Genomic DNA, 113095 nt, shown 5'->3' on the forward strand with positions numbered 1-113095 from the left:
CGCCATCTTCGCCGCTGCGGACATCCAGTCCGCCACGCGTCGTTTCGCCGACCTCTTCACCGGAACCACCCGATGACCACGAACCACGAACTCTTCGCCCGCGCCCGCCAGCTGCTGCCTGGCGGCGTGAATTCGCCCGTGCGCGCCTTCAAGTCGGTCGGCGGCGAGCCGTTCTTTACCGAGCGCGCCGATGGTGCTTATCTGTGGGACGTGGAGGGCAAGCGGTACATCGACTACGTGGGCTCGTGGGGTCCGATGATCGTCGGACACAACCATCCTGCCGTGCGCGAAGCCGTGGAGCGTGCCGTGCGCAACGGCCTGTCGTTCGGCACGCCCTGCCCCGCCGAAGTGACGATGGCCGAGACCATCGTAAAGCTGGTGCCCTCGGTGGAGATGGTGCGCATGGTCAATTCGGGCACGGAGGCCACGATGTCGGCCATCCGCCTCGCCCGCGGCGCCACGGGCCGCACGAAGATCGTGAAATTCGAAGGCTGCTACCACGGCCATGGCGACAGCTTCCTGGTAAAGGCCGGGTCCGGCGCGCTCACTTTCGGCGTGCCGACGTCGCCTGGCGTGCCCAAGGCTTCCGCCGACCTCACGCTCACCCTGCCTTATAACGATATCGACGCCGCCCGCCTGCTCTTTGCGCAGGAAGGCAAGGACATCGCCGGCCTCATCATCGAGCCGGTCGCCGGCAACATGAACTGCATCCCGCCGAAGCCGGGCTATCTCCAGGCGTTACGCGAGCTGTGCAGCGAGCATGGCGTGCTGCTGATCTTCGACGAGGTGATGACCGGCTTCCGCGTGGCCCTGGGTGGCGCGCAGGCCCACTACGGCATTACCCCCGACCTCACCTGCTTCGGCAAGATCATCGGTGGCGGCATGCCGGCGGGTGCCTATGGCGGTCGTCGCGACCTCATGGAGCAGGTGGCGCCGGCGGGCCCGATCTACCAGGCGGGTACGCTGTCGGGTAATCCGGTGGCCATGGCTGCGGGTCTTGCCATGCTGGAGCTGATTCAGGCGCCGGGGTTCCACGCCAATCTGGCTGAACGGACCGTACGGCTTACCGACGGTATGGCCGCTGCTGCGAAGAAGCATGGCGTTGCCTTCAGCGTGAATCGTGTGGGTGCGATGTTCGGGTTGTTCTTTACCAGTGAAACGGTGGAGAGCTATGCGCAGGCCACGGCAGCCGACGTCGAGGCGTTCAACCGGTTCTTCCATGGGATGCTGGAGCGCGGGGTGTATCTCGCGCCGTCGGCGTTCGAGGCGGGGTTTGTGTCCAGTGCGCATTCGGATGCGGTGCTGGAGGAGACCATCGCCGCGGCGGACACGGTGTTCGCCGCCCTGTAGGAGCGTGCTTGCGCGCGACCGGGGGTGTCGCAACCATCGGTCGTGCGCGAAGCACGCTCTGACAGGATCGATATCGCGAAAAACCGGTCGCGCGCGAGGCGCGCTCCTACAGGTGTGGGGTGTCGCTGAAACCGGTCGCGCGCGGGGCGCGCTCCTACAGAAAAGCCCGGCCATGGCCGGGCTTTTTATTACGCTACTTTTGCCTGTTTCGCCGCGAATTCGGCGAGCGTGGCGTGCAGGCGGTGCAGCCCTTCGGCCACTTCTTCGTCGGTGATGGTCAGTGGCGGCACGATGCGCAGCACGTCGGGGCCGGCCTGGAGGATGAGCAGGCCGTGGGCGGCGGCGATGTCGAGGATTTCGCCAGCACGGCCTTGATGAGCCGCATCGAGCACCGCGCCCAGCATGAGGCCGCGACCACGCACTTCCGAGAACAGGTGGAATTCGTGGTTGAGCTTGTCCAGGCCCTTGCGGATGTCGTTGGCCTGGCGCTCCACGTTGAGCAGCACTTCCGGCGAGGCGATCTTCCGCAGCGCCACGCGGGCCACGGCCGCCGCCATCGGGTTGCCGCCGAAGGTGGTGCCATGCGCGCCGAACTGCATCACGTCGGCCACCTTCGGGCCCACCAGCATGGCGCCGATGGGGAAGCCGGCACCCAGCGCCTTGGCCAGGGTGACGATGTCGGGGGTGACGTGGTCGTGCGTGTGGGCGAACAGCGTGCCCGTACGGCCCATGCCGCACTGGATCTCGTCCAGCACCATGAGGGCATCGTGGGCGTCGCACAGTTCGCGCACCTTCTTCAGGAAGCCCGGATCGGCCGGCATCACGCCGCCCTCGCCCTGCACCGGCTCCAGCATCACGGCGGCGACGCCACCCTGGGCGAAGGCTTCTTCCAGTGCCGCCACGTCGTTGAACGGTGCGTAGCGGAATCCCCCTGGAAGCGGCTCATAGCCTTCCTGGTACTTCGGCTGGGCCGTCGCGGTCACCGATGCCAGCGTGCGGCCGTGGAACGAGCCCTTGAAGGTGACGATCACGCGGTTCTCGGGCGCACGGCCCTGGCCGGCAGCCCACTTGCGGACGAGCTTGATGGCGGCTTCGTTGGCCTCCGTGCCGGAGTTGCACAGGAAGACGCGCTCGGCGAAGGGCGCGTGCTCCACCAGCTCTTCGGCCAGGCGCAGCGGCGGTTCGGAATAGAAGACGTTGCTGGCGTGCCAGAGCTTGTGTGCCTGGGTGACCAGTGCCTCGACGAGGTCAGGGTCCTGATGGCCCAGCGCGTTGACCGCGATACCGGCACCAAAATCGACATAGTCGCGGCCCTCGCTATCCCACACACGGGCGCCCTTGCCGTGATCGAGGATGACGTCGCGGGGACGGTAGACGGAAAGCCAGTAACGCTTGCCCAGGCCGATGAGCTCGGAGGGTTCGAAAGGATGCGACGACATTGCAACAACTCCGGGACCCGGCCGCAGCGCCGGGACCCAAGCAGGGACGGATGGAATCGCACGGTACGCTCTGCGGTCCGACATCGATCCTTCCCTCGCGAGTGGCAGTCGGACCGGGTCCGTGGGGGCGCTCGCGTGGAATCCACATCGTATAAGGGGTGGCCGGCCGGAACAACGGCCTGTGTAGCGCTCGTGCAACGCGCTGATTCTCACCCGCTACAGCCCTGGCATGCCTGCGCTGGGAAATGGCCTGAAAAGTCCTTGCGAATCAGCCTCTGCTCCGGATGGCACGGCGTTTGCTCCTTCCGTCACCGTGGCCCTGTGAAGCCCGCGGAGTTCGACGTCCGACGACCCTGCCAAGTCCGGCGGCGAATGGGACTCCCGGTTCCCCTGTGAACCGGGAGTTTTTTCACCGGCCCCGTTCCCTCAGCGCAGTTCGTCGAGCACGAGCTGGTGTTTCTTGCAAAGCCGGTAGACGGTGACCCGGGAAACCCGGAGCCGGCGGGCGCATTCGCTGATGTTGAAGGCACTGGCCCGCAGGCAGTCCACGATGGCCTCGCGTTCGGCCAGTGTGCGTGCACCGCCCAGGCTGTCGCGATCGGTGCCGGGCGCATCGGCGTTGAGTTCGAGGTCGTCGGGCGTGATCAGCGCATCGTCGGCGATCACGGCGGCACGCTGCACCCGGTTCATGAGTTCGCGCACGTTGCCCGGCCAGCCGAAGGTGCTCATCGCGCGGCGGGCGGCCGCGCTGAAGGTACGTGCCCGCGTACCGTAGCTTTCGCGGAAGGTGTCCAGGAAATGCTGTGCCAGCAGGTCTACGTCGCTGCCGCGCTCCCGCAGCGGCGGCATGCGCAGCCGCAAAACGTTGAGGCGGTAGAAAAGATCCTCGCGGAAGCGCCCCTGCGCCACCGCTTTTTCGAGGTCTACGTGGGTGGCGGCCAGCACGCGCACGTCCACGCGTATCGACCGGCAACTGCCGATGCGCTCGATGGTGCCTTCCTGCAGCACGCGCAGCAGGTTGGTCTGGGCATCCAGCGGCAGGTCACCGATCTCGTCGAGAAAGACCGTGCCCCCGTCGGCGGATTCGAAATGACCGATGCGTCGCGAGGTCGCCCCGGTGAACGAGCCGCGCTCATGGCCGAACAGTTCGGACTGCACCAGGTTGGCGGGCAATGCCCCGCAGTTGATCGCCGCGAAGGGCCGGTCCTGGCGTGGCGACAGTTGATGGAGGGTGCGCGCCGCCACCTCCTTGCCCGTGCCCGTCTCCCCCGTGATCAGCAACGGAAGCTCCACGGGAGCGAACTTGCGCAGGTTGTGCAGAAGCGTCCCGATAGCCTGGCTCTCGCCCCATATGGCGCGATGGCCCGACGATTCCTCGTGCGACATGACTGTTCCTCACCCCGTGCCCGTGGCCTGCTGCCGGCCCTTGCGGGTGCTCCCTGTCCCGCCGCCGACACCCCTGCAAGGCCGGCAAGCCCCACGCGCCATGCGCCTCGAAAGGCCACGGCGACGGGGATCGACGTTATAACGGCCTGCCGAAAGCGGCCATACGCCAAACGAGCTAGCCCACGTGGCTCAGCCGCGCTGGAAGCGGGGGAGGATGTCGCGCAGTTCCGCCAGGCGCTGGATGGGGTCGTCCAGTTCGAGCATGTGCTGGCACTCGTCGGCGTCCAGCGGCAGCAGTTCGCACAGGCGGAAGCCGACCCAGCTGGCATCGTCCGCACGGCCGGCCACGTCGTGTCGCCACGGCGGCATCATCTGCTCGGCCAGGCGTTCGAGGATGGTGGCCAGCAGGCCGAATTCGGCCGGCACCGGCAGGGTGTCCTCCGGCTGCCAGAGGGTGACATCCCCGCGCACCTGGCCATCACCGCGCACTCGCGTGCGCGACACACGAAAGCGCTGACCACCCTGCGCAACGATGCCCAGCAGGCCGTCCTCGCGCGTGTGGAAATCGGTGATGCTCGCAAGCGTGCCCACGGCGGCCGGAACCGCGGGCTGCCCTGCTTCGCGGCCTTCGAGAATCATGCACACGCCGAACTCGCGGCCGGTGCGGGCGCATTCGCGCACAAGGTCGAGATAGCGCGGTTCGAAGATGCGCAACTGGAGATGACCGTCCGGAAAGAGGACGTTCGCCAGCGGGAACAGCGGCAGGTCGTGTGTGGGCGTGGTTGCGGCCATGCCCGGAAGTCTAACCTGCGTTGAGCGCGGCAAAGAAGCGCCGGGGCGCCCCTTCGAAGCCGCCATTGGACATGAACACCACGTGGTCGCCCTCGCCTGCCGTTGCGGCCAGTGCGGCGATCAGCGCATCGACATCGGGCACCGTACTGCCGCTGCCGTCCAGCGCGCCAGTCACCTTGCCCGCATCCCACGACAGTTCGGGACGATGCAGGAACACCACGCGATCCGCATCCGCAAGCGATGGCGCCAGCGCATCGGCATGCGCACCCAGGCGCATGGAATTCGAGCGTGGTTCCAGCGCCACCACGATGCGTGCCTTGCCGACTTTCGCGCGAAGCCCGGCGAGCGTGGTGGCGATGGCTGTGGGATGGTGCGCGAAGTCGTCATACACCGTGACGCCATTTGCCGTACCGATCACTTCCATGCGACGACGCACGCTGCTGAAGCTGGCGAATGCCGGCAGCAGGGCGACCGGGTCCACGCCCGTCGCGGCCGCCGCGGCCAGCGCCGCCAGCGCGTTCATGACGTTATGCCGGCCCAGCGAGGCCCAGCGGATCTCACCCAGTACGTCGCCCTGCTTCGACACGCGGAAATGCGAGCCATCGGCGGCGAGTAGCTCCGCCTGCCAGTCGCCACGACCGATGCCAAAGGTTTCCACCGGCGTCCACGCACCCATGGCGAGCACGTCGGCCAGATAGGTGTCTTCGGCGTTGACGATCAGCCGGCCATTGCCCGGCACGGTGCGTACCAGGTGATGGAACTGGCGCTGGATGGCGGCCACGTCGGGGAAGATGTCCGCGTGGTCGTATTCCAGGTTGTTGAGGATGGCGATGCGCGGCCGGTAATGGACGAACTTCGAGCGCTTGTCGAAGAAGGCCGAGTCATATTCATCGGCCTCGATCACAAAGGGCTTGCCCTCGCCGCGTCGCGCCGAGACGTCGAAATTGCCCGGCACGCCGCCGATGAGGAAACCCGGCGACTGGCCGGCCGACTCCAGCAGATGCGCCAGCAGGCTGGTGGTGGTGGTCTTGCCATGCGTGCCTGCCACGGCCAGCACCTCGCGACCGCCCAGCAGCGTCTCACCCAGCCACTGCGGGCCGGAGATGTACTTCATGCCTTCGTCGAGCATGTATTCCACCGCCGGATTGCCGCGGACCATCGCATTGCCCACCACCACGAGATCGGGTGCGGGCTGCAGGTGTTCCGGGCGATAACCCTGCATGAGCGAGATGCCCAGCTGTTCGAGCTGGGTGCTCATCGGCGGGTAGACGTTGGCGTCGGAGCCTTCCACCTGGAGGCCCAGCTCGCGTGCGAGCGCGGCGACGCCGCCCATGAAGGTGCCGCAGATGCCGAGGATATGGACGCGCATGCCGTGTTTCATCGCAAGGCGCGACGGCGAGGGCCGTCGCGAAAGGCCCGCCATGAAGGCGGGCCGGTAAGGATCAGGCGCTCACGGCCTTGACCTCGTGGAGGGCCGCCTGGATACGGGCGGTGACGTCCGCGAGGTCGCCCACGCCGTCGATGACCTTGAGCTTGCCGCGCTTGGCATAGAACTCGGCCACGGGGGCGGTCTGGTCGGCGTAGATGCCCAGGCGCTTCTTGACCGTTTCCGGGTTGTCGTCCGGGCGGCCTTCCTTCTCGAAGCGCACCACGCAGCGAGCGATGATGGCCTCGTTGGGCACGTCGAGCTTGATCACCACGTCGAGCGGCTGGCCGATTTCCTTCAGCACCACGTCGAGGGCATCGGCCTGCGCCAGGTTGCGCGGGTAGCCGTCGAGGATGAAGCCGGGCTTGGCATCCGGCTGGCTCAGGCGATGGCGGATGATGCCGAGCATGATGTCGTCCGGGAGCAGCTGGCCGGCGTCCATGAGGGACTTGGCTTTCTTGCCGAGCTCGGATTCCGCCTTGATCTCGGCGCGCAGGAGATCGCCGGTGGAAATGTGCGGAATGCCCAGGGCCTCCTTGAGGAAGACCGCCTGGGTACCCTTGCCCGAGCCGGGGGCGCCGAAGAGGACGAGTCGCATTGATGCTCCGATTTCGCCGCACGTCCGGGATAACCCCGCCGCCGGCCACGAGAAAATGGGTTCCAAGGTAACGGGTGGTGACGCGCCGCGTCAAACGGCTGTTACACAGACGTGGCAGGACGCCGCACGTGCCCCGCTCGCGGTACCCTCGGGGCTTACGACCCGAAAAGGATGCGACGCATGGCCTCCGGCAAACTCCTCTACGCCCAGTCGGGCGGTGTCTCCGCCGTCATCAACGCCACCGCGGCGGGCGTCATCGAAACGGCCCGGGACAAGGGCATCGTGGTGTACGCGGCCCGCAACGGCATCCTCGGCGCGCTGCGCGAGGAGCTGATCGACACCAGCAAGGAAGCCAAGGCCAACATCGCGGCCCTGCGGCATACGCCCGGCGGCGCGTTCGGCTCCTGTCGCTACAAGCTGAAGTCGCTGGAAGAGAATCGTGCCGAATACGAACGTCTCATCGAGGTGTTCCGCGCGCACGACATCCGCACCTTTCTATACAACGGCGGCAACGACTCGGCCGACACGGCCAACAAGGTCTCGAAGATCGGCCAGGCGCTGGGTTACGAGGTGAACTGCATCGGCGTGCCGAAGACCATCGACAACGACCTGGTGGTCACCGACACCTGCCCCGGCTTCGGCTCGGTCGCCAAGTACACGGCCATCGCCGTGCGCGAGGCCAGCCTCGACGTGGCCTCCATGGCCGATACCTCCACCAAGGTGTTCATCATCGAGGTCATGGGCCGCCACGCCGGCTGGATCGCGGCAGCCGCCGGACTTGCCGGCAACAAGCCCGGCGATGCGCCGCACGTGATCCTCTTCCCAGAGAACGTGTTCGACCCCGGGGCGTTCCTGGCGAAGGTGCAGGCCACCGTCGAGAAGGTGGGCTACTGCACCGTGGTGGTGTCCGAGGGGGTGAAGGACAACGAGGGCCGCTTCCTCGCCGAGTCGGGCGCCCGCGATGCCTTCGGCCATGCGCAGCTGGGTGGCGCCGCACCGGTGCTGGCGGCGCTGGTACGCGAGAAGCTGGGCTACAAGTATCACTGGGCGCTGCCGGACTACCTGCAACGCTCCGCGCGTCATATCGCGTCCAAGGTGGACGTGGAGCAGGCCTACGCGGTGGGCAAGAAGGCCGTGGAGTACGCCGCCGAAGGCCTCAACGCCGTGATGCCGGTGATCGTGCGTGTATCCGACGAGCCTTATAAGTGGAAGATCGAAGCCGCACCGCTGGACAAGATCGCCAACCATGAGAAGAAGATGCCGAAGAGCTTCATCTCGAAGGATGGCTTCGGCATCACCAGCGCGGCCCGGCGCTACCTCGCGCCACTGATCCAGGGCGAAGTGCCGCCACCGTATGGCGCCGATGGCCTGCCGGAATACGTGGTGCTGAAAAACGCATCCGTGCCCAAAAAACTCAAGAAATTCAAACCCGCACCGTAGGAGCGCGCCTCGCGCGCGACCGACCCAACCACAACACCAGACACCCCCTCAGCCCTGTAGGAGCGCGCCTCGCGCGCGACCGGGTCTGCGACACAGCCGATCATCGGCAGACCGGGCAGCATGTCGCATGAACGGTCGCGCGCGAGGCGCGCTCCTACACGAGTTCTGGGGTGATCAGGCTTAGATCGCGGACGAAGTCGGCGTAGGCGCGTTCGCGTGCGGCTGGGTCGGGCAGGCGCAGCAGGTAGGAGGGGTGCATCGTTGCCATGGCCTTGCGGCCGTCGGGCAGCTCGATCCACTGGCCGCGCTGCTCCATCAGCTTGAACGATGCTCCGAACACCGCGTGTGCAGCCATGGCGCCCAGGCACACCAGCGCCCCGGGCCGGATGCGGTCGATCTCCGCCGCCAGCCAGCGCCGGCAGGCGGCCTGTTCTTCCGCGTTGGCCCGCTTGTGCAGGCGCATCTTCCCGCGCGGTTCGAACTTGAAATGCTTCACCGTGTTGGTGACATAGAGCTTGTCGCGCGGTACACCCGCCTCCCCCAGCGCCCGGTCGAACAACTGCCCCGCCGGCCCCACGAAAGGCTTGCCGGCCAGATCCTCCTGGTCGCCTGGCTGCTCGCCGATCACCACCACGCGCGCATGCGCCGGGCCCTCGCCAAACACCGTCTGCGTGGCGGGTTTCCACAGCTCGCAGGCACGGCAATCCTGCGCCTGCCGGCGCAATGCCGCGAGGCTGCCTTCGGGCGCGTCGTCCGCCGCCTTCTGCAAGGGGGTGATCTTCTTCCGGGGCACCGTGGCCTGTTTCTCCACCATCGCCTGCATCCTGGGCAACGCATCGCGCACCAGTTCGGGAATAAGCCGCGCCTCCGGCAGGTTCTTCCAGTATTTCACCGGCATCTCGCGACGCATCGCATCCACCTTCAGCCGGGCCGGATTGAAAATGCTCGCGTAATAGGTGCGCCACAGATCTTCCAGCGCATCATCCGTCGGGGCATCCTCGCGACTCGCACCCGGCCCGAAAGAAAGCGTCGCGCCGTCCCAGTGGGCGGTGCGTGACGGCGTGAGCAAGGACCAGCGCATGCCCGTGAACCGGCGCACGAAGAACGGCGCCACGCGACGCACGATGTCATGCGCCGGCTCGAACCAGGCCACGTAGACGCTGCCACCTTCCGTCGTCACCTCACGGAAGCGCACGAACGCCTTCATCTTGTGCGCATCGCGGTTGACCTGCCGGGCGCAGGCGTGCGCCCAGATCACATCGTCATCGGTGGCGATGCTCAACAAGCCTTTCTCGCCATGGGTCAGCCGCCACAGCATGCGGTAGAGCACCGCGTGCCGGCGCTCGTCGCTGTGCGTGAGCACGACGGCCGCCAGGTCGAGGAAGGTACGCGGTACCGCAGGCAGGGCAATATCGCGTGGCGAAGGCAAGGCAACGCCTCCGAACAATCCCTCCCCTTGCCAGGCCACGTCACGAGGATCTACCCCGGCAAGCAGCAGGGCCCGTGCCTTGGTCCGCCACTCGTCGAAGTCGGACGCATCGTCAAGAACGACGCCGTACATCAGCCAAACAAGTCGGGCTGCGCGGGTTCGCGCAGGTCGCGGCGCAGAACCTGGCTTTCGTGGTCGCCACGCGGGCGGTGATCCAGCGTCTGCACGAAGGGCGCCACCTTTTTTACAGGCACGCGCAGTCGGATCAGGTCGTCGTAGCGAATGCGCTTGTGCATGCGCATGGCGATGAGCTTGTCCACCGTTTTCACACCCAGCCCGGGCACGCGCAGCAGCATGTCGCGAGCGGCCCGGTTGACGTCCACCGGGAACTGCTCGCGATGACGCAATGCCCAGGCCAGCTTCGGGTCGATATCCAGCGGCAGCATGCCGTCGTTCCCCGCCGGGGCGATCTCGTCGGCGCCGAAGCCGTAGAAACGCATCAGCCAGTCGGCCTGGTAGAGCCGGTGCTCGCGCACCAGCGGCGGCGGCTTCAAGGGGAGGATCTTCGACGCATCGGGGATGGGACTGAAGGCCGAGTAGTAAACACGGCGCAGCTGGTAGTTGTTGTAGAGGTTGCTGCTGGTCACCAGCACCTCGCGGTCATTGGTGCTGTCGGCGCCCACGATCATCTGCGTGCTCTGCCCGGCCGGCGCAAACCGTGGCGCCTTCGCTTCGGCCTTCGCCTCGTCGATGGCAAGCCGCAGGCGGCCCATGGAGCGACGGATGTCGCGCAGATCCTTTTCCGGCGCCAGCGATTTCAGGCCACCTTCGGTCGGCATCTCCACGTTGATGCTGAGACGGTCGGCCCAGCGGCCGGCCGCATCGATCAGCTCGGGCGAGGCGTCCGGAATGGTCTTCAGGTGGATGTAGCCGCCAAAGCGATGCTCGGTGCGCAACGAGCGCGCCACATGCACCAGCTGCTCCATCGTGTAGTCCGGCGAGCGGATGATGCCGGAAGAAAGGAACAGGCCTTCGATGTAGTTGCGCCGGTAGAACTCCAGTGTGAGGTTGACCACTTCTTCCGGCGTGAAACGGGCCCGCCGCACGTTACTGCTGCGCCGGTTCACGCAGTAGGCGCAGTCGTAGACGCAGAAATTGGTGAGCAGGATCTTCAGCAGGGAGATGCAGCGCCCGTCCGGTGCGTACGCATGGCAGATGCCCATGCCTTCGGTCGAACCGATCCCTCCCGTACCGAGCGAGTTACGGCCCTTGCCGCCGCTGGACGAGCACGAGGCATCGTATTTCGCGGCGTCGGCCAGGATGGCGAGCTTGTCGGAGAGGTTCATGGGTGAATATATGGTGCCGTATCCGCGCCGCCACGGCGTGAACATGCAGGAGCGCGCCTCGCGCGCCACCGGATTGGCGCGAATATCCGGGATTTTCGCGAAAACCTGTCGCGCGCAAGGCGCGCTCCTACAATGGGGGATCGTTAGCCGGAGCTTCCCATGGACCTGATCATCCGCCACGCCACCCTGCCCGACGGGCGCCGCGACATTGATATCGTAACGCGCGCCTTGATAAATCCCGGCCGAATGGCTTGATAACTCGGCTTCGTCGAACTTTCGCATGGAGAAAGAAAATGCCGCTAGGAGAAAATGTTCCCAGCGGCACCAAGGCAACCAGTGGTAAGGGGCAGAACAGGTCGGCGGGTTCAGCTTGTTCATCTACCCAGCGCCCTCTTGGTACGATGAGGCACTACAGGGCGTAGACCCTAACAGCCTTAACGTCGATCACCGTACCTTCGTTGCCATAGCTAAACCAGCCCGGCCGCCACGAGGTGAACGCGCTGTTACTGACAGTACCGATATACGTCCCGTTGACCCGCAAGGTGAAATTGCCCCTGCCGTCAGCTTCCCATCGCACTGTATACGTCTGGCCCACGACCACATCACCGGGACCGATATCACTACCGCTGCCTTCGGAGCCGTCGTTCCAGGTGGACATGCCCCACTTGGCCTGTAGGTGGTGCACACGATACCCATGTTGCCCTGAGTTGCCGCTGTCGATGTACAGACCCCAATGCTTAAGGCTACCTCCCGCAACGTAGACGATATCGGACTCGATCGCGATCGCGCCGGTGAAGGAGCCCCAAGCGTCCCAGGAGACAAAGTTGGATAGGTCGCCACCTGATATGCGCAGCGCCTGAGTGTCCGCTTGCCAGGCGATCTTCGGGTTGGATCGACGGATCGACCACTCCCCGCTGGCCGGAGCCGAATCAAAAGTGCGTTGCTGAACCAACTTTGGCTGCGCCTGACCGGCCTCGTAATAGGCCACCGCACGGTCTGCCCCGAGCACCTTGTCGTTCAGCGAGACATCGGCTATCGCCCCGATCCACTGGTAATCCGCGTGGCCATCGTAGGACTGGTAACAACCAATGCAGGCAGGGGCACCTGACGATCCAGCCGTGTCGGCGCTACCGATCGCAATTAGAACCCCGTCGACATATAGCTTGATGTTGTTGCTCGTAGCTGTGGCATCCACCGTGGCCATCACCATATGCTTTGCGTTGTCGGCGATCGACGCCGAACCACCGACGCCAATGACGGTCCCCCGTACGCTAATAAAGACCGGCACGCCCTGTTGCAGTCGGAGTTGGAACAGACGCTGCGAGCGCTCATCGTCGATGGCCACAATCTCCCGGGTGGCGCCCTTGTCTGTGGTCTTGATCCAGGCAACGACGGTGTAACTGCCCTGGATAGTGGGCATTGGCGCAATCATGCCAGCCGGGTTCGCCCCGCTCTTGGCATATGAGCGAGACGCGCCGTACACCAAGCTTGGGCCTGGCTGAAGCCCTGCATCTGCAGACAAGACCCGGTAGGTACCGTGGCGGGAATTTCCACTCGCGTCACTTGCAACGCTCCCGTCCGCTACGCTGTCCTGGAGGCGCCACCATGCGATCGGGGCATCGGCCGCCACCACGGCGGCGTAAGACGTGCCTGCCGCCGCTATGTTGATGGCATCAGCCAAGGTGACCGTCTGGCCGGTGGCATCCGTGACCACGATGACGAACTGACGGGAGCCTTCAGCGGTAGGCGTGCCAGCGAGCTTTCCGCTATCGACATCCAAGGTCAGGCCATCTGGCAGCTGACCGGACTGGATAACCCACTGATAGGGCGCCTGGCCACCCGTCACGGTATAGGTATAGGCGTAGTTACTTCCGACCAGGCCATCAGGAGCGTCCCCAGTAACGACGATCTTCACGGTGTAGCTGAAAGACGCCACCGCACTCTGCCAGCTCACCTGACCGCCGCGAGAAGCAATGACCTCAACCTTTGCATTGCCGTTGGCGCTCAGCGCGCCTGTCCAGCTTTTGCCGGCGAGTCCACTCTGATCGACGACCTTCGTGCCCTCAAGGTAGATACGGACGGTGTAGCTGGTACCCGGTTCGGGTCCCACGTCCGGTTGCGAGACATCGACCAACTGGTCGGCCTGCAGCAGTCGATCACGATGGGCCCAGGTAACGCTCAAGGCACCTGTCACCTGTGAGGGATAGGGATGACCATTGATCTGAAGATTGCCAGGCGGGTAAGGCCTGTGCGCTCGTTCAGCAAAGGGTGCCGTCAATTCTGGAGCATTCGCCAGGCCCAAGGTTCCCGTGCGCGTGCGGGTCAGTAGCTTGGCGCGCACAGTGTCGCCGCCGACATACTCTCGATTGTCCGTTCCCGTCCAGTCGCCGACGAAGTAGATACGCGAGCCATCGGCGTGTTGCCAGGGAACCGTATCGGCACAGGCCCTGCCCAGCAGGATCGTGCCTGCCACCGGATCCAAGGCATCCACGCGAACAATCTCGTCGTCCCACAGCGCCCAACTGCCAGTCTGCACCCGATCAAGGTCCTGGCCAGCGGTAATGGAGAACGTCTTGGCCAGGTAGTCGGCTTTTCCACTCACGGTCGCTGTGGGGCACCAGTCGGCAACGTCGTAGGTGGCGTAATTCTCACCTTGAGCCGCAGTTGCAACCAGGTAGTTCGGTCCCGAGGAAGCACGTGCGGCCATTGTGACCAGGTAGCCGGCCTCCGCTGGGAGGGCCGCGAGATCGCCGTTGGACAATGACGCGACCAGCTCGACATACGGCGCCTCGATCGCACGCTGGTACAGCGAGGGCAACGGGGTGTCGTCTGGAGGCGTCCAGGTGCCATTCTCCGGCTGGACGTAGGTTGTCTCCGGCATGCCATAGATGTTTTGTACGGCCACGATCTTCATCTGCCCGTCCGTGGCCGTGCCGTGGTCGACGCTGCCGATCACCACCACCATGTCGGCGATCCCCTCGCTTGGCAGCATCACACGTCGATTCATTCCTGGGCGCAGGCCCCGGTGGGTAGCCCGCACGGTCAACGTGAGCTTGTGCTGTGGGACCGTTACCGCCTTCAGGTCGCGAGAGGCACACCGCAATGCCAGGCCCTCGGTCGGAATCTCGTGGTACTGCGGCGTATCGGCCGCGATCACCCGACCGGCGCTTCGCACGTTGCCCATCGCGAAGATCGGGGCTGTGGTGCGTACTTCTTTACTCGTCGGGTCGAACCATTCCACGCTCAGGCGGTTGCCGGTCTCGGTAATGACACTAGGATCCTGGACGAATGATATGACATCGTCCTCGCCGATCACCGGCAGACTTTCCCGGTCGAAATCGCCCCGGATCAGGTCAAGGTAGTACAGGCCATCAACGCGGCTCTGGCTCAAGCTGGCACCGATTAGGGTGCAAATCCGCTGCTGGAATTGCAGTGGGGTTTCGCTGCTGCTGTCGTACTCGGTGCAGATCCCAAACCCTTCGCTCCACAGCGTGTCTGCGGCGGCCCGAAAACTACCGTCATGGATCATACCCACCGGCTCGCCTTGTAAGTCCTCATGGGTGACGCTGTCGTACAGGACATGGGCGGGGTTCATGGCGTTCAGACCACCACCCGGCGTCAGCTTGATCGCCGCATACGTATAGTCACCTGAGCCGGTTTCTGCGTCATCGTCTCCACGCAACACGAGCGTGTTGATCCCTACGCGCATTATCGATGCGGGGATCGTGAACGAGACCATTGACCTGGTGGTATCGGTCGGGGGCAGAACCATGCGCCCGTTTACCCACACGGTGGCTTGGTTATCGATGAAAACGGTGAGGTTGACCTCCTGTGCAGCTGTCGCTGTGAACTGCCGTCGAAGCCAGATCCGGGAGTTCAGTGGCCACCGCGTCGACATGACGGCAGGGAAGCCGGACGCTTCGGCATAGGGTTGGCCTGGGGCACTGGCGAACGGGGCCTTGCCGACGGACCAATGGGAATCGTCGTAGGCCTCAGCGGAGTAATCGGCACCGTCATTGAGGGAGACGATGCGATAACGCCATCCGTCCGACAGCGGGCCCAGTTCCGCATCGGACACAATATTGGACATGTCAATGACGGCACGCTCGGGATACCACACCACCCCATCCTGCCAGTCGGCCAGGATGCGCTCGACCTTGGCGCTCACCGGCTTGGGATTGGCTACATACGCTCCGAAGCGGCCGCCCCGCCAGCATGTGGTCAGCTTGCCGCGACGGGCACTCTGCCTTTGGCCGAAGGTGGCCAGCATGTAGTCGTTGGGTTGCTGGCTCTGTTGCCCGAACATCACATCCATGTCGCCCACCAAGCCACCTTGGCCGGAGGTATCTTCACCACCCCACAGGTTCGGCTGGTTGATGCGGATGCGGCCGCTTGCGGTGAGGCGGCCGCGCCAGGCAGTCAGGCCACCCGCACGAAACTCCAGGAAGGCGTCGATGGGTCCCTTACACCAGCCAAAAAGCATGGCCCAGTTGTACCAGTAGCCCATTGTCTGTTTCTTACGCGATCCCACGTGCGGCCTCCTGCGCGCGCGCATGGGCGACCACGGCCTGTGCAAACGGATCGCCGATGCGCTCCAGGACTTCTACATCGATGCCCTCATGGCGGAAGGCATGCCAGTCCAGGCCATGCCGATCAAACCACGCCCTGGCCCCACGCCGGCATAGTCCTGGCGCGGGGCTGAAGCCCTGAATGCCTGCAAGGTGTTCAAGCGTTACGTTCATGGTCATTTCTTGATGGGCGTTTCGCCCATCTCCTTCATCGCCAATTGCATGGGATCGTCAATCCACACCGTGCCGTACACGCGGCGCAGGCGCTTACCGTCCTTGACGTCGGGCACCGTACCCTTCTGCGCTCCAGGTCCTTTCGGGATCGACGGTTGCATCGCTACCGACACAATCAACGAAACCACGATAACGGCGATCAGTGCCCACATCGTCAGACCACCATGTTGCCGTCGTAATAGTTACGTCCAGGGATATCCAGCTCACCGCCGTAGTTGTCGGTGTTGCCGTAGTACAGGCAGTCGGTCCACGTCTGGCTGCAGCCGGGATAGGCCGTTACGTTCAGGCCCGGCTTGAGATCGTCGCTGCCGTAATCCAGCACCAGGGTGGATCCGCGATGGCTGTCGATGCTGCGGTGTTCAATGAGTCCATCGGCGCGTACCCATTCCATGTCGCCGCCAGCAAATCGACCCGCCGGAAGCGAGGCGAACGACGGGGCCGTCACGGCAAGGCCGGCCACGTCGGCCAGAACCGCACGCACCGCATGCGCGGCCCGGTCAACGTTGCATTTGCCGTTGCCCTGGGAATACAGCATCAGGTCACAGCTGCGCTGAAATGTCCGGCCACCGTTGCCACGCTTTGCGGTGGTCGAGGTCGGTTCGCTAGTCAGAGAAAGGGTGGTGTCGTCGTACTTCGGTTGAATGACGCGCCCAACCCAGTCGACCAGCAGGTCGTCTTCGCCCCAGTGCTGCGTCATGATGGTGATCGCAACCGCATCGGCCGGAGGATACGGGCGCCAATTCTTGGCCACCTCCAGCGTCTTGGGCATTTTCAGTGTGATGCTGATTTTGTTCTGCTCGCCACCGTCCTGGATGCGTGTGTGCGTGATGGGGGCCGGAGCGTACGCGTTCCCTCCCACGAACAGCAGTCGATCCGCGTCGGTATAGCGCCAGGTCTTCGTCCCACGAGTGAATACGTAGAGCTTGTACGGCTGGCCTTGGTCTTGGCTGGCGTCACGTGCTTCAGAGGTCATGACGAATTCCTGCCCACTGGGTCGTGGCGTGAGCCACACCCTCGATACCGGTGATGTGCTCCAGGGCCACTGTATCGGCCGCCTGTTCGGCCAGCGTCATGAAATTGATCGCACGCACCATTCGACGCTGCACCGAGAGGCCCAGCGGGCTATCCAAGGTCAGGATCTCCGTGGTGCCGGCCTCGATGCTGGCGGTGATCCGCCGATAGAGGACGGTGCCGTCAAGGAGTTCTATGCGGATGTCTCGCCGGTTGCTTTGTTGCCGGCCGAAGACCGCATACCCGCTCCATTCCACATTCAGCTGGTTATCGCCGGCAGCTGCGCCACTGGCCAGCAGCAGGTCGGCGGCAAAGCTCGGTACCCATAGGGTGCCCATCCGGCCGCGCAGCCAGTACATAAGCGAACGGAAATCGCTGTGTTCGGTCCGGCCGTGTAGCTTCCAGTTGTGGCTCTGCAGGCGAAACGCACGCCCTGGCAGGTCGATGTAAGCGACGGTGCCAGTCTGCGCATCCACCTGTTGAATTGACCGATCGAAGCGGCCGGTGGGATCTTCGGTCTCGTCGTGGCGAGATTCCAGGACCGGCATACCTCGATACATCGCCGACGGTGCCACGGCAGGCCAATCGCAGGGTTCGTCGACCTGCATAGTCACCGTCATCCGAGTGGCCGCGTCAGTGCGGTATGTGGCGTCGATGGCAGCCGGGATACGCGCTGTACGCAAGGGATAGAGTCGGCAACCCGGCCCCCAGGTATCGAGTGTGGGCGAGGTAAACGTGAGCTTGTCGGAACCAACGCCCGCGATCGTCACCACCTCCCAGCTATCGATCGAGCGCCAGAACAACGCCCGCCCGCCAGCAACAAAGTCACGGCCCGACGTCGCACACGTCGTGCTCAGGCTACCGGGGGCGGTCGTTGTGACCAGGAACTGGCCGTCGGGCCAGATCGGCAATGCCCACGGCCTGCTGCCCTGGTCAAAGCGCAGTGCATCGAGCAACCGATGCTCGGCGTCGCTGGCCAGTACCTGGAACTGGAAGGTACGGCGAGGTGCCCGGCGCAGCTGCCGCTTCTGGCGGGCCCCATTACGGGCACTCATGTAGTCGGTCAGCCAGCTCAACGTCTCGCGTACCGGCTGGCTCCAGTCCGGCGGGACTGTCCAGGGCACCACATCGCCATAAACGAAACCGCCCATCAGGCACCGATCCCCGATTTGACCTGGGAGCCGTTGGCCACCACGTGGCTCACCACCAACCGTTCCCCTACTGGCGTACTGAGGATCTTCTCGGCCAGATCGTTGGCATCGAAGGACGTCAGGAAACTGAAGTTGTTATGCACAGCCGGCGCTGCACTGGCTTCGGTACCGTCAGGAAGACGTGCCACTGACGAACTAGGCGCGGCGACCCGGGGCGCATCCCCGATGGGATTGACGTAGCCTCCATCGGCATACCCCGGCATCTGCAACGTGCCGGCGGCGATGGCGTGTCGCAGGGCGAAGAAGCCTCCGGGGCCGCCCAAAGCGCCGACCTCTTGCTGGTTCAGGACGCCTTCGCCCGCATGCACGATGCCGGCCGGCTGGAACTTGCCACCTGGCCCGGTATAGCCGCCTTCGGCGTATCCCTTACCACTGGAACTGGAACCGGAGCTGGAACCGCCGCCGGAGAAGGTGGCGCCGGCGATGATGCTGGCAATCTGTACGCCTTGCGCGATGGCACCAGCGATAAAGCCGATGTTCGCCGGAAATCCACTCTCGCTGGCCTTAGCCACGTTGACACCCAGGGAGATCGCCGCCTGAGCAATGGCAAAGGCCTTGCTTAGTGCGAAAAGTGCGCGGTACTGAGCGCTCTGCTCGCCGTACGCTGACTTGGCGATGTCCGCGAGGTTGGCGAACCCATCGCTGGCGGCGGCCAGGGCAAGCTGCTGCTGAGCTTGCGTGATGGCCGCGGTTTGCTCGGCATACTGTTGGGCGATCTCGGCTTTGCGCGCCTGGTAGACCTCTTCGTTGGCCGTATCCTGCTGGCGGAACGCTTCGTTGGCCGCGAGCTGCTGCGTGTGCCAGGTCTCCAGATCCTGAGCCGCCTTGAAGCTCTTTCCCAGTTCGCCCGCTGGACCGCCGACGACCGCATCCACGCCTTGGTATTTCGGCGCGGCCACCACGCTGTTCTGACCGACACGCTGTAACGCGTCGTGGTACTGCTGAGCATTGATGGTGCCATTGGCCAGAAAGGCATTGAGTTGCTTGATCTGATCGATGGCCGTCTCGACCTTGACCTCGCTGGGCGTGCGCAATGCCTCGCGCAAGGTCTCCCACGCCTGGCGGTCCTTGTCGATGATCTTGTCGATCGCGGCATCGCGAATCGTGCCGGCGAGGGCGACCACTGCGTCCCGCTGGGCGTTGATCGAGGCGATGTTGGCGCCCGGTGCCTTCTTTGCCTGCTCGGCCTGGGCATTGGCCTTGTTCACGGTGTCGTTATAGCGGACCCACGCGGCAGCGGTCGGATCGAGCTCGCCCTGCAGTTGGGTCAGCGACTGCAGAAGCTGCTCCTGGGCAGCGGCAGCGGCCTTAGCTTCGGCAGCCGCTTCACGTTCGGCGGAGCGATCCGGTCGGCCAGCCGACTTCTGCAGGGACGCGGCATACGCACTGACGGCAGCGCGTAACTGCGTGGCGCGTTGAGCGTTCAACTCGTCTGCCTTACCCGGCATGGCTTTGATCGCCGCGTCGAAGTTGGCATTGATATCGTCGAGCTCCTTTTTGTATTGATCCGCCGCCGTGGCGTACTTCGCGTGCGTTGCCGCAATGCGATCCAGCGCCGCGTTGCCCTCAGACTGTTGTCGTTGGTGAGCAGCTTCGGCCTTGGCAGTGGCTTCCTCTGCCGCTTGTTGCTCTTTAAGGGCGGCGATCCTCTGATCGACGCCGGCGATGTACTTCTCGCCCAGCCCGAATCCAATCGACTCGTAGTAACCGCGCAGGGCATACAGTTGGTTGAGCTGCTGCTGCGTGACCTGGGAGCCCAGGTTGGCGATGAGCGCGCCGCCCTGCTTGATTTCATCCCATACGCCCGAGACCTCCGCCTTCAGCGCTCGCCATGCGTTCTGGATAATTCCCAGGTTGGCCACGTCACGCGCGCGCCGTGCCTCGAAGGCGTCGGCAAGTGTGCGCTGTGCGAGCGCTTCCGCTGCCGTTTCCTGGCCCTGTTCCTGCAAGGCGCGGATCTGTGCATACACGCTGGTTTCAAGAAAATGGTACTGGTCGTCGAGCGCCTTGATGGCGCTGACAGGATCCTTGGACAGGCTTACAAACTTGGCCACCGCATCGTCAATGCTTTTGCCGGTGACTTCCGAAAACGCCACGGCGCCACGTGCCGCTACGTCCAGAGTATCGCCACTGATGCGGCCGGATTCGGCCAGCAATGCCACGGCTTGAGCCGAATCACCGAACGCCCCGGTGGCCTGGCCAATGCTTGATGCAAGCACGGAGAGCTGCGCACCGGTCTTGCCCGCATAACCGCCGGTTTGATTCAGGGCCTCGTTGAAGCGTTGTTGCTGCTGAAAACCTTCGACCGTTCCAACCACCAGGATGCCGACGACAGCCGCCAATGCACCAACGCCGACCACCGTTGGGCTGATCAGACTGGCGAGACCCTTGAGCACACCACCGAAACTGCCGAAGCTGTCGCGCAGCTGGCCACCCTGCTGCAAGGCCACCTGCATCACCGGTTGGCCAGTGGCCAGGCCCGTGACGATATCGGTGATCTGTGCCGGCAGCTGGCGCATGGCTTGGCGCGTCTGGCCGGCGGTGACACCGAGGTTGCCCAGGGCCGCGCGACTCTGGTTCACCTGATTCTGGTAATGAGCCAAGCCCTCATCGTCCAGCAACCCGGCGGAACGGTATTTCTGCAGCTTGGCTTCCTGCTCGTCCAAGCGATCCAGGGCGGCCACCGTGGGATCGATCTCACCCAGCAGCTTCGCCAGTTCGGCAGTCTGCTCGCGAAGCGTCGCGTTCGTTGCTCGCCCGGTATTGCCCAGGCCAGAGACCGTCCGACCAAGTCCCTCGACGGCCGCGCCCGTACCCCTACCACTGGTCCCCAGGCCATCTACCGCGCGTCCGAGGTCATCAACGGCGGCACCGGTGGTGCGACCGCGCTCGCCTAAGTCCTCCACCGAGGATTCCAGATCATCCAGGGAGGGACCCGCCTTTTCGGCAGTGGCGCCCAGGTCGTCGATCGCCTCTTTGATGCCGTCGACGTCCCCACGTGCCTTGTTCAGGTCCGTCTTGATCTGCAGGGCGATGGCGATGGTGCGGTCATTTCCCATCGGGTTACACTCCGGCCGTCCACCAGGAGGGGAGCTTGCCAATGGCGCTGATCGCATGCCGCGACTGCGGTAAAGATGTTTCTGACGCGGCACCCGCGTGCCCACACTGTGGCCGTCCTGTAGCGGCCACAGTCATCGAGCAAACCAGCAAAGACATTAAGCGGCTGAAGATCATGGGCGGTGTCGTCTTTGTGTTGGGTCTTGTGATGTTTCTTGTAGGCGGCATGCTGTTCCCTCAGTTTCTGGAAGCAGGCATGTTCGTCATGGCGGGTGGCCTGGCCATTTACGTCCTGGCGTCTTTCCAGCGCTGGTGGCGACACGGCTGAGCTTTAGCTCTTGCGCAGAGCGCTGATGAACTGGCGGGCGTGACGGTTTGCTTTCTCTGACCTAGCGCCGCTATAGCCCATCATCGTGGCTTCCGTCAGGTCCGCCCGTCGCTGGTCCTCATGGCGTTTCGCCGCCTCATACAGCAGTGCCAGCTGGCGAAGCGTGTAGCGCTCGCCTAGCTGATCGGCCGGGCCGTGCCCTGCGCGGGCGAGCCTGTCGAAGACGTCAGCCCAACGAGGGCCTCCTTGAGCTTCAGGGCCTGGCCGATTCGGCTGGCGATCTGTCGGATAAAAAAAGGGCCGCAGACACTCCACCAGGCGATCAGCAGCTGGGTGCCATTCGCATCATCCAGAGCGTCGTACCAGTCGGCGTCGGCGCCGAACGTTGCCTCGATAACCAACTCGCGGACGAGGTCGGCGTGGACCGCCAGCACGTTGAGAACGTCTTCGGTGAGCGCTTCTCCTGCTGCAATCTGCTGGTGCAGGTCCTGAACCAGGTGCTTGGCCTTCGCGCGCACACGCATGCCATCGACGAAGCGATACTCCCGCACAGTGACCTGGCGCCCCCCTACCGTGAACGTCAGATCCGGATGGAGAATGGCCACATCGTCATTGCTGGTGTCCGGGCCCGGCTTGGGCGCTGCCGCTTTGGCGTTGTGTGTTTCTTCCGGCGAAATGATTTTGCGTGCCATGATGGGGTCCTAATACTCAATGGAGATGGTGTGATGGCGCAGATCAAATTCGACCCTGGCGAAGAGAAACTGGCACTTGCGTTCGATCACATCAGTGCCTTGCAGGCCGGACTCATGCAGGTTCACGCCCGAGGTGACGTCGACATGATCCTCATCGGCGCCCTTGCCAGGAGTCACCCCAACCTGGTCGAGGTCTTCGAATCCTGGAAAGACATGACGTCCACTTATGCCCCGAAAGCATTACTCGCCCAAGTGAGTGGATCAGAAGTGGCCAAAGGCGAAGCTGAGAAATCGCGCCGGGTAGCGTTCTGGACGGAAGCGCTTCAGAACATGATCGAAGAGAAAAACTGACGCTCCTTACTATCGCCGGATCCACAGCCCAGGAAGCTGGATGCTTTCCTCGCTCCCTGGGCATCCGAACCTACCGCGTTATCAGACCTCCGGATCCACGAGGATGAGACGGGCGTACCCGCCATAACGCGGATTGCTGATGCGCAGCGGGTCCACCCGGGCCGAGCCATTGAGTTCCATTTCGCCGAATGTGGAGTTGATCAGGGCGAGCGTGGAGGCCGGATCGAACGTGATGCGATTCACCTCGCCACGGCATTTGCCAGTCGCACCATCGACGGTGTTTTCACCATCAAACAGAACGTACATGTCCGGATTGCTTCCGCTGAACACGGTTACCAGCGAATGCGCTGAATAGGAATACGCCGCCGATACCGGGCTAGCGGCTTTGGTGAGGAACGTCAGCACGCCAGTGGCGGGATTGAGCGTGTAATCGGTGTCCTTCGTGAGGGTGGCAGCACCGGCTTTAAGTACGACCTCCGCGACCTTGGCATATTCCAGACCCACCATGTCACCGACATCCGGCGTGCCGATCGCCTCGGCAGTCACCGTGCCAGCGGCGATCGCCACCGCAGTGCCGGCGACCGACTGCGCGGCGTTCGTGTCGTTGAGCTGGCCCAGCGTCAACTTCACGGTCATGGTCTTCTTGGTCTGCAGCGTCGCAGCCAGGCCGCGCGCACCGCTCCAGTTCTCGTTCTTCTCATCCTTATCGACGCTGAAGCCCCATTCCAGGGTGCTGGCGTCGTAGACCCACTTCGCCGGCTGGCGGGAGCCATCAGGATTACGGATACCCAGGGCCACTTTGCCCTGCATGCTGAAATATTCGGTCGTCGCAGACATTGGAATCAGGCCTCGTTGCGACCGGCATTGCCGGCCTTGCTGGGCGGGGCGATAAGCCCACGCTTGGGGTCAGCCAGCCATTCCGCTTCTGCCGGCGTCACATCGATCTTGTCGCCCTTGGCGCATGCCTGGCCGGCGTGGGTATGGCCGCCCTTGAGCAGCGTGACCGTCAGGGTGGGGGTTTTCGTGGCTTCTTCGGTGGTCATGAATACTCCGGTCAAGCGGTGACGAGGTGGTGGGTGCGCAGCGCCAGGCGCGCACCGTGACAGAGGACCCCGGCAAACATCACAGTGCCGGCGTCGATCAATTGCAGGCCGGCCGGTTCACCCGCCGGAATGGGCGCCTTACACAGGCCGCCGAGCGTCGTATCGATACGGAAGGCGTCGCGCAGCGCCTCGATGAGGTCATCGAACAGCAGTTCGCTCCGATCACTGTCGTTCAGCGCCATGACGCCCTGGACACGCCACGTTGTATCCACGATACGGGCGCGGCCGTTGGCGCTGCTCTCAGCAATCGCCTGGCGGCGCACGAACCAGCCCAGTAGCCGATCGCCGCCCGGAGCCACATACAAGCTCTTGAGCTTGTCCATCGCCGTGGCATAGCGTTCGTAGGCATGGACCACGCCGACATCCGGTATCGACTGGATCTTCGCCACGATGGCGCTTCGGATAGCGGTCATGCGGCGCCTCCGGCCAGGCGCGCCCGGATGCGTGCCACACCCTCATCCAGCTTGGACTGGATCGTTGGCAAGAGTCGCTGATACGTCTGCTGCCACACCGGCTGCGCCCGGGTGCCTCGCTTGGCGATCGAGCGGCTGATCGCAAAGGCCACGCCGGTGGCTTCCTCGCCACGAATGCCCAGCTTCACCTCGACCCAGTCTTTGAGCGGTTGGATGGGCGGGGCATGCGGCTTGGTGCCCACCTCGACGTATTCGGCGTACTGCTGAGAGGTCGCCACCATGCCGGTGACGCCTTGGTCGAGCAGGTGTTCTTCGCGGAAGACCGCACCTGTCAGGCCCGCGCCATGCAGGCCACCCACACCGCGCGGCATGATCTGCATCAGCTCGCCCTGCACCAGCAGATCGATCTCCGTGGCTGCGCGCAGCATCTCCTGGCCAGCAATCTCGGGCGCCTGCTGCCATAGCGTCGTCAGCTGCGTGATCTGACTGGTATCTACCGTGATATCCATCAGCGCGCCCAGTCCCGGGTGGGGTGGAACAGTCGACGACCGCCCAGGGCGTTACGACGTTCAAGCCCAACCGTGGCGCTGGCCGCCTTGGCGCGATCGCTGGGCGCGTCGCCGACGACGTCGACGAAGGTGGCTTCCAGGTCTTTTGCCCGCTGACGGAACCGCTGCGCTTTGTCCTTGTAGTTCACCGCGTCCGCAGAAATCGTGCTCTCCATCTCCGACGAGTAGTAGCTGACCAGCTGGCCGCACAGCATGCTGGCTGCGAGGCTGGCCACGGCCTGACGATGTGCAGGCAAGACGGTGTCGTCGATACCATCAACCAGGTGCGCGGCCGTGTACGTCATCCGCAATACGTCACCGTTGCGAGTGACCAGCGGCAAGTCAAGCAGGCGCTGCGTCGGAGCGGTATAGACCCGCACCTCGGATAACGGCAATTCGATGGGAGGAATCTGCCCTACGGGATATTCCAACGCCACGACGGTCGATTCCGACGTGAAGCCGCCAGGCAGCTCAATGCGCTGGCCGCCAGTGGACACCAGATCTACCACCACGGGGCGCGGGAAGACAGCCGAGTACCGTGCAAACGCCGCGCGAACGGCATCGTCACGCTGCACGTCGGTGATCACGGCATCGCGATCGCGGACCAGGTCAGCAACCCGTGTCTGGTAGTCGGCAAGCGTCATGGGGAAAGGGTCACGAAGGGAAAAAAGGGGGCCATCCTTGGCCGTCTTGCACGCTCGATAAGCGGCCGTCAGGCGACGATGGCGCCGTAGAAGCCGCGATAGTCGCGGACCGCACCGCCGTAGATATGGCGGATCTTGTAGGTGATCTTGTCGTTGGTGAAGACGCTGCCCGCCGTGGGCTGGTCCTGGACAAACAGCTCGGGATCTTCCTGGCCGTTGTAGAAACCCAGCTCAATGAGAGGCACGTCGGCGTTGTCGGCGGTCGCAAACCAGTTATTGGCATCCGTCCAGTGCGTCACCACATGGACCGTTGGATCCTGGCTTTGCACGAACGTCTTATCGAGGTTCGTGGAGCGCTGGAACAGGTCATAAGCGGCCTGCTGCAAATCGCCCGGAATGGCCAGGTGACGAAGCGGAATACCCAGGCGCTCGCCGCTGCTCATCTCCGCCTGCTGGAACATCGACAGACGTGCGGCCGAGAACGACGCCGCCGCAAGCGCAGCTGTTCCCAGGTTGGCGTGATCGGCATGAAACAATGCCTTGCCATCGTAGATCGCACGATTGGCATCCAGGAAGCCGTAAACGAACTTGTACAGCGTTCGCGCGGCCGAGGTGGCCAGCATGGTCGGCATACGGCGGAACAGGCCCACATCGTCGTTGGCGATCGCCTCCAGCGTGATCGTCTGGAGACCGCCGCGCTTGGACGCGGCGTAGCTCGCCGCCTCATCGTCGGGCGGGTTGAGTTCGTTGTAGGGCGCGCCCTGGGCAACGTCGGGCAGATCACCGAAACCGCCGATCCGCGTGCGTTCCTGGGTACGGAAGTCGGACACCGGCACGATATCGCACAGCCAGCGCCAGTCACTCCAGCCGGGTAGATTCGCGTACTGACGAATCATCGCGCGGGTGATGGAGTCACCCAGGATGTCGGCGAACGTGCCGGAGTTGATGGCTTCGCGGAATACGCGGTCACCCGCCGCCTCGCGCAGACGACTCTCGTCCATGTTGCGGACCAGGCCGGTGACCTTCGCATCGCCCGTGAGCTCGATGTAGCACTCCTTGAACGACATAGACGGCTTCGAACGATCGAAGAAGTCGTCGAGCATGGCGGCCATCTTCTCCGCACGGCCTTCGCCCATCTCGATCTGCATCCCCAGCCCACGTACCTGAGCACCTTCGGCGAAGCGACCCAGATAGGTCCGTTCGTCTTCAATGGCCTTGCGCACGTCGTCTTCGCTGAAGCTGGCGGCCTCGGCGAAACGGGTGGTGAGCCGCTCCTGGGCCACCGCCGGCAGGCGACTGCCGGCGATCAGCGTACGGGCCGAAGCGCGGGCCTCGACCATGCGCAGGCGCGCTTCGAGCTGATCTTCGGTCAGGCCGGTACCGGGCGAACCGACGGCTTCACGGTAGGCCGTGAGTACGTCGTCATCGCTGGCATTGGCCAGGGCGTCAGCCCGCTTTGCATCGCGGGCACGGATCTGAGAAATCATCTGCTCGCGCAGCATGGTGTCGCTCTCCTGGTGGGCTTCGGCGAACCGAATAAATTGCCCGCCGGCACCGGGCTCGATGATGAGATCCACGCTGTCCACCTTGGTCAGGCTGATGGCTTCGCGGAACCTGCCGGATTTCTTGCTCTTGCCGCTGGCGTCGATCGACAGGCCGAACAGATCGGTCATGTCACGGGCGACGGCCTCGCGTAGCTTGGCGGCGACATCGCTGGATTCCAGGACATCGAGCGTGGCCTGGATCTCACCCGAGCCGGCCTCGATGAACTTTGGATCGCTGAGCTTGCCCACCAGCTGGCGAAAGTCCTTGCCACCGCCCTTGATGTGTTCCGCGTCGCTCTTGACGAAGACGCGCACGCCATCGAACAAAGGTGCCGCCTCGCGCAGCACCTCGCGCGGATAGGTCACATTGTTGAGGGACGTCCCCGCGCGAATCACCCGCACCAGGTAGCGCGAGGGCTTGTCGTCATCCCCTACGGCTTCGATGAATACATCCCCGTGCAGGGCGGTGGCGTTATTGGTCTTCGTGCCACCGCCCGCTGCACCCGCTGCCGTCGGTTTGTTCGTTGCGGCGCTTTCGCGCAGCGGCGTCGCACTGGACGCCGGTACATGGGTCGACACGACCTCATAGGGTGTGCCCACGGTGACCTGATTGCTGTCGTCGATGGTGTACGGGTAGGCGTACTGCCGACCATTATTGCCGCTGGTGATCACCACGTTGTCGGGGTAGACGGCAACGAAATTCCACACGTCGGGATTGACCTTGCGAATGGCGGAAAACACCAGTCGCTGTCTTGCCTCGGCATCGGTCGCTGCGGCTTCGCGCACCGTGGTGTCGGTCACCGGCGTGGTGGTGATCACCACTTCAACCGCGGCGCCCAGCGTGACGTTGTTGGCGTCATCAATGGCATAGGTGAACTCGTAGTTCTTGCCATCGCGCTCCACCACCACGCGATCCGGATAGATGGCCTCGATACACACCCAGTCGGTGTCGGAAAGGCCGTAGTTCGCCCGCAACGCGGCCTGCAAGAGGTCGCGCACCTGACCGAACTCGGTCGCTGCGGCCTCGCGCAGTGCGTTCTGGCCGACGATGCCGGCGGTCGGCACCAGGCCGGTGGCCAGCAGCGCGGCGATGCTGGAAGAGAGGCGCGTGCGTTTCACAGCGTCTCCTTCCACACGCGGGTCGCGTCCGACAGGACGCGAATGGTCTTGCCATCGCGATGAGCTTCGGCAAGCACGCGCACGCCATCGGCGAGCGCCCGTTCGGAGGCTTTCTTCTCGGCGGCAGCCTTGGCGGCGGCTTCCTGCTCGGTGTCGGCCTTGTCAGCGGCTTCCTGCTCGGCAGCAGCCTTGTCGGCGGCCTCCTGCTCAGCAGCAGCCTTGGCGGCAGCTTCCTGCTCGGCAGCAGCCTTGTCAGCGGCCTCCTGCTCGGCAGCGGCCTTGGCGGCAGCTTCCTGTTCGGCAGCAGCCTTGTCAGCGGCCTCCTGCTCAGCAGCAGCCTTGTCGGCGGCGCTCTTTTCAGCTGCCTTGTCGTTCTGATTCGGCTTGGGCGGCACGATCATCTCCTATCGCAACAGTGCGACGTGGAGACAATGTCGTGGATATGTGGGCGCGGGTCTTTTAGCGCCCCCTAGTAAGGTTCAGCGCGGTAACACGATCTTGCGCACGATGCCCTGCGGGCTGATTTGGATGGTGCTCGACCCGAAGCTGGATCCGTCGACAACAGGGATCGAATGACATCCGCAGTTGATCGAGTTTTCGGCGCTGGCGTCGGGATCACGCGGGAACATGAGGCTTTCGCCCCCCACGACGTAAGGTTCATCGTAGCGCCGAATCTGATTGTGTGCATGCACGTGCGACGCACGGGGATGGAGCTTCCCGCTCTTCAACCAGCGTTTGTGCAGGTTGGGCACGATGTCCCCCGCCTGCTGGAGAGACTCGTTCTGCGACACCGAATGGGCGCGGCCGATTTCCGTGTACGCCACCGTCATAGCGCGTGACCGTGGCGCACCGCCGAGAATGCGCTGCACCAAGGTAACCGTGTCGGACAGGGGCGTCGCACCGACGATGTTCTGGATCAGCGCACCGTTGAGCTGGTTTACCGCGCGCAGGCTGATGTCACTGATGCGGTTGGTCAGAAATCGTTGCGTGGCCATCAACGCACCGCGGTCGATGCTCGGCCCGAGGATGCTCACCCCAGCGGCGTCGAAAGGTGCGGCAATCGTGCGGATACCGGCTTCCCACGCCTGCTGAGCGCCGGCAGTCGTCGAGCTGGTCACCGCCTGCCGGAAGTCTTCCAGGGCGCGCTCTACTTCGTCTCGCATCCGGCGCAGACGCAGCTGCGCCGAGACGCTGGTACTGCTCCGGAGTGCATCGAGGATGGCCTGCTCCGCGATCTCTAACTGCTTGACCAGTTCGGCAAGCGTATCCTTCTGGATGCGAGGCAGGAATGCGATCTCGGCCTCGGCCGCTTCCAGGAAGCGTCGTACACGCTCTTCGGGATCCATGTCTTACGCCGCGTCGTCTGCCGGTACCGGCGGGACGGGAGCTGGGGGCTGGTTACGCAGGCGCAAGCCGCCCAGCTCCGGACCACCGTTGTCGCCCAACTCTTTCTGAGCCGCCGCCAATTCCTGCGCAGCATCGATTTCAACGCCCAGGCGATTGGCGAGGGCTTGCACCAGGCGCAACGCCGTTTCGCGCGTGATCAGGCCCTCGGCAATCAGGGTGGCGGCGGCCGTCGTGACCTGCACGATCGCGGCGGCGTACTTGGTGATGTCTTTCGAGGTGATCTCTGGCCAGGCGGCTTTGACCGAGCCCAGGATCTTTAGCTGTTCGGCGCTCGGATCTTCTTCCAGTACCTGCCAGACACTGCGGACAACGTAGCGACCGATATCGGCCAGGATGTATCCGATCAGGCTCTGGCGCATGGCCAGCATCTTTTCGGTGGGCTCGGCCATGCTCTCGCCCGTGCTGCGGTTGACGTCGCCGCCACCGCCATACCAATGCTCGGGTTGGGTGGCGCCGCCCAGGATGTGATTCCGGAATAGCCTTGCGCCTTCGGCCGCGTCATTGGCTTGCAGTTCGGGGGACTTCGCGTCCCAGGCCTCAGAATCGTTATGCACACGCACGCTACCAGGAGCCGGCGCGGTGATCTTGCGCGCACGTTCCTCCACTTCGGCCGGCGAGGCTCCCTTTAGGGTCACGTCCCAGACGAATGCACGAAGAAACGAAGCGCGGTCGAGCTCGCCGAAAAGGTACTGGTCGTATGCATCCAGCCAATCGATCTGAGCCAGCAAGTCACTACGGCCCCGCGTGGCGCTACTGAGGTCATTCACGCGGTAGTAGAAACAATCGCCATCCACGAAAGTGCTTCGGATCTCCTGGGTCCGTGCGGTGAAGGCGGTTTCCGGGACGTTGACGATCACGCGGTAGCGCTTCGCCACGCCTCGCTTATCTTTCTTGGTCACGATGCCGATCGGTTGCTCAAGGTTGTCCGGATCCGTGACCACGGTTCCGATCAGCTTAGGGTCCAGATATCCCAGGCGCACGAACCCGTTCAACTCATTGCGGAACACCGGATAGCACTGCTCCCCGAATAGGGCGAGCTCGCGCACACGCTTGGTGAGCTTCAGATCCCAGGCATTGATGCCGTCATCCCAGAATGCATCCAGCGCGTCCTGCGCATCATCGTCCTGCACGGTGAGCCGTACGCCGCCGGCGAGTAGATACGCCACCGGTAGTTCGATCAGCCGGTTGGCCAGCAGGTTGGTCTCCCACTGATAGTGCGCCAGGCGTTGCATGCGATCCTGGGTCAACGGCGACAGGTCGCGTTGTCCGTTGCCGGTGAGCGGCCGCCAATGATCCTCATCCTGGTCGACGGTTGCGCCAGCAGCTTCCACCAGTCGCCCGGTTTCGGGTGGCGATATCGGTGCCGATGACGGATTTCCGGTCACCCAGGCCCAGACACGGCCGATCAAACCCGGCTGAGAGTTTTCGTGAATTTTCGTAGCGTCCATGAGGGGTCTCCGTCGTAACCTTCTAGCGCCCCGGTCGTCCCGAGCGGCTCTCAGGGCCAAACAGCGTGGCCCGCTTTCCGAACATTGATGCGCTACCGGCACGACCGAAGCCGGTTGGCCGATACGTATCGCCGGAGGCATCCACCGACTCACCGGCGGAGGGTTGCGCCTCATCGCGCGCGGCGGCCCACATGAGCACGCCACTGACGGCGGTATCACCGTGACGGAAGCCGCCGTCCATGCCCTTGGTGCGGGCATCGCTCATGCGCGGCGAGCCCTTAACGAGCACGACACTGCGATGGTCTGCGATCCAATCTTCGTCACCGAACGTTTCGAGATCTCCGTCTTCGAACGCCTGGTGGTAGCGCGGGAACCACGTGTCGTACCAGGCACCCGTCAGCTGAACGCACTCTACACGCTGTGGGCCAATGAGCTGTAACGCCGCTTCGGCATGGCTCTGGCCGTTGCCGCGCGCGTCGAACTTGGCCTTGTGCAACAGGGGAAGGTTCAGCAGCAGCCAGGTCACGATCAGTTTCTGGCAGTCGAACGGAATCTTGCGCAACTCGACGCGCAAGGGAGTACGCCAGCGCGCGGTGGACGCGATCGCCTGACCGATGACGATCGGTGACAGATCGCCGTCCCGGGCGAAGTCCTGGCCAAGCACCGTGCGTTGATCCTGGGGGAGCGAATCGACCGCCGGTTTCAGCACCTCGTCAATCCAATCCTGGGTGATGCGCAGACGATCGGGATCCAGCACGAACTCGGCGGGCTTTGCGTACCGAAGCACGGTGACTCCGTCCGTTGTGCATTTCTCCAGCAGCATGCGAGAGAAGTAGACGCCCGTACCGCGTGCAGGAATGCACTCCAGTTCCTCGTCAGCGGCTTCCACGGTGCGATACACCGAACGGACCTCGGCCACGAACCTCGATTCCGCCTCGGATGACCAGGTCTTCTTCGTGACCAGGGCAATGCGTCGATACAAGCCCTCGCGCACGGCCAGGCTGAAGGGCACCTCATGCAACGACCACGGTAACTTCTTCGCCCGGATGTCCTTCAACAGATCGTTGAAGGGGTTGTCTTCGCCGTTGTGCGTGCCACCAATCGACACGCGGCCGCCCCAGATCAGATACGCCATCGCACCGTCAATGACCGGCCCCAGGTGCTGGTGGTGACCTGCCTCATCGATGCGGGCATGCCCCTGGCGACCACGCCAGTTGTAAGGCATCGCCGACAGTGCCTCGATCTTGTGTCCGCTGGCCATCTGGATCTTGTAGCGGACAATGTCCCGCCTCTCGTTGTCGACCACGGCACGCTCGTAGGCGACATCGATGGCGCTGCACGCCACGCCGTACCAACGGGCGAACGTCGCGCAGTCGCCGATGAACTCCGCCGCCATGCCCTGGTTGTAGCCCATGTAGAACTGGTCCATGCCGCCCTGCGCCAGGGCGGCCTCCAGCGCCGCCTCCGCCGCCCACGCGCCGAAAGTGAAGCCCACGCGGCGCCCCTTGCTGCAAAAGCGCACGCGCGCATCGTCCTGGTGCCAGCGCACCTGGTACGGCAGCAGGATCTTTGGGATGTCCGCCGCGGGTAGGCCGGCGAGTTGCTTGCCCGCACGTTCGGCCTGGATCTCATCGACCAGGTTCAACGCCTCGTCGCGTTCTTCCGGCGTCATGCGTCGGTGCCGGCGGCGGTATCGTCCATCTTCACGCCCAGGAATTCAGCACGGATCTGCGCCCAGGCTTCCGGCGACATCCCCTGTTTCTGCGCGACCTTCTCGGCCTTCTCCGCCTGGCGCTGGAGCGCCTTACGCTCGATCTGCTCCCGGCGCTCGATGCTGGCCTTGGTCGACGCTTCCATGTCCCGGATCGCCTTGGCCAGCAGCATGATGTCCATCGGCTTGGGCGGCTGCGGTTTCCCGTCCTTGCCCACCGGGCCGTCCGCCGTGCCAATGTCGGCAATCGTGCGGAACGCCACGGTCTTCAGCATCTCGGCCAGCAACGCGCTGACGTCGCCGCCCGGATTTTCGTTGAGCTGGGTTACCCACTGGCCAGCGACCAGCTGGGCCTCGCGGTAATGCTCCATCTGTTCCCGCGCGCCCTTGACGTAACGGCCCACGGCCGACTTGCTCACGTCCGCGTCGAGCTGGTTAAGGGCATCGGTGATTTCATGGATCGTGCGCCCATCGCGAATCAGCCGATGGCACAGATCGGCAAGGTCCTGGGGCAGCTGGTCGATAGTGGATCGGCGGCCCATGTCAGTCGTCCAGCAGCTTCACACCCGGGACATCCAGGTCACGGCTGACGATGTCGCGCCCGGCTTGGGTGATCCGGGCCATTTCGATGTCGCCGACATCGCGCAGCGTGGCGAAGCCATGCCGACTCAACCAGGCCAGATCCAGGGCCATCGTGTCCGTGTCGGCCTTGTAGCCAAGCGATCGCACCATCGTGCGGATCATCGGCGCGCTCGCGCCCTGGTCGTTGCTCTCGGCCAGGATGCGCAGGATGCGCCCGCGCCGGAAGGCGGTTTGTTCGTCCTGCAATCCCATTAGCGCTCCCTCCGCAGCAGTAACTCGTGGATGACGCCCAGCTGCTCGCGCAGCGCATTGGACGTTGCCTGATTCGCGGCCACGTGTTTGGCCACGTCGTTGATCTTCTCGTGAATGGGACCGAGGTCCCGACCGATCAGGAAGTGCTTCCGAGACTCTTCGATCCTGGCCACGCCTTCCTCGACGTTCGCCAAACGCTCGTTGGTATCGACCAGTTGGGCTTTGACCTCGCCAATGGTCTTGTCCGTGTGTTTGCGCAGGGCGCGATCACCCTGCGTAATCTGCGCGCTCAGGTCCGTAGCTCTAGCTTTGCGATAGACCATCACGGCCACCGTGGCGGCAACGATCGAGCAGCTCGCCGAGACCATCGCGGCGATTGCTTGCAGATCACTCCATGCCCACATGTCACTGTTCCCCTGGTTGCTTCGTTACTTGGGCTGCTGTCGCCCGGTCGGCATTGGCCTTTCGCAGCACACCGCGCCATTCCTCAATCCAAGCCAAACCGTCGAGCACACAGACGGTGGGCACCCCTGCCAGCATGCAATGCGCTGCCGGTGCCAAGGGCTCAGGGATCGGGTCGGTCAGGCGGCGATCCAGTGGCTGGAACGCCGGTACCGGCACCTCAATGACCTGCGGCGCCTTGGTTTCCTTGCGGGTTTCCCCACAGCCGGCGAGCGACGGTAGGACACACAGGAAGGCGAGCAAGATCGGCACATTGCGGGTCGTCATGGGCAGCTTTCGTCAGGTCGGCTTTGTGCTTGGCAGTGAGCACATCGAGTTGCTGTTGCATGGTGTCGCGGGCATCGAGTGCGGCACGCGCCATGTCGCGCAGGGCGTTGAGCTGGTTGCGCTGTGTCTGTAGCGACTGCTTGACTTCGACGAGTGCCCGGTTGGCTACGTTGCGCTCACCGAGATAGCGATCACGTTCGGTGTGTGCATCGCCGATCTGCTTGTCAGCATCAGCCCGGGTGTCTGCCACTCCGGCGGCGTAACCACGATGGTGGCCATGCCATTCGGCGATACCCAGGACGGCAGCGACGCCGAGCAAGCCGTAGGCGATCAATGCCGATTTCATGGGCAAGTCACCTTGCCGGGCCAGCCGGCGGCAAGGTAGGCCGGTTCTAACGTGAGCAGAATCCGGCGCACGTAGGTTCGATTTTCCTGCCAGGCGCCCGAACCTCGTGATCGGTACCGATCAACCTGGCCAAACCAGCGCACCGGATCATCGCGTGCCTCATGGGCCATGCGACGTTCGCGGTCTCGCGCTGCTTCGCCGCCGTTGTATGCGCTGAGCGTCATGGCCCATCGATCGCATGCCGTGGCACCTGGCGCCCGCTTGAACAGCCACTGGTCGTAGCAGGCCACGGCCCGGATGGACCAGGATGCATCCCACGGATCCGGATGATCCAGCCCAGGACATATCTGTGGGATCCATGCGGCGGTCGGCGGAGTGAATTGAGCAAGACCCTGGGCGTATGGGCTCCGGGCCAAGGGGTTCCAGCCGGATTCCTGATGCAGCTGGCCGGCCAGTGTGGCAACCGGCGCATCGATGCCGAAGCGTTCGCCCGCTGCGCGCTCCAACTGAAGGCGATAGCGCACGGAGTCAGCGGGGATGCGTACGGTCGGTGTGTCAGCGGCAAAGACGGCGGATACACCAGGACCGAGGCAAAGCACGGGTAGGACCAGGAGCACCCATAGTCCTGTAGGCCGCCTAGCCAGCCAGGCGATGAGCATCGCGATGATGATGGACGCCATCATGGGAGCAACGCCCCAGCGACCAGTGCGGCCGCCACGATCAAGGCGCGCCGCTTCCAGGCGGTGCCTTGTGCGACGCCGATCAGCGTATGCGGGCGAGCGTAGGGGAAGATCACCCTATCGACCCAGTACCCCAGGTAGGCATACAAGCCGATGCGTGAGGCGCCCCAGATCAGCAATCCGACCTTGGCCGGATTGAGTACGAACACCACCGCGAAGGTGATGACGCCGAGGACCAGGAGGGGCGTCGCGCGAAGCTTGTCGCGGAGACCGGCGGGGATGCGAGGTTTTGGGAGGGTGTCCATGCGACACAAGGTGCCGCCGGACGCGATCAAGGTCTTTTAGCGTTGGCTAATAACGCACTTGGTGGCTTTGCCAAAGGAACAGCATATTACGCCTCGGGTCGGAATAAGCGCTCTCACTGTCGCGATGCTGTGACGGGAGGGTACGACGCCCTCCCTTTTCTTGTCGAAGAGCCATCCGAACGATCACCTGCGATCAAACAAGTTCCGTATTTGCTCCTCGATAACAGGACCCAACGCATATCCTGCGAATGCCCACGTCAGGGCGAAACCAAGTAGGCTGAGCCCTAATAAATTCAGGCCCAAGAGCCCGATGAGAATGCCTGATACGAAGCCTAGCATTGCATAGCAATGCAACTTTGCCTGCTCTCGATTGATACGCAAGAGAGAGCGACGATGCTCTTCCATTGAGATCTCGCGTTGTGGGTATCCGCAACGTGGACAGGCAACCGCCGCGCGGTTGATATGACGCCGCCGGCAACCAGGACACAGAATCAGCCCCGATGCGTATGGCGGGCTACTCCATTCCGGCTCATCCTCTCGCGCTTCGGTGTATTCGTTGTAGTCGCGACCGGCGACCCGGTTGTTGTCACCATTCGTTTGAATATTCATGCAGCCCCCTGCTTCCATAGCGTTGCTTATTTCTTCTTGCCGCTTCCCTCGTGAAAGTCACGACCGGCGACGCGATTTCCGTTGCCCTTCACTGATATGCCGGCCGAGGAACCAGACTCGACCTCGCTCGTGGTCAGAGACCGCCTAGCCATTTCAAGAAGCCCTAAGCGATCGGATGCCGTCATCGTCCGGAGGATTCGAACGAGCTCCCGTTCCTCCGCAGACAACACGAGTTCACCTTCGCCGTACCACTGGGGCCAGAGATCCCGTAGCGCAACCCCGATAGTGGTCGAAATCCACTCTTCCACCTTTTTGCTTCGACTCCGGCCGTTGATGACCGCTCCAACGGTCGTCGGAGCGACCCCGCACGCGTCTGCGACTTCCGTTTGCTTGTAGCCGGCAATGGTCAGCGCGGCCTTGATTTGCGCCGGATGCATTAAACGGCCCCCCCGGCTATTGACGGGCAAGCCTCATTTATGTACCGTAACGATGTAGTACATTTTAGCGGCACATAAATGACACGCAATCGCTCGCGCAGTGGCGAAGAGAGAGAAAGCCGGTGGAGATGACCGAAGAGCAGAAACGCGTTGCCAGGCTCAAGTACGAGCTGGCCATCCGTGACTACAGGCAGTCCGACGTGGCCCGTGAGTGCAGCGTTGAACCCACGACCGTGGGAGCCGTCATTCACGGACGCAGCCGGAGCCGGAAAATCGAAACACGGATCGCGGCGATCACACGGTTGCCGCTCGCCGAACTCTGGCCGCAGTGGTACGGGGAGTACGCTTCCCGTCGCCGTAGGGCCCGTGCCCCGGCGAAGTCTGCCGAATCGCGTCACGCGGTTGCGGGCTGACCTATGCGTGAAATCACCAAGGTGACTCCACACACGCCTGGAGCCTGCGAAGCTCGCAACGGCATTGCGCGCGTTCAATACCGAGCCCCCACGCACGACTCCAGCGCAGCCGTTTCAATGGCTTGCACATGCATTAGCTCGACGATCCGCTGTGTCATAGGGGGTCCAAAAGGGCAATTGCTTCAGTCCATAGCATTTCACAACGTGCAAGGCCCTTTCGCAAGGGCAAAAGCGCGCCGTGTTTGGAATAGCCCCGTTTCCACGTCGCGGCGGGGTATCCAATGAGCCGTCGGAATTGGAAGACCTGGGCACCATCGAGCTTGCAGGAGGCCGTCGAGGCGTGTGTCGCCTTCGCGCAGGAGAAGCATCGGCTGTCCGTGGAACGCATTGCCGATCTGGTCGGTGAGACCAAGTGGACGGTCTACAAGTGGATGGAACAGGGCTCCGTACCTGCGCGAAAAATCGCCGGACTGGAGCATGCGTGCGGGCGCGCTTTCATCACCCAGTACCTCGCGACGAGCGCTCGCAAGCTGCTGGTCGACCTTCCCACGGGACGCATGCCCACCCAAAGCGACATTCACGCCGTCCAGCAGGCCTGCAACACCGCCATCGGCGCGCTCCTGGCATTCGCCCAGGGCGACGCGACCGCTACCGATACCGCCGATCACCTCACCGCTGCCATGTCGCTGCTGGCCCACGAGCGCGCTCAGGTGCAGCGCCACGACCAACCGGAGCTTGATTTGTCATGACCCACGCCGCCACCAAGCCGACTTACACCGTCGAGACCTGCAAGCAACAGATCATTGCAGCCGCCAAGTCCTGCATCGCCTTCGAACGTGGCGCTCAGCTGGCCGAACAGCATGGCGACACGGCAATGGCCGCCGACTTCCGTCGATATGCGGCGGGTCGAAGTGCCGACGGATTCAAGTGGGCGGAATTCTTGCGCGTGGCGGGAGCGGCGGCATGACGACGCTGAGCACGCCCTTGATCTGCCCGAAATGCGGGGAAGACCTCCAGCTGGAGGTCGGGGAATATGCGCCGAACAACGAGCTTGACTTGGTTCTCACGTGCGAGTGCGGTGACCAGCCCACGCTCAACGCCTTCGTGGCCTTCGATGACTTCATCGAGGTGACCGAATGAGCGGCACTAACTACATCAACGCTGCGCAGCAGCGCGTGCTGAAGCTCCTGGGGTTGCTGTGCGGTAACGAGGTTCACGGCCTCGCCCCCGGCGAAATCGCCCAAGCGCTGCGCACCAGCCCGAGCAACGTGACCCGGGATCTCGCCAACCTGCGCGAGGCCGGCTTTGCCGAGCCGCTGGACAACGGCCGGTGGCGTGTCACGCCCCGTATGGGCCAATTCGCCCTTCGCATCCTCAGTGCCCTTGATGACGCCGGCCGGCGCGTCGAGGAAGTCCGCCGCCGCTTCCAGGCCGGCGAAGCCCATCGTTAATCGGAGACCCACCACATGGCACGTCCACGCACCGCTCGTTCCCCCGAAGCGATCCAACCCTCAGACGATGGCATCAACCACGACGCCCTGGAGCAGGCAGGCCAGGCCCTGGCGGAGCATGCCGGGCATATTGCTGCCATTGACCAGCAGTTCAGCGTCCCAATGCGCTACAACCTGGATGCCTATATCGACCGCATCAAGCAAAACGCGGCCGAGAGCGCCCAGCGCTTGATCGAAATCGGGATGATGCTCATCCAGATCCGTGAACGCGAGGCCCAGGGCACCTGGATCAAGGCGCTCGAAGACATTGGCATGGGTGTGCGATTCGCTCAGCGCGCCATGCAGACGGCAGCGAAGCTGCACGACCTCCCGCGCCTGCAATCCCTCGGCGTCACCAAGGCGTTGGAGCTGCTTTCCGAAGACGACGACACCCTGGTCGAACTGGAACAGGGCGGCACGCTGGCGGGCTACACCGTCGACGAGCTCGATCAGATGAGTGTGCGCGAACTGAAAGCGGCGTTGCGCGCCGAGCGCAAGGAGCGTGAGGAAGAGAAGTCTGCCGACGAAGAGATCATCCGGGCGAAGGATGAGCGCATCAACAAGCTCACCCGTGATCGTCGTAAGAGCAGCGGCCAGGACCAGCTTCGCCAGCAAGCGGAAGACCTGCTACGCGACGCCGACGAAGCCGTGGTCGAAGCTACCTCGCACCTCGCACGACTGCGCAAGGTCGGAGACGACATCAATCAACTGTATGCGGACGCGGGCCTGAGCCTTGACGATGACGTGGCGTCGCGCATCGAGTCGAATGGGCGCTGGGCTGTCGACCAACTGGCGCAGCTTGCCGAACTGGTAGGCGAGTAAGGCCATGCAGCCGGGGGAACTCGCCGAAATGGACTACGTCCGCAACCTGGCGGATCGCCTGGGTCGTGCGCGTCACGGCGAAGCGGGTGTTCTGATTCAGCAGGCCCAGCAGTGGCTCGGCGGTGTGTCGCGCCCCACGGTCTATGCCAAGTTGCGCGCCCTCGCTGGGTGGACCAGTGGCCGTAAATTGCGCACCGATAAAGGTGACAGCCGCCTATCCGAGACCGAAATCAAGACCGTGGCGGCGGAGTTACGCGCCGCCACCCGGCAGACCGGGAAAGCCCTGATGCCGGTGGAGGATGCCATCAACATGTCGTTGGCCAACGGGCTGCTGAGTCAGCGTGTCTCGGCAGGCACAATGCTGCGGCTGATGCGTCAACACGACTGCCATCCGCGTCAGTTGGCGCGGCCCGAGCCGCACATCAACATGCGAAGCCTGCACCCGAACCACGTTTGGCAGCTCGACGCATCGATCTGCGTTCTGTACTACCTTCGCAACGGCCGTATGGGCGTGATGGACGAGCGCAAGTTCAACGCGCGCAAACCTCGCGATCTGGCGCGTGTCAGCAACCAGCGTTTGCTCCGCTATGCGGTCACCGATCACTACAGTGGCGACGTGCTTTGCCGGTACTACAACGTCGCTGGCGAGGACCAGCAGACGCTGTTCGACTTCCTCATGTGGGTCATGCAGCGCAATGATGCGCACGTAATGCACGGCGTGCCCTGGATGTTGGTGTGGGATGCCGGCAGCGCCAACCAGAGCCATGCGATCGGTGCGCTTCTCACCGCCCTCATGATCAGGCACTGGGCTCATAAGCCAGGTAACCCTCGTGCCAAGGGCCAGGTGGAGAGCATTCACAACGTCATCGAACGCAAGTTCGAAGGCCGCCTGACGTTTACACAGATCGATAGCGTCGAACAGCTCAACGCGGAAATGGATACCTGGCTGCGTGCCTTCAATGGTACCGCTATTCATAGCCGCCACAAGCACACGCGCGATGCGTTGTGGCAGACGGTCCGTCAGGATCAGTTGCGCCTGTGCCCAGCGGAAGACCTCTGCCGGACCTTGCTGCATAGCCGCCCCGAGGCGCGCAAAGTCAAAGGCAACCTTACCATCCAATTCACGGCCAAAGGCTTCGAGCCTGCGGTGTACTCGGTCGAGCATGTGCCCGACGTGCGCGTGGGCGACACGGTGATGGTTGCGGTGAACCCATACCGAGCGCCATGCCTTTTCGTGCTGGCGCAGGCCGAAGACGGCTCGACTCGATACATCGAGTGCGACCCCATTGCGACGGATCACGCCGGGTTCCTTTCAACCGCGGTTGCATTCGGTGAGCGCTATGGCGCCAAAGCCGACACGCCCGTGGACCGTGCGCGCAAAGAGCTCAACCAGCTCGCCTACGGCGAACGCGAGGGGCTCGATGCTCTCGCGGCGCGCAACAAGGGTCGCATCGCGTTCAACGGCACCATCGATCCCTTTGCAGATGTACGCGAGACCGCGAAGAACACGCCGCGCCACATCCAGCGTCGCGGTACCGAGCTTGACGTACCCAACCCGGTGCAAATCGAGCTCAAGCCCTTAAGCCTGCTTGATGCCCTGAAGGAGCTCAAGTTCCGACTGGGTGATCGAAACCTCACGAAAGAGGAATCCACCGCCGTTCGCCAGTGGTATCCGGACGGTGTCCCCGAAACCGAACTCGATGACCTGGTTGCGCGCGTCGTTGCGCTCAGTCAGCCGCGTCCCCGTCTGTCCGTCGTGGGCTGAGCGCCCTGGAGACCTGCCGCCATGAAAGCCATTTTTCGCGTAACTGATCCTCGCTTGTTGCTTGAAGCCAGCCCTGGCGAGTTGTTCACGCCGCTGGGCCCGTACTTGGTCGAATGCGTGTGCGCCATCCGCAGCAGCATGACCGACGACGGAATCCAGCCCGACCTGGCTGCACCCAAACGGCTCAGCCCGGACGCATCGATACCGGTCGTCGTTCTGGCTTGCCGCATGGATCCGGGCGAGCCGGAGTATTACCCGGCGGGCTTCGAAATGCTGCTGCCCGCCGCATCACCCATCGTCTTCCTGGCGATGACCGCGCCCGTCGCACTTGAAGCCAAGGAACCGCGTGGTCTGCCGGACGCGCCGTCGATTTCTGTTGCATCCCCGGTCATCACCTCTCCCTTGGCCAACGCCATCACGGCCAGCGTTCACCTCGCTCGCCCGGAGCTCGCCACCCGCCTGTAGCCCGTCGTCCCTTCCTAACCTGATCTGGAGATCAGCATGCACGCCAATTCCGTCGTTGCTCCATCGCCGTCGACTCGCTCCGCCCTGGTTGCAGTCGGCCATGTCCGTCATGGGCAGCACTTCGTGCGCAGCACATCGACTGCGCCCAGCGAGGTGTTTGTTCCCATCAGCTATGCCGGCGCACCGGCCGAAGACACCGACCACACGTGGGCCGTGGTGGTTGCGGTCAATAAGCGCTCCCAGGGATACGTTCCCGGCCAGTTGATCAAGCTGGATCGCGCTGAGCGCGTACGCCTGGTGGCCGAGAGCCGGCACCCGGTGTTTGTCCTGGAGGGCTGACGGATGAACCATCCGGGCCGTCCCATCGAAAACCAATGCACCCCGCTGCAACTGCACGGTTTGCTCCGCCGGCATCGCATCAGCCAGAGCGAGCTATGCAAGGTCATCACCTATAGCGAGGGTCCGCGCGCTGGCCAGCCGATCGCCCATAGCACGGTGTCGTGGCTGATCCTCCGCCAGGAAATGCCGCGCTCCGTGAACATCGAAGCGCTCAAGGAACAGGTGTGCACATTCCTGCGTAGCCGCAACGTTCCCGAGGCCGAGATCGCCACCGCCTTCTGTCATGAGGGCTCGACGGAAGAGCTCTTTCCCAGCGCACGGCCTCGGGCTGAGCGCGTTTCCCAGCCGATCGAACGCGACATCGCGGACGACACCATCCAACTCCCGGAGGCAGAAATGCTCAGCCAGTCCGCACGTGAACACTTCCACCTGTCCCGTCACCCGTTCCAGGACGACGTGCAGGGCCCGCAGGACGTCTATCTCAGCACGGACCAGCGTTACGTGCGTGAAAGCATGTACTACGCGGCCAAGCACGGCGGATTCGTGGCGGTGGTCGGGGAGAGCGGTAGCGGCAAAAGCACGCTGCGCCGCGACTTGATCGACCGGATCCACCGCGAGAACGAGCCGATCATCATCATCCAACCGCAGACCATCGATAAGCGACAGCTGACGGCGGCGCATATCTGCGATGCGATCATCGGCGATCTCAGCACCGAAACTCCGAAGCTGTCGCTGGAGGCCAAGAGCCGGCAGATCCAGCGCATTCTCGCCGCCAGTGCCCGCAATGGCATGTCGCATGTCCTCATGATCGAGGAAGCACACGACCTGAGCATTCCCACGCTCAAGTACCTGAAGCGTTTTTGGGAAATGGAAGACGGTTTCCGCCGACTCCTGTCGATCGTGCTGGTCGGCCAGCCCGAGCTGGGTGATCGCCTGGACGAGCGCCGCAACCCGGACGCGCGCGAAGTCATTCGCCGCTGCGAAATCGCGCGACTGAAGCCGCTGAACGGCAACCTGGAAGACTACCTGACGCTGAAATTCAAGCGCGTGGGTGTGAAGCTCACCGATGTATTCGAAGCGGATGCGTTCGATGCCATGCGTACCCGCGTGACGCGTCGCCGTCCTGGCACCAATGAGATCGAATGCCAGCTGTATCCGCTGGTGGTGCACAACCTGATCGTCCGCGCCATGAACCAGGTCGTTGAGCTTGGCCTGGACAAGGTCAGTGGCGAACTGATCGGGAGGATCTGAGCATGCAGACGTCACGGTTCTATTCGCAAGAAGAACACCTGGCGCATTTGCGGGCCGTGGGCCTGGTGCTGGACGAACGCGCCCGCCAGATCGGGATTCACGGGCACACGGCGCTGGGCGACGATCTCTATGGGCTGGAAGAGCTCGCGGCAGCGGCGGCGTTCTTCCTGCTCCCCACGCACTTGGATCCGTCGGTGCGTCTCGATGGTCCGCTGGGAGACCCCGTGACGCAGTCCTTGCGTGAACTGGTTGCGGATGCCGCGTGGGTCGGCATCGAACGGGATGGCGCCGCCGAACACGAGTTTCATGCGGCGCCATCGAAGCTCCCCGCGCGGATCCGCACGCTCGTCGTGGGCATTGCCCTGGGGCTGGCCGAGCTGGAACGCGTGTTGCGCTTCCAGAGTGTGGTCAAGGGGCGTGCGTGATGGCCGCCTCGACGCCGCACCAGCGCCTCTACATTCGCTGCCTGCTCGCAGAATTGGGCATCGCGACGCTGTTTGTCAGCGAGCCCTTGCTGCCGTACGCAGGGGCAGCGGGTTTGCCGGAGTTGACGGTGGGCCAGCGCCTGGATGAGGTGCTTCGGCACCTTGACAGCAACCAGGCACGCGCACTGACGAAAGCCTTGGTGGCCACCGAGGTGCCCGCATGAAGGCGGGAAACCTGCATCCGAAGGGCCAGGTCTGTTACGGCATGGAGTTGGCCATCCGTTTCGCGGAATGGGCCCGGTCGTGCCACGGCACGCCGTCCATCGAACAGATCCAGGCGCAATTCAACGTCCATCGCTCCACGGCTTACCGCTGGCGTCATGCCTGGTTTGCTGCGCGCGGTGAATGCCCACCCAAGCGGAAGAGGTCCTAACGATGCCTCGCTATCCCGACGCCTACCTGAACCACTGGAGCGACATTTACGTCATGCAGGAGGTCAGCCACCACGGCATCACGCTGGAGCAGTTCCTGGTGCATCCCCAGCAGATCCTCAACCGTATAGGACGCGTCAACGCCGCGCGTTACACCGAGGTAGAACCGGTTCAGCACCGATGCGATCGGCGTGCCGTCGCCGCGCTCCGCATGCGCGGTGAGCAGTTGGTGGAAAAGTTTTGGCGCGGGCCACGTCACGGCAGTCGCGGGAACATCCCGCGACCCCATCGGCGGTAACGCATGCGCATTACGTGCCCCTCTTGCTGCGCGTCGTTCAGCCTGGACGTGGCTGTCCAGATGGATGCCTCCCGTGCCGCGCTGCTGCGGGCGCTGGCGATGCCGGCACCGCTGGCTCACCTATGGGCCCAGTACCTTGGCATGTTCCGCGCCAAGGGCCGCGCCCTTGCGCTGGATCGCGCGGACCGCTTGATGGCCGAGCTTGTCGCCATGCTCGATGAGGGCGTGGTGGTCCGCAACGGCAACACGCGGCAGGCACCCCTTGATACATGGCGCCAGGCGCTGGAGCAGATGGTCGAGCTGCGTGATGGTGGAAAGCTCCAGCTGCCCCTGAAGACGCACGGCTACCTGCTGGAAATCGTGTTTGCTGCGGCCGAACGCGGCGCCGCACAGGCGGAGCGACAGGTCGAAGAAACGCGCCGACGCGGCGAGCAGCGGCGAACCACGGATAACCACCTTGAACGCCTGGACAAGCTCGCGCGCATCCGTGGCGATTTTGAGGTCGGCCTGATTGATCGCGAAACGGCGGAATCCCAACTGCGCGCACTCGGTTATGCCCCGGAGGCTCTCCATGCCACACGTTGAACTGACCCTTGATACCTTGCTGGCAACCCTTCGGCGGCACATCGGACGCCGCCAGGGCGTAACTGCGACAGCGCTTTGTCGTGAGGTTCTCGGCATCCCGCCCACGGCGGGCGACGAGCGACACCTGCGCGAGCTGGTGGTTGAGCTGCGTAAGGGCGGCCACCATGTGTGTGCGCACCCGCGCGATGGCTACTTCCTGGCCCAGGACGCGGACGAGCTCGAAGAGACGTGCGCGTTCCTGCGGTCACGCTCCATGTCGGGCCTGGAGCAGGTCGCCGCCATGAAACGAGTGTCCATTCCCGACCTAGTCGGTCAGATGAGGATGCCGACATGAGCGGGCTACGCTTCGCCGTAGGCGACCTGGCTATCCTGGCGGTCGCCCGTTCGTTGATCGGCCTCCGCTTTGAAGGTCGTCCCTGCACGGTGCGCATGATTGGCCCCTATGGCGCCGGCCAGGTATTAACGCATCCGGTCCACGGGCGTCCCTGCATCGTCGACGCAGACGGCGACTATCTCGTGGTCTTCGATGACGGCAACGCCGCATGCCCGCTTGACTTGCAATTGCGTCGGATTGAGCCGCCAGCCGAGCCGGCCGCAATGAGTCGCAGCGACGTGGTGGAGGTGCAGGCATGAGCTGCCACTGCGTGCGCAACGTGAACCGCCAGTTGGCCAGCTCGGGCGCGCGACTGATCACCATGACGCCGCGCCAGGGCAACGGTAGCGCGGCGGGGCCCGCTCGCATCTTGGTCCGGGCCTCCTACATCGATCCGACCCACCGTCAGCCGCCGATCGCGGTGGCGACCCATTGCCCGTTCTGCGGGCTTAAATACGAGGATTAACTCATGCACACCGAACACGACACGATTCCGGCGGGTCACCGTCGCGATGCCCAGGGTCGCTTGGTGCCGGAAAGCAAGATCAAGCCCATCGATCGCCTACGCGATGAACTCGTGCGCGAGCTGTTCGCCGAAGCCGAGACGGTGCAGGCCCATATCGCCGCGTTCAAGCGCAAGGCGATGGAGACCATCGATACCTTCGTCCAGATGTCCGCCGAGCAGTACGGCGTGACGCTCGGCGGCAAGAAGGGCAACGTCACCCTGTTGAGCTTCGACGGCGATATCCGCCTGCTGCGCGCCATCGCCGAGTCGATACAGTTCGATGAGCGCTTGCAGGCGGCGAAGGCGCTGATTGACGAGTGCCTGGCGGAGTGGACGGTGGGCGCTCGGCCGCAGATCGCCACGCTGATCCAGGACGCGTTCCGGGTCGATGCCACGGGCAAACTTCGCACGGGCTCGATCCTGACCCTGCGGCGCCTAGATATCACCGATGAGCGCTGGCAGCGCGCCATGCAGGCCATCGCCGATGCAGTCCAGGTGATCGGCAGCAAGAGCTATCTACGCTTCCAGCGGCGTGACGAGCACGGTGATTACCAGCACCTCAGCCTCGACTTCGCGGGGGTGTAACGATGACTTTCCGCAACCTTACGCTGTTTCGACTTTCGCCCGCCGTTGCCGACGACCTGTCGCGGCTTGACGAGGCGCTGCCCGAGCACAAGCTGCGTTCGGTGGGCCCGCTGGAACTGTCCACGCGCGGCTTCGTTTCGCCACTCGGCCTTGGCAGCGATGCACTGACGCATTCAGTTGGCTGCTGCACGATGGTCGCCGTCGGTAGTGAGTCCCGCATGCTCCCCTCATCGGTCGTGAACGATGAGCTTGCCAAGCGCGTGCAGAAGATCGTGGACGAGGAAGGCCGCAAGGTCTCGGGCCGCGAGCGCAAGCGCGTGAAGGACGATGTGCTCAACGAACTGTTGCCCCGCGCGTTCGCGAAGGCGTCACGCATGCGTGCCTACGCCGACAAGAAAAACGGCTGGTTCGTGGTTGATACTGCCAGTCGGGCGCGTGCAGAGGATGTGCTGAGCCAGATTCGCGAGGCGCTGGGTAGCTTCCCGGCTATACCGCTCGCGCCCGAGGAATCGCCTCGCATCCTCATGACGCACTGGATCGCATCGGGTGATCTGCCCGCTGGTCTCGCCTTGGGCGACGAGATCGAGCTGCGCGACCCGGCCACGGCCTCCGGTGCCATCGCCCGATGCCGTCGCCAAGATCTGGATACAGACGAGGTGCGCGAGCACCTGCGCACGGGAAAACAGGTCTTCAGCCTGGGCCTGCTTTTCGACGACAGGATCTCTTTCGTCCTGGGTGAAGACCTCATCGTGCGAAAGCTGCGCTTTACCGACGTGGTGCTCGACGAACATGCCGACGATCACGAATCCGCAGTGGTCGAAGCCGACGCCAACTTCGCACTCATGTCGCTGGAATATCAGCGGCTCCTAGCCAAGCTGGCCGAGTGGTTCAAGCTGCGGAGGCCCGGATAACGATGGAACACACCACTGACAAGACCAGCATCGCGTCTGTGATGAACAACGGGACCACGCCTGGGTTCCCTCCGCTGAGGTGCATCCGGCTATCAAAAACGGTGATGGGCGCCGTGCGTAGTGCGCTGATGAGAATGTTTCTTTCGCTCATCGGCAACACGTTGTGCCTGGTCGGCAGCTATGCCCTGGGTGGTGTCCTCTGGTACGTCATCACCGTGGTTCTGACCCTGATATTCGGCCAGCTATTCGGTCAGAGCTGGTCCCTAGTCAACTGGATGCGCGATCGAGTGCGCATCGCTCGTCTGAAGGAGCCCATGCAATGAACAGGGAACACATCCTCCGCAAGATCAAGGCCTGCCTACGGTTGGCTGCATCATCGAATCCTAACGAGGCAGCGTCGGCGCTCCGACAGGCTCAGGCGATGATGCGGGCCCACGGGATCACCCACGCTGAGGCGCTGAACGTTGATATGGCCGAAGTCGATACCCGATACCGGGGGGCGTTGCCTCCCACCTCGATCGTCGTCCTGGCAGACATGGCGGCCACTGCCTTCGGAAGTCGGTTGATCATCATGCGTTCGTGGCGGGGCCGTAGTGGATCTACGAAGATCCGGTACTACGGAGCCGATGGCGGGGCGGAGATATCTGCCTTTGCATTCACCGTGCTTCGCCGTCAACTTGATGCCGACCGCCTGAAACACATCGCAAGGGTGCGCAAGCGTGCCAACCGCGAAGGCCGTGGCGAGGCTTTCGCCCAAGGCTGGGTGCAGGCAGTGGCCCGACTCCTACCGGCGAGCGAGGTGGCGAAGGTCAAACGGGCTGCGATCGATGCGGTCGTGCAGGAAAATCACCCCGAGACACAGTCAACAAGCGGCCGTGACCTGATGTCTAAGGGCAAAAGCACGGAGCGGGACGCCGATGCCGGCTATCACGCCGGCAATGGCGCCCGCTTGCATCGGGGCGTCAGCGGCACCAAGCATCAGGGTCTGGAGCATCTACCGTGACGGCGGCCCAGCGCCCCGAGGCCAAGGCGGCAAAACCCAGGAGCATGCGCAACGACCAGTTGGGCAAGATCCATATCGCCGCCAAGCAACTTGGCATGGACGACTCGACCTATCGGGACATGCTGTGGTCGATTGGCCGGGTACGGTCTGCCAAAGACCTCGATCTCGCCGGGCGGGAGGCCGTGCTGAAGCACCTGGCCGCCTGCGGCTGGAAGAACCCCCGTCCGTCGACCTCCGCCCGATCGCCATACAGCAAAGGGAGTCGGGCCGCCCTGATCCGGCACCTATGGACGCGCTTGGCTCAAGCCGGCCAGGTGCAGGACGGGACCGACGCGGCGCTCCGTGCCTTCGTGCGCAACCAGTCCGCCCCACACCATCCCGCCAAGACGGGGTGGGATCACCCGAATCTGCTGCCGACCTGGGTGGCTGGCAAGGTCATTGAGCACCTCAAGCAGTGGTGCGAGCGTGCTGGCGTGGAGCGGTAATGGGCAAGCCGGCCACTCGCATCCCTGAACTTATCCGCGACTGGAAGGAGATCGCGGCCGAAGCGCTGGTCGATGCCGGGATGCCCCAGGAGCGTGCCCAGGAAGTGGCCCTACAGGTGGTCCGCCGCTTGTGCGAGGCGTACGCCGGCCAGCAGTTCTATATGCCCGTGTGGCTCTCCATGCGGATCACCGAACGGGACAGGAAGATCGCCGCCGAGGTCGCCGCCGGGCGTAGCCCGGATGCCGTGGCAAAGGCCTACTCGCTCCACTTGACGACGATCTACGCCATCTGCCGCCGGGTAGCGGCCGCCGAGCTTGCCGAGCGTCAGCAGACGCTCTTCGCGGACGACTGATCGCGGCCTCGCCGCTTTTCGTCCCCTGCAAGTCATTTTCAGTTCGGCTTCCCGCTATATCCCCTTGGGTCCCTCTATTTCCCGGTTTATCAACTGATCTCCCCTGGGATTATCAAGACAGAGATCAATATCGGCATTCGCGACGGGCGCTTCGCCGCCATCGGGCCCGCGCTGGAAGCGAACGGCGTGGAGGAAATCGACGCGAAGGGCCGGCTGGTCACGCCGCCCTTCGTCGACGCCCATTTCCACATGGACGCCACGCTGTCGCTGGGCCTGCCCCGCCTCAACGCCTCGGGCACGCTGCTCGAAGGCATCGCCCTGTGGGGCGAACTGAAGCCGCACCTCACCATCGACGCTCTCATCGAGCGCGCCATGGCCTACTGCGACATGGCCGTGGCCCAGGGCCTGCTGGCCATCCGCAGCCATGTGGATATCTGCGACGACCGCCTGCTCGCCGTCGAGGCCCTGCTCGAAGTAAAGCGCCGCGTCGCGCCCTACCTGCACCTGGAACTGGTGGCCTTCCCACAGGACGGCCTGCTGCGCTCGGGGAATGCCAAGGCCAACCTCGTACGTGCGCTGGACATGGGCGTGGATGTCGTGGGCGGTATTCCGCACTTCGAACGCACCATGGCCGACGGCGCCGAATCCATCCGCTGGCTGTGTGAACTGGCCGCCGAACGCGGCCTGCGCGTGGACATGCACTGCGATGAATCCGACGACCCACTGTCGCGCCATATCGAAACCCTGGCCGCGGAAACCCGCCGCATCGGCTTGCAGGGGCGGGTGACCGGCTCGCACCTGACGTCCATGCATTCGATGGACAACTACTACGTCTCCAAACTGCTGCCGTTGATCGCCGAGGCCGGCGTGCATGCCATCGCCAATCCGCTCATCAACATCACCTTGCAGGGCCGCCACGACACCTACCCGAAACGCCGCGGCATGACCCGCGTGCCCGAACTGCTGGCAGCGGGCGTAAACGTTGCCTTCGGCCACGACTGCGCGATGGACCCCTGGTACGGCATGGGTTCCGGCGACATGCTGGAGGTAGCCCACATGGGCCTGCACGTCGCGCAGATGACCTCCACGCAGGGCGTCGCGCAGTGTTTCGATGCCGTCACCCGCAATCCGGCCCGTGTGCTGGGCCTGGAAGGGTATGGCATCGCCGAAGGCCAGCGGGCCGACCTGGTGCTGTTGCAGGCCGGCGATGCCTACGAAGCCATCCGCCTGCGCGCCGCCCGCCTGCTGATCGTCCGTGGGGGCCAGGTGCTGGCACGCGCCCCGGAACGGCAGACGGCATTGCGCCTGCCCGGCCGCCCCGAGCGCATCTCCCTGGAATTCCGCCCCGGCTCCATCGCCTGAATTCGCTGTCGCGCAGGTGAACGACCCGTGATGCCGTAAGACCTTGCGTTCAGGCGCAGGTTCCTAGCATCCGGGTCGTCGGTCGGCCGCAAGGAGTGCGGCAGGTGACCGCCCCAAGGAGACCTGCGATGAAAACCTTCCTGCTCAGCGCCCTCGCCGGACTGGCCCTGCTTGCGGCCCCGGCCGCGTTCGCCGATCCGGATCACCACGATCATGATCGCGGCCGCTACGACCATCGCCACGATGGCGGTCATGGGCACAATGATCGCGGCTGGCACGGGGATCGTGACTGGCGGGGCGATCGCGACCGTGGCTGGCATGGTCATCGTCCGCTGCCGCCTCCGCCCCCGCCGCGCTATTACGGGCATGGTCACTACTACCAGCCGGCGTACTACAACCGCCCGCCTCCGCCGCCACGCTATTACGGCCACTGGGAACGCGGTCATCGCTACTACGGCTCGCACACGGTGATCCGCGATTACGGCTATTACCGTCTGCGTCCGCCGCCGCGTGGCTACCACTGGGTACGCGACAACAACGACTTCCTGCTCGTGGCCATCGCCACCGGCATCATCCTGGACATGGCCACGCGCTGATCGCCCATGTAACGGTGCAGCGCACAACAGCTTCGCAAGCCTCCGGTGCCTATACTCGGACCGGGCCCTTCCGGGCTCCTACAATTCGGGGAGGCTTCGATGCTGCAACAGTACGGTTTATGGATCGCGCTGGCATGTGCGGTCGTTGCGATTCTGTACGGTGCATTTTCGGTCAGTTGGGTACTGGCCCGATCGCCCGGCAACGAACGGATGCAGGAGATCGCCGCGGCGATCCAGGAAGGCGCCCGCGCCTACCTCAACCGCCAGTACGCCACCATCGGTGTCGTCGGCATCGTGCTTTTCCTTCTCATCGGCATCTTCCTCGACTGGGGAACCGCCATCGGCTTCGCGCTGGGGGCGCTGCTCTCGGGAGCGGCCGGCTACATCGGCATGAACGTTTCGGTTCGTGCCAACGTGCGTACTGCCGAGGCCGCCAGAAGCGGCCTTTCTTCTGCCCTGGCGGTGGCATTCCGTGGTGGTGCCGTCACCGGCATGCTGGTGGTTGGCCTGGGCCTGCTGGGCGTGGCCGGTTACTACGGCGTGCTGATGCACCTGGGCTACGAACGCAGTCACGCCCTGCATGCGCTGATCGGCCTGGCCTTCGGGTCGTCGCTGATCTCGATCTTTGCCCGCCTCGGCGGTGGCATCTTCACCAAGGGTGCGGACGTGGGCGCCGATCTCGTGGGCAAGGTGGAGGCCGGCATTCCCGAGGACGATCCGCGCAATCCGGCGGTGATCGCGGACAACGTGGGTGACAACGTCGGTGACTGCGCCGGCATGGCCGCCGACCTGTTCGAAACCTACGCCGTCACCCTTATCGCCACCATGCTGCTCGGCGGCGTGATGGCCACGGAGACCGGGCCTTCCGGGGTGCTTTATCCGCTGGTGCTGGGTGGCGCATCCATCGTGGCCTCGGTGATCGGCACCTTCTTCGTGAAGACCCGCGGCGGCAAGATCATGAATGCGCTGTATGCCGGCGTGTTCGTATCCGCCCTGCTGGCGGCCATCGCTTTCTGGCCGATCACGCAGTCGCTGATGGCCGACTCCGCCTACGGTGCCGGGCGCATCTTCGGCTGCGCGATCATCGGGCTCGTGCTCACCGGAGCGATGGTGGTCATCACCGAGTACTACACGGCCACGGAATACCGGCCCGTGCGCCATGTGGCGCAGTCGTCCACTACCGGGCATGCGACGAACATCATCGCGGGGCTGGGCGTGTCGATGAAGTCCACTGCATTGCCGGTGCTGGCGGTCTGTGCAGCCATCTGGGGGGCGTATGCGCTGGCTGGTCTCTACGGCATCGCCATCGCCGCCACGGCCATGCTGAGCATGACGGGCATGGTGGTGGCGCTGGACGCCTACGGCCCTATCACCGACAACGCGGGCGGCATCGCCGAGATGGCCGAGCTTCCGGCCGAGGTGCGTGGTGTCACCGACCCGCTGGATGCCGTGGGCAACACGACCAAGGCGGTGACCAAGGGTTATGCGATCGGCTCGGCCGGTCTTGCCGCACTGGTGCTGTTTGCCGACTACACGCATAACCTCGGCCTGCATTTCGGCGGAGCGGAGGTGCGTTTCGATCTCTCCAACCATTACGTGATCATCGGTTTGTTGATCGGCGGACTCATTCCCTACCTGTTCGCCGCGATGGCGATGGAGGCGGTGGGTCGTGCCGCCGGCGCGGTGGTGGAGGAAGTGCGCAGGCAGTTCCGCGAGATCGCCGGGATCATGGAGGGCACCACGCGGCCGGATTATTCCCGCGCCGTGGACATGCTCACCCGTTCGGCCATTCGCGAGATGCTGGTGCCGTCGCTACTGCCGGTGCTGGTGCCAGTGGTGGTGATCTTCGGGTTCAAGTGGCTGGGTGGGCCTGAGGCCGGTGCGCAGGCGCTGGGCGGCGTGTTGATCGGCACCATCGTCACCGGATTGTTCGTGGCCATTTCCATGACCACCGGTGGCGGGGCGTGGGACAACGCCAAGAAGTACATCGAGGACGGGCACTTCGGTGGCAAGGGTTCCGATGCCCACAAGGCGGCCGTCACGGGCGATACGGTAGGTGATCCGTACAAGGACACCGCCGGGCCGGCGGTGAATCCGTTGATCAAGATCATCAATATCGTGGCGTTGTTGTTGATTCCGTTGTTGTGAGTTGGGGGCCCGCCTGGGCGTCTTCGTGATTCCGGTCGCGCGCGAGGCGCGCTCCTACAAGAGCCGGTGGACTGCAATGGCTCTTGTAGGAGCGCGCCTGCGCGCGACCCGGAAGCCCCACAACGCCCACACCCCCTTGTAGGAGCGCGCCTCGCGCGCGACCGGATCGGAGCAAGATCCCCGGATAGGGCAAAAGTCATGGGGTACCCCCGGCTCCCCCTGCGTTAAGGTCAAGGATCACGTCTTTTACCGACCAGGAATCCTCGACCCATGCAACGACGCTGGATTGCGCTGGCCATCGCCCTTACCTTCAGTGGCATGACCCAGGCACACGACACTCCGAAGACCGCCCCTGCCGCCGCCCAGGCCGCTACCGGCGACGACGAAAACCTCTGGCTCGACGACATCGACGGTGCCAAGCCGCTCGAATGGGTCAAGTCGGAAAACGCCCGCACCGTGGCGAAGTACGCCGAAGGCCAGGATTTCAAATCCCTCGACGCCCGCCTGCTCGAAGTGCTCGACTCCGACGCCAAGATCCCCATGGTCTCGCGCATCGGTGACAGCTACTACAACTTCTGGCGCGACAAGGAACACCCCAAGGGCATCTGGCGCCGTACCTCGCTGGCCGAGTACCGCAAGGACAAGCCCAACTGGGAAACGGTGATCGATCTCGATGCGCTGAACGCCGCCGAGAAGGAAAACTGGGTGTGGCATGGTGCCCAGTGCCTTAAGCCCGACTACCGCCGCTGCCTGCTGTCGCTCTCGCGCGGCGGTGCCGATGCCGACGTGGTCCGCGAGTTCGACCTCACCACGAAGTCCTTCATCAAGGATGGCTTCACCCTGCCCGAGGCCAAGAGCCAGATCGCCTGGATCGACCAGGACCACATCTACGTGGCCACCGATTTCGGCCCGGGCTCCATGACCGATTCCAGTTACCCGCGCATCGTGAAGGAATGGAAGCGCGGCACGCCGCTGTCGTCCGCCACCACGGTGTACGAAGGCCAGAAGACCGACATGTCCATCTCGGCCTTCCGCGACCGCACCCCGGGCTTCGAGCGCGACTTCGTGCATCGCGCGCTGGCGTTCTACAACTCCGAAACCTACCTTCGCGGCAAGGACGGCAAGCTCACCAAGATCGACGTGCCCAACGACGCCGAGACCGACGTCGAGCGCGAATGGCTGCTGATCGAACCACGCACCGACTGGACCGTGGGCGGCAAGACCTACCCCTCCGGCTCGCTGCTGGCAACGAAGTTCGACGATTTCATGGCCGGCAAGCGAGAGATCACCGTGCTGTTCGCGCCGGATGCGCACAGCTCGCTGGCCAGCTATTCGTGGACGCGCAACCACCTCATCGTCAACACGATGCGTGACGTGGTGAGCCAGCTCCAGGTGCTCACGCCCGCCGCCAGCGGCCCGTGGAAGAGCGAAACGCTCGGGGGTGCCCCGGCCCTCAGCACCGTGCAGGCCTCGGGCGTAGATGCCGACGACAGCGACGATTACTTCATGATCGTCACGGGCTTCCTCCAGCCCACCACGCTGTATTTCGGCACCGTCGGCAAGGATGGCGGCGCGCAGGAACTCAAGCACAGCCCGGCCTTCTTCGATGCGTCGAAGTTCGACGTGAGCCAGCACTTCGCCACCTCGAAGGACGGCACCAAGGTGCCCTACTTCGAAATCGCGCCGAAGTCGCTGAAGACCGACGGCAACAACCCCACCCTGGTCTACGGCTACGGCGGCTTCGAAATCTCGTTGCAGCCCGCCTACTCGGCCGGCGTCGGCCGTGCCTGGCTGGAAAAGGGCGGGGTCTACGTCATCGCCAATATCCGTGGCGGCGGCGAATACGGTCCGCGCTGGCACCAGGCCGCCCAGAAGGCCAACCGTCCGCGTGCCTATGAAGACTTCGCGGCCGTGTCGCAGGACCTGATCGACCGCAAGATCACCAGCCCGAAGCACATGGGCATGATGGGCGGCAGCAACGGCGGCCTGCTGGCGGGCAACATGCTCACCAAGTACCCGCAACTGTACGGCGCCGTGGTCAGCCAGGTGGCCCTGCTCGACATGAAGCGCTACCCGCACATGTCCGCCGGTGCCTCGTGGATGGCCGAGTACGGCAACCCGGACAACCCGGAGGAATGGAAATACATCCAGACCTTCTCGCCGTACCACAACCTGCACAAGGGCACCCATTACCCGGCCGTGCTGTTCACCACCTCCACCCGCGACGACCGCGTGGGCCCGGTGCACGCCCGCAAGATGGCGGCCCGGATGCAGGCCATGGGCTTCGATGCCAGCTTCTACGAGAACATCGAGGGTGGCCACGGGGCGGCGGCGGATAACAAGCAGTCGGCGTTCATGAACGCGCTGTCGTATACCTATCTTTGGGAACACCTGAAATAAGGTGAGGGTGGGCCTTGCGTGCGGCCGGTGCCGGTCGCGCGCGAGGCGCGCTCCTACGGGGCATTTGGACCCCGGGGGGTGCAGGGCTTATTCTATGGGGCGGATCTAACCCCTGAATAAGCAAGGAATACCATGGGCCTGCACCTCGTTCCCGCCGGCAAGCATGTGCCGGACGACATCAACGTCATCATCGAAATTCCGAAGGACGCCGAGCCCGTCAAGTACGAAGTGGACAAGGAAAGCGGCGCGATCTTCGTCGACCGCATCCTCTCCACCCCGATGCGCTACCCCTGCAACTACGGCTATGTGCCGGGCACCCTGGGTGGCGACGGCGATCCGCTTGACGCCCTGGTGATCCTGCCCCTGCCGCTGGTCCCGGGCTCGGTCATCCGCTGCCATCCGGTCGGCATGCTCAAGATGACCGACGAAGCGGGTGCTGACGAAAAGCTGGTGGTCGTGCCCCACGGCAAGATCTTCGGCGGCTACGCCCACATCAACGATATCGCCCAGGTGTCCGGCCACTGGCTGGAGCGCATCGGCCACTTCTTCGAGCACTACAAGGATCTCGAGAAGGGCAAGTGGGTCAAGGTGGATGGCTGGGTCGGCGCCGACGAGGCCAAGGCCGAGATCACCGCCGGCATCGCGCGTTACCAGGCTTCGAAGTAAGACGACCAGGGGCACGCTTTGTGTGTGGCCGGGTCCGGTCGCATTCGAAGCCCCTGTAGGAGCGCGCCTTGCGCGCGACCACAGGTTTATCGCGAAAACCGGTCGCGCGCAGGCGCGCTCCTACAGAGAGACGAAAAAGCCCGCGTCAGCGGGCTTTTCTTGTGGCTCAGCCCCGACCCAGCAGGGCTCGCAGGTCGATGATCGCGGCGTTAGCTCGCGAGATGTAGTTGGCCATCACCAGCGAATGGTTGGCGAAGAAGCCGAATGGCGAGCCGTTGAGAACCACCGGGCTACCCAGCGCCTTCTGCGATTCCTCCAGCTCGCGGATCACCTGCTGGAGGCTGGCATCGGCATTCTTGGACTTCAGGATGGGCCCGAAGTCGTGGCGGAAGGCTTTCAACTGTTCCAGAAGGGCCCAGGTGTAACCCCGGGCTTCGTAGAAGTTGTCGTCGATCTTGTTCCAGGGCGTCTTCTCGTAGACGGCCTTGGCCGGCGCCGCATTGGCGCCCACGTCGGCGTTGGGCGCCGCGTCGACCTTGAGCTGGCCCACGCTGGCCGACAGTCGCTGGGACAGCGAGCCCAGGCGGGTCGAGACCGTCTGCAGGTAGTCGGCCAGGTTGTCGGCGCGGGCGTAGAAGTGGGCGTTGCCATCCTCCGAGTCACTCAGGCGGCCCAGGTAGTCTTCCAGGTCGTTCGTGGCCTTGCGGTACTGGGATTCCGTGCTGGGAAACAGCCAGCGATCGTTGGGGCTGTTGAGCAGGGGGTCGGCCTCGCCGAGCGCCTTGTCCTCCGTGGACTGGGTCTGCGAACGGCTGAAGTCGTTGCGCAGGGCCCGTACGAGGTCGCGCGAGGCGGTGAGCGAGCCGAATTCCCAGTTGGGGATGTTGTCCATGAACGCCCCGGGCGGCAGCCGGTCGTTGCTCAGGTAGCCGCCGCGCTTGTCCATCAGGGTGTCGACGGAGCGGATCAACGTGTAGGTGGTGACGGCACCCGTGCTCACGGGGCGGCCGAGGTCCTTCATGTGTGCGGCGGTCACGGCGACCGGATCGAACTGCTCCGGTTCCTTGTCCCACCACCACATGAAGAACAGCACCAGCAGAATGAGAAGCGTGATCGGCAGTGCGATCACGAGGCTCAAGGATCGGCGCCTGCGTTTCGGGGCAGGCGCGGGGGCGGCGGTCGCGTTCATGGTCATCCTTCGTCAGAGCGAACGTTCGCCCCTAGCTTACCCCTCAATGCTTCGAGGGTGCCGCCGGCTCACCCTTCTTGCCGAGATTCTCCAGCAAGGTCGCCATGTCTTCGGCGTGCTCTTCTTCCTGCGCGAGGATGTCTTCCATGATGCGGCGCGTGGTCGGATCATCGTCGCCGATGTAGTTCACGATGTCGCGGTAGCTGTCGATGGCGATGCGCTCGGCAACGAGGTCTTCCTTGATCATGTCGACCAGGTCCACGCCTTCGACGTAATCGGCATGACTGCGTGAAAGCAGGCCTTCCGGGCTGAAATTCGGTGTGCCGTCGAGCTGGGTGATGCGCTCCGCGATGCGGTCGGCATGCACCTGTTCTTCGTTGGCATGTTCGAGGAATTCGGCCTTGACGCTCTGCGAGTGGATGCCCGGCGCCATGTAGTAGTGATACTTGTAGCGGAGCACGCAGACGATCTCGGTGGCCAGCGCTTCGTTGAGCAGTTTGATCACCGTTTCGCGATCCGCGCGATACCCCGAGGTAATCGCCCCCTTGTCGATGTGCTCGCGGGCGCGCTTACGAATGTTCTCGATATCGCTGACGAATGGCTTGGCTTTGGACATGGCCTTAGGTCTCCTTGGAAGGTGACGTGGGAAATGTCCCTGACGTTAGGGTGGCCGCTGGGAAGAACGGGTGAAGAATCGCCGAATGCGAATCGTGTGCATTTGGAATGCCCGGCAAGCGCCCGGCCCTGTTTCCCAGGACCGGGCGATGCCCTTCGCAACCTTACGCCCGGCGGTACACCTCGCTGCCCTGCTCCCGGAATTCCAGGGCCTTTTCTTCCATGCCCTCGGCGTACTCGCGTACGTCCTGGGTAATTTTCATCGAGCAGAACTTCGGCCCGCACATGGAGCAGAAGTGGGCCGACTTATGGGCATCCTTCGGCATCGTCTCGTCGTGGAATTCGCGTGCCTTGTCCGGATCCAGGCCCAGGTTGAACTGGTCGTCCCAGCGGAACTCGAAACGCGCCTTCGACAAGGCGTTGTCGCGTACCTGGGCACCGGGATGCCCCTTGGCCAGGTCCGCCGCATGGGCGGCGATCTTGTAGGCAATGATGCCGTCGCGCACGTCCTGCCGGTTGGGCAGGCCCAGGTGTTCCTTCGGCGTCACGTAGCAGAGCATCGCCGTGCCGAACCAGCCGATCATCGCCGCGCCGATGGCGCTGGTGATGTGGTCGTAACCCGGCGCAATGTCCGTGGTGAGTGGTCCCAGCGTATAGAACGGCGCCTCGTGGCACTTCTCCAGCTGGCGCTCCATGTTCTCCTTGATGAGCTGCATGGGCACGTGGCCGGGGCCTTCGATCATGCACTGCACGTCGTGCTTCCACGCGATCTGCGTCAGCTCGCCCAGCGTATCCAGTTCGCCGAACTGTGCCGCGTCGTTGGCATCGGCAACGCAGCCCGGGCGCAGTCCATCACCGAGGCTGAAGGACACGTCGTAGGCCTTCATGATCTCGCAGATATCCTCGAAGTGCGTGTAGAGGAAATTCTCGCGGTGATGCGCAAGGCACCACTTGGCCATGATCGAACCACCACGCGACACGATGCCGGTCACGCGCTTCGCGGTGAGTGGCACGAAACGCAGCAGCACGCCGGCATGGATCGTGAAGTAATCCACGCCCTGCTCCGCCTGCTCGATCAGCGTGTCGCGGAAGATTTCCCAGGTGAGGTCTTCGGCGACACCGCCCACCTTTTCCAGCGCCTGGTAAATGGGCACCGTGCCGATGGGTACCGGTGAATTGCGGATGATCCACTCGCGCGTTTCGTGGATGTGCTTGCCGGTGGAGAGATCCATCACGGTGTCGCCGCCCCAGCGGATCGCCCACACCAGCTTTTCCACTTCCTCGGCAATGCCGGAACTGACGGCACTGTTACCGATGTTCGCGTTGACCTTGGTGAGGAAGTTGCGGCCGATGATCATCGGCTCGGCTTCCGGGTGGTTGATGTTCGCGGGAATGATGGCGCGGCCACGGGCCACTTCATCGCGTACGAACTCAGGCGTGATCAGGCGCGGCAGGGCTGCACCGTACGCTTCGCCGGGATGCTGGGTACGCAGCGCACTCTCGCCCAGAGCTTCGATGCGCTGGTTCTCGCGGATGGCGATGTATTCCATCTCCGGCGTCACGATGCCCCGACGGGCGTAATGCATCTGGGTGACGTTGGCACCGGCCTTCGCACGCAGCGGCAGACGGCGCTCGCCGAAGCGGATGGCATCCAGGCGCGCGTCGTCCTCGCGCGAACGGCCGAACGTCGACGACAGGCCATCCAGGCGCTCCACGTCGCCACGCTCCTCGATCCATCCGGCACGCAGCGCCGGCAGGCCGGTAGCCAGGTCGATGGCGTGCGCCGGATCGGTATAGGGACCGGAGGTGTCGTAGACGACAATGGAGGGATTGGTCTCGCCACCGAACAGCGTCGGCGTGGACGACTGCGCGATCTCGCGCATGGGCACGCGCAGGTCGGGACGGCTGCCCGTCACATGGATCTTGCGGGAGCCTGAGATGGGCTGGGTAACGGATTCGGAAAGCTCGCGCGCGGCGCGGGCAAGATCGGACGGCATGGCATTCATCGGCTTCTCGGTCCTCACGGGGGAAGGGAGAAGCGGACGGCACCGCCACAGGGCACGCGCGCACAGACGCACGTCACCCGTGGGCGAAGCTTCCTACGCCGGTACCAACCGGATCAGGTTCGAAGGGACTCTCTCAGCCCGCGCTTATCGCATGGGCACCCCCGCTTCGCCGACCATTCAATCACGAAGCGGAGCAGGAAGCGAGCGATCAGGCCTCGACGCGCGGCGAATAGGCGCGCATGAACATCTCGACAGCGGCCAGCGCATTGGCACGTACTTCCTCGGCAAACTGCACGGCGCAGTCTTCGCAGCCGAACAGCCGGCGGATCAGCAGGTCGCCCTTGAGCAGGGCCAGGAACTGCGTGGTGGCGCGGGAAACGTCGGGGATATCGAGCTGGCCACGGCTGGTGGCGCCTTCGAGCAGGCGCTGCACGAGCTTGTGCATGCGGGCCGGGCCTTCTTCCCACACCAGCCGGCCGAAGCGCGGGTTGCCGCCGGAATGGCAGTCGGACAGGATGGCGCGGAAGGTGCCCACGGATTCCGTGTTGGTTTCCATGGCCGCATGGCGGCTGGCGATGTTGCCCAGGGTGACGCGGATGTCTGCGCCCGGGCTGAAATCGAACAGGTCGTCCGGCAGGCGTTCCTGCACGTGCGCGCGGATCACCTCGCGGAAGAGGTTGTCCTTGTCGCCGAAATGGCTGTAAACGGTGAGCTTGGACACGCCCGCGGACGCCGCGACGGCATCCATGCTCGTACCCGCGAAGCCACCCTGGGTAAACAGGGCCTTGGCCGCGTCGAGGATGGCCGCGCGTTTCTCCATGTCCTTCGGACGCCCCGGGCCCTGGGGTTTCATTTTCGGGCTGGCGTTCATGGCTACACCTTCACAAACAAAGATTATGACTTTATTATACGCATCGGTTTAGTTATTTCCAGCACGACGCAGTTGGCATCCGCGTCACCGGAAAAAGCGGAGCATCGCCGCCCGTCTACCTTAGAATTGAAAGTGGGGCCGCCCACGGGTGGTTCCCAATGGCTTGAAAGGATGCTCGCCATCGGTCGTTCAGCCGCCAGAACCCCGGATCTCACGGAAGCATGACTTCCGTCAGGTATGTCCGGTGACTTCCGGCACTTCGTCCGATGGCCCGGCGACCTCAGCCTTAACATTAGGGAATGTGGGCGGTAACCGCTTATCCTTCCAGACCTTTTTTTACAGATTTCGTACGGGATTGAACACCATGGCGATGAATTTCGAACAGGCCCGGCAGAACATGGTCGAGAACCAGGTCCGCCCCTGGGAGGTCCTGGATTACGACGTCCTCGAGACCCTCAAGTCGGTCCGTCGCGAAGACTTCGTCGCACCGGCCCACCGTAACGTGGCATTCGCCGACCTCACCCTGCCCCTGGGCCATGGCGAGGTGATGATGAAGCCCGTGATCGAAGGCCGTGTGTTGCAGGCCATCGCCCTGACCAAGACCGACGACGTGCTGGAAATCGGCACCGGCTCGGGTTACCTCACCGCCTGCCTTGCCCGCCTTGGCGGCAAGGTCACCAGCATCGACATGCATGCCGACTTCGTCGAGGGCGCCCGCCAGCGCCTGTCGGCTGCCGGTGTCACCAACGTCTCGCTGGAGACCGCCGAAGCCGTCAACGGCTACGCGCCGGCCGGCGTTTTCGATGTCGTCGTGGTCACCGGGGCAGTCCACGCGGTTCCCGAGAAATTCGTGCGCTGGCTGAAGGTCGGTGGCCGCATGTTCGTGGTCCGCGGCGATTCACCCGCCCAGACGGCGGTGCTCCTCACTCATGAGGGCGAGGGTCGCTTCCGCGAGGAATCCCTGTTTGAAACGGACCTTCCCTACCTGGCGCATGCTGCGCCGGTGAAGCGCTTCGTGCTCTGACCCACAAGCTTTCCCATCATCCACGAGGCGATACCATGCGCTTGAAGCTGTTCACCGTCGCGTTCGCACTGGCCGCGATGCCCTTCGCCAGCCAGGCGGAAGACCTGCTCGATGCCTACCGTCTGGCCCGGGCTAACGATCCGACGCTGTCCCAGGCCGATTCACAGCGCCTCGCCACGGGTGAAGGTGTGGTCCAGGCCCGCTCCGCCCTGCTTCCGCAGGTGAATGGCACGCTGAGCCTCAACCAGGCCGATCCGGCGGGTCCGTCACGCGTGACGCTCACCGACCCCACCACGGGCGACACCCTGCGTGACGCCCAGGGCCGGCCCATCCTGTCGAGCGACGTGGGGCACACCCGCACGCGCGCACTGGGTGCCACGGTCAACCAGGTCGTCTTCGACTTCAGCAAGATCTCCGACCTGAAGGCCGCCCACTCGTCGGCGGATTCGCAGACAGCTGCCTACGACGCTGCCGCCCAGCAGCTGTTCGCCCGTGTGGCCAGCGCCTACTTCCAGGTGCTGACCAACGACGACGCCCTGACCTTCGCCAAGGCGAACGAGCAGGCGCTCGCGCGCCAGCTTGAACAGGCGCAGCAGCGTTTCGACGTGGGCCTGTCGGCAATCACCGACGTGCAGGACGCCAAGGCCCAGCACGACTCCGCCGTGGCGTCGGTCATCACCGCCGAGAACACCCTGTCGGACTCGCGCGAAGCGCTGACCCAGATCACCGGCAAGCCGTCGGAGAACCTGAAGAAGCTGCGCGAGCAGCTGCCGATGGATGCTCCCTCGCCGAACGATCCCAACGCGTGGGTATCCCAGGCGGTCAAGACCAACCCGACCATCATCTCGGGTCAGTACAACGTCGATTCGGCCGAGCATTCCATCACCTCGGCACGCGCCGGCCACCTGCCCACGCTGAATGCCACCGCTTCGTACAACAAGCAGTCGCAGTGGACCGAAAACCTCGGCTCCATCAGCAGCGCCAGCAATCCCAACGGCCGTGGTACCACCACCGTGGGCCTCACGCTGTCGGTGCCCATCTTCTCCGGTGGCTTCACGCAGTCGAAGGTGCGCCAGGCGATCTACCAGCGCGACTCCGCCCAGGACTCGCTGGAAATCACCCGTCGCCAGGTCGTCCGCGACACGCTGAACTACTACCGTTCGGTCGTGGCCGGCATCAGCAAGGTCGGTGCGACGAAGGCCGCCGTGGAATCCGCCGAAAGCGCGCGTGACGCCACCCAGGCCGGTTTTGAGGTGGGCACCCGCACCATCGTGGACGTCCTCATCGCGCAGCAGAACCTGACCCAGGCGCTCAGCAATTACTCGCAGGCACGCCACCAGTTCATCCTCGACAAGCTGCTGCTGAAGCAGACGGCCGGCACGGTGGACTTCAAGGACATGGAAACGATCAACGCCCTGCTGCAGTAATCACGGCACACGGCGTCAGTTCAAAGACGGGCCCGCAAGGGCCCGTCTTTTTTTATGGCAGGCCATGCGCCTGCACAGCGGATCGGCATCCACCCACGCCCCGATGAGGGGCGGTCCGATCCGGACGCGCCCTTGCAATCAGGACAATGGCCTGCCGGCCAACGACATGGCCGGCCATCCCCCCATCATTCAAGGACGAACCATGACGCACCCCGCAGCCCTTGCAGGCATGGCGCTCGCGCTCCTTGGCGGAGCTACCACGCTTCATGCCATGAATCCGGAGAACCCGGCTCCCCCTTCCGACACCGGCGTATCGGTTGTCGCCATCGAATACTCCGTGTCCCAGCAGCTCACGGAGGGTGAAAGCCATGCGACGGTACTGGCTGAAACCTGGAAGCGAAGCCTGCGCGTGTGTGACGGGCATCGAGGCTTCATGAGCTCTTACGACGTCGAAAGTCTGCGGCCAGACGACGAAGTACAGACCATGCACCGCGTTTCCGCGCGGGCACGCTGCCTGCCAGACGACGGCACGTTCGCCACGGATACCGGAGCCGACCCCGTACGCCCTGCCGCTGCATTCGCATACGAAACATGGGGCACACCCGTCAGCGAGGGAAAGATCCACGCGGTGGGAACGCGGCAATCGGCCTATGAAGGGGCGAGGGATACCATCCGGAACACCTGCGCAACCACCGGGATAAAGAGCGTCCGCCTGGCGCATCACAAGAATGCACTGGGCGGCGAGTCCGTCGAAGGCTATTTCACCTGCCTGCCCGTCGACACGACGACACCCTGATTCAAGGAAGACATACCATGACGCCTTTCAAACCCATGCTGCGAGTCGCGGCAATGTTCTCGTTATGCTTCACCAGCTGCACCTTCGCCACGGACGCGGGACTGCCATCGCGGATCAGCGAAAATCTTCATTACGAGGCATTCGACTACAAGGTATTCAAGGAAGACCCAGGTATCGATGCCGATGCCGGCCTGCTGTATGCCGCACTGTGGGCAGACGCTCTCGCCTACTGCGATGCACGCGGAGGCTACCTTGCCTCATACGACAACCATCGGCGGGGCGTAGCTTATCTGGGGGTCGGCAATCTTAAGGAGACCGCCTTCGCTACCTGCGGCATCTATCCGGGCCAGGCCGCATCGGCGCCACCCGCCCCGCCCGCTCGATTGCGCGGGCTCGGCCGTCTTCCCACTGAAGGCGACACACTGGCGCTGATGGCGCTCGGTGATCGGGACGGTGCTTACAAACTCACTCGTGATGCTGCGTATGCTTTCTGCCGTGGACAGGATCGTCGCATAGCGAACGCAACATTCAGCTACAGCCCACGTGCATCGGGTGGATACAACATCGAAGCTTTCGTGCGATGTGACCCGAGGCGCCTGTCGGCGTCGAAAAACTCCTGAGCGCGGGCATTCACTCCTGAAGCAGGTGATCCACCAGCTTCATGACCTTGCTCACGGAGCCACGCTCGCTCTCGAAAACCTGACGCGCCGCACGGCCCATCTGCTGGCGGCGTGTTTCGTCACGCAGCATCGAGAGCACCTCGGCGCCCAGCCCATTGCTATCGGCCACCCTGAGGCCACCGCCCCGGTCGAGCAGTTCCTGGGTGATTTCCTCGAAGTTGAAGGTGTGCGGACCGACCAGCACCGGCTTGCCCAGCGCGGCGGGTTCCAGCACGTTGTGGCCGCCGATGGACACGAGGCTTCCGCCCACGAAGGCGACGTCGGCCGCAGCGAAGAAACGCAGCAGCTCGCCCATGGAATCGATGACGAAGCACTGCGTCGTATGGCCCGGCACGCTGTCGGCGCTGCGGGTGGCCACGGTGAAGCCCAGGCTACGCACCGAGGCCTCCACGGCGCGGAAGCGCTCAGGGTGGCGGGGGGCAATCAGCAACAAGGCATCCGGCAGGCGGCGCAACACGTCGAGGTGTGCCTCCAGCACCCCCATCTCCTCGCCTTCATGCGTGCTGGCGGCAATCCACACCGGACGTCCGGTTCCCCAGGCCTCGCGCATGGCGGCGCCCGCTTCAAGGGCCGCCTGCGGTACAGGCATGTCGAACTTCAGGTTGCCGCAGACCGTGAGCTGGCTCGGCTCGGCGCCCAGCAGGCGATAGCGGGCGGCATCGGTACGCGACTGCGCAGCGATATGGCTCACGCAGCGCAGCGCCCGGCGCACCAGCGAACTCATCCGCGCATAGCCGCGCAGGGAGCGTTCGGACAGCCGCGCGTTGGCGATGAGCAGGGGAATGCCATGCCGGCGGCAGGCGAAATACAGGTTTGGCCAGATCTCCGTTTCCACGATCACCGCCAGTCGCGGACGGGTATTGCGCAGGAAGCGCCGCACAGCGAATGGAAGGTCGTAGGGCAGGTACACGCTGTGCACGCTGTCGCCGAACAGCTGGCGCACCCGCTCCGACCCCGTGGGCGTGACCGTGGTCACCAGCATCGGCGCGCGCGGATATGCCTGCATGAGCGCCTTGATCAACGGCTCGGCGGCGTTCACCTCGCCCACCGACACGGCATGCACCCACAGGCACCCCGCCAGGCGTGGTTCGCGGAAGCTGCCGAAGCGCTCGCGCCAGCGCACGTGGTAATCGCCATAGCGCATGCCCCGGGCCATCAGCCGCAGCATCACCAGTGGCGTGAACAGGTACATGGCGAAGTTGTAGAGCAGGCGCAGCAGCACGCAGTCCCCTGGGATGGCGGGTGGCCGGGCAGTATAGCCGTCCCCATTCGTTACAATGGGCGGACATGCCCGGAATGCCCTACCCCAGCCTGACCCGACGCCTGCTCACGCCCCGCCACTGGCCGGCGTGGATCGGCGTAGGTGTGATCTGGCTCATCGCCCACCTGCCGTTCCGCCTGCTGATGCGCCTGGGGCGCCTTACCGGGCGCCTCGCGCTGTATCTCAACCGCGAACGGCGCAGCATCGCGGCCACCAACATCGCGCTGTGCTTCCCCGAACTGGACCCGGTCAGCCAGCAGGCGCTGGTGCGGGCCAACCTCTGCGACGTGGGCATGATGCTGGCCGAGTTTGCGCTGGGCTGGATGGGCTCCGATAAGGCCATCGCCCGGGTGCCGGTCACGGTCGAGGGCCTGGAGCACCTGGAAGCCGCCCGCGCGGCGGGGTGTGGTGTCCTGCTGGTGGGCGGACACTTCTCGCATCTGGAACTCTGCGCCCGGCTGGTCTCCCAGCGGATCCGCATCGCCGGCATGTACCGGCAGATGGATTCCGACGTGTTCGAGTTCGCCGTGCTGCGTTCGCGCCTGCACTATGCCGATGCCATGTTCGACAAGGACGACATCCGTGGCACCGTGAAGTACCTGAAAGCCGGTGGCACCGTCTGGTACGCGCCCGACCAGGACATGCGCAGCAAGGACAACGTCTTCGTGCCCTTTTTCGGCGTGCCGGCGGCCACCATCACCGCCACCCATCACCTGGCCCGCATGTCGGGCGCGGTGGTCATCCCGTTCTATCATCGCCGGCTGCCCGGCGACTCCGGCTACGCCATGCGCCTGGGCGCTCCGCTGCCCGGCGTGCCCAGCAAGGACGCCGCCGCCGACACCGCCGTGGTCAACGGTGAAATCGAGCAGATGGTGCGCGAGGCGCCCGAGCAATACCTGTGGGTGCACAAGCGCTTCAAGACCCGTCCGCCGGGCGAGCCGCGCATCTACTGAGGCGATACTTGCGCATGCAAGCAACTGCCTGAACAGGTATTTTTACCCCGCGACAACGAAAGCTCCGCGAAATTCCTCAGGCGTAGAACGACGTCCATCCCCAGACAGATGGACGTCCTTTCATGCAGTCACTCCTCCGTTTCGCGCGTTCGCTGCGCGGCCGGGCCAGCTGGCACAGCAAGCGCATCCGAGGCCTGAGCGCCACGCTGACCTACGTCGGCCGCTCGATGGTGCGCTTCCGTCGCCACGACGCCTGGCTTGCGCTGCTCGAATCGCCGGACATGGCCGGACTGACCAGCGTGGACGTGACCCTGCTCGAGCGCTACCAGCATCGCTATATCAGCCGGCAATGGTCGCGTGACCGTCGCCTCGACGTGCTGCGCAGCCATTACGAATTCGCCGTGGCGCGATTTCCCCGCGAGCTGTTCGACACCTTGTACCGCTCGCGCCAGATCCGGCTGGGCCGCATCGAACTGCGCGACGGCAGCGGCCTCAACCTGATTCTCAAGGCACCCCGCCTTCGCGACCGCGAAGGCGAGCTGAGCATCTCGCTCACCGATGACAACGGCCTGCAGATCTCCTACGCGTCCATTTCATTCATCGACGGCGGCCGCAGCATCGTCATCGGTTGCCTGCAGGGCGCGTCGAACAATGCCGGCCGCGATGCCGTGCGCGACTTCACCAAGCAGTGCCATGGCCTGCGGCCGAAGAATCTCCTGCTGTCGATGATCCGCTCGCTGGCAGAGGTGTACGGCGTGGAACGTGTCCTGGGCATTTCCAACGCCGCCCACCCCTTCGGGGGCAGGCGCGACAAGATCAAGGCCGACTACGACACGTTCTGGCTCGAAGCCGAAGGCGTGGCCGTGGAAGATGGCTTCTATGCCATGGCGCCGCGTGAGCCGACCCGCTGCGCGTCCGAAGTGGAAAGCAAGCGCCGCAGTGAATTCCGCCGCCGCGAAGCGCTTCGCCACCAGGCCTGCGCGCTACTGGTCGGGGCGTTCGGCTTTCGCCTGGAAAACGTTTCGATGGCTGCCTGAGCGGCCGCGCTCGTAGAGCTTGGCGTATTTCAGGAACGCGTAGAACGCATGCACGCGGGCAGCGACGAAGCCCGCCCAGCCGCCACGCCAGTGCCCGCGCCAGAAGTAGTAACGGGCAAAGGCGATCGTCGGATACACGACCATGCGCGTGCGCAGGAAGGATGGCAGGCGCGTATGCCGGTCCGCGACCTGCAACGATGAATAGCGGTTGGCCTTGTCAACGCGACCTTCGATGTCGCGCTCGCCGTAGTGATCGATGACGGCATCCAGCCGTTTTACCGGGCCGTCTACCACGACGCTTTCGTGCACTTCATGGCCACTCATGCGGCCTCGCGTGCGATCGAACAGGCGTACGTAGTGGTTCAGCCGCGCACGGTCAGGTTGCCAGCGCCAGAAAACCCATTCCCTGCGCAGCAGTTCGAAGCCCGCCACATCGGGCGACACCAGCGCTGACTCGATCTTCTGCGCGGTGACCGCCGGCAAGGCTTCGTCGGAATCCAGCAGTAGCACCCAGCGGTGGATAGCCAGGTCGATGGCCGCCTGCTTCTGTGCGCTGTAGCCGGCAAACGGCTGCACCTGCACGCGTGCGCCGAGCCGCTGCGCGATATCGCGCGTGGCGTCCGTCGAGCCCGAATCGAGCACCACGATCTCATCGGCAAAATGCACCGACGCCAGGCACGCCTCGATGGTGTCCGCGTTATCGAACGTGGTGACCACCACGGATAACGGCTCACGCGCCACGGGCACCCTCCTGGTCCGGAAGATCCGCATGCAGCGCGGCACACCATACCGAGAGCAGCCATGCCGCCAGCAGGCCCCACCAGGCCGAATAGAAGGCCATATGGGTATTCAGGGGAAACAGGATCGCAACCAGGGCAATCGTGGCGGGAAACGCCCGCGCTCGTGCGACCGGCCCGGCACGCCACCACTGACGCAGCGCGAATACGGTTGCCGCCAGCCACGCCAGCAGGCCAATCGATCCGGTTTCGGTAGCCACCTCAAGGAGCACCTGATGCGCATGGCAGGCTCCTTCGCCGTCACCGCATTTCTCTGCCGTGAGGAAGTGATCGTCGGGCGGTGCAACCTGCGGATAGGCCACGCGGAAACCGCGCACACCCACGCCATTGACCGGATGCGCCTCGTAGATGCGCAAGGCGTTGACCCAGATATCCAGGCGACCGGTCAGGGCACTATCGATACCCGCGCTGTTGCCCTGGAGCAGCGGCAGCGTACGAGCGATGCGCTCATGGAACCGTGGCGATACCTGCCATGCGAGGACAGCGGCCAGAACCAGGACGACAGCTCCACCAAGGCAGCCCAGGGCGAATCGCCGGAACGAACCCGCTTCACGCCAGAGAAAACCCAGGGCCACCAGTCCATAGCAAAGCCATGACGCCCGCGAGCCGGAGAGCAACACGGGCCCCAGCGCCAGCAGGAAGGCCAGGGCAAGACCACGACGCCCCCAGCGCTCCCGCGCGCCCCACAACAGAAAGGGCGCCAGCGCCGACAGCGCCGGACCCAGCTTCAGGTTGGTGGCGCCGAAGATGCCCGACAGGCGATCCGCATTGGATGCGCCGGCAAGACCATAGCCCGTGAGGGCCTGCACCCAGGCATCGGCCACCCAGATCGCCACGACCACGGCCGTGGCGAAGTAGAGGCTGCGCACCTTGCCGGGCCGGCGGACGGCGAAGCAGGTGTAGATGCCCAGGGGAGCGAAGCGCAGCAGGCCGGCCACGGTGCCCCAGCTCTTGCCCGGCGCCACGGCATCTACGGCCGATACCAGCGCCGCGCCCGAGTACGCCGCGAACAACCACAGGAACAACCGGGCACCTGGATGGTGATGCAGCGCTTTCGGCTCGCGCACCAGCAGGAGAATCGCCCCCACCAGGCACAGGAACACGCCCAGCTCGGCGCTGCGACCGAACGGCAGCAGGGCCGGCACCAGCCAGATGGGAAGCAGCGGTGATGCCAGCCCCGCGCGAAGCCTTGCCGCCAGGGAGACACTCACGCGCTGGGCACGCCTTCCACGACATCGGCATACAAGGCCAGCGTGCTGGTCTGCATGTCGACGAGGCGGTAGCTGCGCGGCGGCGGAATCGGCGGAGCAAAGCGAAGCAGTTCGGCCGCACGTTCCACCAGCTTCTCGCGATCACCCAGCGGCACGCGGCCGGCGGGATAGAGTTCGGCGAGAAGTTCGCCGACACCACCGTGGGCATAGCCCATCACCGGACGGCACAAAGCCAGCGCCTCGACCACCGTGCGGCCGAACGACTCCGGCCGGCGCGACAGCTGCAGGATGAGCGCCGACATCGCATAGATATCGCGGACGTCCGAGCGGGCGGGCGAGATCACCACCTTGTCGTCGAGCCCACGGTCGTGGATAAGCTGGCGCAGTTCGGCGATGTAGGCCTCGCGCCCCGGTTCGTCCGCGCCCAGCAGCAGCAGGCGTGCGTCGATGGAGCGCTGGGCCAGGTCGGCGACCAGTTCGATGGCATCGGCATGGCCCTTCAGGCGCGTGCCGCGTCCGGGAAGGGTGAGCAGGGGAGCACCGGCCAGCTGCGGATACTGCTCGAAAAAGGCCCGCTGCCAGCCATCGTCCGGGCGATAGCCGTACGGAAACGCCTCGGTATCGATGCCCCGCGGAATCACGGAAATGCGCGACACCCCTGCCTCATGCGGATAGTGGCGCAGCACGTAATCACGAAGGGTCTGCGACACCACGATCACCCGTTCGCCCCGCAGCAGGATCGCGCTGTAGCGTCCCGGCGTATTGAGGCCGTGCACTGTCGTGACGAAGTGAGGGCGCGGCTTCAGCCCACGCAGCGCCCACCAGCCGATCCAGCCGGGAAGACGCGAACGGGCGTGGACGATATCGGGCTGGATCTCGCGCAGGATGCGACGCAGTTTGCCCGCCAGGAACAGCGTGGACAGCGCCTTCTTGCCGATGGGCAGGCTGATATGGCGGCTGCCCTCGGCCTCCAGCTGGGCCACGAGGCGGCCGCCGGCGGAAATCACGATGGAACGGTGACCGGCCTGGACCAGCGCCCTGGCGATCTCCAGGGTCGAGCGCTCGGCGCCGCCCGAATGCAGGGCGGGGACGAGTTGCACGACGGTCATCGTCCGGTTCGGAAAGACGGTGGCCATGGGCGGTCCGTTAGGGGAGATGAGCGGGCGTTGCTGCAAGCACGCCCGCGGAGCGGCTTCAGTCTTTCAGAACGTAGGTGGCGCCGCAGTACGAGCACTTCGACGTGCCGCCTTCGTCTTCGATGGGCAGGTAGACGCGCGGGTGCGAGTTCCACAGGTACATGCCCGGCATGGGGCAGGAAAGCGGAAGATCGGCCCGGGTGACCTCGTAGCGATTTTCGGCGTTGGCCGGAATCAGCGGCGCGGCCGCGGGGTTGGGACGCGCAGCGGTAGGGGTGCTCATGGAAAAACTCCGGGCGATACGGTTTGCACTGGAAGGAAATGGTAACAAGAAACAAAAAGGCCCGCGCCGTTGCCGGCGCGGGCCCCTGGGGACGAGCCCCGGAAAAACTTACTGCTTGTCGCCGTGTGCTTCGGTGGTGATGCGGATCTTGATCTCGTCCGAGACGTTCGGCACGTAGGCGCCCACGCCGAAGTCCGAGCGCTTGATGGTGGCGACGGCGTCGAAGCCGGCCGCGGGCACCTTCAGCATCGGGTGATCGCCCACCTTGTTCACGGTGACGTCGAGGGTGACCGGCTTGGTCACGCCGTGCACGGTGAGGTCACCGGTGACCTTCAGCTTGCCCTTGCCGGCACCAGCGACCTTGGTGCTCTTGAAGGTGATGTTCGGGAACTGGGCGGCGTCCAGGAAATCCTTCGACTTCAGGTGCTCGTCGAGCTTGGGCACGAAGGTGTCCAGGCCGCTCAGCGGCAGGGTCACTTCCACGGAGGACTTCGACGGGTCCTTCTCGTCATAGACGACGGTGCCGTCGGCGTTGTTCAGGTTGGCGCTCGGGTTCGAGTAGCCGAAGTGGTTCCAGGTGAACAGCACATCGGTGTGGGTCGGGTCGAGCTTGTAGGTGACCGGGGCGGCAACGGCAGTACCGGCGGTGGCGAGCAGGCCCGCGAGGGCGACGAAACGGAGAGCGCGCATGGGGTGTTTCTCCAGCAGTGAGGGTTGGGTACTGCGATGGCAGCGGGACCGGACGGTCACCGCGGGAAAGAAATCAGAGGATTTCGGCGGCTTCGTTGAAATCGAGGCGCGGCAGGCGGCCGAACAGGTTCACGTCCGGGTTGCCGTAGCCGATGTTCACCAGGAAGTTCGACTTGATCTGGGTGCCGGCGAAGAACTCGGCATCCACGCCAGCCTGGTCGAAGCCGGACATGGGGCCGCAATCCAGACCCAGCGAACGGGCGGCGATGATGAGGTAGGCACCTTGCAGGGAGCCATTACGGTTACCAGCTGCCTGGATCAGCGGGTCGTTGCCCACGAACCAGCTACGGGCATCCGCATGCGGGAACAGCTTCGGCAGGTGCTCGTAGAAAGCGAAGTCGGTGGCGACGATGGCCGTCACCGGTGCGAGCATGGTCTTCTCGACGTTGCCTTCGTGCAGGTAGGGCTTCAGGCGCGCCTTGGCGTCCTTCGACTTGATGAAGCGCACGCGCAGGGGCGAGGTGTTGGCCGCCGTGGGGCCCATCTTCGCCAGGTCGTAGATCTGGCGGATCTGCTCGTCGGTCACTTCCTTGTCCTGCCACGCGTTGAAGGTACGCGCGGTACGGAACAGCTGGTCAAGCGAGGCGTCGGACAGCGGAGCGCTCATGGGAATCCTTGTACAGTGGCGGGAAGGCCCACAGGGGCCAGCGTCTGGAGAGTGTAAGGGTGAAGACGGGGTTCGTGGATCGCTCTGACGGGGAACGTACTGTCGCAATATCGATAACAATCCAGGCGAGTACCACGCCATGAACCGCCCTGCCGCGCCGTTTTGCTGGGTCATCACGGATGGCCGCGCCGGTAACCGGCGCCAGGCCCTGGCCCTGGCCGAGGCGATCACGCCGTCGATCCGCGAGGTTTCGGTGGAGCTGCGCTCCCCGTGGTCCTGGTTTGCGCCGCGTCTCCTGCCGGGAACGAGCATGGCGCTCAGGGGAAACACCGACGCGCTGCTACCGCCATGGCCCGCTCTGGCGATCGGCTGCGGAAGAACGGCCGCCTGGGTGACCCGCCTGATGCGTTACTGGTCGGGTGGCCGCACGCTGACGGTGCAGATCCTCGATCCGCGTATCGATACGAGCCACTGGGACCTGGTGGTAGCACCCCGCCACGACGGGCTGCAGGGCGACAACGTGCTGGCCCCGCTGGGTTCGCTGCATCCCGTAAACGACGCATGGCTGGACGACGCGCGAGGCGCCTTCGCCTCCCTGGGCGCCCTGCCCTCGCCCCGCCTGGGCGTGCTCATCGGCGGCGAGCGGCACGGCAAGCCGGTGGACCCCGCGGTCACGGCCGCGTTTCTTGAAGCGGTGAAGGCCCGGCACGGTCGTGATGGCGGCTCGGTGATGGCGATCACCTCGCGGCGCACGCCTGCCAGCGTGATGCCGATGGTCCGCACCGCCTTCGCCGGCATCCCCGGCATCGTCTGGACCTCGGAACAGGACGGCCCCAACCCCTACCCCGGCATCCTCGGCTGGGCCGACCGCCTGGCCGTCACCCCCGATTCGGTGAACATGCTCTCGGAAGCCTGCGCCACGGGACGCCCGGTGCATACGCGCGTGGACGAGCCGTTACCGGCAAAACTGGCACGTTTCCATAAAGAACTCAGAGCCAGCGGCCGCCTGCACGACATGGACGCCGTTACGGCCGACAGCCAGGAACCGCTACGCGAAACCGCATCCATCGCCGCCAGGATCCACCAACACCTGGGCCACCTGTAGGAGCGCGCCTTGCGCGCGACCGATCAACGACGCCACGCCCAGTAAACCCAGCCCGGCCAACCGCCCGCCCGATCATCGCAAGACATCATTCGTCATCTGTCACCTGAGGTGGTCGCGCGCAAGGCGCGCTCCTACAGGGCACCGCTGCTGTTGTAGGAGCGCGCCTTGCGCGCGACCGGCCGACAACGCCACGCATCAAGGTCATACCGAAAACCGATCCGGCGATCAGGCGTCGACGTAACGGGCCGCGTCACCGACCCAACGGGCGATCAGGCGCTCACAACGCGCCGGGTGGTCGCGCATCATCGCCTCGGCCACGCGCTGCACCTCGGGCATCAGGTGCGCATCACGCGACAGGTCCGCGATGCGGAACTGCAACTGGCCCGTCTGCCGTGTACCCAGCACTTCACCGGGGCCCCGCAGTTCCAGATCCTTCTCCGCAATGCGGAACCCATCGTTGGTTTCACGCATCACGATCAGGCGCTCCTTCGCCAGCCGCGACAGCGGCGTCTGATACAGCAGCACACACGACGACGCGATGGCGCCACGCCCCACGCGACCACGCAACTGATGCAACTGCGCAAGCCCGAGACGCTCGCTATTTTCGATGACCATGAGGCTGGCGTTCGGCACATCCACGCCTACCTCGATCACGGTGGTGGCCACCAGCACGGCAATCTCGCCGCGCTTGAACGCATCCATTACCGCCTGTTTTTCCTTCGGCTTCATCCGGCCGTGGATCATGGCCACGGCAAGATCAGGCAACCCCGTGACAAGCTCCGCATGCGCCACCTCGGCGGCCTGTGCATTGAGCTGCTCGGATTCCTCGATCAGCGTACACACCCAGTACACCTGACGCCCTTCCATGCACGCGGCATGGATGCGCTCCATCACGTCGTAACGGCGCTCGTTGGAGATGGCAACGGTCTGCACCGGCGTACGCCCCGGCGGCAGCTCGTCGATGGACGAGACATCGAGATCAGCATACGCGCTCATCGCCAGCGTACGCGGGATCGGCGTAGCCGTGAGCACGAGCTGGTGCGGAATGAGTTCACCTTCCGCGCCCTTGTCACGCAGGGCGAGCCGCTGGTGCACGCCGAAACGATGCTGTTCGTCGACGATGACCAGCCCCAGCTTTGCAAACGCCACGCCTTCCTGCATGAGCGCATGCGTGCCGACGACGACGTGGGCGCTGCCATCGGCCACCCGCGTCAGCGCACTCTTGCGCGCCTTGCCTTGCACCTTGCCCGCGAGCCACTCGACATCCAGGCCCAGCGGTTCAAGCCACGCACGGAAATTGCGCAGGTGCTGTTCGGCCAGCAGTTCGGTCGGCGCCATCAGCGCCACCTGGTAACCGCTTTCCACGGCGGCAACAGCCGCGAGTGCCGCCACCACCGTCTTGCCGCTTCCCACATCGCCCTGTACGAGCCGCAGCATGGGATGCGGACGGGCGAGATCACGTGCCACTTCACCGCAGACGCGCGCCTGGGCTTTCGTCAACGCGAAGGGCAGCGATGCCAGCAAGCGATCGCGCAAGGTACCTGCGCTTTTGAGCGCCGGCGATTTACGCTCCTTCACCGCTGCCCGCATGCGCCGCAACGTGAGATGCTGCGTGAGCAGTTCCTCGAACGCCAGGCGTTTCTGCGCCGGATGCACGCCGAGCTCCAGCTGGCGCAGATCCACATCCGGCGGCGGCCGATGCACGTACAGCAAGGCATCACGAAGCGAAGCCATGCCGAGCGGGCGGCCGATATCGTCGGGAATCAGTTCGAGCCGGTCATCCTGCGGCAGGTGCGCCAGTGCTTTGGCAATCACACCGCCAAGACGACGTGGCCCCAGCCCTTCCGTGGTGGGATAGACCGGCGTCAGCCGCTCATCCACCACCACCGCCTCACCGGCCTCGATACGCTGGTACTGCGGATGCACCATCTCCAGGCCCTGCGGCCCCTGACGCACTTCGCCGAAGCAGAGCACGCGCGTGCCTTTCGGCAGCTGATCGACCTGGCTCTTGCGGAAATGGAAGAAACGCAGCAGCAGTGCACGGCCGGATTCGTCGGAAATGATCACCTTCAGCTGTGGCCGGAAGCGGAAGCCCCGCTCGACGAAATCGACCGTGCCCTCGACCTGCGCATGATCACCCGGCCGCAGGTCGGCAATGGACACGACCCGCGTGCGGTCTTCGTAGCGCAGCGGCAGGTGAAACCAGAGATCCTGCACCTCGCGCAGGCCGAGCTTGCCCAGCGTCTCGGCGAGCGCCGGCCCGACGCCGCCGAGTGTCGTCAGCGGCGCGCGGCCCGGGTCCGCCGGCGGTGCGGCGGGAGTCGACCTCACGCTGGGAGCCACGGCGATGGCGAGTCTCTTACGGCAGGACGAGGATCGCGTCGACTTCGACCTGGGCGCCCTTGGGCAGGCCCGAGACCTCGATGGTCGAACGCGCCGGATACGGCTGCTGGAAGTATTCGGCCATCACGGCGTTCACGGCGGCGAAGTTGCCCAGGTCGGTGACGTAGATGCCCACGCGCACGATGTCCTGGAGCTTGCCGCCGGCGGCTTCAGCCACGGCCACGAGGTTGTCGAACACGCGACGCGTCTGCGCGGTGATGTCGCCTTCAACGAGGTTGCCGGTAGCCGGATCGAGCGGAATCTGGCCCGAGAAGTACACGGTGTTGCCTGCGCGGACGGCCTGCGAATACGGGCCGATGGCGGCCGGTGCCTTGTCGGTGGCGACGATGCTGCGGGTCATGGGGTGTCCTCGTGATGATGCCGACGAGTCTAGCCGCAGCGCCCCCCACCCGCCACCAACACCCTTTGTAGGAGCGCGCCTTGCGCGCGACAAACCAACGAAGCGGTGACGAGGGATTCTGCCATCGGGCGCTTCGACACAGGCCTGTCGCGCGCGAGGCGCGCTCCTACAGGGGTATGGCTTCGCCTGTCGCGCTTTTACAGGGGGTGGCGGTAGACGCCGCTTACCACGCCGGTGCGGCGCACGCGGCGCATCACGTCGGCCAGGTGCTTGCGATCCTTTACTTCGATGGCGAACAGCAGCGTTGCCGCCGTGCTGTCACGCTCGATGTATTCCACGTTCTCGATGTTCGAGCTGGCATCGGCAATGGCCGCCGCCACCGTAGCGAGCACGCCGGGACGGTTGAGCACTTCGATGCGCAGTTCGGCACGGTAATCGCCGCTGACGTCGCGGTCCCATTCGATCGCCACGATGCGTTCCGGCGACTTGCGGAATTCCGTGACGTTGGGGCATTCCACCCGATGCACGACGATGCCCTTGCCCGAGGAGAGATAACCCACGATCTCGTCGCCCGGCAGCGGATGGCAGCAATTGCCGAAGCTCAGCACACCGCGCTCGGCACCGCTGATGCGGATCTTCTCCGCATTGAGCTGGTCCGCCACCGACGGCGCATGGCCCTCGCTCGGACCCAGCAGGGCCACCAGTTGGGTGGCCACCTGGTCGGCAAAACGGTTGCCCAGCGCAATTTCCGCGAGCAGTTCTTCCAGGCGCTTGAGCTTGGCGTCGTCGAGGAAGCGGTCGAGCGTGGCCGGCGGCACGGAATCGAGGCTGAGGCCGCGCGCATCGAGCGCACGGTCGAGCATGCGATGACCGAAGTCCACGGCGTCTTCGTGTTGCAGGTGTTTCAGGTACTGGCGAATGGCCGTGCGCGCCTTGCCCGTGACCACGGCTTCGAGCCATGCCGGATTGGGCACGGCCGAGGGCGCGGTGATCACTTCCACCACCTGGCCGGAAATCAGGCGTGTGCGCAACGGCACCAGCTTCTTGTCGACGCGCGCCGCCACCGCGTGGTCGCCCACGTCGGTATGCACGGCATAGGCGAAATCCAGCGCCGTGGCATTGCGCGGCAGCGAGAAGATGTCGCCGCGCGGCGTGAACAGGTAGACCTCGTCGGGGAACAGGTCGATCTTGACGTTTTCGAGGAACTCGGACGCCGACGGCGTGTTGGCCTGGCTGTCGGCCAGCGCCGAAAGCCATTCGCGCGCGCGCAGCTGCGCGCTGTTCGCGGGGCCGGAATCGGATTTGTAGGCCCAGTGCGCGGCAATGCCGCGCTCGGCCACCGATTCCATTTCCGACGTGCGGATCTGGATCTCGATGGGCGCACCGAACGGCCCCAGCAGTACCGTGTGCAACGACTGGTAGCCATTGCCCTTGGGAATGGCGATGAAATCCTTGAAACGCGCGTCTACCGGTTTGTACAGGCCATGCACGGCGCCCAGCGCCATGTAACAGTGCATCGCCGTGTCGGTGATGACGCGGAAACCGTAGACATCCATGAGCTGCGCGAACGACTTGTGCTCGTTGCGCATCTTCGAATAGATGCTCCACGCCGATTTGATGCGGCTGACCGCGCGACCCGGAATCTTTTCGGCGGCGAGGCGGCCTTCCAGCGCCATCTCGATCTTCGCCATCGCTTCGCGCCGGTTGCCCAGCGCGGCGCGGATGCGCTCGCCGATGATGCGATGGCGGTCGGGGTATAGCGCCTTGAAGCCGAGATCCTGCAACTCGGCCTTGAACTTGTTCATGCCCAGGCGCTGCGCGATAGGGGCGTAGATTTCCAGCGTTTCGCGGGCGATGCGCCGGCGCGAGGCGGAATCCTTGGCGCCCAACGTGCGCATGTTGTGCAGGCGGTCGGACAGCTTGATCAGGATCACGCGCAGGTCGCGCGCCATCGCCAGGAGCATCTTGCGGAAGCTCTCGGCATCGGCTTCGGCGCGACTGGAGAAACGCATCTTGTCGAGCTTGGTGACGCCATCGACCAGTTCGGCCACGGTCTCGCCGAATTCGCCGGCCAGCTCCTCACGACCCAGTTTCGTGTCTTCGAGGGTGTCGTGCAGGATCGCGGCGATGATCGTCTCGGCATCGAGCCCGAGTTCGGCCAGCACCTGGGCCACGGCCACCGGATGCGTGATGTACGGTTCGCCCGACTTGCGGGTCTGGCCGTCGTGCGCGGCGGCGCCGACGAGGAAGGCGCGCCGGATGCGCAGCACCTGTTCCTTCGGCAGATACGCGCCCACGCGCTCTTCCAGCGCCTGCACATACGAAGGCACCGGATCGGTATCGACCACGTCGGTCAGTTTTTTGGCAGGGATGACATCCATGGGAGACCCGTGCACCTCAAAGGGCGCCGCCTCCCGCGCGCGGCCTCGTCAGCCGCGCTTCAACGTACTGCGCAGGGAACGGATGAATGCAGGGCCGACAGCGACCCGGCGTCATCAGTCATCTCCACCCTTCGAGAGGTCGTCGTCCACTTCGGTGGCGGCCCACTCGAGGGCTTCACGCTCGGCACGCTCGCGTGCAGCCTTGTCGATCGCATCGATCATCGTCTCGTTGACGCGACGCTCGGCGATCTCGCGCAGGGCGACGACCGTCGGCTTGTCGTGATCCGGATCGATGGTGGGTTCGGCACCCTTGGCAAGCTGACGGGCGCGCTTGGTCGCCAGGAGCACGAGCTCGAAGCGGTTGTCGACTACCGTGAGGCAGTCTTCGACAGTAATACGGGCCATTTCAAATCCTTGACAATAAAGACACTTCTGACCGCGCAGTGTAGCTGTCCGGCCGGTTGGCTGGCAATCGGGGCAGGGGTATGATGCCCGGTTCCCGCCGGGATCGACCTCCCGGGTGAAAATAATAAAACCAAGCGGTACAATAAAGCACCGCCTCACCCCGCCAAAGCAGACCCCATGCACCCCAGCCTCCTGTCCCGGTTCGTCCGCCCCGCGCTAGGCCTGCTGGTCACCGGCCTCCTGGCTGCGTGCCACATCGCCCCGCCGCGCACCGACGACCCGAACGAGCACTTCAATCGCAAGGTCTACGCCTTCAACGACAGCCTCGATAAGACGCTGATCCGGCCCGTGGCCGTGGGCTACCGCAAGGTGACCAACGCGCCGGTCCGTACGGCGGTGAGCGACTTCTACACGAATATCCGCCTGCCGATCACGGTGGCCAACGAGCTGCTCCAGGCCCGTCCCAAGCAGGCCATACAGACCACCGGCCGCTTCGTGGTCAACCTGACCATCGGCTTCCTGGGCTTCAAAGACCCCGCCAGCCTGCTGGGCATGCCGCTGTACGACACCGATTTCGGCGTGACCCTCGCCCGCTGGGGCGTGCCTGAGGGCAGCTACCTGGTGCTGCCCTTCATCGGCTCCACCACCCCGCGCGACGTCCTGCGTCTGCCGGTGGACAGCTACTTCTTCGATCCGCTCAGCTACTTCGCCCGCAACCACGACTTCAAGGCCGGCCAGTACTACGTTCCGTCCGTCCTCTACCTCGTGACCCTGCGCGCCCGTGCGATCGACGCCGAGAGCTTCCTGAATTCGGCCTACGACCCCTACGTGTTCATGCGCGACGCCTACCGCCAGCAGCGCCTCTACCAGATCTACGACGGCAACCCGCCGGCCGACGTGATCGAGCGCATGCAGGGCATCAGCGGCAACGACAACTCCAACTTCGACCCCGAAGAGCTGCTCGATCAGCAGCACAAGTGGGAACAGCAGAACGGGCAGAAGCCCGAATAAGAGAAAGGGGCCCGATGGGCCCCTTTCTTTTTGGCATTGTCGCGATCTGGCGGGATCGCCGGTGTCGGAATGCTGTACGTGCCAGCCCGGTGGGGAAAGCCGATGTAGCGGTGCTCTGCCTGCTGGTGAACCGGGGCGCTGGGTTCCAGCGTTCGCTGGAACGACGGGCTATTCGGTGGCAGTAGCGTCCCAACCCCTCACGTCGTTCCTGCGTACGCTGGAACCCAGTGCCGTGAATCCGGTTGTCGCGTAACGCCCGCGCGTCAAAGAAGCGGTTCGACGCCCGAGACGCGGGCCAGGGCCTGGAGGCCCGTCGGCACGTGGGCCACGCGGATCGCCCTGCCCTTGCCGCGGCCATGCGCCAGCAGGGCCAGCACGGTGGCGAGCCCGGCGCTGTCGGCCTGGGACACGCCGGCAAGATCCAGCACCGTCTGCGCGCCGCGATCCAGTTCGGCACGGCCCGTGGCCAGGGCGGCCGTGGCGGTGCCGAACGTGAGAGCACCGGATACCGCGAGGGTATCCGGTGCCGGAGTCGTCAGCTGAAAGGCCGGCTGACTCACTTCTTCTTGCCGCCCGAGTCTTTCTCGAGCTGGTCGATGGCCGCCGAGCCCTTCTGCTCCAGATCGGTGATCAGCTTGTCGAGACCTTCTTTCTTGATCTCGGCATCGACCTGGTTGCGGTAGTTGGTGATGTACGAGATGCCCTCGATGATCACGTCGTAAGCCTTCCAGTCGCCACTCTTGCTCTGGCGGAAGGCGTAGTCGACCGACACCGACTTGCCGTCGTCCAACATGACCTGGGTGCGGACGACCGTGCGCTTGGGATTCTGATCGCCCGTGAACGGCAGCACCTTCACCCGACCACGGGTGTAGTTGAGCAGGCCCTCGGCATAACGATGGGTGATCGAGTTGTAGAACGCCTTGGCGAAACGCTCACGCTGCTCGGGCGATGCCTTGGCTGCATTCTGACCCAGCACCAGGATCGAGGCGTAGTCGATGTCGAAGTGCGGCAGGAAGGTGTCGTCGATGACGGCGATCAGCTTTTCCTTGTCGTTCTTCAGCTCGGCCTGGTGTCCTTCGATGGCCTTGCCCAGATCGTCGGAAATGGTCTGGACGATCTGCTGGGGCTGCTGGCCCTGGGTGGCGGCCGCCGGAGCGGCATTCTGGGCGAGAACCGGCGCGGCCACGACCGTGCCGATGGCCAGGGCGATGGCGAGGGAAAGCTGACGCAGCATGCGAGTCTCCTGGGCCGGCATTACTTCTTGCCGGCGTTGTCTGGTTTGGCGTCGCCGGAGGCGCCGCCGTTCTTGTTGTCGCTCGGCGAGCCGTTCACGAGGAACTTGCCGATCAGGTCTTCCAGCTGCATCGCCGACTGCGTGAGGACGAGCTCGTCGCCTTCATGCAGGTATTCCGGCGAGCCGCCCGGCTGGAGGGCAACATACTGGCTACCGATCAAACCGCTTGTGAATACCGCAGCGGCCGAGTCATCAGGTATCTGGGAGTAGCTCTTGTCGATCGCAAGGGTCACCGTGGCCTCGCTGGAGCCCGGCTTGATCACGATGGAGTCGACGCTGCCGATGGGCACGCCGGCCATCTTCACGGCGGCGCCCGTCTGCAGGCCGCCGATGTTGGTGAAGTTGCCGGTGACGTGGAAGGTGCCGCCCAGGTGGTCCGGGGCGCTGCCGCCGCCGAAGAACTTGCCGAGCATTTCCTCCAGCTGCTGCGCCGGGCGGGTGAGACCCAGCTCGCCGCCTTCCTTCACCGGGCTATTCGACCGGCCAAACTGGATACCCACGTACTGGTCGCCCAGCAGGCCGCTGGTGTAGATCGTGGCGACCGAGTCGTCCGGGATGTCCTTGTGGTTGTCGTCGATCGACAGCGTGACCTTGGCTTCTTCCTTGCCCGGCACGAGGTCGATGGCCTGGACCGAACCGACGCGCACGCCGGCGATCTTCACCGGGGCGCGGACCTTGAGCTGGCCCACGTTGGCGAAACGGGTTTCCACGGCATAGCTGGAACCCTGGCGCGAGTTCGCTACCGAGGTGGTCTGGGTGGCCAGGTAGGCCAGGGCGGCAAAGCCGAGCACGATGAACAGGCCGGTGCCGACGGCATAGGAGCGTCTCTGGGTCACGGCACGATCCTCGGGTTGAATGCGGAAAGGGATACGGTCATGGCGGGCCTCCGTGGCCTCAGATCAGGAATGAGGTGAGGACGAAGTCCAGCGCCAGGATGGCGATGGACGATGCGACCACCGTGCGCGTGGTCGCATACGCGACGCCTTCGCTGGTGGGCGGGGTGGTGTAGCCCTGGAACACCGCGATCAGGGAGACCACGATGCCGAAGGCGAAAGACTTGAGCAGCACGCCGTTGATGATGTCCTTGTGGACATCCACCGCAGCGGTCATGTTGGACCAGAAGGTGCCGTTGTCGATGCCGAGCCAGGTCACGCCGACCAGATGGCCGCCGAACACACCCATGGCGCAGAACACCACGCCCAGCAGCGGCAGTGCGATTACCCCGGCGAGGAAACGCGGTGCAGCCACGTAGGCCATCGGGTCCACCGCCATCATTTCCATGGCGTCGAGCTGGTCGGTGGCGCGCATCAGGCCGATTTCGGCGGTGATCGAGGTACCCGCACGGCCGGCGAACAGCAGCGCCGTGACCACCGGGCCCAGCTCGCGGTAAATGGCAATGGCTACCACGGTACCCGTGGCCGAAGTGCCGCCGAAGATAGAGAGCACGTCGTAGAGCTGCAGACCCAGCACCATGCCCACGAACAGGCCGCAGGTCATCACGATGGTGAGGCTCATCGCGCCCACGAACCAGATCTGGCGAAGCGTCTCGTGACCGTGACGCAGGCTGCGCGGAATGGCCGCCAGCACCGTAAGGAGGAACAGCCCGCAGGCGCCGATCTGCGCCAGGCTGCGAATGACGACGTTGTCGTCGCGGGTGGTCATGCCTTGCCTCCGGGGAAACCGAGCGCGGTGGCGTAATCCCCTGCGGGGTACTGGAAAGGAACGGGGCCGTCGGGCTCGCCGCCGAAGAACTGCGCCGTCCACGGCGAACCGTCGCTGGCCAGCGTATCGGGCGCACCCTGCGCCACGACCTTGCCGTTGGCGATGAGGAACACGTGGTCGGCCACCTTCTGCACCGCCGCGAGCTCGTGCGCCACCAGCACGCTGGTGATGCCGAGGGTCTCGTTGAGCGTGCGGATCAGCAGCAGTACCTGGTTCAGCGCGATGGGGTCGAGGCCCACGAAGGGCTCGTCGTAAAGAATGAGCGCTGGGTCGAAGACGATGGCACGCGCCAGCGCCACGCGACGGGCCATGCCGCCGGACAGCTCGGTGGGCATCAGCTTCGCGGCGCCGCGCAGGCCTACGGCCTGGAGCTTGTTCAGCACGATGTTGCGCACCAGTTCCTCGGGCAGCTTCGTGTGCTGGCGCAGCGGGAAGGCCACGTTCTCGAAGACGTCGAAGTCAGTGAGCAGGGCCGAGTTCTGGAACAGGTAGCCGATGCGCTCGCGCAGCTCGAACAGCTTCTCGCGCGACAGCGAGGGTACGTTCTGGCCGTCTACCTCGATGCTGCCGGCATCGCCGCGCATCTGCCCGGTAATGTGCTTGAGCAGGGTCGTTTTGCCCGTGCCGCTCGGACCCATGATCGCCGTGACCTTGCCACGGGGGATATCGAGGTCGAGCGAGTCGAAAATCGTCTTTCCGTTGAGGACCGTGGTCAGTCCGCGTACGCGGACGATGGCGTCGTCGGTCATGGGGCGATCAGCTCCTGGATCAGCGTCTCATGGCGTTTGGCGTTCAGCGGCGAGCGCAGGCGCACGGCGTGGACGATGGCCCGGAGGTCGCCCAGGGCATCTTCGAAGCTGTCGTTGACGATGATGTAGTCGAATTCGTGCGCATGGGCGATCTCTTCGCGTGAATTGATCAACCGGCGCTCGATGACATCCGCCGCGTCCGTGTTACGACCGCGCAGGCGGCGTTCCAGTTCCACGCGCGACGGCGGCAGGATGAACACGCTGACGCAGTCCGGCTTGCCCTTGCGCACCTGGCGCGCGCCCTGCCAGTCGATTTCCAGCAGTACGTCGGCGCCCGAATTCAGTTTTTCTTCCACCACGGTACGCGAGGTGCCGTAGAGGTTGCCGTGCACCACGGCATGTTCCAGGAAGATACCGTCTTCGATTTCCTTTTCGAAATCGGGGCGCTCCACGAAGAAATAGTGCCGGCCGTACTGCTCGCCCACGCGCGGCGGACGGGTGGTATGCGAAATGGACAGCGAAATCTGCGGCTCGCAGTCGAGCAGCGCGTTGACCAGCGTCGACTTGCCCGCACCCGACGGCGCGGCCACCACGAAAAGGGTGCCTGGCGTCATCCGCGGGTCTCTCGATGGGGGTTCATGGCTCTCTCCCGGAACACCGCCCCGCCGGCAAGGCCGATGGGGCGCGGCATTACGTTGCGCAAAACGGGATTGTAGCCGGATTCACCCCCGGACGGCCCTTACCCGTGATGCAGGGCCGTCATGAGGGCCACGCTGACGATCAGGATCAGCAGCCCCGGAACGCACCAGAGCACCCAGAACACGGCCTTGGGTGCGGGCGGCTGGGTCTGGCCGGTCTGCCGCCAGCGCGCCACCCAGCTCATCTGCCCCTGCATGTAGAACGTGGTGAAGAAGAACAGCGTGATGCCGCCGACCTCGGGGACCAGGCCCAGCGGGGATAACACCCGGCGCATGGAGCTGGCCATCGAAAAGAACGCCACGATCATGCAGGCCCATTGGGCGAGGCCGATCACCAGTTGCGGAAAGATCAAGGCCACCGAGGTCAGGCCGTCGCCGACTCTCGCGACCTGGCTGCCGATGCCGAATCCCCACACCACCAGCGTCAGCAGCAACGACGCCACCAGCCAGCCGGTGGCCTTGCTCGACGGATCGATCTTCTTGATCCAGCTGGCCTGCACGAAGGGCCAGACGATGCCCATGACACCCAGGGTGGGAATGCACAGCAGGAGCACCAGAAACCAGTGCAGACTGGGGGGCTCGGGCAAGGCCCTCACAGCGGCATCGTGGGCCGCCAGGCCACCGAAGGCGTCCGGCGGCAGCGGCGGCACGGCCTCGGGCGCCAGCCCCAGTATCTCGTGCAGCGGGCGCCACTCGGCCATGCCGTCCACCCAGGCCAGCATCGACGGCGATACCTTGCGCTCGGCCAGCCACTGATGAATCAGCGATTCGGCATAGGGCCCGAATTTCTCCTGCCCCCTGCCCAGCCAGATCTGACGTTCCTCGCCCATTCCCCGATCCCCTTCGCTGCAAGTCGCCGGAGTATGCCCAAGGAAGCCACGGTGGGCGAGATGCCTCCATACGGGTTCGTTCGGACGCCCGCAGGGGCTATGCTCGACCCTTCCCCTCCCCGCCACGCCGTGCCTTCATCAGTGAACACGTTCCGAGCCAGAGACATCCTCATCCTGGGATTCATGAATTTCGCCCTGTACGTCGGTGCGGGCAACATCATCTTTCCGCCCTTCATCGGCCTGCAGGCCGGCACCTCGGTATGGGCAGCGGCCGCGGGCTTCCTTCTTACGGGTGTGGGGCTGCCGGTGATCACCTCGATCGCCATGGCCCGCGCGGGCGGCTCGATGTCGGTGCTGACCCGGTCGGTGGGGCGCACGAGCGGCACGGTGCTTACCATCGTCTGCTACCTGTGCATCGGTCCGCTCTTTGCCATTCCGCGCACGACCACGGTGTCGTACGAGACGGCCATCCAGCCCTTCGTGGGCTCGGATCACTGGCTGTGGCTGTTCAGTCTTGCCTATTTCGCCGTGGTGATCGCGGTGTCTCTGCATCCGGGCAAGCTGATGGATACCGTGGGCAAGGTACTCTCGCCCATCAAGATCGTCGCGCTCATCGTGCTGGCGATCACCACGCTGCTGTGGCCCGCCGGCCAGCCGGGCCAGCCTACGGAGCTGTATGCGCATGCCGCGTTCTCGCAGGGCCTGACCAACGGCTACCTCACGATGGATACGCTGGGCGCCCTGGCCTTCGGTATCGTCATCGTCAACGCCATCCACTCGCGCGGCGTGGACTCACCGAGCCTCATCACCCGCTATGCCGTGCTGTCGGGCATCATCGCCGGCGTCGGCCTGGCGCTCATCTATATCTGCCTGTTCCTGCTGGGCACGGGCAGCAACGCCATTGCCGGTAGCGCCACCAATGGCGCCGAGGTGCTGAGCGCCTATGTGCATTACAGCTACGGCCTCGGCGGCAGTGTGTTCCTGGGTGTGCTGATCACCATCGCCTGCATGGTCACCGCCATCGGCCTGACCTGCGCATGCGCCAGCTATTTCAGCGGCATCACGCGCATCGGGTACAGCACGTATGTGTGGATTTTCGCAGCGTTCTCGTGGGGCGTCTCCAACCTGGGGCTCACGCGTCTCATTGGCGTGTCGGTGCCGATCCTCACGTCGATCTATCCGGTCTTCATCGTGCTGATCGCCACGTTCTTCATGCGCCCGCTGTTTCGTTCGCCGTCGCGCGTGGTGGTGCCCGTGGCGATCGTCGCGCTCATCGTCGGCAGCGCCGATGCGCTCAACGCCGCCGGTTTCGATGCGCTGTCGGTGGTAAAGCAGCTGCCGCTGCACGACCAGGGCCTGTCGTGGCTGCCGCCTGTGCTGGTGGTAATGGCCATGGCGGCCCTGGCAGATCGCCTCGGCGGCCCAGGCCGCGAACTAGGCACAGACACACCGTAACCCTGTAGGAGCGCGCCTGCGCGCGACCGGTTTTCGCTCCGGTCCGGTCGCGCGCAAGGCGCGCTCCTACATGTTTGGAAGGTAGTGGCTGGGGGCTACGCCTACGATGCGCTTGAAGGCGTGGCTGAAGGCGCTTTCCGAGGTGTAGCCCAGGTCGCGCGCCAATACCGATACCGGCTGGTCGCCCTTGCGCAAGGCATGGCAGGCCAGCCGCATGCGCCACTGCGCGACATAGGCCAGCGGTGCCACACCGGCCACGCACTTGAAGTGCGCCGCGAAGGCCGTACGCGACATCGCCGCCAGCTTCGCCAGTTCATCCAGCCGCCACGCACGCGCCGGCTCGGCATGCACGCGCCGCAGCACACCAGACAGGCGCACATCCGTCGCCGCACGCAGCCAGCCCTCGCGCGGCACTTCGCCGGTGGCGAGAAACGCCCTCAGGATATGCAGGAACAACAGGTAAGCCAGCTGCATCGTCGCCAGCGAGGCACCCAGGCGGTCACCCGACTGTTCCTCCATCATCCGGTCGATCAGCCAACGGATCACCACCGCATCCGCCGCGTCCCCGTGCACATGGATGAAGGTAGGCAACGCCTCGATCAGCAGCGGCGCATACACGGGATGCAGGCGCACGTGACCGCCGATGAGCAGCACCTCGTCGCTCTCGTTCACGGCGGCGATGGGCCAGCCTCCGGCTTCGAACGCTTCTCGCGCATCCCGGGGCGGAAGCGCCGGATCGCTCGCCAGTACGAAACGCTGCTCGTTGATCAGCAGGATGACATCACCCGCCTGCATGAACACGGACGTGGCATCGTTGCCGAGGCATGCCCAGCATTCACCGCGCACCACGGCGAAGAACTTCATCTTGTCCGCGGCAAGGAAGCTCAGCGACCAGTCGCCGCCCGCGTGGAATCCGCCGGAAACGACCGACTCGACCTCGGCCAGTCGCAGCATGTCAGTGATGGGATCGTGGGTCATACCCGGGACGATTGAGCATGTAACGGGGACTTTCAAGTATTCATCGTTCGGCCGCGCGTCCCTACCTTGGCGTCATACCTGACCCAAGGAGCTCACCATGCGCACACCACAGCAGCCCATTTCCTCCGGACACGGCCCTGCCACCACGGCCGATGACATCCTCGCGGGCATCGATCTGACCGGACGCACCGCCATCGTGACCGGCGGTTACTCGGGCATCGGCACCGAGACCAGCCGCGCCCTGCGCGCCGCAGGCGCCCGCGTGATCGTACCCGCCCGCGACCTGGCCAAGGCACGCGAAAACCTCAAAGGCATCGAGGTCGAGATCCTGCCCATGGACCTCGCCGATCCGGCCTCCATCGATGCTTTCGCCCGCGAAATCCTCGCCCGGAACGAGCCGCTGCACATCCTCATCAACAGCGCCGGCGTGATGGCCTGCCCGCTGGAACACGACGCACGCGGTTACGAGCGCCAGTTCGCCACCAATCACCTCGGGCACTATCAGCTCACCGCACGTCTATGGCCGGCCCTCGTGCGAGCCAACGGCGCCCGTGTCGTGGCGCTGACCTCGCGCGGCCATCGCTTTTCCGGCGTGGATTTCGATGATCCGCACTTCGAACGCCGCGAGTACAACCCCTGGGTGGCCTACGGCCAGTCGAAGACGGCCAATGCGCTGTTCGCACTGGGCCTGGATGCACGCGGTCAGGCCCATGGCATCCGTGCCTTCTCCGTGCACCCCGGCGCCATCATCACCGACCTCGTCCGACATCTCAGCGAAGAAACCCTGCGCGGCTTCGGCGGCCTGGACGAACAGGGCCGTCCTGTCGCCGACCTCGCCAAGGGACTCAAGAACGTCGCGCAGGGCGCGGCAACCACCGTATGGGCGGCCGTCAGTCCGCAACTCGACGGCATGGGCGGCGTGTACTGCGAAGACTCGGACATCTCGCCCATCCTTCCCGATGACAGCGTCGCGGAACCCGGCCGTATATCCCAGGAAGTCGGCGTGCGCCGCTGGGCCATTGATCCGGAGGCAGCGGAAAGACTGTGGACCTTGAGTGAAACGCTGACCGGCGTGCACCTGCCGGCCTAAACACCCCGGCGCTGGCCGCTTCGCTCATCCAACTGCCGCACGTGATCGATAAAACGTCGCACCACGTGCGGCACGTGGCGCGTGTTCGGATACACCGCATAGACGCCTTGATCCGGAAAGCGATGACGGCGTAACAGTGCCACCAGCGTCCCCTCGGCGAGCGACGGGGCTGCAAGCCAGCGTGGCATGAGCGCCACGCCGTGGCCTGCGCGGGCGAAGGCCAGCAGCGTCGATGCGTTGTCCGCGCTCAGCATCACCTGCGCGGGATTACTGGGAAACGGGATGTCCACGCCGTCGGGGCCGTGCAGGATCTGGTCCGGCAGGCGCGGGTAGCCGATACGCGGCAGGTCGAGCACCCAGGCCGGATCGTTCGGGCGTGCGCGGCCTGCGCGTTCCAGCAACGCTGGCGCGGCAACCGCCATGATGTCGTAACGCGACAGCTCGGTCGCGCGGTATTCCGCGTCCTGGAGACGGCCGAGGCGGATCGCGAGGTCGAAGCGTTCGGAGATCAGCTGTGCCGGTGCGGAACTGGTGGAGAGGTGGATACGCAGGCCGGGATGTGCGGCGTGGAAATCGTTCACCCAGCCGATCACCGCATGCGCGGCGTATTCGGCCGTGGTGGTGATCCGCAAGCGCCCCAGCAGCGGCGCATCGTCGCCACGCGCTTCGTCGATGGCGCGTCGTGCGCTTTCCAGGGTTTCGACGCAGCGCTCGTAGAAACGCTCCCCCGCATCGGTGAGCGTGAGGCTGCGCGTGTTGCGGGTGAGCAAGGCCACGCCGAGGTCGGCCTCCAGCCGCTTGAGGTTGAAACTCACCACGGCCCGGCTGAAGCCCAGCGCTTTCGCAGCCGCCGACAACGAGCCGGCATCGACCACGGCCTTGAAGATGTCGAACCGGTCCAGGCTGATCATGGGCATTTGTCAAAGGATTTTTGACAATCTATACGTCTTCGTGGGCTATTTCCAGACGATCGGATTCCCTAGGCTTCACGCTTTGACCGGAGCCCTGTCGTGGACGAGCGCAACCGCGTCGCCTGGATCTACCTGCTGGGCTTCGCCCTGGACCTGGTGAACATGTTTGCCGCCAACGTGGCGATGCCCCGCATCGGCCACGACCTGGCGGCCAGCGTGACCCAGCTGTCTTGGGTGAGCGGCATCTACACGCTGGGGCTCACGGTAGTGATTCCTGCTGGTCCCCGGCTTGCCGCATGGCTGGGTGAAAAGCCACTGATCTGCCTCTCCCTTGCCGGCTTTGCCGTGATGTCCGCGCTGGCCGGTACCACGAGCGATATCCATACACTGATCGGCTGGCGGTTCGGTCAGGGGCTCTTTGGCGGAATGCTCATTCCGGTGGGGCAGGCCTGGGCGTATCGGCTTACGCCACCCACCGAGCGCAGCGCGCTCACCACGCGGGTGATGTTCGTGGCGCTGCTGATACCGGCGCTGTCGCCGATGCTGGGTGGTGTGCTCGTGGATGCCGTGTCGTGGCGCTGGCTGTATCTGGCCAACGTGCCGCTTGCATTGATGACCCTGGCGCTGGCCGTGCTGTGGCTGCCGCGTGGCCAGCGCATCGCGGCGAGTGCTTCGTTTCTGCCCGCCATTCCGTCGCTGCTTCGCCTGCGTGCCCTGCATACGGCGATGCTGGTCTATCTGTTCGTCCCGGGCGTTTTCGTCGGCGTGAACCTCATCGCCGCACTGCATCTGGCCTCGCTCGGGTATTCACCCGGGGGCATCGGTGCACTGATGCTGCCGTGGGCCATCGCCTCGGGCGTGGCCATTCTCACCACCCGCAGGAGCTTCGGCCGCTTTGGTGCCAGACCGCTGCTGCTCGTCGGCATGGTCACGCAAGCCCTGGGCATCCTGGCACTCGGCAAGGTGACGGCGCCCGGCGATCCCTGGGCTGCCGGTGCGTTCGTGCTGATGGGGCTGGGCGGCAGCCTGTGTTCAAGCGCTGCACAGACGCTGGCCTTTACGGGCGTCACGGACGCACGCATGGGCCAGGCCAGTGCGCTGTGGAACATGAATCGCCAGCTGGCCTTTTGTGCCGGACCCATCGTGATGGGTGCTGTTTGGCAATGGCTGGGTGGCTCGTATGCCTTTGCCGTGGCGGCCTTGCTGACCCTGCTTCCGGCGACCCTCGCCCTGGGCTTGTCCCATCGCCATACTTTCCCCATCGAGGAGACTTCCGCATGACCGATATCGCGCACCAGGAAATCATCGAACTGCATCGGCAGATCGAAAGCCTGTTTGGGGGCACCGCCGAGGAGGATGCGCTGGATACGCTCGTCGCATGTTTCGACCCGGGTTTCCGCATGGTCACCGTGCGCGGTGACCGGATCGACCGCGATGGCGTGGCGACGCTGTTTGCCAGCCTGCGTGGAGCGCGACCGGGCATCCACATCGATATCGCCGATGTCGTGACCCATTCGGATGCCGATGGGTTGTGGGTGTCGTACACCGAAACGCAGACCCTGGGCGATGGCAGCGGTAATCGCCGTCATTCCACCGCGTGGTTGATGCCTGTGTCAGGCGGTCGTCCTGTCTGGCGGTATCTGCACGAGACCTTGCTGCCGTAGCGATGCAACGCATTTGTAGGAGCGCGCCTTGCGCGCGACCGGTTGTCGCCGAATCATTCATCGCATTCGCCACATCGGTCGCGCGCAAGGCGCGCTCCTACAGTGGATCGGTGAGGCCATTAGATATCGGCTTTCAGGGAGGCTACGAGGTGGGGATGGAACGGTGAGCCCGACTCGTGTGCATCTGTATCCCAGTAGCGCAGGTCCGTGCTCCACATCGGGCTGAATCGCCACGTCACACCGATATTCCACGCGTTGTAGCCAAATGCACCGATGCGCCCGTTGCCGTGAAACATCGCATGGGCTTCCTGCTGCCGCGCCACCACACCTGACAGCGTCCACGCCGCGTCGATGGCCCAGGCGGCACTGGCTTCCGTGTAATACGCACGCCCCGCCATGCCGGGATAGTCCGGCGAATAGTTCACTGAAAGCCCCAGCAACACGGGCCCCGCGGGAACACTGCCGCGCACATACCACTCGGCATATCCCAGCCTTCCGTTGCGGGGCTGGTGGCTGTAGATGTACCGGGCATAGCCAAGGTCGAGCGTGAACACCCCCAGCGTCCGACGCCAGCCGGCATACACGTCGTACTCGCGCTGCGTATGACGATCGCCGGAGGCCGAGAAATCCACGTTCGACGACCACGTGCCGACATAGAACGCATCCCGCCATGCCACGTCGGCACCGAAGAACCGCGACGGGTTGCCGTCCGTCTGCCCGATGCCTCGCGATACATAGGTGCTGCGCAAACCCACGTTGCCAGAAATCGCCCAGTCACTGGCCGCACGCGCTGGCGGCATCGCCACCAGCGCGCAGGCACACAGGATCGGTCGCAGCGTCACGCGCGGCTTACCGCGTGCGACGAACCGGAGCACCGTTGGCCTTGTAGTAAGGCGCCAGGCTGGGCGGCAACGCAGTGCGGCCACGGATGGCGTCGGCCATCTTCTCGGCGATCATGATCGTGGGCGCATTGAGATTGCCGGTGACCACCTGCGGCATGATCGACGCGTCGATGACGCGGAGCCCTTCCATGCCGTGCACGCGACCGTAGCCATCCACCACCGCCATCGGATCGCTGGCCGGACCCATCTTGTTCGAGCACGACGGGTGATACGCCGTCTCGGCGTGCTCGCGCACGAAGGCATCCAGTTCCGCATCCGTACGCAGGTGCTGGCCCGGCGAGATTTCCTTGCCGCTGTAGGCCGACAGGGCCGGCTGCGCGAAGATCTCGCGGGTGATGCGGATGGCCGAGCGGAACTCACGCCAGTCCTGCTCGTGCGACATGTAGTTGAACAGGATGCTCGGATGTACGCGCGGATCGCGCGAGCGTACGTGGATGCGGCCACGGCTGGGTGAACGCATGGAGCCTACGTGCATCTGGAAGCTATGCACCTTGATCGGGTTGGAACCGTCGTAATTGATGGCCACCGGCAGGAAGTGATACTGCAGGTTCGGCCATTCGAACTCGTCTTCGGTACGAATGAAGCCACCCGCCTCGAACTGGTTGCTCGCACCGATGCCCGTGCCCATGAACAGCCACTGCGCGCCGATGGCCGGCTGGTTGTACCACTTCAGTGCGGGCGCCAGCGACACGGGCTTTTTGCACTCGTACTGGAGGTACATCTCCAGATGGTCCTGCAGGTTCGCACCCACGCCAGGCAGGTCGTGCACCACCGGGATATCCAGCGAGCGCAGCAACGCGGCCGGGCCCACGCCGGAACGCTGGAGCACCTGGGGCGAAGCGATGGCGCCGCTGCACAGCAGCACTTCGCGGCGGGCGAAGGCTTTCTGCAATTCGCCCTCCCCGTTCTTCAGCCACGCCACGCCCTCGGCGCGCTTGCCGTTGAACAGGATGCGGTCGGTGAGCGCATGGGTGACGATGGTGATGTTCGGGCGCGGACGGGCCTGATCGAGGTAACCGCGTGCCGTGCTGGCACGACGGCCCTGCGGCGTCACCGTGCGGTCCATGGGGCCGAAGCCTTCCTGCTGGTAACCGTTGAGATCGTCGGTGCGCGGATAACCCGCCTGCACACCGGCATCCACCATCGCCTGGAACAGCTCGTTATTGCCACGCTTCGGCGTGGTGACAGACACCGGGCCGTCGCCACCGTGGTAATCGTTGGGGCCGATGTCACGCGTTTCCGCCTTGCGGAAGTACGGCAGGCACTGGTTGTACTGCCAGTGCTCAAGGCCCTCGGCCTTGGCCCAGTTGTCGTAATCCATGGCATTGCCGCGGATGTAGCACATGCCGTTGATCAGCGACGAACCACCCAGGCCCTTGCCGCGACCGCAATCCATCACGCGGTTGTTCATATGCGGCTCGGGGTCGGTCTTGTAACCCCAGTTGTAGCGACGGCCTTGCAAGGGATACGCGAGCGCAGCCGGCATCTGCGTGCGGAAATCGAGACGGTAATCCGGGCCGCCCGCTTCGAGCAGGAGCACGGTGACGTCGGCATCCTCGGTCAGGCGCGTCGCGAGCGTATTACCCGCGGAACCGGCGCCGATGATGATGTAGTCGTATTCGTTTGGCTGGGTCATGGACGTTTTCCTCGAACGTGCGGCACCATCGCGACGCCTGGCCACGATCCCGCGTGAGTGTGGAAAGGCGCGCCACGACCGCGGCGCGCCTTGAGGTTCGTCAGAAGACGCTGGCGAACTCGCCCATCTCGACCTGCACCGACTTGATGCGGGTGTAATGGGCCAGGGTGGACAGGCCGTTCTCGCGACCCACACCCGACTGCTTGTAACCACCCACCGGCATTTCCGCCGGCGATTCGCCCCAGGTGTTGATCCAGCAGATGCCGGCCTGGAGGCGATGGATGACGCGATGCGCGTCGGCGACGTTCTTCGTGACCACGCCGGCCGCAAGGCCGAAATGCGTGTCGTTGGCGCGATCGATGGCTTCGTCGAGCGTGTCGTAGACGAGGATGCTCATCACCGGCCCGAAGATTTCCTCGCGCACGATGGTCATGTCGTCACGGCAATCGCTGAACACCGTAGGCAGCACATAGGCACCCTTCGCGCGCGCGCCTTCCGTATCGCGACCGCCGCCGATGAGCAGGCGGGCGCCTTCGGCCTTGCCCGACTCGATCATCGACAGCACTTTTTCCATGTGCGGGAAGCTGGCCATGGGGCCGAAGTTCGTGTCCGCGTCCAGCGGATCGCCGATACGGATGCGCTTCACGCGCTCCACCACGGCCTGCTCGAAGGCCGCCTGCATGGCGCGCGGCACGAACACGCGGGTGCCGTTGGTGCACACCTGGCCCGAGCTGAAGAAGTTAGCCACGACCGCGATGTCGGCGGCGCGGTCGAGGTCGGCATCGTCGAGCACGATAAGCGGCGACTTGCCGCCCAGCTCCATGGTGACTTCCTTCAGCGACGAAGCCGCCGCGCTGGACATCACCTTCTTGCCGGTTTCCACGCCACCGGTGAAGGAGATCTTCTCGATCACCGGATGCTCGGTGAGCCACTGGCCCACGTCGCGGCCCGGGCCCTGCACCACGTTGAACACGCCATCGGGCACGCCGGCCTCGGTGTAGATCTCCGCCAGCTTCAGCGCCGTGAGCGGAGTGACTTCCGATGGCTTGAACACCATGGCATTACCGGCAGCCAGCGCCGGGGCGGACTTCCACATGGCGATCTGGATCGGGTAATTCCACGCACCGATACCAGCCACCACGCCCAGCGGCTCGCGACGGGTGTAGAAGAACGAGCTTTCACGCAGCGGCAGCTGGATCCCTTCGACCACGGTGGCGAGGCCGGCGTAGTACTCCAGCACGTCGGCGCCGGTGACGATGTCCACGGTGCTCGTTTCGGCGATGGCCTTGCCGGTGTCCAGCGTTTCCAGGTGGGCCAGTTCGTCGTTGCGCTCGCGCAGGATGTCCACGGCGCGGCGCAGGATGCGCGAGCGCTGCATGGCCGTCATCGCGGCCCACACCTTCTGGCCTTCGGACGCGCTCTTCACGGCACGCTCGACGTCGGCGCGCGAGGCGCTGGCCACCTTTGCGATGACTTCGCCGGTGGCGGGGTTCACGGTGTCGAACGTGGCGCCGCCTTCCGCATCGGAGTAACGGCCGTGGATGTAAAGCTTGTGCAGGGGAAGGGACATAACGCTCCTTGGGTCGGGCGACAGCGCGGGCCTTACGGCGTCAGCTGGCTGTCGATGTAGTCATAGGCGATGCGGCGGGCGTTATCCGCGTCGAATTCCTTTCCGACCAGGCTGCCACGCAGCCACAGACCGTCGATCATCGCGGCGAGGCCGCGTGCCGCGCTGACCGCGCGTTCGCGCGGCAGCACACGGCTGAACTGGTGCGCCAGGTTCGAGTACAGGCGCTTGTCGTTGGCCCGCTGCAGGCGCGCCAGAGGCGGCTGGTGCATCGAGGCTGACCAGAAGGTGAGCCACACGCGCATCGCTTCGGAGTTCACCTGGCTATCGTCGAAGTTGCCATCGACGATGGCGCGCAGGTGATCGCGCGGCGAATCACTGGGCGCCTGGGCGCGGTAACGCGCCACGGCATCCTTCAGGTCGCGCAGGATCGTGCGCATGGCGGCGTTAAGCAGGCCGTCCTTGTCGCCGAAGTAGTGCGCCACGATGCCCGTGGACAGGCCGGCCTTGCTGGCGATGGTGGCGACCGTGGTCTCCGCCAGCCCCTTCTGGTCGATGGACTGGAGGGTGGCGCGGATCAGCTGTTCGCGTCGCAGGGGTTCAACACCACGCTTGGGCACGGGAATCACTCCATCGTGACCGCCTGGGCGGCCGGGCAGTCCGAACACTTTAACGGACATTGATTGAACGTTCAATCAACAAAGCGTAGGATCATCCGGCGCCTTGGCCCGACAAGGGAAGTCGAGGAGGCGAAACGCCTGGTATTGGCTCCATCTCTTCCAGAGACCTTCCCCGATGTCCCGTCCTGCCCCTGCGTCGCACGCACCCATGCGACTGAACCGCGCCGTCTTCATCAGTTCCGCCCTTGTCGCCGCCATCCTCGGCGGCCTCACCGTGGCCTTTCCACAGGCGGCCGAGCACTGGCTCGAATCGGCGCAGACCTGGGTCGGCACCAGTTTCGGCTGGTACTACATGCTGCTGGTCGCCAGCACCCTGGCCTTCGTGATCTGGCTGGCATGCTCGCGCTACGGCAAGGTGCCGCTGGGCCAGGACGGCGAGAAGCCGGTGTTCGGCTACACGGCGTGGGTGTCGATGCTGTTCTCCGCAGGCATCGGTATCGCGATGCTTTATTACGGGGCGTTCGAGCCGCTGGATCATTTCGTCGAGCCACCCACCGGCCAGGGCGGCACCGTATCCGCCGCCCGTGACGCCATGGTGCTGACCTTCCTTCACTGGGGCCTGCATGGCTGGGCGTTGTATGCACTGGTCGGCGTGACGCTGGGTTACTTCGCGTATCGCCGCAACCTGCCGCTGGCGTTGCGTTCCGCGCTGGAACCGCTGTTCGGCGAGCGCATCCATGGATGCATCGGTCACTTCGTGGATGGCTTCGGCATCGTGGCGACGCTGGTGTCGATGATCACCAACCTCGGCATCGGTGCGCTGGTGCTGCATTCCGGCCTCGTCTACCTGTTCGGCGTGCCGAACACCCCGCAGGTGCTGGTAGCGATCGTGCTGGTGATGATGATCGTCGCGACGCTGGTGGTGGTGACCGGCGTGGAAAAAGGCATCGTGTGGCTGTCGAACCTCAACGTGCGCCTGCTGGTGTTGCTGCTGGCCTTCGTGCTGTTCAGCGGCCCCACGCGTTACCTGCTCGACGGCCTGTTGCAGAACACGGGCGACTATCTGTCCCGCTTCGTCGGCAAGACCTTCGACATGTACAACAACGACAAGGCCGGCCGTCACTGGCTGGGCGCGTGGACGGTGTTCTACTGGGCGTGGTGGATTGCGTGGGCGCCGTTCGTGGGCCTCTTCGTGGCGCGCATCTCGCGCGGACGTACCATCCGCGAAGTGATCCTCGGCGTGATGCTGATTCCGCTGGGTTTCACCCTGGCGTGGCTTTCCATCTTCGGCAACACCGCGATCAATCTCGTGCTGAACAAGGGCCAGGATGCCCTGGCGGCGGTGGCAAAAACGGATGCGGCCATGACGCTGTTCAAGCTGCTGGAATACCTGCCATGGGCACCGTGGGTGGCCGGCGCGGTGATCGTGATCGGTTTCGTGCTGTTCCTGACGCCGGTGGATTCCGGCACGCTGATGATCTCGAATCTCTCGATGCGGCATGACGTAACGCCATCGTCCGACGAGCATGCCGACGCCCCCGCGTGGGTACGCGTTTTCTGGTCGGTGATGATCGGCGTCCTCAGCATCGGCCTGCTGCTGGCAGGCAACTTCGGCGCCATGCAAACCGCCGTGACCCTCTGCGGCCTCCCCTTCTCCGTCGTGCTCATCCTCTACATGGCCGGCCTGCTAAAAGCCCTCCGCACCGAACCCCTGTAGGAGCGCGCCTGCGCGCGACCGTTTATCGCAATGCCCGCACGATTGCGTGGTAGTGGCTTGGTGGAAGCCGATCGCATCGGCGATGCTCTTACGCTCCGCAGGAAAGCAGCCTTTGGAAGTTTCGCTGCGTAGGAAGGGCTCGCCTTCGGCCTCGCACGCGGCGCTGCTACGTAGCGGAGAAGAGCCGTCGGGTCGCCGCCGTGGCGCGCCGGCCTGCGGTGTTCGTGCGGATAAAAACCGGCGCACCGTGCTCTTGTAGGAGCGCGCCTGCGCGCGACCGGTGATACAGAAACGTTGACGGATACCGCTAAGCCCGGTCGCGCGCAGGCGCGTTCCTACAGGTAGACGTCGTCGCCGAAGGGATGGATTCGCACATCGTGTCTGTGGGAACTCATCGTCATGGCGACTCACTCGCCCGGATGATAGGTCCGCTCAACATGGCCTTGCAGGTCTTCCGGCCAGAAATACACCTTGCGCAGGTTGCCTTTCGTGTAGCGCTCGGCTTCGTCGGCAAAATGCGGGGAATCCGGATGGCCGCTTTCGCCACCAACCGTGATGGCCCGGGCGCTCACTTTCGGACCGAACTCCACGACCGCCACGAAACTGTTGCCGCTGGTGCCGTAATAGCGCTTCGTGCCGGGCCAGCGATGCGCACCGAAGGACGCCAGCGAACCCCAGCGCGATGAGGTAAATGGCACTGAAATACTGGGCTCTGCATCGTCGAAGGTCTGCGCGATAGCTCCATCATTTCGCTGGTAGCGATTGACCTCGCCCCACGGTACGCCCCAACTACCGAAGTCCAGCTCCAGCTTGTCCACGGCATCCGAAAGCACCTTGAGCCGTCGCTGTGAACCCGCTCGCTCCGCCATCACGTCGTAGATGGTGAGGCCTTCCTGCGTATCGTCCTTGCTCACGGCATCCCACAGGTTGTCGCCCCAGTACACGGCGAGGGTGGTCGGCATCGAAGCGATACCCCAGCGATAGTCCCAGCTGCGCAGCAGACCGATGGGGCCGGCAAGCCGGTGCTTGAGCGGGTCGGTGCTCGGTAGCGCGTCGTAGTCCCGGATGAGCAAGGGAAGCTGACGCTCAAACGCCGGTAGATAAGAGTCGAAGGCGGCGGCGATCAGCGATGCTGGCGTCATGTCACGTTGCCCCGTCAGTACGCGAATGGCATGCAGGCCACGCGGATTTTCACCCACGGCATCCATGTAACGCGGGTAAGCATCACGCCGTGGGCTGTCTTTGCCTGCCGCCGAGTAGGGCCAGTTATTGGTGTTATAGACCCAGCCACAGCGCGGGTTGAGCACACGGGGCGCCTTGTCCAGCGGCAGCAGACCCTGCCAGTCGGTGGCAGGATCGCTGCCGTCCACAGGCTTCGTATAGTCGAAACGATCGTCGCGCTTCGGAATGAACTGCGGATGCAGATAGGCGATGTTGCCCTTGTCATCGGCATAGAGCGTGTTGTTCGATGAGTTGGCCTTCAGCTCAGCCACTTTCATATAGCCGGCGAAGTCCGTCGCCTTGGTGCGCAACCAGCTCTGCTGCAAGGCATCCAGCGGCTTGTTCATCAGAGCAACAGCAATCCAGCGACCGTCCTTTTCGCGAACCACCGGGCCATGATGGGTGGCATAGGTGGTAAAGCGGCGTTCGGTCATGCCGCCATCCGTGCCCTTGACCTTGACGGTAATCTCCCGAGTGCGGACCGGCCGGTTCTCCTTGCCATAGCGATACGTCAGCTTATCGCCGTTGCGCACGATGGTTTCCGCAAACTCGTCCACCACATCCACACCCGACGAGGCGTGCATCCAGCCAAGGTGCGGGTTGAACCCCTGGTAGATAAAGAACTGCCCCCAGGTAACCGCACCATAGGCGTTCAGCCCCTCGTCGCTGCTCATCTGCAATTCGGAGCGGAAGAAGAACGACGTGTGCGGGTTGATCAGCAACAGCGCATGACCGTCAGCGGTGATCTTCGGCGCAATGGCAATACCGTTAGACCCGGTGGGCTCCCACCAGCTCGAAGGCGACGTGACCTGGGCCAGCGCACCGGCCGGGTCTTTGCCGTAGAACACCTGCAAATCCTTCGTGGACACCCGTTCAAAGTCGCCACCGATGCTTCCCTCGCTAAAGCTCAGGGCCATCCACGCCTCGAAATGCGTGATCACGCGCGGGTGGACTTCGGGGTGCTTCGCGAGATAGTAGTTCAGGCCATCTGCCCAGCCATCCATCAAGGACCTGAGCCATGACGGGCTACGAGCGTACAGCCGCTTCAATTCGTCCTCGTCAACGAACAGGCGCTGACGAAGATCCTTCCACAGCGCGGATTCCCCCTCAGCCTCGGCAAGACGACCCAGCGAGACCAGATAGTTCGTCTCGACACGATTGAAGTCATCTTCGGCTTGTGCATAGGCCGCACCGAAAACCGCCTGCGCATCCGTCGTGCCATGGACATGCGCAATACCCCAGTCATCGCGAACGATAGTCACAGCCCGAGCCATACGCTGCGTGCGCTCCACCGACACATCCGCCGCGCGCACCGCAGGCATCAACAGCACCGCCAGCACCACGGCCAGCCGCAACGAACAAGGCTTCATCGTCACCCTCCCCCGAAAATCATCCCCGATGCTACCGGCCACGCCCATTCCACCGTCAAGTGCCAAACCACCCCACCTCCCCCGTAGGAGCGCGCCTGCGCGCGACCGGTTGTCGCGAAGAATTAACTATGCCGCCATAAGGCTCTCAACAATATCGAGGCGACCGAAGGCTGAGGCCGGCGGATATCGCTCAAGTTTCGCTACATAAACATCAGAAGCGTGTGAGGCGTAAGTACTTTTGACACACCATCATCTCTCTGATTCCTACAAGGGTATAGCCACGGACATCCGGTATAACCGCGGGAGCGTCCTGGTTTCAATCACATGCCGGCGTGGGCTTGATCCGTCACGCCGCAGGACACCAGCCCGGTGGTCGAGTTTCAATCCACACGCCCGCGAGGGTGTGACAGGCCATGCAGAAAATCTCCGTTGTAACCCCGAACGTTTCAATCCACACGCCCGCGAGGGCGTGACTCATGCCCACGCGCCACTGAGTGGACACCTGCGTGTTTCAATCCACACGCCCGCGAGGGCGTGACTCGATTCTTTCCTTCGCGAAGGTGAGTGGATGGAGTTTCAATCCACACGCCCGCGAGGGCGTGACGCCTTCGATGACGCGCATGGCGGCCATCATTTCGTCGTTTCAATCCACACGCCCGCGAGGGCGTGACACCCCTACGCGGGTCCATATCACGGAGACACCCTCGCTGTTTCAATCCACACGCCCGCGAGGGCGTGACGCGATACCCGCCGCCAGCGTCGAGCCGCCCGTCCAGTTTCAATCCACACGCCCGCGAGGGCGTGACTCGCGCACGTCGCGCGCGTACTGCAGCTTCTGCCGGTTTCAATCCACACGCCCGCGAGGGCGTGACAGCCAGATAGCGCCGGAGGTGCTTGTGGGCCGTCTCGTTTCAATCCACACGCCCGCGAGGGCGTGACCAGCCTGGACCGGCGTCATGTCGGCGGTGATGTCAGGTTTCAATCCACACGCCCGCGAGGGCGTGACTCTGCGCCAAGGCGCGGGAGGCGAAGAACCGGCAGTTTCAATCCACACGCCCGCGAGGGCGTGACGCCTCCAGCTGCTCGACGGGCATGCCCTCGTCAAGTTTCAATCCACACGCCCGCGAGGGCGTGACCTTGCCGGCGGATCGAGATGACCCGCTGCATGTTCGCGTTTCAATCCACACGCCCGCGAGGGCGTGACAAAGAGGGGGCGGGCCGCACTGATCCTGACCGACGTTTCAATCCACACGCCCGCGAGGGCGTGACAGGCTGTGGCTCGCGAGTGGATGAGGACTCAAGGCGTTTCAATCCACACGCCCGCGAGGGCGTGACCCGACCTCGCGGCGCGCGGCCGCGGTGTTGAGAGAGTTTCAATCCACACGCCCGCGAGGGCGTGACCGTTGAGAATTTCAACAGGAGCAGGGTCGCGCATGTTTCAATCCACACGCCCGCGAGGGCGTGACCAACCTTTACCGCGTCGTCCAGCACCACTTAGAGGTTTCAATCCACACGCCCGCGAGGGCGTGACTCCGCCAGCATAAGCCAATGCCAACAAAGGAAAAAATCCCGAAAATTCGCGAACCTCACGAAGAATAGGCGCGGGGCAGATCACCGCGCCCTTGAGACAAACAGATAACCAATAAAATCAACAAGATAAAAATTCGCGAACCTCCCGGGATTTTCCAGGACGCTACCGGTTCGCGCTAGAAGATCAACGGCCCCTTGAGGTCCAGTACCGGCTTTGCACCGATATGCTCCACCTTATCTTGCCAGCGGGATCCAAGATGATAAAACCGCAGACTATCCACCTCCGGATCAATGATGTCGCACAGGCGCTTCCTCAATGCGACCCACTGCGCCGGCTCCACCTCAATCTCGAATACGGAGTACTGAACCCGCTGTCCGAAATCGAGGCATGCCTTGGCAACCCTGCGGAGACGACCCGGGCCATCCTCCGTAGAGGTTCGAACGTCGTAGCTGACCAGCATCATCATGGATAGCCCACTCCCTCATTTCCATAAAAAAGGAGGATATCCATCCAGGTCACCTCGCAAATGTCGTGCAAGGAGCTGCGACTGGATGAATGGCAATAGACCTATCTCAACCGGTTCATCGAGATAGGCATGCTGCAATTTCTCACGCTTTCGTTCTTGATAAGCAACAAGAACCGTTTTTCTCGCATCGTCCTTTAATTGAACCGCAACGCTATCAAATACCTTAAAGTCCCTTTCATTCAGCTGCCTTCGGTTGATCAATGACAAGGCGAGCCGCTCACCAAGCAAAGGCCGAAACTCTTCCGCCAGGTCCAACGCCAGACTAGGACGCCCCGGCCTGTCACGATGAAGAAAACCTACCGCAGGATCCAGGCCCACCGTTTCCAGGGCGGATCGGCAGTCGTGTGTCAGCAACGTGTACAGAAACGACAACAGCGCATTGAATGCATCACGCGGCGGCCTGCGATTCCGACCGCCAAACTGTAAAAGCGGCGACTCAGCCCGGATCAGATGCCCGAAGACGCCGAAGTAGGCCTGCGCCGCCTCACCTTCCAGCCCTCGTAACACGTCAACATCACCTTCGACCAACAAACGAGAGGGAATTCGCTTCAAACGCTGCAAAGCGTGCCGAAATCCAGGCACATCATGAAGATGTTTCCCATGGTCACGCCAGCCTCGCGCCAGAACCGCACGTTGATTATGGATCTTACCCGCAAGAATATTTCTCACGATAGCGGCGCATTGCACCGGATTATCCGTTCGCCGATATTGCTCCCTACGGAGCAACACATTACCGGACACCGGGCCCTCAACACGCGCAAGAAAACGCCCTTGAGGCGTCAGGTAGCAAATGGATATGCCTTGTTCAGAGCAATAGCCAAGCAACTGAGGCGACACCGCAACCCGCCCGATGCACACAAGGCTTTCGAGCATATGGACCGGAAGGCGAACCCGTTCTTCCCGCTCAACCTCCATGACGATATTGGCGCCATCCTTCCGCAGCCAGGCGCCATCCGTAGTTGCATATAACGTGTTCAGTTGCCGACGCATCCTTACTCTTCCTCATCCAGGCGATGGGTCAACCAATCGGCGACGCTTCCGTGAGAAAGCCACCTGGGTTGGCATACATCCATAAGAGAGCAGCGGTCACATCGCTTCGCCTCATACTCTGCCGACGGTGTGATTGCCGTGCTGAACATGTCGCGAGTCGCCCTTATGACATCCCGCGTCAAAATCCTCAGCTCGTTATTAAATTCTACGTCCTTTCGCCGACGCGTCTGACCGTAAAAAAGAGCGCCACGATCGACGGATACCCCGATCATGGATTCCAGGCACAGCGCCTGGGCACAAAGCTGAACTTCGTCAGCCCGATGAGCCTTCGGCCGTCCTCGCTTGTATTCGACAGGAAAGGGAACCTGGATGCCATCCATGTCGTGAAATTCGACCACATCTCCCTTTCCGGTAATACCCTCTTCCAGGGATAACAGTGGCATGGCAGTAACTACCCGTACGCCCCGACGCCTCTCAACAGCAGGAAGGTCGGCCCTCTCATGCAAAAGCCGACCTTCCGCCGTTTCGCGACTCTCTGCCCACTGCTGCTCTATGTGGATCAGCGCGCATTGGCGTGGACAGAACAGATAGTGCTGGAGCGCGGAAATGGGAATCAGATCATCGTCGTTGACCATCACCGCGCTCCCTTGCGTCAGAAGAGTTCTTCCACTGTCACGCCGGCCGGCAGGTTACGGTCAATCTCTACCTGATAGTCGGCAAAGCGCCTGGCCGGGCCTTCCGCATCCGTTGCGCGTCGCACGGCCACCTTGTCGAACAGGACGTGAGCCGGCGCGTTACCCATCGGGTGCTCATGTTTGAAGACAATGAGCTTACGAGCGGACATCTCGCCGCGAGCCGCAGAGCGGTCATGTTCGAACAGATTCGTGAGTGAGCGCCAGAAAAGCTGCAGGTCGTCTTCCGAGAAGCCTGTGCGCTCGGCCAGCTTCGCCGAGATGAAACCGTGGGCGCGATACAAGCCATATGGGAGCACATGCTTGCGGCCCATGGTCCGTTCCTTCTCCACATCACGCTCATTGGTGACCGCAACACGTGTGATGGCTACCTCCATGGGAAGTACCGGGTCGATGGATGTTGCAAATGCCATCTGCACCGGACCACGCACCTGACCGGCGTTGACATCGGTTGTCATGACAGCACCGAATGTGCGTACATCGAAAAAATTCGCACACATCCACGCCGTCAGTTCTCGCGCCTTCGCTTCGTCTTTCGGCAGTTTCTTCGATTCGAACTGGATGCCCTTGGCCTCGTAGGCCAGCTTGTGCTGATTGTTCAGCACGGACTTTTCCTGCATGTAAATGGCGTAACCCGGCTTACCTTCCGTCTCCAGAGCCACATAGTTCCGGATCTTCCGCTTCAAGGCAACATCGGTCACAAGACCCTGGTTGGTCTCCGGGTCGAGGCGCGGCAGGTTGCCTGCGTCCGGGTCACCATTGGGATTGCCGTTGGTGACGTCGAAAAGGTAAACGAACTCGTAGCGATTGGCGATGGCGCTCATTCGGAATCTCCTTCGGAGGCGTTGTCAGTGACGTCCTGGCTGTCGTTGGAAGTGAAACGCGCCTGGGTCTGGTGGTAGTAGCCGATGGCAAACTGGCCCTGCTTGCGAATATCGAGGGTGCGCGGAAAATGGGGCGGCAACGCGTCTACGATGAGGCGCATATCCTTTTCCAGAGTAATGGACAACCCCGGCTTATCTTTACGGATCTTGCCGAGATGATTCTGCGTATTGCGAATCAGCACCGGAAAAATGCCCGCTGGCGTCGCAGAGGCAGCGCCATAATAGCGATCGCGAATCGTCGCGTTCACTTTTGATCCCAATGCGGCCTGCTGGATGTTTTCCAATGCGGAAAACAACCGCCCCAGTACATAGCCAGGTTCCTTATTGTCTATATCGAGACTCACAGGGGGTATCTCCTTTGGTGATGCATCCAGTCGCGCTTCGCGAGCCAGTACGGCACGGCACAGTGCGACACGAATCGCCGAGACGTGGCCGTCCGTGCGAAAACGCATGATCAGATTGGCAAGCACGCTGCGGGGGTAACGGGAACCGGACAGGATGGCCCGAGTGAGCTCTCCTGCCAGCTGCGGTGGAATGTCCTCTGCCTTTCCTCGCCCTTCGAAAAACGGCGCCGTCTGCAAGGCCAGGTAGGAAGGTGACGGCGGCCAGCCCTTGGGAAGCGGCCTCAGTTCGAGATCGTCATAGTGATCCGCCAACCGGCGGGCGAAGGTCTCCAGGGTCTGCGTCTCCCAGAACCGGATCGACAAACGGGAAGCATTGGGAGCCAGGCCCAGCACATAGATGCGTGTGCCGTCATCCAGGTGGCCGGGAAGCTCACGCAGCGGACGCATCTGCCGGACCTGGCCCAGCACGTTACCCAGACGTGTCGTCGCCTTATCGTCAGCCGATCCTGAGGAAAATGCCGCAGCAAACAGGTCTTCAGCCTCTTCTGCCGCCTGGTTCGTGGCTGCCTGGGCCCAGAATACAACCGTGGTATCACCGATCTGAAGCCGCTGGCGGTTGGACGGGTCCCGCCGGAGCAGGTGATTCAGGGCCGAAGTGTAGGCCTCCGCGACCTTTTCCGAGACGGGTGCATTGTCGCCCTGAGCCTTCTTGTAGGACGTAAAGGATTCAAGGTTGAACGATACGAGGGAGGCGCCTGAGCTCTGTGCTCCGTTCACACCCTTGATGGCGGGATGCAGGCGTGCCAGTGCAGCCTCTTTTCCGGTCACCAGGCACATGCCCCGCGTGGCTCCCGACGCCGAGGCTTGCAGATCGCCCCAGATGTCTCGTGATGCCGGGCGATCATGCAGGTAGTTGCGCTCCGTACCAAAACGGAAAACGATATTGGCGTCGAGAATATCTTCACCATGTGGCGCAAACTGCGGGTGCGTGGCGAACTGCGTCGGATCCCAACTATCCAGAAACGCCAACAATGCTTTTAGTCCGGGATCGGACTGGCCCTGCAAAGCCTCCTTGTGAAGCGCCTTGAATGCTTCGTGATCTTGAGGCGCCCGTGCAGGCTTGCTGCTCACACCAAGCACGTAGCTGGTCTTGTCCCAGAGAAAGAAGGCCTTCGAACCGATGCCTGGACGCTTAAAAGAGGCAGGCACTGCCATTGATGTGTCGATGGATTTCTTGCCGCTTTTATCGCGCAAGTCATGCACCGCGGTAATCGTACCATCTGCATCCAGCAAGATCGCGAATCCGATTCGTTCCGTGCTGTACCCGGGCGGCGCAATACCGGACTTCGGATCATCCAGCAGGCGGTCATAATAGTCATTCAGTGCGGCGAGAATCATGATCGCACCTCGGGGCTATCGAAGGGGGGCACCTTGATCAGACCATCGATCATCTGCGCACGAAAGAATCGCGCCGTGTTGCCGCGAGCGAAATCGATATCGTGCAACATCCAGCCGAAGTCACGACTCTGTTCGCGCAGGCTTTCATGCTGGACCGGATCCGGCTCGCCGTCTTCTATGAGTGCAAAATGTGCCGGAAATTCACGTGTACCCATACAAGGCGCGTGGAAGTACTGACCACGCCGGGCACGCCGCTGGAAGATATCCAGATGCTTACCCTCGTTGTCGTCCGGACCCGCCTTCGCGGTGAGCTCGAAGTGCGCTTCGATGACATAGCCCACATCACGAAGTATGGTGGCCGCGCGCTGCTGACGGTCTTCGTCCACATAAGCCACGACCGAATCCGTACGCCCCGCCTTCATGGCCTTGCCGACGCTCGCTGCAGATAGCTTGCCGCCTACCTCATTGCGCCGGATGGATTCAAAACGAACCGGCTTGAGCACCCGGATGCTATCGATCACCCAGCGAATGGACGGTTTCCAATGGATCGCCTCCAGAATGCCCCTTGCCGCCGATGGCGTGATGACATCAAAAGACATGCGCTCTACCTTGAGCTCTGGTCGCGAAAACAGAGCCCGCTCGCCCCAGATGTGGAGCTTGATACCGTATGCCATGGTTTTCCCTGTGTTGAGTCCTTCAACAACCACCCGACGCTCAACGAGTGGCGCGTGACCCGCTAATTTCTATGTCTTCGTCCGCAAGATTGCAAGTGTCAAAATTCAGACGCAATCTGACAATCAGCCAACCAACTTCTCTGCCTCAATAAACTGAGGGTTCACCCAGTGCAAGCCGTAGTCCTTGTGATACAAGCGGGAATTGCTCAGTACGATAAATTGCCCACCGAAAGAAGTATCCACGTTGGTAATGGCATACCCTTGCCATAAAGCATCGTAGGCTTTCTTTGGCACTTGAACGATGTATGGCTGAAGTTTTCTCGCTGCACCCGGAGCATATGTAAGGCCACTAAGTGCCGACACCACTTCAGGAATTTCTTTCCCGGAGGCATCAAACGGAATAATGATCTGTCGCATGCTATCCGGCATCATCTGGAAGCTCGCCGTTATAGTCTCCATAGGCATGCTCCTGGGGTCGCACTTACCGATCATCCCCAAGATATCCTTCGCGTCCAGATGGCGACCCTTCTTCCAGTACAACTCCTGAAAATAGGCTGTGATCGCCGGCATGCCCAAGAGATCTTTTTCATGAAAACGCCTAATCATATGAAAGGCTTCGACGGCTTTATCAACTTCCTTTGGAGCACTCCAGTCCGGATTTAGCGGCCTGAACACCATGACCTCACTGTCATCAGGCCGTTGCCGCCCTTCCCTATTGCAACGCCCGGCCGCCTGAGCAATGGAATCAAGCCCTGCCTCTGCTCGAAGCACGGTAGGGAAATCGACATCCACTCCCGCCTCAATCAGCGATGTGGCAATCAGCCGACAGGGTTTCCCCTGTTTCAGCCGCTCCCGTATATCTGCTAACACCTCGCTCCGATGCTTTGCATACATGAGCGTCGTCAGATGACACGCGCCCGGCTCGTCAGCTATGGACTCAAATAGTTTCCTCGCATGCAGTCGATTATTGACAATGCAAAGCACCTGTTCACGCCGGCGAAGATGCCCCTCAAGCTCACTGTCATCCAGATCGCCTATGTGCCTCACCGTGACGCGCCGGAATGCTTCATACAGGGCTTCAGGTGAAGGCGCCAGCTCACGCACGCCGGTAAATCCATCTTCAAAGCCTTTGTCTTCGTCCAATGCGGGCTGGGTGGCCGTGCATATAACGGGACTCACCCGGTAATTGTGAGCCAGCTCCTTGAGCAGAGTGACGCAAGGCTTCAGAAGTTCGAGCGGCATCGTCTGCGCTTCATCGAGGATGACAACACTCCCGGCGATGTTATGGAGCTTCCTGCACTTCGAGGGGCGGTCTGCAAACAAGCTCTCGAAAAACTGTACCGCCGTGGTGACGATGACCGGCGCATCCCAGTTCTCAGTCGCCAGCTTGCGTTTTTCAATGGATTCCGGGGCAGCGCGGGGATCGTCGAAAAAAGCGCTGTGGTGCTGGACGACTGCGTCTTGCCCGAGGTCGCCAAATGCTTGCTCGAAGACACTGGCATTCTGTTCGACGATACTTGTGTAGGGGATCACATAGATGACGCGATCAAGCCCATGCGCAATGGCGTGATCCAGCGCAAATGCCATGGATGCAAGCGTCTTTCCGCCTCCGGTGGGCACGGCCAGGGAGAACAGGCCGGGAGAGTGGCTGGCACCCGATCTCACGTGATCGAGGATATGCTTCCGCTGATGGTTGACGCTGCCTTCGGTAGGCATCTTTGCAAGATACGCATTCAGTTGATCTCGCAAAGCTATCAGAGAGGGCCGGCCATGGGATGGCCTGGGTGGCTTACCTTCAATGGATCGATAAAAATTATCGGTATCAATGAAGTCCGCATCCACAAGGCATGAGAACAGCATCCGGGTCAGCAAGGTCAGCTGAAACATGGGGCGGGATTTGTCGACGCGAAACCCCTCGGGCAGACCGAGTTTCTCTGGCAAATCGACCTCTCCCTCCCAATCGGGGAGCAGGGGCGGTAACTCGGCCAGTGAATCCTTGGATAGACGATCGAATAAGGCGCGGCGTCCTTCACCAAGTTGACCATTGGCCAGTCCGGCGTGATGACCGGCGATGCCATAGGCCAGCATGACGCCCCCGGTTTTGTAGCGCTCTACAACGATCTGGGCGCCCCGGGTGGAATGATCCAGCGACGGGCCCTGACCGGAGAGACGATCCCGCTGGAATCGCTCGCAGTATTTGCCGAGGTCGTGCAGAAGCCCTTGAACCCTTGCCAGCTCGCGGGCGCCGAAAGCCGCCCCGAAATCCCCGGCCAAATCGCCAACGTTGCGATGGTGCACCCGTAGCAGCTGCCAATCCGATCGGTCTGTTCGCGATGTCGAATGTGCGTAGAACTCCATCCCTGCTCCCTGTTCATGATGGCTACCGAATTGCTGTGTCCTTAAGGTACACACACTCGTCTCATGGACTGAGACGGATGCCGTTGACTCTTTTCGCCTGTGTGTGGGGGCATCCTAATCAACGGGCATGACGGTATGGAATGGAAGGATTCTCAAAAATGGGGTTGACGTTATTCCTTGTAAGTGGCAGGCAAGGTCTATCGAGCGCGAACCGGAAGTGTCCGGGGAAATCCCGGGAGGTTCGCGATTAGCTCAAGTTTATGATTTTTCTTATGTTTACCAATCCGGAGGTTGGGATGGATCGGCTTTCCGGTAGTTCAAAGACCAGGTTCGCGGAATTGATGGTATTTGGCCTTTGGAATTCGGCGTTTATGATGAGGGGAGTCGCACCCTCGCGGGTGCGTGGATTGAAACTATTTCGACGATCCCATCGAGGTGTACGCGGTCATGTCGCACCCTCGCGGGTGCGTGGATTGAAACGGAAAAATGCTTCGTCGCCGGCTCAGAGCAGCAGCGCGTCGCACCCTCGCGGGTGCGTGGATTGAAACGTCTACGGCGACTTCGGCAACGTCGCTTAATCGCGGTCGCACCCTCGCGGGTGCGTGGATTGAAACTACGGCGCGACGGGACACACGAAGCTGACCCTCGGTCGCACCCTCGCGGGTGCGTGGATTGAAACATCGCCGGATGGCAGTCGACGCAACCAAAGGCCCGCGTCGCACCCTCGCGGGTGCGTGGATTGAAACCGCCAGTAATCCTGCAATGCGTTCGGGTCCGTGACGTCGCACCCTCGCGGGTGCGTGGATTGAAACCAGGGCATCACGCACTGCTACGGCATCGCCCTGTACGTCGCACCCTCGCGGGTGCGTGGATTGAAACAAGCTGCCGAGGCCGGAATAATGGGGGCCGCGCCGGTCGCACCCTCGCGGGTGCGTGGATTGAAACAGCAGAACGAATATGTCGAAACCAAAGGCCCGCGTCGCACCCTCGCGGGTGCGTGGATTGAAACTCGACGCATCTAAAGCACCTCTGTCCGCACAGGTGGTCGCACCCTCGCGGGTGCGTGGATTGAAACCCGGCGACCGCATCGAAATCCTGCCCGCGCCACTGTCGCACCCTCGCGGGTGCGTGGATTGAAACCGCGAGCAAAAGGCGGGGCGTCCCTTCGACGTCGTCGCACCCTCGCGGGTGCGTGGATTGAAACGCGTATGTCACGGCGCTGGGCGTGACCGGCGATGGGTCGCACCCTCGCGGGTGCGTGGATTGAAACAGCTCGCGCATCGCCGCCATGACGCCGAGCTGGCGGTCGCACCCTCGCGGGTGCGTGGATTGAAACCGTGCGGTCATGGCTGACACTGGCAACGAGCACGAGGTCGCACCCTCGCGGGTGCGTGGATTGAAACAGGCGAATCATAGCGAGTGATGCATTCGGCCCAGTCGCACCCTCGCGGGTGCGTGGATTGAAACATCTGCCACGGGGCATCCTCAGGATTGCCCGGCCCGGCGCACCCTCGCGGGTGCGTGGATTGAAACCGACGCACAGGCGCTCACCCACTTTGTGGTGGCCGTGTCGCACCCTCGCGGGTGCGTGGATTGAAACTCATACCCACCGCCTGACCCTCGGGGTCCGGGGGAGTCGCACCCTCGCGGGTGCGTGGATTGAAACGCCTACGCGGACAAGCCGGTCAGCCCCGGCCTCAGTCGCACCCTCGCGGGTGCGTGAATCGAAAACGGATCACCGCATCGCTGAAGAAATCACATCTTCGTGGCTGCGTTGTCTGAAACAGCTTGATGCCAATGCCATCCATATAAGCTTCAAGTCTCATAACCATATGTATGAAGTCACAGCCGGATACCTCTCTACCATCCGTCCACTATTCCATTGCATAAGTAATCTATGCGCCTTACGTACGACACAACCGGTCGCGCGCAAGGCGCGCTCCTACAGAGTTAGCGGGACATTAGCCAGAGCAAGGTTGCGCCCAGCGTCGAGCCCAGCAGGCCTGTGCTGGAGAGGTCCAGCATGTCAGCGGGCCTGGGTCCCTGCCTTCGCAGGGACGACGTGGTGGTCTGCAACGATGCGTCTTGTCGCAATGACTAAATGAACGAGTACTATCACAACAGCGGCCATTGATGATCACGGAAAGTGCCGCACGTGCTGCACTACCCTTTGCAAAGCCAACCTATCCGGACATCACCACATGATCGATGCAAAGTGGCGAACGGCCACGCTTTCATTCCTCACATTTATCGCGGCATCCCCGGCCATCGGCATGGCGCCGCCCGTCGAGGATATCGGCACCATCATCCAGGCGACACGAAACACGTCGTTTTTTCAGAAGGCTGTTGCTACGGCAGGCGGCTGGGACGCGTTCCGAGGCCTGCGCGACGTCACCATGATGGTGCCTGACGACTCGGCCTGCCCCTTGGATGATATGGCCGCCGGCCACCCGCCTTTTCGTACTGCCGACGAGGCCAGGTCATTCGTTGAAAGGCACACTTTCAAGGGCCAGATCAACCTGCAGAGCCTCGACAGGAACACGAGCCTTGGCGTGCGTGATGGCGAACGGATCATTGCCCACTGGGTCGCCCCCGACGGCAAGGTGACTACCATCGGCGAGAGCCAGTCCACCGAGATTCCCTCACTGGCCGGCGCGTCGTATACGCTGAAGATTACAGATCAGCATGCCTACATCGGACACGCCATGCTTGTCGGATCGTCAGGCGCCGTTGGCCTGGGTGGCAGCGTCTTCATTGTGCGCGCGTGCGAACCCTGAGAG

Annotated in this window: 114 protein-coding genes, 1 pseudogene, 2 CRISPR repeat arrays and 1 riboswitch (1 of these 118 running past the window's edge); of the genes and pseudogenes, 47 read left to right on the plus strand and 68 right to left on the minus strand. The window is 63.8% G+C overall.

Features of this window, described 5'->3' with window-relative positions:
* Positions 1-76, plus strand: the end of a protein-coding gene (gene thiE / locus KR767_RS03965) for a thiamine phosphate synthase (protein WP_250878168.1). Its footprint begins 563 nt before the window's first position; the window shows 76 of its 639 coding nt (coding positions 564-639); its start codon lies off the left edge, out of view; it ends in the stop codon at positions 74-76.
* Positions 73-1350 (plus strand): glutamate-1-semialdehyde 2,1-aminomutase, encoded by a 1278-nt coding sequence (gene hemL / locus KR767_RS03970; protein WP_250878169.1) that lies wholly within the window; start codon positions 73-75, stop codon positions 1348-1350. The genes thiE and hemL overlap by 4 nt, the downstream gene beginning before the upstream one ends.
* Positions 1351-1538: 188 nt before the next feature.
* Here the strand turns inward: hemL and KR767_RS03975 are convergent, their stop codons facing one another.
* The 5 genes and pseudogenes from KR767_RS03975 to KR767_RS03995 form a co-directional block, all read right to left on the minus strand.
* Positions 1539-2789 (minus strand): acetylornithine/succinylornithine family transaminase, encoded by a 1251-nt coding sequence (locus tag KR767_RS03975; RefSeq protein WP_250878170.1) that lies wholly within the window; start codon positions 2787-2789, stop codon positions 1539-1541.
* Between the two features lie 426 nt (positions 2790-3215).
* Positions 3216-4154, minus strand: a pseudogene (locus tag KR767_RS03980) (sigma-54 interaction domain-containing protein); the annotation flags it as partial.
* Positions 4155-4364: 210 nt separating this feature from the next.
* Positions 4365-4967, minus strand: coding sequence for an LON peptidase substrate-binding domain-containing protein (locus KR767_RS03985; RefSeq protein ID WP_166951808.1), 603 nt, complete (start codon positions 4965-4967; stop codon positions 4365-4367).
* A gap of 10 nt (positions 4968-4977) precedes the next feature.
* A complete protein-coding gene (mpl, locus tag KR767_RS03990) occupies positions 4978-6336 on the minus strand; it encodes a UDP-N-acetylmuramate:L-alanyl-gamma-D-glutamyl-meso-diaminopimelate ligase (RefSeq protein ID WP_250878171.1) in 1359 nt (452 codons plus the stop codon).
* Positions 6337-6409: 73 nt separating this feature from the next.
* Positions 6410-6991, minus strand: a complete 582-nt coding sequence (locus KR767_RS03995; protein ID WP_250878172.1) for an adenylate kinase — start codon at positions 6989-6991, stop codon at positions 6410-6412.
* Between the two features lie 180 nt (positions 6992-7171).
* On the opposite strand from KR767_RS03995, the gene KR767_RS04000 reads away from it, so the two are divergent.
* Positions 7172-8431 carry a 6-phosphofructokinase gene (locus tag KR767_RS04000; RefSeq protein ID WP_250878173.1) on the plus strand — a complete coding sequence of 420 codons (1260 nt, stop codon included), beginning with the start codon at positions 7172-7174 and terminating at the stop codon, positions 8429-8431.
* A gap of 154 nt (positions 8432-8585) precedes the next feature.
* Here KR767_RS04000 and KR767_RS04005 read toward each other — a convergent pair whose 3' ends face one another.
* The 8 genes from KR767_RS04005 to KR767_RS04040 form a co-directional block, all read right to left on the minus strand.
* Positions 8586-9992, minus strand: coding sequence for a UdgX family uracil-DNA binding protein (locus KR767_RS04005; RefSeq protein ID WP_250878174.1), 1407 nt, complete (start codon positions 9990-9992; stop codon positions 8586-8588).
* Positions 9992-11206, minus strand: a complete 1215-nt coding sequence (locus tag KR767_RS04010; RefSeq protein ID WP_425602722.1) for a putative DNA modification/repair radical SAM protein — start codon at positions 11204-11206, stop codon at positions 9992-9994. The genes KR767_RS04005 and KR767_RS04010 overlap by 1 nt, the downstream gene beginning before the upstream one ends.
* A gap of 409 nt (positions 11207-11615) precedes the next feature.
* Positions 11616-15713, minus strand: a complete 4098-nt coding sequence (locus tag KR767_RS04015) for a LamG-like jellyroll fold domain-containing protein (protein WP_250878175.1) — start codon at positions 15711-15713, stop codon at positions 11616-11618.
* 10 nt (positions 15714-15723) lie between these two features.
* Entirely contained in the window at positions 15724-15948 is a 225-nt protein-coding gene (locus tag KR767_RS04020; RefSeq protein ID WP_250878176.1) for a hypothetical protein, read from the minus strand.
* Positions 15949-15950: 2 nt separating this feature from the next.
* Complete coding sequence (locus tag KR767_RS04025) at positions 15951-16160, minus strand: hypothetical protein (protein WP_250878177.1); 210 nt, start codon at positions 16158-16160, stop codon at positions 15951-15953.
* Positions 16161-16162: 2 nt separating this feature from the next.
* The gene (locus KR767_RS04030; protein ID WP_250878178.1) at positions 16163-16981 is read right to left on the minus strand and encodes a phage BR0599 family protein; all 819 of its coding nucleotides are present in this window, start codon (positions 16979-16981) and stop codon (positions 16163-16165) included.
* Positions 16971-18170 carry a hypothetical protein gene (locus KR767_RS04035; RefSeq protein ID WP_250878179.1) on the minus strand — a complete coding sequence of 400 codons (1200 nt, stop codon included), beginning with the start codon at positions 18168-18170 and terminating at the stop codon, positions 16971-16973. Before KR767_RS04035 ends, KR767_RS04030 begins: the two co-directional genes overlap by 11 nt.
* The gene (locus tag KR767_RS04040; RefSeq protein WP_250878180.1) at positions 18170-21289 is read right to left on the minus strand and encodes a phage tail length tape measure family protein; all 3120 of its coding nucleotides are present in this window, start codon (positions 21287-21289) and stop codon (positions 18170-18172) included. Before KR767_RS04040 ends, KR767_RS04035 begins: the two co-directional genes overlap by 1 nt.
* Positions 21290-21330: 41 nt before the next feature.
* Between KR767_RS04040 and KR767_RS04045 the strand changes: the two genes are divergently transcribed.
* Entirely contained in the window at positions 21331-21615 is a 285-nt protein-coding gene (locus KR767_RS04045) for a hypothetical protein (RefSeq protein ID WP_250878181.1), read from the plus strand.
* A 176-nt stretch (positions 21616-21791) separates the two neighbouring features.
* Here KR767_RS04045 and KR767_RS04050 read toward each other — a convergent pair whose 3' ends face one another.
* Complete coding sequence (locus KR767_RS04050) at positions 21792-22307, minus strand: DUF6631 family protein (protein WP_250878182.1); 516 nt, start codon at positions 22305-22307, stop codon at positions 21792-21794.
* Between the two features lie 33 nt (positions 22308-22340).
* Between KR767_RS04050 and KR767_RS04055 the strand changes: the two genes are divergently transcribed.
* Positions 22341-22658: a hypothetical protein gene (locus KR767_RS04055; RefSeq protein ID WP_250878183.1), complete on the plus strand. Its 318-nt coding sequence runs from the start codon at positions 22341-22343 to the stop codon at positions 22656-22658.
* 81 nt (positions 22659-22739) lie between these two features.
* Here the strand turns inward: KR767_RS04055 and KR767_RS04060 are convergent, their stop codons facing one another.
* The 18 genes from KR767_RS04060 to KR767_RS04145 form a co-directional block, all read right to left on the minus strand.
* Entirely contained in the window at positions 22740-23495 is a 756-nt protein-coding gene (locus KR767_RS04060) for a phage tail tube protein (RefSeq protein ID WP_250878184.1), read from the minus strand.
* A 5-nt stretch (positions 23496-23500) separates the two neighbouring features.
* Complete coding sequence (locus KR767_RS04065; RefSeq protein WP_250878185.1) at positions 23501-23701, minus strand: DUF7210 family protein; 201 nt, start codon at positions 23699-23701, stop codon at positions 23501-23503.
* Between the two features lie 11 nt (positions 23702-23712).
* Complete coding sequence (locus KR767_RS04070; protein ID WP_250878186.1) at positions 23713-24174, minus strand: hypothetical protein; 462 nt, start codon at positions 24172-24174, stop codon at positions 23713-23715.
* Positions 24171-24683 carry a hypothetical protein gene (locus KR767_RS04075; RefSeq protein ID WP_250878187.1) on the minus strand — a complete coding sequence of 171 codons (513 nt, stop codon included), beginning with the start codon at positions 24681-24683 and terminating at the stop codon, positions 24171-24173. Before KR767_RS04075 ends, KR767_RS04070 begins: the two co-directional genes overlap by 4 nt.
* A complete protein-coding gene (locus tag KR767_RS04080; protein WP_250878188.1) occupies positions 24683-25366 on the minus strand; it encodes a hypothetical protein in 684 nt (227 codons plus the stop codon). The genes KR767_RS04075 and KR767_RS04080 overlap by 1 nt, the downstream gene beginning before the upstream one ends.
* A 68-nt stretch (positions 25367-25434) precedes the next feature.
* On the minus strand, positions 25435-28029 hold the full coding sequence (locus tag KR767_RS04085; protein ID WP_250878189.1) for a phage major capsid protein: 2595 nt from the start codon (positions 28027-28029) through the stop codon (positions 25435-25437).
* A complete protein-coding gene (locus KR767_RS04090) occupies positions 28026-28430 on the minus strand; it encodes a hypothetical protein (protein WP_250878190.1) in 405 nt (134 codons plus the stop codon). The genes KR767_RS04085 and KR767_RS04090 overlap by 4 nt, the downstream gene beginning before the upstream one ends.
* Positions 28431-28508: 78 nt before the next feature.
* On the minus strand, positions 28509-29375 hold the full coding sequence (locus tag KR767_RS04095; RefSeq protein ID WP_250878191.1) for a phage minor head protein: 867 nt from the start codon (positions 29373-29375) through the stop codon (positions 28509-28511).
* Positions 29376-29378: 3 nt separating this feature from the next.
* A complete protein-coding gene (locus KR767_RS04100) occupies positions 29379-30884 on the minus strand; it encodes a hypothetical protein (RefSeq protein ID WP_250878192.1) in 1506 nt (501 codons plus the stop codon).
* A gap of 22 nt (positions 30885-30906) precedes the next feature.
* Positions 30907-32556, minus strand: a complete 1650-nt coding sequence (locus KR767_RS04105) for a hypothetical protein (RefSeq protein ID WP_250878193.1) — start codon at positions 32554-32556, stop codon at positions 30907-30909.
* Complete coding sequence (locus KR767_RS04110) at positions 32553-33137, minus strand: DUF3486 family protein (RefSeq protein WP_250878194.1); 585 nt, start codon at positions 33135-33137, stop codon at positions 32553-32555. Before KR767_RS04110 ends, KR767_RS04105 begins: the two co-directional genes overlap by 4 nt.
* Before the next feature lies 1 nt (position 33138).
* Entirely contained in the window at positions 33139-33429 is a 291-nt protein-coding gene (locus KR767_RS04115; protein ID WP_250878195.1) for a VpaChn25_0724 family phage protein, read from the minus strand.
* On the minus strand, positions 33429-33833 hold the full coding sequence (locus tag KR767_RS04120; protein WP_250878196.1) for a hypothetical protein: 405 nt from the start codon (positions 33831-33833) through the stop codon (positions 33429-33431). The genes KR767_RS04115 and KR767_RS04120 overlap by 1 nt, the downstream gene beginning before the upstream one ends.
* Positions 33834-34051: 218 nt before the next feature.
* A complete protein-coding gene (locus KR767_RS04125) occupies positions 34052-34504 on the minus strand; it encodes a hypothetical protein (RefSeq protein WP_250878197.1) in 453 nt (150 codons plus the stop codon).
* On the minus strand, positions 34501-35187 hold the full coding sequence (locus tag KR767_RS04130; RefSeq protein ID WP_250878198.1) for a transglycosylase SLT domain-containing protein: 687 nt from the start codon (positions 35185-35187) through the stop codon (positions 34501-34503). The genes KR767_RS04125 and KR767_RS04130 overlap by 4 nt, the downstream gene beginning before the upstream one ends.
* On the minus strand, positions 35184-35519 hold the full coding sequence (locus KR767_RS04135) for a putative holin (protein ID WP_250878199.1): 336 nt from the start codon (positions 35517-35519) through the stop codon (positions 35184-35186). The genes KR767_RS04130 and KR767_RS04135 overlap by 4 nt, the downstream gene beginning before the upstream one ends.
* Before the next feature lie 153 nt (positions 35520-35672).
* Entirely contained in the window at positions 35673-36098 is a 426-nt protein-coding gene (locus tag KR767_RS04140; protein WP_250878200.1) for a hypothetical protein, read from the minus strand.
* Positions 36099-36124: 26 nt separating this feature from the next.
* On the minus strand, positions 36125-36535 hold the full coding sequence (locus KR767_RS04145; protein WP_250878201.1) for a helix-turn-helix domain-containing protein: 411 nt from the start codon (positions 36533-36535) through the stop codon (positions 36125-36127).
* A 733-nt stretch (positions 36536-37268) separates the two neighbouring features.
* On the opposite strand from KR767_RS04145, the gene KR767_RS04150 reads away from it, so the two are divergent.
* The 28 genes from KR767_RS04150 (at position 37269) to ppa (ending at position 56206) form a co-directional block, all read left to right on the plus strand.
* Positions 37269-37697: a hypothetical protein gene (locus KR767_RS04150; RefSeq protein ID WP_250878202.1), complete on the plus strand. Its 429-nt coding sequence runs from the start codon at positions 37269-37271 to the stop codon at positions 37695-37697.
* Entirely contained in the window at positions 37694-37915 is a 222-nt protein-coding gene (locus tag KR767_RS04155) for a hypothetical protein (RefSeq protein ID WP_250878203.1), read from the plus strand. Before KR767_RS04150 ends, KR767_RS04155 begins: the two co-directional genes overlap by 4 nt.
* Positions 37912-38088 carry a hypothetical protein gene (locus KR767_RS04160; RefSeq protein WP_250878204.1) on the plus strand — a complete coding sequence of 59 codons (177 nt, stop codon included), beginning with the start codon at positions 37912-37914 and terminating at the stop codon, positions 38086-38088. Before KR767_RS04155 ends, KR767_RS04160 begins: the two co-directional genes overlap by 4 nt.
* The gene (locus tag KR767_RS04165; protein WP_250878205.1) at positions 38085-38399 is read left to right on the plus strand and encodes a winged helix-turn-helix domain-containing protein; all 315 of its coding nucleotides are present in this window, start codon (positions 38085-38087) and stop codon (positions 38397-38399) included. The genes KR767_RS04160 and KR767_RS04165 overlap by 4 nt, the downstream gene beginning before the upstream one ends.
* 15 nt (positions 38400-38414) lie before the next feature.
* Positions 38415-39260 carry a hypothetical protein gene (locus KR767_RS04170; RefSeq protein WP_250878206.1) on the plus strand — a complete coding sequence of 282 codons (846 nt, stop codon included), beginning with the start codon at positions 38415-38417 and terminating at the stop codon, positions 39258-39260.
* 28 nt (positions 39261-39288) lie between these two features.
* A complete protein-coding gene (locus tag KR767_RS04175; protein WP_250878207.1) occupies positions 39289-41025 on the plus strand; it encodes a hypothetical protein in 1737 nt (578 codons plus the stop codon).
* Positions 41026-41046: 21 nt separating this feature from the next.
* Positions 41047-41490: a hypothetical protein gene (locus KR767_RS04180; RefSeq protein ID WP_250878208.1), complete on the plus strand. Its 444-nt coding sequence runs from the start codon at positions 41047-41049 to the stop codon at positions 41488-41490.
* A 36-nt stretch (positions 41491-41526) separates the two neighbouring features.
* Positions 41527-41829 carry a hypothetical protein gene (locus tag KR767_RS04185; RefSeq protein ID WP_250878209.1) on the plus strand — a complete coding sequence of 101 codons (303 nt, stop codon included), beginning with the start codon at positions 41527-41529 and terminating at the stop codon, positions 41827-41829.
* 3 nt (positions 41830-41832) lie between these two features.
* The gene (locus KR767_RS04190; protein ID WP_250878210.1) at positions 41833-43080 is read left to right on the plus strand and encodes an ExeA family protein; all 1248 of its coding nucleotides are present in this window, start codon (positions 41833-41835) and stop codon (positions 43078-43080) included.
* A 2-nt stretch (positions 43081-43082) separates the two neighbouring features.
* The gene (locus KR767_RS04195) at positions 43083-43505 is read left to right on the plus strand and encodes a hypothetical protein (protein ID WP_250878211.1); all 423 of its coding nucleotides are present in this window, start codon (positions 43083-43085) and stop codon (positions 43503-43505) included.
* Positions 43505-43729: a hypothetical protein gene (locus KR767_RS04200; protein ID WP_250878212.1), complete on the plus strand. Its 225-nt coding sequence runs from the start codon at positions 43505-43507 to the stop codon at positions 43727-43729. Before KR767_RS04195 ends, KR767_RS04200 begins: the two co-directional genes overlap by 1 nt.
* On the plus strand, positions 43726-43938 hold the full coding sequence (locus KR767_RS04205) for a helix-turn-helix domain-containing protein (RefSeq protein WP_250878213.1): 213 nt from the start codon (positions 43726-43728) through the stop codon (positions 43936-43938). The genes KR767_RS04200 and KR767_RS04205 overlap by 4 nt, the downstream gene beginning before the upstream one ends.
* A 2-nt stretch (positions 43939-43940) precedes the next feature.
* Complete coding sequence (locus KR767_RS04210) at positions 43941-44234, plus strand: hypothetical protein (RefSeq protein WP_250878214.1); 294 nt, start codon at positions 43941-43943, stop codon at positions 44232-44234.
* Between the two features lie 60 nt (positions 44235-44294).
* Positions 44295-44819, plus strand: a complete 525-nt coding sequence (locus KR767_RS04215; protein WP_250878215.1) for a hypothetical protein — start codon at positions 44295-44297, stop codon at positions 44817-44819.
* Positions 44806-45153 carry a hypothetical protein gene (locus KR767_RS04220; protein ID WP_250878216.1) on the plus strand — a complete coding sequence of 116 codons (348 nt, stop codon included), beginning with the start codon at positions 44806-44808 and terminating at the stop codon, positions 45151-45153. The genes KR767_RS04215 and KR767_RS04220 overlap by 14 nt, the downstream gene beginning before the upstream one ends.
* The gene (locus tag KR767_RS04225) at positions 45150-45452 is read left to right on the plus strand and encodes a hypothetical protein (protein WP_250878217.1); all 303 of its coding nucleotides are present in this window, start codon (positions 45150-45152) and stop codon (positions 45450-45452) included. Before KR767_RS04220 ends, KR767_RS04225 begins: the two co-directional genes overlap by 4 nt.
* Entirely contained in the window at positions 45449-45658 is a 210-nt protein-coding gene (locus tag KR767_RS04230; RefSeq protein WP_250878218.1) for a hypothetical protein, read from the plus strand. Before KR767_RS04225 ends, KR767_RS04230 begins: the two co-directional genes overlap by 4 nt.
* A 3-nt stretch (positions 45659-45661) precedes the next feature.
* Positions 45662-46282, plus strand: a complete 621-nt coding sequence (locus KR767_RS04235) for a DUF3164 family protein (RefSeq protein WP_250878219.1) — start codon at positions 45662-45664, stop codon at positions 46280-46282.
* A gap of 2 nt (positions 46283-46284) precedes the next feature.
* On the plus strand, positions 46285-47193 hold the full coding sequence (locus KR767_RS04240) for a recombination-associated protein RdgC (protein WP_250878220.1): 909 nt from the start codon (positions 46285-46287) through the stop codon (positions 47191-47193).
* Positions 47194-47195: 2 nt separating this feature from the next.
* On the plus strand, positions 47196-47516 hold the full coding sequence (locus KR767_RS04245; protein WP_250878221.1) for a hypothetical protein: 321 nt from the start codon (positions 47196-47198) through the stop codon (positions 47514-47516).
* Positions 47513-48196: a DUF2786 domain-containing protein gene (locus KR767_RS04250; protein ID WP_250878222.1), complete on the plus strand. Its 684-nt coding sequence runs from the start codon at positions 47513-47515 to the stop codon at positions 48194-48196. The genes KR767_RS04245 and KR767_RS04250 overlap by 4 nt, the downstream gene beginning before the upstream one ends.
* Positions 48193-48681 (plus strand): gp16 family protein, encoded by a 489-nt coding sequence (locus KR767_RS04255; RefSeq protein ID WP_250878223.1) that lies wholly within the window; start codon positions 48193-48195, stop codon positions 48679-48681. Before KR767_RS04250 ends, KR767_RS04255 begins: the two co-directional genes overlap by 4 nt.
* Positions 48681-49034 carry a Mor transcription activator family protein gene (locus tag KR767_RS04260; RefSeq protein ID WP_250878224.1) on the plus strand — a complete coding sequence of 118 codons (354 nt, stop codon included), beginning with the start codon at positions 48681-48683 and terminating at the stop codon, positions 49032-49034. Before KR767_RS04255 ends, KR767_RS04260 begins: the two co-directional genes overlap by 1 nt.
* Positions 49035-49169: 135 nt before the next feature.
* Positions 49170-50396 carry an amidohydrolase family protein gene (locus tag KR767_RS04265; protein ID WP_250879115.1) on the plus strand — a complete coding sequence of 409 codons (1227 nt, stop codon included), beginning with the start codon at positions 49170-49172 and terminating at the stop codon, positions 50394-50396.
* A gap of 128 nt (positions 50397-50524) precedes the next feature.
* Positions 50525-50992, plus strand: coding sequence for an RcnB family protein (locus tag KR767_RS04270; protein WP_250878225.1), 468 nt, complete (start codon positions 50525-50527; stop codon positions 50990-50992).
* A gap of 99 nt (positions 50993-51091) precedes the next feature.
* Positions 51092-53140, plus strand: coding sequence for a sodium-translocating pyrophosphatase (locus KR767_RS04275; RefSeq protein WP_250878226.1), 2049 nt, complete (start codon positions 51092-51094; stop codon positions 53138-53140).
* Between the two features lie 318 nt (positions 53141-53458).
* Complete coding sequence (locus tag KR767_RS04280; RefSeq protein WP_425602745.1) at positions 53459-55540, plus strand: prolyl oligopeptidase family serine peptidase; 2082 nt, start codon at positions 53459-53461, stop codon at positions 55538-55540.
* A gap of 132 nt (positions 55541-55672) precedes the next feature.
* Positions 55673-56206 carry an inorganic diphosphatase gene (ppa, locus tag KR767_RS04285; protein ID WP_166951872.1) on the plus strand — a complete coding sequence of 178 codons (534 nt, stop codon included), beginning with the start codon at positions 55673-55675 and terminating at the stop codon, positions 56204-56206.
* 166 nt (positions 56207-56372) lie between these two features.
* On the opposite strand, the gene KR767_RS04290 is transcribed toward ppa, so the two are convergent.
* From KR767_RS04290 to KR767_RS04305, 4 genes are all read right to left on the minus strand, one after another.
* Complete coding sequence (locus KR767_RS04290; RefSeq protein WP_425602723.1) at positions 56373-57401, minus strand: DUF2333 family protein; 1029 nt, start codon at positions 57399-57401, stop codon at positions 56373-56375.
* Positions 57402-57438: 37 nt separating this feature from the next.
* Positions 57439-58011, minus strand: coding sequence for a ferritin-like domain-containing protein (locus tag KR767_RS04295; protein ID WP_250878228.1), 573 nt, complete (start codon positions 58009-58011; stop codon positions 57439-57441).
* 163 nt (positions 58012-58174) lie between these two features.
* Positions 58175-60016 carry a phosphomethylpyrimidine synthase ThiC gene (thiC, locus tag KR767_RS04300; RefSeq protein WP_284732869.1) on the minus strand — a complete coding sequence of 614 codons (1842 nt, stop codon included), beginning with the start codon at positions 60014-60016 and terminating at the stop codon, positions 58175-58177.
* A 73-nt stretch (positions 60017-60089) separates the two neighbouring features.
* Positions 60090-60189, minus strand: a riboswitch (TPP riboswitch).
* 35 nt (positions 60190-60224) lie between these two features.
* A complete protein-coding gene (locus tag KR767_RS04305; RefSeq protein WP_166951883.1) occupies positions 60225-60887 on the minus strand; it encodes a TetR/AcrR family transcriptional regulator in 663 nt (220 codons plus the stop codon).
* 364 nt (positions 60888-61251) lie between these two features.
* Between KR767_RS04305 and KR767_RS04310 the strand changes: the two genes are divergently transcribed.
* From KR767_RS04310 to KR767_RS04325, 4 genes are all read left to right on the plus strand, one after another.
* The gene (locus tag KR767_RS04310) at positions 61252-61911 is read left to right on the plus strand and encodes a protein-L-isoaspartate O-methyltransferase family protein (protein WP_166951886.1); all 660 of its coding nucleotides are present in this window, start codon (positions 61252-61254) and stop codon (positions 61909-61911) included.
* 35 nt (positions 61912-61946) lie between these two features.
* Complete coding sequence (locus tag KR767_RS04315) at positions 61947-63338, plus strand: TolC family outer membrane protein (RefSeq protein WP_166951889.1); 1392 nt, start codon at positions 61947-61949, stop codon at positions 63336-63338.
* A 202-nt stretch (positions 63339-63540) separates the two neighbouring features.
* Positions 63541-64134, plus strand: a complete 594-nt coding sequence (locus KR767_RS04320) for a hypothetical protein (protein WP_250878229.1) — start codon at positions 63541-63543, stop codon at positions 64132-64134.
* A 17-nt stretch (positions 64135-64151) separates the two neighbouring features.
* Positions 64152-64754, plus strand: a complete 603-nt coding sequence (locus KR767_RS04325; RefSeq protein ID WP_250878230.1) for a hypothetical protein — start codon at positions 64152-64154, stop codon at positions 64752-64754.
* Positions 64755-64764: 10 nt separating this feature from the next.
* Here KR767_RS04325 and waaA read toward each other — a convergent pair whose 3' ends face one another.
* A complete protein-coding gene (gene waaA / locus KR767_RS04330; RefSeq protein ID WP_250879118.1) occupies positions 64765-66030 on the minus strand; it encodes a lipid IV(A) 3-deoxy-D-manno-octulosonic acid transferase in 1266 nt (421 codons plus the stop codon).
* A gap of 80 nt (positions 66031-66110) precedes the next feature.
* Between waaA and lpxL the strand changes: the two genes are divergently transcribed.
* Positions 66111-67028 carry an LpxL/LpxP family Kdo(2)-lipid IV(A) lauroyl/palmitoleoyl acyltransferase gene (lpxL, locus tag KR767_RS04335; protein WP_250878231.1) on the plus strand — a complete coding sequence of 306 codons (918 nt, stop codon included), beginning with the start codon at positions 66111-66113 and terminating at the stop codon, positions 67026-67028.
* 122 nt (positions 67029-67150) lie between these two features.
* Positions 67151-68065 carry a VirK/YbjX family protein gene (locus KR767_RS04340; RefSeq protein WP_250878232.1) on the plus strand — a complete coding sequence of 305 codons (915 nt, stop codon included), beginning with the start codon at positions 67151-67153 and terminating at the stop codon, positions 68063-68065.
* Here the strand turns inward: KR767_RS04340 and KR767_RS04345 are convergent.
* The 6 genes from KR767_RS04345 to KR767_RS04370 all read right to left on the minus strand — a co-directional run bounded on the left by KR767_RS04345 (position 68012) and on the right by KR767_RS04370 (position 72849).
* Complete coding sequence (locus KR767_RS04345; RefSeq protein ID WP_250878233.1) at positions 68012-68806, minus strand: glycosyltransferase family 2 protein; 795 nt, start codon at positions 68804-68806, stop codon at positions 68012-68014. The two genes, KR767_RS04340 and KR767_RS04345, sit on opposite strands and share 54 nt — an antisense overlap.
* Positions 68796-70073, minus strand: a complete 1278-nt coding sequence (locus KR767_RS04350) for an O-antigen ligase family protein (protein WP_250878234.1) — start codon at positions 70071-70073, stop codon at positions 68796-68798. The genes KR767_RS04345 and KR767_RS04350 overlap by 11 nt, the downstream gene beginning before the upstream one ends.
* Positions 70070-71209, minus strand: coding sequence for a glycosyltransferase (locus tag KR767_RS04355; protein WP_250878235.1), 1140 nt, complete (start codon positions 71207-71209; stop codon positions 70070-70072). Before KR767_RS04355 ends, KR767_RS04350 begins: the two co-directional genes overlap by 4 nt.
* Positions 71210-71267: 58 nt before the next feature.
* The gene (locus KR767_RS04360; protein ID WP_166951909.1) at positions 71268-71492 is read right to left on the minus strand and encodes a zinc-finger domain-containing protein; all 225 of its coding nucleotides are present in this window, start codon (positions 71490-71492) and stop codon (positions 71268-71270) included.
* 108 nt (positions 71493-71600) lie between these two features.
* Positions 71601-72182, minus strand: coding sequence for a YceI family protein (locus KR767_RS04365; protein WP_166951912.1), 582 nt, complete (start codon positions 72180-72182; stop codon positions 71601-71603).
* Positions 72183-72255: 73 nt separating this feature from the next.
* Positions 72256-72849, minus strand: a complete 594-nt coding sequence (locus KR767_RS04370) for a malonic semialdehyde reductase (protein WP_166951915.1) — start codon at positions 72847-72849, stop codon at positions 72256-72258.
* A gap of 139 nt (positions 72850-72988) precedes the next feature.
* Here KR767_RS04370 and KR767_RS04375 point away from each other — a divergent pair, with 139 nt between their 5' ends.
* Complete coding sequence (locus KR767_RS04375) at positions 72989-73954, plus strand: mitochondrial fission ELM1 family protein (protein ID WP_250878236.1); 966 nt, start codon at positions 72989-72991, stop codon at positions 73952-73954.
* A gap of 225 nt (positions 73955-74179) precedes the next feature.
* On the opposite strand, the gene recG is transcribed toward KR767_RS04375, so the two are convergent.
* The 4 genes from recG to rpoZ all read right to left on the minus strand — a co-directional run bounded on the left by recG (position 74180) and on the right by rpoZ (position 79483).
* Positions 74180-76297, minus strand: a complete 2118-nt coding sequence (gene recG, locus KR767_RS04380; protein WP_166951921.1) for an ATP-dependent DNA helicase RecG — start codon at positions 76295-76297, stop codon at positions 74180-74182.
* A 16-nt stretch (positions 76298-76313) separates the two neighbouring features.
* Complete coding sequence (locus KR767_RS04385; RefSeq protein WP_250878238.1) at positions 76314-76697, minus strand: RidA family protein; 384 nt, start codon at positions 76695-76697, stop codon at positions 76314-76316.
* Between the two features lie 197 nt (positions 76698-76894).
* On the minus strand, positions 76895-79078 hold the full coding sequence (locus KR767_RS04390) for a RelA/SpoT family protein (protein ID WP_250878239.1): 2184 nt from the start codon (positions 79076-79078) through the stop codon (positions 76895-76897).
* A gap of 114 nt (positions 79079-79192) precedes the next feature.
* A complete protein-coding gene (rpoZ, locus tag KR767_RS04395) occupies positions 79193-79483 on the minus strand; it encodes a DNA-directed RNA polymerase subunit omega (protein ID WP_166951929.1) in 291 nt (96 codons plus the stop codon).
* 177 nt (positions 79484-79660) lie between these two features.
* Between rpoZ and KR767_RS04400 the strand changes: the two genes are divergently transcribed.
* The gene (locus KR767_RS04400; protein WP_250878240.1) at positions 79661-80494 is read left to right on the plus strand and encodes an MlaA family lipoprotein; all 834 of its coding nucleotides are present in this window, start codon (positions 79661-79663) and stop codon (positions 80492-80494) included.
* A gap of 263 nt (positions 80495-80757) precedes the next feature.
* Here KR767_RS04400 and KR767_RS04405 read toward each other — a convergent pair whose 3' ends face one another.
* The 7 genes from KR767_RS04405 to KR767_RS04435 all read right to left on the minus strand — a co-directional run bounded on the left by KR767_RS04405 (position 80758) and on the right by KR767_RS04435 (position 85787).
* Complete coding sequence (locus KR767_RS04405) at positions 80758-81054, minus strand: STAS domain-containing protein (RefSeq protein WP_166951935.1); 297 nt, start codon at positions 81052-81054, stop codon at positions 80758-80760.
* Complete coding sequence (locus KR767_RS04410; RefSeq protein WP_250878241.1) at positions 81051-81728, minus strand: MlaC/ttg2D family ABC transporter substrate-binding protein; 678 nt, start codon at positions 81726-81728, stop codon at positions 81051-81053. Before KR767_RS04410 ends, KR767_RS04405 begins: the two co-directional genes overlap by 4 nt.
* Before the next feature lie 20 nt (positions 81729-81748).
* Entirely contained in the window at positions 81749-82624 is an 876-nt protein-coding gene (mlaD, locus tag KR767_RS04415) for an outer membrane lipid asymmetry maintenance protein MlaD (RefSeq protein ID WP_250878242.1), read from the minus strand.
* A 58-nt stretch (positions 82625-82682) separates the two neighbouring features.
* The gene (mlaE, locus tag KR767_RS04420) at positions 82683-83450 is read right to left on the minus strand and encodes a lipid asymmetry maintenance ABC transporter permease subunit MlaE (RefSeq protein WP_250878243.1); all 768 of its coding nucleotides are present in this window, start codon (positions 83448-83450) and stop codon (positions 82683-82685) included.
* A complete protein-coding gene (locus KR767_RS04425) occupies positions 83447-84259 on the minus strand; it encodes an ABC transporter ATP-binding protein (protein ID WP_166951946.1) in 813 nt (270 codons plus the stop codon). Before KR767_RS04425 ends, mlaE begins: the two co-directional genes overlap by 4 nt.
* A complete protein-coding gene (gene gmk, locus KR767_RS04430; RefSeq protein WP_166951949.1) occupies positions 84256-84873 on the minus strand; it encodes a guanylate kinase in 618 nt (205 codons plus the stop codon). Before gmk ends, KR767_RS04425 begins: the two co-directional genes overlap by 4 nt.
* A gap of 125 nt (positions 84874-84998) precedes the next feature.
* Complete coding sequence (locus KR767_RS04435; protein ID WP_250878244.1) at positions 84999-85787, minus strand: DUF4339 domain-containing protein; 789 nt, start codon at positions 85785-85787, stop codon at positions 84999-85001.
* A 183-nt stretch (positions 85788-85970) separates the two neighbouring features.
* Here KR767_RS04435 and brnQ point away from each other — a divergent pair, with 183 nt between their 5' ends.
* A complete protein-coding gene (gene brnQ, locus KR767_RS04440) occupies positions 85971-87242 on the plus strand; it encodes a branched-chain amino acid transport system II carrier protein (protein WP_284732870.1) in 1272 nt (423 codons plus the stop codon).
* 66 nt (positions 87243-87308) lie between these two features.
* Here the strand turns inward: brnQ and KR767_RS04445 are convergent, their stop codons facing one another.
* Positions 87309-88220: an AraC family transcriptional regulator gene (locus tag KR767_RS04445; protein WP_250878246.1), complete on the minus strand. Its 912-nt coding sequence runs from the start codon at positions 88218-88220 to the stop codon at positions 87309-87311.
* A 97-nt stretch (positions 88221-88317) separates the two neighbouring features.
* On the opposite strand from KR767_RS04445, the gene KR767_RS04450 reads away from it, so the two are divergent.
* Positions 88318-89310, plus strand: a complete 993-nt coding sequence (locus KR767_RS04450) for an oxidoreductase (protein WP_250878247.1) — start codon at positions 88318-88320, stop codon at positions 89308-89310.
* Here the strand turns inward: KR767_RS04450 and KR767_RS04455 are convergent.
* The gene (locus KR767_RS04455; RefSeq protein WP_250878248.1) at positions 89307-90221 is read right to left on the minus strand and encodes a LysR family transcriptional regulator; all 915 of its coding nucleotides are present in this window, start codon (positions 90219-90221) and stop codon (positions 89307-89309) included. The genes KR767_RS04450 and KR767_RS04455 overlap by 4 nt on opposite strands.
* A 99-nt stretch (positions 90222-90320) precedes the next feature.
* On the opposite strand from KR767_RS04455, the gene KR767_RS04460 reads away from it, so the two are divergent.
* Both KR767_RS04460 and KR767_RS04465 read left to right on the plus strand, forming a co-directional pair.
* Positions 90321-91502, plus strand: coding sequence for an MFS transporter (locus KR767_RS04460; RefSeq protein WP_250878249.1), 1182 nt, complete (start codon positions 90321-90323; stop codon positions 91500-91502).
* The gene (locus tag KR767_RS04465; RefSeq protein WP_250878250.1) at positions 91499-91885 is read left to right on the plus strand and encodes a hypothetical protein; all 387 of its coding nucleotides are present in this window, start codon (positions 91499-91501) and stop codon (positions 91883-91885) included. Before KR767_RS04460 ends, KR767_RS04465 begins: the two co-directional genes overlap by 4 nt.
* A gap of 119 nt (positions 91886-92004) precedes the next feature.
* Here KR767_RS04465 and KR767_RS04470 read toward each other — a convergent pair whose 3' ends face one another.
* The 4 genes from KR767_RS04470 to betI form a co-directional block, all read right to left on the minus strand.
* Positions 92005-92727, minus strand: a complete 723-nt coding sequence (locus KR767_RS04470; protein WP_250878251.1) for a TorF family putative porin — start codon at positions 92725-92727, stop codon at positions 92005-92007.
* Between the two features lie 7 nt (positions 92728-92734).
* Complete coding sequence (betA, locus tag KR767_RS04475) at positions 92735-94423, minus strand: choline dehydrogenase (protein ID WP_250878252.1); 1689 nt, start codon at positions 94421-94423, stop codon at positions 92735-92737.
* 100 nt (positions 94424-94523) lie between these two features.
* Positions 94524-95993, minus strand: coding sequence for a betaine-aldehyde dehydrogenase (gene betB, locus KR767_RS04480; protein WP_250878253.1), 1470 nt, complete (start codon positions 95991-95993; stop codon positions 94524-94526).
* 32 nt (positions 95994-96025) lie between these two features.
* Positions 96026-96610, minus strand: a complete 585-nt coding sequence (betI, locus tag KR767_RS04485; RefSeq protein WP_166951982.1) for a transcriptional regulator BetI — start codon at positions 96608-96610, stop codon at positions 96026-96028.
* Positions 96611-96818: 208 nt separating this feature from the next.
* Between betI and KR767_RS04490 the strand changes: the two genes are divergently transcribed.
* Positions 96819-98327, plus strand: a complete 1509-nt coding sequence (locus tag KR767_RS04490) for a BCCT family transporter (RefSeq protein WP_243853332.1) — start codon at positions 96819-96821, stop codon at positions 98325-98327.
* Between the two features lie 407 nt (positions 98328-98734).
* On the opposite strand, the gene KR767_RS04495 is transcribed toward KR767_RS04490, so the two are convergent.
* From KR767_RS04495 to KR767_RS04530, 8 genes are all read right to left on the minus strand, one after another.
* Positions 98735-100870, minus strand: a complete 2136-nt coding sequence (locus KR767_RS04495) for a penicillin acylase family protein (RefSeq protein WP_425602746.1) — start codon at positions 100868-100870, stop codon at positions 98735-98737.
* A 425-nt stretch (positions 100871-101295) separates the two neighbouring features.
* Positions 101296-102449: direct repeats of the CRISPR family, unit length 31 nt; unit sequence GTTTCAATCCACACGCCCGCGAGGGCGTGAC.
* A 175-nt stretch (positions 102450-102624) separates the two neighbouring features.
* Complete coding sequence (gene cas2 / locus KR767_RS04500; protein ID WP_166951987.1) at positions 102625-102915, minus strand: CRISPR-associated endonuclease Cas2; 291 nt, start codon at positions 102913-102915, stop codon at positions 102625-102627.
* Between the two features lie 15 nt (positions 102916-102930).
* Entirely contained in the window at positions 102931-103965 is a 1035-nt protein-coding gene (cas1c, locus tag KR767_RS04505; protein WP_250878255.1) for a type I-C CRISPR-associated endonuclease Cas1c, read from the minus strand.
* A 2-nt stretch (positions 103966-103967) separates the two neighbouring features.
* Positions 103968-104600, minus strand: coding sequence for a CRISPR-associated protein Cas4 (cas4, locus tag KR767_RS04510; RefSeq protein WP_250878256.1), 633 nt, complete (start codon positions 104598-104600; stop codon positions 103968-103970).
* A 17-nt stretch (positions 104601-104617) separates the two neighbouring features.
* Positions 104618-105481 (minus strand): type I-C CRISPR-associated protein Cas7/Csd2, encoded by an 864-nt coding sequence (gene cas7c / locus KR767_RS04515; protein WP_250878257.1) that lies wholly within the window; start codon positions 105479-105481, stop codon positions 104618-104620.
* Entirely contained in the window at positions 105478-107283 is a 1806-nt protein-coding gene (gene cas8c / locus KR767_RS04520; protein ID WP_250878258.1) for a type I-C CRISPR-associated protein Cas8c/Csd1, read from the minus strand. Before cas8c ends, cas7c begins: the two co-directional genes overlap by 4 nt.
* The gene (gene cas5c / locus KR767_RS04525; protein ID WP_250878259.1) at positions 107280-107957 is read right to left on the minus strand and encodes a type I-C CRISPR-associated protein Cas5c; all 678 of its coding nucleotides are present in this window, start codon (positions 107955-107957) and stop codon (positions 107280-107282) included. The genes cas8c and cas5c overlap by 4 nt, the downstream gene beginning before the upstream one ends.
* 123 nt (positions 107958-108080) lie before the next feature.
* Positions 108081-110315, minus strand: coding sequence for a CRISPR-associated endonuclease Cas3'' (locus KR767_RS04530; RefSeq protein WP_250878260.1), 2235 nt, complete (start codon positions 110313-110315; stop codon positions 108081-108083).
* Between the two features lie 383 nt (positions 110316-110698).
* Positions 110699-112046: a CRISPR direct-repeat array (repeat unit 31 nt; unit sequence GTCGCACCCTCGCGGGTGCGTGGATTGAAAC).
* Between the two features lie 470 nt (positions 112047-112516).
* Here KR767_RS04530 and KR767_RS04535 point away from each other — a divergent pair.
* Positions 112517-113092, plus strand: coding sequence for a fasciclin domain-containing protein (locus KR767_RS04535; protein ID WP_250878261.1), 576 nt, complete (start codon positions 112517-112519; stop codon positions 113090-113092).
* Positions 113093-113095: the final 3 nt, after the last annotated feature.

The sequence above is a fragment of the Luteibacter anthropi genome, assembly GCF_023699965.1.
In the GTDB taxonomy this organism is placed as follows: domain Bacteria; phylum Pseudomonadota; class Gammaproteobacteria; order Xanthomonadales; family Rhodanobacteraceae; genus Luteibacter; species Luteibacter anthropi.

Coding starts and splice junctions, on each gene's coding strand:
- hemL (WP_250878169.1), top strand. CDS start 73: ATGACCACGAACCACGAACTCTTCGCCCGCGCCCGCCAGCTGCTGCCT.
- KR767_RS03975 (WP_250878170.1), bottom strand. CDS start 2,789: ATGTCGTCGCATCCTTTCGAACCCTCCGAGCTCATCGGCCTGGGCAAG.
- KR767_RS03985 (WP_166951808.1), bottom strand. CDS start 4,967: ATGGCCGCAACCACGCCCACACACGACCTGCCGCTGTTCCCGCTGGCG.
- mpl (WP_250878171.1), bottom strand. CDS start 6,336: ATGCGCGTCCATATCCTCGGCATCTGCGGCACCTTCATGGGCGGCGTC.
- KR767_RS03995 (WP_250878172.1), bottom strand. CDS start 6,991: ATGCGACTCGTCCTCTTCGGCGCCCCCGGCTCGGGCAAGGGTACCCAG.
- KR767_RS04000 (WP_250878173.1), top strand. CDS start 7,172: ATGGCCTCCGGCAAACTCCTCTACGCCCAGTCGGGCGGTGTCTCCGCC.
- KR767_RS04005 (WP_250878174.1), bottom strand. CDS start 9,992: ATGTACGGCGTCGTTCTTGACGATGCGTCCGACTTCGACGAGTGGCGG.
- KR767_RS04010 (WP_425602722.1), bottom strand. CDS start 11,206: ATGAACCTCTCCGACAAGCTCGCCATCCTGGCCGACGCCGCGAAATAC.
- KR767_RS04015 (WP_250878175.1), bottom strand. CDS start 15,713: ATGGGCTACTGGTACAACTGGGCCATGCTTTTTGGCTGGTGTAAGGGA.
- KR767_RS04020 (WP_250878176.1), bottom strand. CDS start 15,948: ATGAACGTAACGCTTGAACACCTTGCAGGCATTCAGGGCTTCAGCCCC.
- KR767_RS04025 (WP_250878177.1), bottom strand. CDS start 16,160: ATGTGGGCACTGATCGCCGTTATCGTGGTTTCGTTGATTGTGTCGGTA.
- KR767_RS04030 (WP_250878178.1), bottom strand. CDS start 16,981: ATGACCTCTGAAGCACGTGACGCCAGCCAAGACCAAGGCCAGCCGTAC.
- KR767_RS04035 (WP_250878179.1), bottom strand. CDS start 18,170: ATGGGCGGTTTCGTTTATGGCGATGTGGTGCCCTGGACAGTCCCGCCG.
- KR767_RS04040 (WP_250878180.1), bottom strand. CDS start 21,289: ATGGGAAATGACCGCACCATCGCCATCGCCCTGCAGATCAAGACGGAC.
- KR767_RS04045 (WP_250878181.1), top strand. CDS start 21,331: ATGGCGCTGATCGCATGCCGCGACTGCGGTAAAGATGTTTCTGACGCG.
- KR767_RS04050 (WP_250878182.1), bottom strand. CDS start 22,307: ATGGCACGCAAAATCATTTCGCCGGAAGAAACACACAACGCCAAAGCG.
- KR767_RS04055 (WP_250878183.1), top strand. CDS start 22,341: ATGGCGCAGATCAAATTCGACCCTGGCGAAGAGAAACTGGCACTTGCG.
- KR767_RS04060 (WP_250878184.1), bottom strand. CDS start 23,495: ATGTCTGCGACGACCGAATATTTCAGCATGCAGGGCAAAGTGGCCCTG.
- KR767_RS04065 (WP_250878185.1), bottom strand. CDS start 23,701: ATGACCACCGAAGAAGCCACGAAAACCCCCACCCTGACGGTCACGCTG.
- KR767_RS04070 (WP_250878186.1), bottom strand. CDS start 24,174: ATGACCGCTATCCGAAGCGCCATCGTGGCGAAGATCCAGTCGATACCG.
- KR767_RS04075 (WP_250878187.1), bottom strand. CDS start 24,683: ATGGATATCACGGTAGATACCAGTCAGATCACGCAGCTGACGACGCTA.
- KR767_RS04080 (WP_250878188.1), bottom strand. CDS start 25,366: ATGACGCTTGCCGACTACCAGACACGGGTTGCTGACCTGGTCCGCGAT.
- KR767_RS04090 (WP_250878190.1), bottom strand. CDS start 28,430: ATGATCGTGCCGCCCAAGCCGAATCAGAACGACAAGGCAGCTGAAAAG.
- KR767_RS04095 (WP_250878191.1), bottom strand. CDS start 29,375: ATGGATCCCGAAGAGCGTGTACGACGCTTCCTGGAAGCGGCCGAGGCC.
- KR767_RS04100 (WP_250878192.1), bottom strand. CDS start 30,884: ATGGACGCTACGAAAATTCACGAAAACTCTCAGCCGGGTTTGATCGGC.
- KR767_RS04105 (WP_250878193.1), bottom strand. CDS start 32,556: ATGACGCCGGAAGAACGCGACGAGGCGTTGAACCTGGTCGATGAGATC.
- KR767_RS04110 (WP_250878194.1), bottom strand. CDS start 33,137: ATGGGCCGCCGATCCACTATCGACCAGCTGCCCCAGGACCTTGCCGAT.
- KR767_RS04115 (WP_250878195.1), bottom strand. CDS start 33,429: ATGGGATTGCAGGACGAACAAACCGCCTTCCGGCGCGGGCGCATCCTG.
- KR767_RS04120 (WP_250878196.1), bottom strand. CDS start 33,833: ATGTGGGCATGGAGTGATCTGCAAGCAATCGCCGCGATGGTCTCGGCG.
- KR767_RS04125 (WP_250878197.1), bottom strand. CDS start 34,504: ATGAAATCGGCATTGATCGCCTACGGCTTGCTCGGCGTCGCTGCCGTC.
- KR767_RS04130 (WP_250878198.1), bottom strand. CDS start 35,187: ATGATGGCGTCCATCATCATCGCGATGCTCATCGCCTGGCTGGCTAGG.
- KR767_RS04140 (WP_250878200.1), bottom strand. CDS start 36,098: ATGAATATTCAAACGAATGGTGACAACAACCGGGTCGCCGGTCGCGAC.
- KR767_RS04145 (WP_250878201.1), bottom strand. CDS start 36,535: ATGCATCCGGCGCAAATCAAGGCCGCGCTGACCATTGCCGGCTACAAG.
- KR767_RS04155 (WP_250878203.1), top strand. CDS start 37,694: ATGACCCACGCCGCCACCAAGCCGACTTACACCGTCGAGACCTGCAAG.
- KR767_RS04160 (WP_250878204.1), top strand. CDS start 37,912: ATGACGACGCTGAGCACGCCCTTGATCTGCCCGAAATGCGGGGAAGAC.
- KR767_RS04165 (WP_250878205.1), top strand. CDS start 38,085: ATGAGCGGCACTAACTACATCAACGCTGCGCAGCAGCGCGTGCTGAAG.
- KR767_RS04170 (WP_250878206.1), top strand. CDS start 38,415: ATGGCACGTCCACGCACCGCTCGTTCCCCCGAAGCGATCCAACCCTCA.
- KR767_RS04175 (WP_250878207.1), top strand. CDS start 39,289: ATGGACTACGTCCGCAACCTGGCGGATCGCCTGGGTCGTGCGCGTCAC.
- KR767_RS04180 (WP_250878208.1), top strand. CDS start 41,047: ATGAAAGCCATTTTTCGCGTAACTGATCCTCGCTTGTTGCTTGAAGCC.
- KR767_RS04185 (WP_250878209.1), top strand. CDS start 41,527: ATGCACGCCAATTCCGTCGTTGCTCCATCGCCGTCGACTCGCTCCGCC.
- KR767_RS04190 (WP_250878210.1), top strand. CDS start 41,833: ATGAACCATCCGGGCCGTCCCATCGAAAACCAATGCACCCCGCTGCAA.
- KR767_RS04195 (WP_250878211.1), top strand. CDS start 43,083: ATGCAGACGTCACGGTTCTATTCGCAAGAAGAACACCTGGCGCATTTG.
- KR767_RS04200 (WP_250878212.1), top strand. CDS start 43,505: ATGGCCGCCTCGACGCCGCACCAGCGCCTCTACATTCGCTGCCTGCTC.
- KR767_RS04205 (WP_250878213.1), top strand. CDS start 43,726: ATGAAGGCGGGAAACCTGCATCCGAAGGGCCAGGTCTGTTACGGCATG.
- KR767_RS04210 (WP_250878214.1), top strand. CDS start 43,941: ATGCCTCGCTATCCCGACGCCTACCTGAACCACTGGAGCGACATTTAC.
- KR767_RS04215 (WP_250878215.1), top strand. CDS start 44,295: ATGGATGCCTCCCGTGCCGCGCTGCTGCGGGCGCTGGCGATGCCGGCA.
- KR767_RS04220 (WP_250878216.1), top strand. CDS start 44,806: ATGCCACACGTTGAACTGACCCTTGATACCTTGCTGGCAACCCTTCGG.
- KR767_RS04225 (WP_250878217.1), top strand. CDS start 45,150: ATGAGCGGGCTACGCTTCGCCGTAGGCGACCTGGCTATCCTGGCGGTC.
- KR767_RS04230 (WP_250878218.1), top strand. CDS start 45,449: ATGAGCTGCCACTGCGTGCGCAACGTGAACCGCCAGTTGGCCAGCTCG.
- KR767_RS04235 (WP_250878219.1), top strand. CDS start 45,662: ATGCACACCGAACACGACACGATTCCGGCGGGTCACCGTCGCGATGCC.
- KR767_RS04240 (WP_250878220.1), top strand. CDS start 46,285: ATGACTTTCCGCAACCTTACGCTGTTTCGACTTTCGCCCGCCGTTGCC.
- KR767_RS04245 (WP_250878221.1), top strand. CDS start 47,196: ATGGAACACACCACTGACAAGACCAGCATCGCGTCTGTGATGAACAAC.
- KR767_RS04250 (WP_250878222.1), top strand. CDS start 47,513: ATGAACAGGGAACACATCCTCCGCAAGATCAAGGCCTGCCTACGGTTG.
- KR767_RS04260 (WP_250878224.1), top strand. CDS start 48,681: ATGGGCAAGCCGGCCACTCGCATCCCTGAACTTATCCGCGACTGGAAG.
- KR767_RS04270 (WP_250878225.1), top strand. CDS start 50,525: ATGAAAACCTTCCTGCTCAGCGCCCTCGCCGGACTGGCCCTGCTTGCG.
- KR767_RS04275 (WP_250878226.1), top strand. CDS start 51,092: ATGCTGCAACAGTACGGTTTATGGATCGCGCTGGCATGTGCGGTCGTT.
- KR767_RS04280 (WP_425602745.1), top strand. CDS start 53,459: ATGACCCAGGCACACGACACTCCGAAGACCGCCCCTGCCGCCGCCCAG.
- ppa (WP_166951872.1), top strand. CDS start 55,673: ATGGGCCTGCACCTCGTTCCCGCCGGCAAGCATGTGCCGGACGACATC.
- KR767_RS04290 (WP_425602723.1), bottom strand. CDS start 57,401: ATGACCATGAACGCGACCGCCGCCCCCGCGCCTGCCCCGAAACGCAGG.
- KR767_RS04295 (WP_250878228.1), bottom strand. CDS start 58,011: ATGTCCAAAGCCAAGCCATTCGTCAGCGATATCGAGAACATTCGTAAG.
- thiC (WP_284732869.1), bottom strand. CDS start 60,016: ATGAATGCCATGCCGTCCGATCTTGCCCGCGCCGCGCGCGAGCTTTCC.
- KR767_RS04305 (WP_166951883.1), bottom strand. CDS start 60,887: ATGAACGCCAGCCCGAAAATGAAACCCCAGGGCCCGGGGCGTCCGAAG.
- KR767_RS04310 (WP_166951886.1), top strand. CDS start 61,252: ATGGCGATGAATTTCGAACAGGCCCGGCAGAACATGGTCGAGAACCAG.
- KR767_RS04315 (WP_166951889.1), top strand. CDS start 61,947: ATGCGCTTGAAGCTGTTCACCGTCGCGTTCGCACTGGCCGCGATGCCC.
- KR767_RS04320 (WP_250878229.1), top strand. CDS start 63,541: ATGACGCACCCCGCAGCCCTTGCAGGCATGGCGCTCGCGCTCCTTGGC.
- KR767_RS04325 (WP_250878230.1), top strand. CDS start 64,152: ATGACGCCTTTCAAACCCATGCTGCGAGTCGCGGCAATGTTCTCGTTA.
- lpxL (WP_250878231.1), top strand. CDS start 66,111: ATGCCCTACCCCAGCCTGACCCGACGCCTGCTCACGCCCCGCCACTGG.
- KR767_RS04340 (WP_250878232.1), top strand. CDS start 67,151: ATGCAGTCACTCCTCCGTTTCGCGCGTTCGCTGCGCGGCCGGGCCAGC.
- KR767_RS04355 (WP_250878235.1), bottom strand. CDS start 71,209: ATGGCCACCGTCTTTCCGAACCGGACGATGACCGTCGTGCAACTCGTC.
- KR767_RS04360 (WP_166951909.1), bottom strand. CDS start 71,492: ATGAGCACCCCTACCGCTGCGCGTCCCAACCCCGCGGCCGCGCCGCTG.
- KR767_RS04365 (WP_166951912.1), bottom strand. CDS start 72,182: ATGCGCGCTCTCCGTTTCGTCGCCCTCGCGGGCCTGCTCGCCACCGCC.
- KR767_RS04370 (WP_166951915.1), bottom strand. CDS start 72,849: ATGAGCGCTCCGCTGTCCGACGCCTCGCTTGACCAGCTGTTCCGTACC.
- KR767_RS04375 (WP_250878236.1), top strand. CDS start 72,989: ATGAACCGCCCTGCCGCGCCGTTTTGCTGGGTCATCACGGATGGCCGC.
- KR767_RS04385 (WP_250878238.1), bottom strand. CDS start 76,697: ATGACCCGCAGCATCGTCGCCACCGACAAGGCACCGGCCGCCATCGGC.
- KR767_RS04390 (WP_250878239.1), bottom strand. CDS start 79,078: ATGGATGTCATCCCTGCCAAAAAACTGACCGACGTGGTCGATACCGAT.
- rpoZ (WP_166951929.1), bottom strand. CDS start 79,483: ATGGCCCGTATTACTGTCGAAGACTGCCTCACGGTAGTCGACAACCGC.
- KR767_RS04400 (WP_250878240.1), top strand. CDS start 79,661: ATGCACCCCAGCCTCCTGTCCCGGTTCGTCCGCCCCGCGCTAGGCCTG.
- KR767_RS04410 (WP_250878241.1), bottom strand. CDS start 81,728: ATGCTGCGTCAGCTTTCCCTCGCCATCGCCCTGGCCATCGGCACGGTC.
- mlaE (WP_250878243.1), bottom strand. CDS start 83,450: ATGACCACCCGCGACGACAACGTCGTCATTCGCAGCCTGGCGCAGATC.
- KR767_RS04425 (WP_166951946.1), bottom strand. CDS start 84,259: ATGACCGACGACGCCATCGTCCGCGTACGCGGACTGACCACGGTCCTC.
- gmk (WP_166951949.1), bottom strand. CDS start 84,873: ATGACGCCAGGCACCCTTTTCGTGGTGGCCGCGCCGTCGGGTGCGGGC.
- KR767_RS04435 (WP_250878244.1), bottom strand. CDS start 85,787: ATGGGCGAGGAACGTCAGATCTGGCTGGGCAGGGGGCAGGAGAAATTC.
- brnQ (WP_284732870.1), top strand. CDS start 85,971: ATGAATTTCGCCCTGTACGTCGGTGCGGGCAACATCATCTTTCCGCCC.
- KR767_RS04445 (WP_250878246.1), bottom strand. CDS start 88,220: ATGACCCACGATCCCATCACTGACATGCTGCGACTGGCCGAGGTCGAG.
- KR767_RS04450 (WP_250878247.1), top strand. CDS start 88,318: ATGCGCACACCACAGCAGCCCATTTCCTCCGGACACGGCCCTGCCACC.
- KR767_RS04455 (WP_250878248.1), bottom strand. CDS start 90,221: ATGATCAGCCTGGACCGGTTCGACATCTTCAAGGCCGTGGTCGATGCC.
- KR767_RS04465 (WP_250878250.1), top strand. CDS start 91,499: ATGACCGATATCGCGCACCAGGAAATCATCGAACTGCATCGGCAGATC.
- betA (WP_250878252.1), bottom strand. CDS start 94,423: ATGACCCAGCCAAACGAATACGACTACATCATCATCGGCGCCGGTTCC.
- betB (WP_250878253.1), bottom strand. CDS start 95,993: ATGTCCCTTCCCCTGCACAAGCTTTACATCCACGGCCGTTACTCCGAT.
- KR767_RS04490 (WP_243853332.1), top strand. CDS start 96,819: ATGCGACTGAACCGCGCCGTCTTCATCAGTTCCGCCCTTGTCGCCGCC.
- KR767_RS04495 (WP_425602746.1), bottom strand. CDS start 100,870: ATGCCTGCGGTGCGCGCGGCGGATGTGTCGGTGGAGCGCACGCAGCGT.
- cas2 (WP_166951987.1), bottom strand. CDS start 102,915: ATGATGATGCTGGTCAGCTACGACGTTCGAACCTCTACGGAGGATGGC.
- cas1c (WP_250878255.1), bottom strand. CDS start 103,965: ATGCGTCGGCAACTGAACACGTTATATGCAACTACGGATGGCGCCTGG.
- cas4 (WP_250878256.1), bottom strand. CDS start 104,600: ATGGTCAACGACGATGATCTGATTCCCATTTCCGCGCTCCAGCACTAT.
- cas7c (WP_250878257.1), bottom strand. CDS start 105,481: ATGAGCGCCATCGCCAATCGCTACGAGTTCGTTTACCTTTTCGACGTC.
- cas8c (WP_250878258.1), bottom strand. CDS start 107,283: ATGATTCTCGCCGCACTGAATGACTATTATGACCGCCTGCTGGATGAT.
- cas5c (WP_250878259.1), bottom strand. CDS start 107,957: ATGGCATACGGTATCAAGCTCCACATCTGGGGCGAGCGGGCTCTGTTT.
- KR767_RS04530 (WP_250878260.1), bottom strand. CDS start 110,315: ATGGAGTTCTACGCACATTCGACATCGCGAACAGACCGATCGGATTGG.
- KR767_RS04535 (WP_250878261.1), top strand. CDS start 112,517: ATGATCGATGCAAAGTGGCGAACGGCCACGCTTTCATTCCTCACATTT.